This is a genomic window from Delftia acidovorans NBRC 14950, assembly GCF_001598795.1.
GTDB lineage: Bacteria > Pseudomonadota > Gammaproteobacteria > Burkholderiales > Burkholderiaceae_C > Comamonas > Comamonas acidovorans.
This window is the reverse complement of record NZ_BCZP01000002.1, coordinates 1-113,758: the sequence shown is the minus strand read 5'-3', so window position 1 is coordinate 113,758 and position 113,758 is coordinate 1. Positions and strand designations below refer to the sequence as shown.

The 113,758-nt window shown below is 68.3% G+C and carries 103 protein-coding genes, 1 tRNA gene and 1 pseudogene (1 of these 105 cut by a window edge); 44 read left to right on the top strand and 61 right to left on the bottom strand.

All coding sequences use genetic code 11. The annotated features are described in order from the left end of the window. Together DA1_RS03220 and DA1_RS03215 are read left to right on the top strand one after the other, a co-directional pair. Positions 1-950, top strand: the end of a protein-coding gene (locus DA1_RS03220; protein ID WP_034390023.1) for a ligand-gated channel protein. 1,078 nt of this gene lie to the left of the window's left edge; only the last 950 of its 2,028 coding nucleotides appear in the window; its start codon lies beyond the left edge, outside the window; it ends in the stop codon at positions 948-950. Positions 951-1,071: 121 nt separating this feature from the next. Beyond that, a complete protein-coding gene (locus DA1_RS03215) occupies positions 1,072-2,016 on the top strand; it encodes a siderophore ABC transporter substrate-binding protein (protein ID WP_034390021.1) in 945 nt (314 codons plus the stop codon). Here the strand turns inward: DA1_RS03215 and DA1_RS03210 are convergent. Together DA1_RS03210 and DA1_RS03205 are read right to left on the bottom strand one after the other, a co-directional pair. After that, the gene (locus tag DA1_RS03210) at positions 1,992-2,993 is read right to left on the bottom strand and encodes an arsenic resistance protein (protein WP_034390019.1); all 1,002 of its coding nucleotides are present in this window, start codon (positions 2,991-2,993) and stop codon (positions 1,992-1,994) included. The genes DA1_RS03215 and DA1_RS03210 overlap by 25 nt on opposite strands. Positions 2,994-3,107: 114 nt before the next feature. After that, positions 3,108-4,790 carry a sigma-54 interaction domain-containing protein gene (locus DA1_RS03205; RefSeq protein ID WP_034390017.1) on the bottom strand — a complete coding sequence of 561 codons (1,683 nt, stop codon included), beginning with the start codon at positions 4,788-4,790 and terminating at the stop codon, positions 3,108-3,110. Between the two features lie 222 nt (positions 4,791-5,012). Between DA1_RS03205 and DA1_RS03200 the strand changes: the two genes are divergently transcribed. From DA1_RS03200 to DA1_RS03175, 6 genes are read left to right on the top strand one after another with little or no spacing between them, the layout of a single operon-like run. Next, complete coding sequence (locus DA1_RS03200; protein WP_012203030.1) at positions 5,013-6,560, top strand: acyl-CoA carboxylase subunit beta; 1,548 nt, start codon at positions 5,013-5,015, stop codon at positions 6,558-6,560. 28 nt (positions 6,561-6,588) lie between these two features. Beyond that, positions 6,589-7,608: a tripartite tricarboxylate transporter substrate binding protein gene (locus tag DA1_RS03195; RefSeq protein ID WP_034390015.1), complete on the top strand. Its 1,020-nt coding sequence runs from the start codon at positions 6,589-6,591 to the stop codon at positions 7,606-7,608. Between the two features lie 10 nt (positions 7,609-7,618). Continuing rightward, positions 7,619-9,727: an acetate--CoA ligase family protein gene (locus DA1_RS03190; RefSeq protein WP_034390014.1), complete on the top strand. Its 2,109-nt coding sequence runs from the start codon at positions 7,619-7,621 to the stop codon at positions 9,725-9,727. Continuing rightward, positions 9,724-11,085, top strand: a complete 1,362-nt coding sequence (locus tag DA1_RS03185; RefSeq protein WP_034390013.1) for an acetyl-CoA carboxylase biotin carboxylase subunit — start codon at positions 9,724-9,726, stop codon at positions 11,083-11,085. The genes DA1_RS03190 and DA1_RS03185 overlap by 4 nt, the downstream gene beginning before the upstream one ends. Positions 11,086-11,096: 11 nt before the next feature. Beyond that, positions 11,097-11,321 (top strand): acyl-CoA carboxylase biotin carboxyl carrier protein subunit, encoded by a 225-nt coding sequence (locus DA1_RS03180; protein WP_012203026.1) that lies wholly within the window; start codon positions 11,097-11,099, stop codon positions 11,319-11,321. After that, positions 11,318-11,755: a PaaI family thioesterase gene (locus DA1_RS03175; protein ID WP_012203025.1), complete on the top strand. Its 438-nt coding sequence runs from the start codon at positions 11,318-11,320 to the stop codon at positions 11,753-11,755. The genes DA1_RS03180 and DA1_RS03175 overlap by 4 nt, the downstream gene beginning before the upstream one ends. A 7-nt stretch (positions 11,756-11,762) precedes the next feature. Here the strand turns inward: DA1_RS03175 and DA1_RS03170 are convergent, their stop codons facing one another. The 3 genes from DA1_RS03170 to DA1_RS03160 are packed head-to-tail and all read right to left on the bottom strand — an operon-like array spanning position 11,763 to position 14,295. Continuing rightward, positions 11,763-12,191 carry a hypothetical protein gene (locus tag DA1_RS03170; protein ID WP_013804407.1) on the bottom strand — a complete coding sequence of 143 codons (429 nt, stop codon included), beginning with the start codon at positions 12,189-12,191 and terminating at the stop codon, positions 11,763-11,765. A 35-nt stretch (positions 12,192-12,226) separates the two neighbouring features. Then, positions 12,227-13,609: a heavy metal sensor histidine kinase gene (locus DA1_RS03165; protein ID WP_034390011.1), complete on the bottom strand. Its 1,383-nt coding sequence runs from the start codon at positions 13,607-13,609 to the stop codon at positions 12,227-12,229. Beyond that, a complete protein-coding gene (locus DA1_RS03160) occupies positions 13,606-14,295 on the bottom strand; it encodes a heavy metal response regulator transcription factor (protein WP_169807217.1) in 690 nt (229 codons plus the stop codon). The genes DA1_RS03165 and DA1_RS03160 overlap by 4 nt, the downstream gene beginning before the upstream one ends. 164 nt (positions 14,296-14,459) lie before the next feature. On the opposite strand from DA1_RS03160, the gene DA1_RS03155 reads away from it, so the two are divergent. From DA1_RS03155 to DA1_RS03125, 7 genes are all read left to right on the top strand, one after another. Then, positions 14,460-14,864 carry a hypothetical protein gene (locus DA1_RS03155; RefSeq protein ID WP_034398107.1) on the top strand — a complete coding sequence of 135 codons (405 nt, stop codon included), beginning with the start codon at positions 14,460-14,462 and terminating at the stop codon, positions 14,862-14,864. Positions 14,865-15,030: 166 nt separating this feature from the next. Next, entirely contained in the window at positions 15,031-16,365 is a 1,335-nt protein-coding gene (locus DA1_RS03150; protein ID WP_034390009.1) for a TolC family protein, read from the top strand. A 30-nt stretch (positions 16,366-16,395) separates the two neighbouring features. Next, positions 16,396-17,772 carry an efflux RND transporter periplasmic adaptor subunit gene (locus DA1_RS03145; protein WP_034390007.1) on the top strand — a complete coding sequence of 459 codons (1,377 nt, stop codon included), beginning with the start codon at positions 16,396-16,398 and terminating at the stop codon, positions 17,770-17,772. 23 nt (positions 17,773-17,795) lie between these two features. Further along, positions 17,796-20,969: a CusA/CzcA family heavy metal efflux RND transporter gene (locus tag DA1_RS03140; protein ID WP_034390005.1), complete on the top strand. Its 3,174-nt coding sequence runs from the start codon at positions 17,796-17,798 to the stop codon at positions 20,967-20,969. Positions 20,970-21,197: 228 nt separating this feature from the next. After that, positions 21,198-22,712 carry a purine-cytosine permease family protein gene (locus DA1_RS03135; RefSeq protein ID WP_034390003.1) on the top strand — a complete coding sequence of 505 codons (1,515 nt, stop codon included), beginning with the start codon at positions 21,198-21,200 and terminating at the stop codon, positions 22,710-22,712. Further along, positions 22,709-23,461, top strand: a complete 753-nt coding sequence (locus DA1_RS03130) for a carbon-nitrogen hydrolase family protein (RefSeq protein ID WP_034390002.1) — start codon at positions 22,709-22,711, stop codon at positions 23,459-23,461. The genes DA1_RS03135 and DA1_RS03130 overlap by 4 nt, the downstream gene beginning before the upstream one ends. 177 nt (positions 23,462-23,638) lie before the next feature. Beyond that, entirely contained in the window at positions 23,639-23,989 is a 351-nt protein-coding gene (locus DA1_RS03125) for a DUF4148 domain-containing protein (RefSeq protein WP_034390000.1), read from the top strand. Between the two features lie 62 nt (positions 23,990-24,051). On the opposite strand, the gene DA1_RS03120 is transcribed toward DA1_RS03125, so the two are convergent. Beyond that, complete coding sequence (locus tag DA1_RS03120; protein WP_013804415.1) at positions 24,052-24,474, bottom strand: hypothetical protein; 423 nt, start codon at positions 24,472-24,474, stop codon at positions 24,052-24,054. A gap of 118 nt (positions 24,475-24,592) precedes the next feature. Between DA1_RS03120 and DA1_RS03115 the strand changes: the two genes are divergently transcribed. Then, positions 24,593-25,615, top strand: a complete 1,023-nt coding sequence (locus DA1_RS03115) for a hypothetical protein (RefSeq protein ID WP_034389998.1) — start codon at positions 24,593-24,595, stop codon at positions 25,613-25,615. Positions 25,616-25,705: 90 nt separating this feature from the next. On the opposite strand, the gene DA1_RS03110 is transcribed toward DA1_RS03115, so the two are convergent. From DA1_RS03110 to purU, 3 genes are all read right to left on the bottom strand, one after another. Beyond that, a complete protein-coding gene (locus tag DA1_RS03110; protein ID WP_034389996.1) occupies positions 25,706-27,217 on the bottom strand; it encodes an FAD-linked oxidase C-terminal domain-containing protein in 1,512 nt (503 codons plus the stop codon). Between the two features lie 160 nt (positions 27,218-27,377). After that, positions 27,378-28,301 (bottom strand): LysR substrate-binding domain-containing protein, encoded by a 924-nt coding sequence (locus DA1_RS03105; RefSeq protein ID WP_012203013.1) that lies wholly within the window; start codon positions 28,299-28,301, stop codon positions 27,378-27,380. Between the two features lie 19 nt (positions 28,302-28,320). Further along, on the bottom strand, positions 28,321-29,169 hold the full coding sequence (gene purU, locus DA1_RS03100; RefSeq protein WP_013804418.1) for a formyltetrahydrofolate deformylase: 849 nt from the start codon (positions 29,167-29,169) through the stop codon (positions 28,321-28,323). Between the two features lie 73 nt (positions 29,170-29,242). Here purU and DA1_RS03095 point away from each other — a divergent pair, with 73 nt between their 5' ends. After that, the gene (locus tag DA1_RS03095; protein WP_174549360.1) at positions 29,243-31,198 is read left to right on the top strand and encodes a putative bifunctional diguanylate cyclase/phosphodiesterase; all 1,956 of its coding nucleotides are present in this window, start codon (positions 29,243-29,245) and stop codon (positions 31,196-31,198) included. A gap of 79 nt (positions 31,199-31,277) precedes the next feature. Here DA1_RS03095 and hmpA read toward each other — a convergent pair whose 3' ends face one another. Beyond that, the gene (gene hmpA / locus DA1_RS03090) at positions 31,278-32,453 is read right to left on the bottom strand and encodes an NO-inducible flavohemoprotein (protein ID WP_034398105.1); all 1,176 of its coding nucleotides are present in this window, start codon (positions 32,451-32,453) and stop codon (positions 31,278-31,280) included. A 171-nt stretch (positions 32,454-32,624) separates the two neighbouring features. Between hmpA and norR the strand changes: the two genes are divergently transcribed. Beyond that, complete coding sequence (norR, locus tag DA1_RS03085) at positions 32,625-34,208, top strand: nitric oxide reductase transcriptional regulator NorR (RefSeq protein ID WP_034389993.1); 1,584 nt, start codon at positions 32,625-32,627, stop codon at positions 34,206-34,208. Here norR and DA1_RS03080 read toward each other — a convergent pair. From DA1_RS03080 to DA1_RS03060, 5 genes are all read right to left on the bottom strand, one after another. Further along, positions 34,192-35,112 carry a DMT family transporter gene (locus tag DA1_RS03080; RefSeq protein WP_034389992.1) on the bottom strand — a complete coding sequence of 307 codons (921 nt, stop codon included), beginning with the start codon at positions 35,110-35,112 and terminating at the stop codon, positions 34,192-34,194. The genes norR and DA1_RS03080 overlap by 17 nt on opposite strands. Before the next feature lie 88 nt (positions 35,113-35,200). After that, positions 35,201-35,620, bottom strand: a complete 420-nt coding sequence (locus tag DA1_RS03075) for an FKBP-type peptidyl-prolyl cis-trans isomerase (protein ID WP_034389991.1) — start codon at positions 35,618-35,620, stop codon at positions 35,201-35,203. Positions 35,621-35,653: 33 nt separating this feature from the next. Then, entirely contained in the window at positions 35,654-36,796 is a 1,143-nt protein-coding gene (locus DA1_RS03070) for a pyridoxal-phosphate-dependent aminotransferase family protein (RefSeq protein ID WP_034389990.1), read from the bottom strand. 100 nt (positions 36,797-36,896) lie between these two features. After that, positions 36,897-40,190, bottom strand: a complete 3,294-nt coding sequence (locus DA1_RS03065; protein ID WP_034389989.1) for a carboxyl transferase domain-containing protein — start codon at positions 40,188-40,190, stop codon at positions 36,897-36,899. Positions 40,191-40,206: 16 nt separating this feature from the next. Further along, positions 40,207-41,802: an AMP-binding protein gene (locus DA1_RS03060; protein WP_034389988.1), complete on the bottom strand. Its 1,596-nt coding sequence runs from the start codon at positions 41,800-41,802 to the stop codon at positions 40,207-40,209. Positions 41,803-41,961: 159 nt separating this feature from the next. On the opposite strand from DA1_RS03060, the gene DA1_RS03055 reads away from it, so the two are divergent. After that, positions 41,962-42,684 (top strand): TetR/AcrR family transcriptional regulator, encoded by a 723-nt coding sequence (locus tag DA1_RS03055; protein WP_034389987.1) that lies wholly within the window; start codon positions 41,962-41,964, stop codon positions 42,682-42,684. Positions 42,685-42,710: 26 nt separating this feature from the next. After that, entirely contained in the window at positions 42,711-43,994 is a 1,284-nt protein-coding gene (locus tag DA1_RS03050; protein ID WP_034389985.1) for a branched-chain amino acid ABC transporter substrate-binding protein, read from the top strand. Positions 43,995-44,032: 38 nt separating this feature from the next. On the opposite strand, the gene DA1_RS03045 is transcribed toward DA1_RS03050, so the two are convergent. Continuing rightward, positions 44,033-44,758, bottom strand: a complete 726-nt coding sequence (locus tag DA1_RS03045; protein ID WP_034389983.1) for a YggS family pyridoxal phosphate-dependent enzyme — start codon at positions 44,756-44,758, stop codon at positions 44,033-44,035. 37 nt (positions 44,759-44,795) lie between these two features. Between DA1_RS03045 and DA1_RS03040 the strand changes: the two genes are divergently transcribed. From DA1_RS03040 to DA1_RS03025, 4 genes are all read left to right on the top strand, one after another. After that, positions 44,796-45,839 (top strand): type IV pilus twitching motility protein PilT, encoded by a 1,044-nt coding sequence (locus DA1_RS03040; protein WP_012202999.1) that lies wholly within the window; start codon positions 44,796-44,798, stop codon positions 45,837-45,839. Positions 45,840-45,870: 31 nt separating this feature from the next. Continuing rightward, a complete protein-coding gene (locus DA1_RS03035) occupies positions 45,871-46,503 on the top strand; it encodes a cyclic nucleotide-binding domain-containing protein (RefSeq protein ID WP_012202998.1) in 633 nt (210 codons plus the stop codon). Between the two features lie 121 nt (positions 46,504-46,624). Further along, a complete protein-coding gene (locus DA1_RS03030) occupies positions 46,625-47,761 on the top strand; it encodes a PilT/PilU family type 4a pilus ATPase (RefSeq protein WP_012202997.1) in 1,137 nt (378 codons plus the stop codon). 125 nt (positions 47,762-47,886) lie between these two features. Continuing rightward, positions 47,887-48,798 carry an NAD(P)-dependent oxidoreductase gene (locus DA1_RS03025; RefSeq protein ID WP_034389980.1) on the top strand — a complete coding sequence of 304 codons (912 nt, stop codon included), beginning with the start codon at positions 47,887-47,889 and terminating at the stop codon, positions 48,796-48,798. Between the two features lie 223 nt (positions 48,799-49,021). Here DA1_RS03025 and DA1_RS03020 read toward each other — a convergent pair whose 3' ends face one another. The 3 genes from DA1_RS03020 to DA1_RS03010 all read right to left on the bottom strand — a co-directional run bounded on the left by DA1_RS03020 (position 49,022) and on the right by DA1_RS03010 (position 50,848). Continuing rightward, a complete protein-coding gene (locus tag DA1_RS03020) occupies positions 49,022-49,753 on the bottom strand; it encodes a BON domain-containing protein (RefSeq protein WP_034389978.1) in 732 nt (243 codons plus the stop codon). Further along, entirely contained in the window at positions 49,750-50,358 is a 609-nt protein-coding gene (locus DA1_RS03015; protein ID WP_012202994.1) for an SIS domain-containing protein, read from the bottom strand. The genes DA1_RS03020 and DA1_RS03015 overlap by 4 nt, the downstream gene beginning before the upstream one ends. 73 nt (positions 50,359-50,431) lie before the next feature. Next, positions 50,432-50,848, bottom strand: coding sequence for a YraN family protein (locus DA1_RS03010; protein WP_013804432.1), 417 nt, complete (start codon positions 50,846-50,848; stop codon positions 50,432-50,434). Here DA1_RS03010 and rsmI point away from each other — a divergent pair. Next, a complete protein-coding gene (gene rsmI / locus DA1_RS03005; protein WP_034389976.1) occupies positions 50,848-51,789 on the top strand; it encodes a 16S rRNA (cytidine(1402)-2'-O)-methyltransferase in 942 nt (313 codons plus the stop codon). The two genes, DA1_RS03010 and rsmI, sit on opposite strands and share 1 nt — an antisense overlap. Here the strand turns inward: rsmI and DA1_RS03000 are convergent, their stop codons facing one another. From DA1_RS03000 to DA1_RS02990, 3 genes are all read right to left on the bottom strand, one after another. Continuing rightward, the gene (locus tag DA1_RS03000; protein WP_034398104.1) at positions 51,790-53,046 is read right to left on the bottom strand and encodes an Hsp70 family protein; all 1,257 of its coding nucleotides are present in this window, start codon (positions 53,044-53,046) and stop codon (positions 51,790-51,792) included. Positions 53,047-53,162: 116 nt separating this feature from the next. Next, positions 53,163-53,987, bottom strand: a complete 825-nt coding sequence (locus DA1_RS02995; protein WP_034389974.1) for a VOC family protein — start codon at positions 53,985-53,987, stop codon at positions 53,163-53,165. Between the two features lie 25 nt (positions 53,988-54,012). Next, entirely contained in the window at positions 54,013-54,564 is a 552-nt protein-coding gene (locus DA1_RS02990; protein ID WP_013804436.1) for an OsmC family protein, read from the bottom strand. A gap of 252 nt (positions 54,565-54,816) precedes the next feature. On the opposite strand from DA1_RS02990, the gene DA1_RS02985 reads away from it, so the two are divergent. Genes DA1_RS02985 through DA1_RS02955 form a run of 7 tightly spaced genes read left to right on the top strand, consistent with a single transcriptional unit; the run spans position 54,817 to position 62,494 of the window. Further along, positions 54,817-56,490, top strand: coding sequence for a TIGR04028 family ABC transporter substrate-binding protein (locus tag DA1_RS02985; protein ID WP_034389972.1), 1,674 nt, complete (start codon positions 54,817-54,819; stop codon positions 56,488-56,490). 28 nt (positions 56,491-56,518) lie between these two features. Further along, positions 56,519-57,466, top strand: coding sequence for an ABC transporter permease (locus tag DA1_RS02980; protein ID WP_034389970.1), 948 nt, complete (start codon positions 56,519-56,521; stop codon positions 57,464-57,466). Further along, complete coding sequence (locus tag DA1_RS02975) at positions 57,463-58,419, top strand: ABC transporter permease (protein WP_034389968.1); 957 nt, start codon at positions 57,463-57,465, stop codon at positions 58,417-58,419. Before DA1_RS02980 ends, DA1_RS02975 begins: the two co-directional genes overlap by 4 nt. Next, positions 58,416-60,107 (top strand): dipeptide ABC transporter ATP-binding protein, encoded by a 1,692-nt coding sequence (locus DA1_RS02970; RefSeq protein WP_034389966.1) that lies wholly within the window; start codon positions 58,416-58,418, stop codon positions 60,105-60,107. The genes DA1_RS02975 and DA1_RS02970 overlap by 4 nt, the downstream gene beginning before the upstream one ends. Next, entirely contained in the window at positions 60,088-61,218 is a 1,131-nt protein-coding gene (locus tag DA1_RS02965; RefSeq protein WP_034389965.1) for a putative FMN-dependent luciferase-like monooxygenase, read from the top strand. Before DA1_RS02970 ends, DA1_RS02965 begins: the two co-directional genes overlap by 20 nt. Beyond that, complete coding sequence (locus DA1_RS02960) at positions 61,215-61,910, top strand: CMD domain protein (RefSeq protein WP_034389963.1); 696 nt, start codon at positions 61,215-61,217, stop codon at positions 61,908-61,910. The genes DA1_RS02965 and DA1_RS02960 overlap by 4 nt, the downstream gene beginning before the upstream one ends. Beyond that, positions 61,907-62,494 (top strand): alkylhydroperoxidase domain protein, encoded by a 588-nt coding sequence (locus DA1_RS02955; RefSeq protein ID WP_034389961.1) that lies wholly within the window; start codon positions 61,907-61,909, stop codon positions 62,492-62,494. The genes DA1_RS02960 and DA1_RS02955 overlap by 4 nt, the downstream gene beginning before the upstream one ends. A 12-nt stretch (positions 62,495-62,506) precedes the next feature. Here DA1_RS02955 and DA1_RS02950 read toward each other — a convergent pair whose 3' ends face one another. Next, positions 62,507-64,012 (bottom strand): DASS family sodium-coupled anion symporter, encoded by a 1,506-nt coding sequence (locus tag DA1_RS02950; protein ID WP_034389959.1) that lies wholly within the window; start codon positions 64,010-64,012, stop codon positions 62,507-62,509. A 294-nt stretch (positions 64,013-64,306) separates the two neighbouring features. On the opposite strand from DA1_RS02950, the gene DA1_RS02945 reads away from it, so the two are divergent. Beyond that, positions 64,307-64,624: a hypothetical protein gene (locus DA1_RS02945; RefSeq protein ID WP_034389957.1), complete on the top strand. Its 318-nt coding sequence runs from the start codon at positions 64,307-64,309 to the stop codon at positions 64,622-64,624. Positions 64,625-64,706: 82 nt separating this feature from the next. On the opposite strand, the gene DA1_RS02940 is transcribed toward DA1_RS02945, so the two are convergent. The 25 genes from DA1_RS02940 to DA1_RS02825 all read right to left on the bottom strand — a co-directional run bounded on the left by DA1_RS02940 (position 64,707) and on the right by DA1_RS02825 (position 82,578). After that, a tRNA-Met gene (locus tag DA1_RS02940) sits at positions 64,707-64,783 on the bottom strand. 21 nt (positions 64,784-64,804) lie between these two features. Beyond that, on the bottom strand, positions 64,805-65,197 hold the full coding sequence (rplQ, locus tag DA1_RS02935; protein WP_012202979.1) for a 50S ribosomal protein L17: 393 nt from the start codon (positions 65,195-65,197) through the stop codon (positions 64,805-64,807). Positions 65,198-65,383: 186 nt separating this feature from the next. After that, positions 65,384-66,382 (bottom strand): DNA-directed RNA polymerase subunit alpha, encoded by a 999-nt coding sequence (locus DA1_RS02930; protein ID WP_012202978.1) that lies wholly within the window; start codon positions 66,380-66,382, stop codon positions 65,384-65,386. 112 nt (positions 66,383-66,494) lie between these two features. After that, positions 66,495-67,118 (bottom strand): 30S ribosomal protein S4, encoded by a 624-nt coding sequence (gene rpsD / locus DA1_RS02925; protein WP_012202977.1) that lies wholly within the window; start codon positions 67,116-67,118, stop codon positions 66,495-66,497. A 90-nt stretch (positions 67,119-67,208) separates the two neighbouring features. Beyond that, the gene (rpsK, locus tag DA1_RS02920; protein ID WP_012202976.1) at positions 67,209-67,613 is read right to left on the bottom strand and encodes a 30S ribosomal protein S11; all 405 of its coding nucleotides are present in this window, start codon (positions 67,611-67,613) and stop codon (positions 67,209-67,211) included. An 18-nt stretch (positions 67,614-67,631) separates the two neighbouring features. Beyond that, entirely contained in the window at positions 67,632-67,997 is a 366-nt protein-coding gene (gene rpsM, locus DA1_RS02915) for a 30S ribosomal protein S13 (protein ID WP_012202975.1), read from the bottom strand. A gap of 22 nt (positions 67,998-68,019) precedes the next feature. After that, a complete protein-coding gene (gene rpmJ, locus DA1_RS29455; RefSeq protein ID WP_003050535.1) occupies positions 68,020-68,133 on the bottom strand; it encodes a 50S ribosomal protein L36 in 114 nt (37 codons plus the stop codon). Positions 68,134-68,265: 132 nt separating this feature from the next. Next, entirely contained in the window at positions 68,266-69,585 is a 1,320-nt protein-coding gene (gene secY / locus DA1_RS02910; protein ID WP_012202974.1) for a preprotein translocase subunit SecY, read from the bottom strand. Between the two features lie 24 nt (positions 69,586-69,609). Next, positions 69,610-70,041, bottom strand: coding sequence for a 50S ribosomal protein L15 (gene rplO, locus DA1_RS02905; protein WP_012202973.1), 432 nt, complete (start codon positions 70,039-70,041; stop codon positions 69,610-69,612). A gap of 11 nt (positions 70,042-70,052) precedes the next feature. After that, a complete protein-coding gene (gene rpmD, locus DA1_RS02900; protein ID WP_012202972.1) occupies positions 70,053-70,235 on the bottom strand; it encodes a 50S ribosomal protein L30 in 183 nt (60 codons plus the stop codon). Positions 70,236-70,249: 14 nt separating this feature from the next. Next, entirely contained in the window at positions 70,250-70,771 is a 522-nt protein-coding gene (rpsE, locus tag DA1_RS02895) for a 30S ribosomal protein S5 (protein WP_012202971.1), read from the bottom strand. A 15-nt stretch (positions 70,772-70,786) separates the two neighbouring features. Then, entirely contained in the window at positions 70,787-71,152 is a 366-nt protein-coding gene (gene rplR / locus DA1_RS02890) for a 50S ribosomal protein L18 (RefSeq protein WP_012202970.1), read from the bottom strand. A gap of 11 nt (positions 71,153-71,163) precedes the next feature. Beyond that, a complete protein-coding gene (gene rplF, locus DA1_RS02885; RefSeq protein WP_013804444.1) occupies positions 71,164-71,697 on the bottom strand; it encodes a 50S ribosomal protein L6 in 534 nt (177 codons plus the stop codon). 24 nt (positions 71,698-71,721) lie between these two features. Next, a complete protein-coding gene (gene rpsH / locus DA1_RS02880; RefSeq protein ID WP_012202968.1) occupies positions 71,722-72,117 on the bottom strand; it encodes a 30S ribosomal protein S8 in 396 nt (131 codons plus the stop codon). Positions 72,118-72,137: 20 nt separating this feature from the next. Beyond that, entirely contained in the window at positions 72,138-72,443 is a 306-nt protein-coding gene (gene rpsN, locus DA1_RS02875) for a 30S ribosomal protein S14 (RefSeq protein ID WP_012202967.1), read from the bottom strand. Between the two features lie 8 nt (positions 72,444-72,451). After that, the gene (gene rplE / locus DA1_RS02870) at positions 72,452-72,991 is read right to left on the bottom strand and encodes a 50S ribosomal protein L5 (RefSeq protein WP_012202966.1); all 540 of its coding nucleotides are present in this window, start codon (positions 72,989-72,991) and stop codon (positions 72,452-72,454) included. Positions 72,992-73,001: 10 nt separating this feature from the next. Continuing rightward, a complete protein-coding gene (rplX, locus tag DA1_RS02865; protein WP_012202965.1) occupies positions 73,002-73,322 on the bottom strand; it encodes a 50S ribosomal protein L24 in 321 nt (106 codons plus the stop codon). Between the two features lie 10 nt (positions 73,323-73,332). Then, a complete protein-coding gene (gene rplN, locus DA1_RS02860; protein ID WP_012202964.1) occupies positions 73,333-73,701 on the bottom strand; it encodes a 50S ribosomal protein L14 in 369 nt (122 codons plus the stop codon). 687 nt (positions 73,702-74,388) lie between these two features. After that, entirely contained in the window at positions 74,389-75,978 is a 1,590-nt protein-coding gene (locus tag DA1_RS02855; RefSeq protein WP_012202963.1) for a glycerol-3-phosphate dehydrogenase/oxidase, read from the bottom strand. A gap of 345 nt (positions 75,979-76,323) precedes the next feature. Further along, positions 76,324-78,057, bottom strand: coding sequence for an ABC transporter substrate-binding protein (locus DA1_RS02850; RefSeq protein ID WP_012202962.1), 1,734 nt, complete (start codon positions 78,055-78,057; stop codon positions 76,324-76,326). 100 nt (positions 78,058-78,157) lie between these two features. Continuing rightward, positions 78,158-78,466: a DUF2160 domain-containing protein gene (locus DA1_RS02845; protein WP_012202961.1), complete on the bottom strand. Its 309-nt coding sequence runs from the start codon at positions 78,464-78,466 to the stop codon at positions 78,158-78,160. A 167-nt stretch (positions 78,467-78,633) separates the two neighbouring features. Continuing rightward, positions 78,634-79,449: a carbohydrate ABC transporter permease gene (locus tag DA1_RS02840; RefSeq protein ID WP_013804448.1), complete on the bottom strand. Its 816-nt coding sequence runs from the start codon at positions 79,447-79,449 to the stop codon at positions 78,634-78,636. 75 nt (positions 79,450-79,524) lie between these two features. Then, positions 79,525-80,418: a carbohydrate ABC transporter permease gene (locus DA1_RS02835; RefSeq protein WP_012202959.1), complete on the bottom strand. Its 894-nt coding sequence runs from the start codon at positions 80,416-80,418 to the stop codon at positions 79,525-79,527. Continuing rightward, positions 80,415-81,497, bottom strand: coding sequence for an ABC transporter ATP-binding protein (locus DA1_RS02830; RefSeq protein WP_034389950.1), 1,083 nt, complete (start codon positions 81,495-81,497; stop codon positions 80,415-80,417). The genes DA1_RS02835 and DA1_RS02830 overlap by 4 nt, the downstream gene beginning before the upstream one ends. Before the next feature lies 1 nt (position 81,498). After that, positions 81,499-82,578, bottom strand: a complete 1,080-nt coding sequence (locus DA1_RS02825; protein ID WP_034389948.1) for an ABC transporter ATP-binding protein — start codon at positions 82,576-82,578, stop codon at positions 81,499-81,501. Positions 82,579-82,848: 270 nt separating this feature from the next. Between DA1_RS02825 and DA1_RS02820 the strand changes: the two genes are divergently transcribed. The 3 genes from DA1_RS02820 (at position 82,849) to DA1_RS02810 (ending at position 86,357) form a co-directional block, all read left to right on the top strand. After that, the gene (locus tag DA1_RS02820; protein WP_012202956.1) at positions 82,849-83,613 is read left to right on the top strand and encodes a DeoR/GlpR family DNA-binding transcription regulator; all 765 of its coding nucleotides are present in this window, start codon (positions 82,849-82,851) and stop codon (positions 83,611-83,613) included. Positions 83,614-83,686: 73 nt separating this feature from the next. Next, a complete protein-coding gene (gene glpK, locus DA1_RS02815) occupies positions 83,687-85,183 on the top strand; it encodes a glycerol kinase GlpK (RefSeq protein ID WP_012202955.1) in 1,497 nt (498 codons plus the stop codon). Further along, positions 85,152-86,357, top strand: a complete 1,206-nt coding sequence (locus DA1_RS02810) for an esterase-like activity of phytase family protein (RefSeq protein ID WP_174549359.1) — start codon at positions 85,152-85,154, stop codon at positions 86,355-86,357. The genes glpK and DA1_RS02810 overlap by 32 nt, the downstream gene beginning before the upstream one ends. A gap of 7 nt (positions 86,358-86,364) precedes the next feature. Here DA1_RS02810 and DA1_RS02805 read toward each other — a convergent pair whose 3' ends face one another. Then, positions 86,365-87,060, bottom strand: a complete 696-nt coding sequence (locus DA1_RS02805) for a GntR family transcriptional regulator (protein WP_034398102.1) — start codon at positions 87,058-87,060, stop codon at positions 86,365-86,367. Positions 87,061-87,156: 96 nt separating this feature from the next. On the opposite strand from DA1_RS02805, the gene DA1_RS02800 reads away from it, so the two are divergent. The 6 genes from DA1_RS02800 to DA1_RS31110 all read left to right on the top strand — a co-directional run bounded on the left by DA1_RS02800 (position 87,157) and on the right by DA1_RS31110 (position 98,024). Beyond that, entirely contained in the window at positions 87,157-88,854 is a 1,698-nt protein-coding gene (locus DA1_RS02800) for a thiamine pyrophosphate-binding protein (RefSeq protein WP_034389946.1), read from the top strand. 65 nt (positions 88,855-88,919) lie between these two features. Beyond that, on the top strand, positions 88,920-89,900 hold the full coding sequence (locus tag DA1_RS02795; RefSeq protein WP_034389944.1) for a tripartite tricarboxylate transporter substrate binding protein: 981 nt from the start codon (positions 88,920-88,922) through the stop codon (positions 89,898-89,900). A gap of 40 nt (positions 89,901-89,940) precedes the next feature. Then, positions 89,941-90,732 (top strand): VOC family protein, encoded by a 792-nt coding sequence (locus DA1_RS02790; RefSeq protein ID WP_034389942.1) that lies wholly within the window; start codon positions 89,941-89,943, stop codon positions 90,730-90,732. Between the two features lie 32 nt (positions 90,733-90,764). Beyond that, positions 90,765-91,604, top strand: a complete 840-nt coding sequence (proC, locus tag DA1_RS02785; RefSeq protein ID WP_034389940.1) for a pyrroline-5-carboxylate reductase — start codon at positions 90,765-90,767, stop codon at positions 91,602-91,604. Between the two features lie 256 nt (positions 91,605-91,860). Next, positions 91,861-94,908: a DUF7948 domain-containing protein gene (locus DA1_RS02780; protein WP_051940502.1), complete on the top strand. Its 3,048-nt coding sequence runs from the start codon at positions 91,861-91,863 to the stop codon at positions 94,906-94,908. Positions 94,909-95,141: 233 nt separating this feature from the next. Beyond that, complete coding sequence (locus DA1_RS31110) at positions 95,142-98,024, top strand: DUF7948 domain-containing protein (RefSeq protein WP_051940499.1); 2,883 nt, start codon at positions 95,142-95,144, stop codon at positions 98,022-98,024. Here the strand turns inward: DA1_RS31110 and ubiA are convergent. The 6 genes from ubiA to recG all read right to left on the bottom strand — a co-directional run bounded on the left by ubiA (position 97,957) and on the right by recG (position 105,062). Beyond that, entirely contained in the window at positions 97,957-98,826 is an 870-nt protein-coding gene (gene ubiA / locus DA1_RS02770; RefSeq protein WP_034398097.1) for a 4-hydroxybenzoate octaprenyltransferase, read from the bottom strand. The genes DA1_RS31110 and ubiA overlap by 68 nt on opposite strands. Positions 98,827-98,952: 126 nt before the next feature. Continuing rightward, entirely contained in the window at positions 98,953-99,750 is a 798-nt protein-coding gene (locus DA1_RS02765) for a phosphatase PAP2 family protein (protein WP_034389938.1), read from the bottom strand. A 59-nt stretch (positions 99,751-99,809) separates the two neighbouring features. Continuing rightward, positions 99,810-100,406: a Dps family protein gene (locus tag DA1_RS02760; protein WP_034389936.1), complete on the bottom strand. Its 597-nt coding sequence runs from the start codon at positions 100,404-100,406 to the stop codon at positions 99,810-99,812. A 120-nt stretch (positions 100,407-100,526) separates the two neighbouring features. Then, entirely contained in the window at positions 100,527-101,492 is a 966-nt protein-coding gene (locus DA1_RS02755) for a LysR substrate-binding domain-containing protein (protein ID WP_012202945.1), read from the bottom strand. A 226-nt stretch (positions 101,493-101,718) separates the two neighbouring features. Further along, a complete protein-coding gene (locus DA1_RS02750) occupies positions 101,719-102,492 on the bottom strand; it encodes an MHYT domain-containing protein (RefSeq protein WP_034389934.1) in 774 nt (257 codons plus the stop codon). A gap of 335 nt (positions 102,493-102,827) precedes the next feature. Next, positions 102,828-105,062: an ATP-dependent DNA helicase RecG gene (gene recG, locus DA1_RS02745; protein ID WP_034389932.1), complete on the bottom strand. Its 2,235-nt coding sequence runs from the start codon at positions 105,060-105,062 to the stop codon at positions 102,828-102,830. 194 nt (positions 105,063-105,256) lie between these two features. On the opposite strand from recG, the gene DA1_RS02740 reads away from it, so the two are divergent. Both DA1_RS02740 and queA read left to right on the top strand, forming a co-directional pair. Continuing rightward, the gene (locus DA1_RS02740; RefSeq protein WP_034389930.1) at positions 105,257-106,516 is read left to right on the top strand and encodes an HD-GYP domain-containing protein; all 1,260 of its coding nucleotides are present in this window, start codon (positions 105,257-105,259) and stop codon (positions 106,514-106,516) included. Positions 106,517-106,614: 98 nt separating this feature from the next. Then, entirely contained in the window at positions 106,615-107,715 is a 1,101-nt protein-coding gene (gene queA, locus DA1_RS02735) for a tRNA preQ1(34) S-adenosylmethionine ribosyltransferase-isomerase QueA (RefSeq protein ID WP_034389929.1), read from the top strand. Between the two features lie 182 nt (positions 107,716-107,897). On the opposite strand, the gene DA1_RS02730 is transcribed toward queA, so the two are convergent. The 6 genes and pseudogenes from DA1_RS02730 to DA1_RS02705 form a co-directional block, all read right to left on the bottom strand. Further along, the gene (locus tag DA1_RS02730) at positions 107,898-108,656 is read right to left on the bottom strand and encodes an iron ABC transporter ATP-binding protein (protein WP_034389926.1); all 759 of its coding nucleotides are present in this window, start codon (positions 108,654-108,656) and stop codon (positions 107,898-107,900) included. Beyond that, a complete protein-coding gene (locus tag DA1_RS02725) occupies positions 108,653-109,651 on the bottom strand; it encodes an iron chelate uptake ABC transporter family permease subunit (protein ID WP_034389924.1) in 999 nt (332 codons plus the stop codon). The genes DA1_RS02730 and DA1_RS02725 overlap by 4 nt, the downstream gene beginning before the upstream one ends. Next, entirely contained in the window at positions 109,648-110,631 is a 984-nt protein-coding gene (locus DA1_RS02720) for an ABC transporter permease (RefSeq protein WP_034398095.1), read from the bottom strand. The genes DA1_RS02725 and DA1_RS02720 overlap by 4 nt, the downstream gene beginning before the upstream one ends. A 46-nt stretch (positions 110,632-110,677) precedes the next feature. Further along, positions 110,678-111,688 carry a siderophore ABC transporter substrate-binding protein gene (locus DA1_RS02715; protein WP_034389923.1) on the bottom strand — a complete coding sequence of 337 codons (1,011 nt, stop codon included), beginning with the start codon at positions 111,686-111,688 and terminating at the stop codon, positions 110,678-110,680. 14 nt (positions 111,689-111,702) lie between these two features. Then, the gene (locus DA1_RS02710) at positions 111,703-113,469 is read right to left on the bottom strand and encodes an enterochelin esterase domain-containing protein (protein WP_034389921.1); all 1,767 of its coding nucleotides are present in this window, start codon (positions 113,467-113,469) and stop codon (positions 111,703-111,705) included. A gap of 4 nt (positions 113,470-113,473) precedes the next feature. Next, a pseudogene (locus DA1_RS02705) lies at positions 113,474-113,758 on the bottom strand (TonB-dependent receptor); the annotation flags it as partial.

The window sequence follows — 113,758 nt, the reverse complement described above, 5'->3', positions numbered from 1 at the left end:
CGGGCGTGTACTACAACCAGCAGGACCTGCGCGACACGACGACCAATACGCTGCCGGGCTCGGCGCGCACCACGGCCGATCGCACGCAGTACGCCTGGTTCGCCGAGGACGAGTGGCGCCTGCGCGAGAACTTCGCCCTGACCGGCGGCCTGCGCTACGACCACGACAGCAAGGGCGGATCGCAATGGAGCCCGCGCCTGTATGGCGTGTGGAACCTCGACGCGCAATGGACCGTCAAGGGTGGCGTGTCCACCGGCTTTCGCGCGCCCTCGTTGCGCCAGACCCTGGGCGACTGGGGCCAGTCCAGCCGCGGCGGCAACATCTACGGCAACCCCGACCTGAAGCCCGAAACCTCGCTGAGCAAGGAACTGGGCGTGCTCTACAACAACGGCGCCGGCCTGTCGGCAGGCCTGACGGTGTTCGACAACGAGTTCAACGACAAGATCACGCGCATCGCCTGTCCCGAGTGCGGGCCGGCCAATTCCTCGGGCAACACGCCCACCACCAACGTCAATATCGACAAGGCCATCACGCGCGGCATCGAAGCCACGTTCAAGGCCCCGCTGGCGCGCACGCTGGACCTGAGCAGCAGCTACACCTTCACCAAGTCCGAGCAAAAAAGCGGCGAGTTCGCGGGACAGCCGCTGAGCCAGCTGCCGCGCCACATGCTCAACCTGGCGCTGAACTGGAAGCCTTCGCAGCAATGGGCGGGCTGGGCCAAGCTGTCCTACCGGGGCAAGGAAAGCCAGCCCACGGGCGGCCGTTCGGCGCGCACCTGGGTGGCTGGCAGCTATGCCATGTTCGACATGGGCGGCTCCTACAACTACAGCAAGGACGTGACCTTCTACGCAGGCATCTACAACCTGTTCGACAAGGACGTGTACTACGAGGACTACGCCACGGTGCAGGACGGCCGGCGCTACTGGATCGGCATGAACGTGAAGTTCTAGGCATCCCGGCCGCAAGGGCGGCCGCTGCCCGTGGCCTGCGGATCAGGCCGCGCCGCTTCCCGGCGCGGCACCCGCCTCCGGACGCCGGAACTCCTTTCATTTTTTCCTGGGATTCTTTGCCATGACCTTCGATATCACGCGCCGCGCGGCGGCGCTGGCCTTGCCGGCCTTGTTCCTGGGGACTGCGGTGGCGGCCCCGCTGTCCGTGCGGCATGCCGGGGGAATGACCAGCCTGCCCGGCGCACCCCGGCGCGCGGTGGTTTATGACCTGGGGGCGCTGGATGCACTGCATGCGCTGGGCGTGCCCGCGTCGGCAGTCGCAGGCGTGCCCCGGGCGCAGCTGCCCCAGTATCTGGAAAGCTTCGCGCAGCGGCCTGCGGCGGGCGGGCTGTTCGAGCCCGACTACGAGGCGCTGAGCCGCCTGGCACCCGACCTGATCATCGTGGGCGGGCGCTCGGCCGGCAAGGCCGAGGTGCTGGGACGCATCGCGCCCACGCTGGACCTGAGCGTCAGCGGCAAGCACATGCTGGCCGATATCGAACGCAACATCGCCACGCTGGCGCTGCTGTTCGGCCGCCAGGCGCAGGGCCGTGCGCTGGTGCAGCGCATCCACGCCGAGCTGCAGGGCCTGCGTGCCCAGGCCTCGCAGGCCGCGCCGGGCCTGCTGCTGATGGCCGTGAACGACAAGCTCCTGCCGCAGGCGCCGGGATCGCGTTTCGGCTTTCTGTTCGATGTGTTCGGCGCGCGCTCGGCGCTATCGGCTGCGCAACTGCCAGCCCGCGACACCGCCTACGGCTTCGATGATGTGGCGCGGCTGGACCCCGAGTGGATCTACGTCATCGACCGCAACACGGCCACGGGCCAAGCGGCAGGCGGCGGCGAGATCATGGCTTCGCGCAAGGTGTTCGACAACGCGCAGATCCACGCCACGGCGGCCGGCCGCAAGGGGCAGGTCGTCTTCCTCGATCCCAAGGGCTGGTACCTGATGGGCAGCGCCGGGCCGACGGCGCTGCTGGACAACATGGCGCAGCTGCGCCAGGCCTATGGCGCGGCGTCATCGCGTTGACCGCGGGCCAGGGCCGGCTCCCGGTCCCGGCCCCACAGCGCAATCACGCGCACATAGGCCAGCTCGGCCAGCAGCTCCACCAGCGTCTGCGTGACGATGACGGCCGGCAGCACGGGAATGGCGCCAGGCACGGCCAGGGCCAGCGGCAGCACGACCAGCGAATTGCGCGTGCCCGCGCTGAACGCGACCGCTCGGCCTGCGGGCGCTGGAAGCCGGAAGGCGCGCGCCACCAGCCAGCCCAGCGCGGGCGCCGCCACCGCAAAGGCCGCGTAGACGGGCACCACGCTCCAGGCCGCGTGCGTGGCAGGGCCCAGTTGGGGCAGCACGGAGGCGATCACCACGAACAGCACCAGCGCGGTGGCCGGCACGGGCAGCAGGCCCAGCCATGCCGAGGCGCTGGCGCCGCGCCGGCTGCGGGCCGCCCACAACTGGGTGGCAGCGGCCAGGGCCAGCGGCACGGCGATCAGCCACACGAACGCATGCAGGAAAGGCCCCGCCTGGACCAGCCGCGCCGCGTCGTCGCCCAGGAACAGGCCCAGGTAGCCGGGCAGGGCCAGCATCTGCGCGATCAGCAGGGCCGGCGTGGCTGCCAGCAGCAGGCGCGCATCGGCGCGTCCCAGGTGGGAGAAGGTGACCACGTAGTCGATGCAGGGCGCCAGCAGCACCAGCAGCGCGCCCAGGCGCAGCAGGGGGTCGGCGGGCAGGAACTGCAGCAGGGCCCAGACCAGCACCGGCACCATGATGAAGTTGGCCACCATCAGCGCGGCCAGGAAGCGCACCTGGCCAAAGGCACGCCGCAGCTCGGCCACGGGCACCTGCAAGAAGGTCACATAGAGCATCAGCGCCAGTGCGGGGTTGATGGCACGCTCCAGCACGCCCGTGCCGGGCAGCGCCCAGGCGGCAACTGCGGCCAGGGCCACGGCGGCGAAGTAGATGGGGATCTGGCGCTGTTCGAGCGCGTCTCGGGTGTCTTGCATTCGGGGCGCCGGGTGCGGCAGGTGCGGCAGGGACGGCAGGGGGTACGGGGTGCCTAGTATGGCAACGGCGCGGCCAGCCGCTGTCTCGAATTCCCTGCCCTCGGCCCGACAGGCTCAGCCGGGCGATGCCGCGCCCAGCACCTTGTAGAGGTAGGAGCGCGAGATGCCCAGCTCCTGCGCGGCCAGCTTCTTGTTGCCGCCGCAGCGTGCGATGGCGTCGAGGATGGCGTTGCGCTCCTGGTCCTTGAGCGGGGCCACGGCGCCGGTGGAGGGCATGTCGGCCTCGGCAACGGGCAAAGGTCGTGCGCCGGCCAGCGGGTCCTCATGGCGCGCGAAGTTGTCCACGCCCAGCAGGTGGCCGTCGCAGAACACCAGGGCCTCTTCCACGCGCTGGCGCAGCTGGCGCACATTGCCGGGCCAGGCCTGGCGGGCCAGGTAGGGCATGACGCCAGGCGCGATGCGCGGCAGCGCAATGCCGTTGCGCTCGCAGAACGACTGGGCAAAGCGCTGCACCAGGGCCGGGATGTCCTCCAGGCGCTGGCGCAGGGCGGGCACATGCAGCACCACGCCGCTGAGGCGGTAGAACAGGTCCAGCCGGAAGCGGCCGCTGTCGATGAGGCCGCGCAGGTCGCGGTGCGTGGCGGCCACGATGCGGAAGTTCACCTGCCGGCCGCTGTGCGCGCCCAGGCGCTGCACCTGGCGGTCCTCCAGCACGCGCAGCAGCTTGACCTGGATTTCCATGGGAATGTCGGCCACTTCGTCGAGGAAGAGCGTGCCGCCCTCGGCCTGCTCCAGCTTGCCGGGCTGTCCCTGCCTGCGTCCGCCCGTGAAGGCGCCGGCCTCGTAGCCGAACAGCTCGGACTCGATCAGCGTGGCCGGCAGGGCCGCGAGGTTGAGGCTGACCAGGGGCGCGTCGGCATCGCGCCCGCGCGCATGCAGGGCCTGGGCCACCAGTTCCTTGCCGCTGCCGCTCTCGCCCAGGATGAGCACGGGCACGTCCAGCCGCGCCACGGCGTCGATCTCGCGGGCCAGCCTTTGCATGGGGGCACTGGCGCCCACCATCTGCGCCGTGGGCGTGCCGCCGCGCAGCTGGCTCAGTTCGCGCTTGTAGTGCTGCACCTCGTCATGCAGCTGGTTCAGGCGCTGCTGCATGCGGTTGAGTGCCTCCACGCCGCTGAAGCTGACCTGGCCCACGGCGCCCACCACGGCGCCGCCCTCGTAAACCGGCATGCGGTTGACGATGCGGCTCACGCCCGGCCCCAGCTGCTGCAGGTCGCCGATCTCGGCCCGGCCGCTGCGCACCACGTGGGGCAGGCGCGAGTTGGGGATCACGTCCTCCGCGCGCCGGCCTGCGGCCGTGCCGGGCGCCAGGCCGAAGAACTTCTCGTGCACGGGGCTGATGTAGCGCATCAGCCCTTCATGGTCGGCCACCGTGATCGCCTGGTACGGGTTGGTCAGGAACATGTTGAGGATGGCGAAGGCGAAGGGCACGCTGGCCACCATGTCGAACAGCGCCGCCGCCTCGTCGGCCGGGCGCAGCAGGGCGACCTCGCCCTCGGCATCGGCCAGCACCACGGCCACATGGCGGGCCACCGTGCCGCGCGGGCCCGGTGTTTCCACGTGCAGCAACTGGCCATGGCCGATGGGGTTGTGCCCGTCGCCGTGCGCGCGGGCCAGGGCCTCGGTGACGGCTGCATGCAGCAGCGGCTCCTGCGCCAGGCCCAGCCGCGCCACGGGCTCGGGCGAGTCGCGTCGCCACACGAGAACGCCGAATCGGTGGTCGGGGGAGCTGGGCATGGGCATGGTGGGCAGTGGCTGGGGTGAACGCACTCTAGCGGCGCGCAGGCCACGGGTCTGTCCCCGTGGTGTCTCCATTAAAGACAGTGCCCAACCCGTGTCTTCGAGGTTGTCCTTGATGTGGACACGTGAAGGTCGACCGTGGAAAAAATCCTTTGAATTCAACGCGCTGCGTTCTGGCACGCCTTGTGCATCTCCACAGGCACAAGGAGACACGACGACATGAGCTGGCAACCCGAAGTGGACGAGATCGCATACCGCCGCGCACTGGCGGCCAAACTGGGCGGAGAGGACAAGGTGGCGCGGCACAAGGCCGCCGGCAAGCTCACGGTGCGCGAGCGCATCGATGCCTGCACGGACGCGCAGTCCTTCGTGGAGGTGGGCTCGCTCACCGGCTCGGGCCAGTACGACGGCCTGGGCAGGCTGACGGACTTCACGCCCTCCAACCTCATCATGGGGCGGGCGCGCGTGGGCGGGCGGCCCGTGGTCGTGGTGGGCGACGATTTCACGGTGCGCGGCGGCGCCAACGACGGCGCCGTGGGCGACAAGCTGATCTTTGCCGAGAAGATGGCGCACGACCTGCGCCTGCCCATGGTGCGCCTGGTGGACGGCACGGGCGGCGGCGGCTCGGTGCGCAACATCGAGACCAAGGGCTACACCAGCGTGCCCACCATGAAGGTCTGGAGCCAGGTGGTGCAGAACCTGTCCACCGTGCCCGTGGTCTCGCTGGCCCTGGGCTCGGTGGCCGGCATGGGCGCGGCGCGCGTGGCCTCCAGCCATTACTCGGTGATGGTCAAGGAGACCGCCCAGCTGTTCAATGCCGGCCCGCCGGTGGTGGCGCGCATCGGCCAGAACGTGACCAAGAACGAGCTGGGCGGCAGCCAGGTGCACACGCGCAACGGCGTGGTCGATGACGAGGTGGCCACCGAGCAGGAGGCCTTCGAGCGCGTGCGCCGCTTCCTGTCCTACCTGCCCTCGTCGGTGTACGAGCTGCCTGCGCGCACCGCGCCGCAGGACGACCCGCGGCGGCGCGACGAATGGCTGCTGTCGGCCATTCCGCGTGATGGCCGCAAGGTCTACAAGATCCGGCCCATTGTCGAATGCCTGGTCGATGAGGGCTCCTTCCTGGAGACGGGCCGCCACTGGGGCCGGGCCATCGTCACCGGGCTGGCGCGCATCGACGGCTGGCCCGTGGCCGTGGTGGCCAGCGACCCGTACTTCTACGGCGGCGGCTGGGACGGCCCCTCGGCCGAGAAGTTCACGCGCTTCGTGGACATGGCCCAGACCTTCCACCTGCCCGTGGTCAACCTGGTGGACATCGCGGGCTTCCAGATCGGCGTGGAGGCCGAGAAGGCCGGCGTCATGCGCTACGGCGTGCGCGCCCTGGCCGCCGTCTACCAGGCCACCGTGCCCTGGTGCAGCATCCTCATCCGCCGCGCCTACGGCGTGGCGGCGGCCGGCCACCAGCACATGGGCCGCTTCAACTTCCGCTATGCCTGGCCCTCGGCCAACTGGGGCTCGCTGCCCATCGAGGGCGGGCTGGAGGTGGCCTACAAGGCCGAGATCGAAGGCGCCGACGACCCCGTGCAAAAGCGCGCCGAGATCGAGCAGCGCGTGCGCAGCCTGACCTCGCCCTTCCGCACGGCCGAGGCCTTCGGCATCGACGAGGTGATCGATCCGCGCGACACGCGCGCCCTGCTCAGCGAATTCGTGGAACTGGCCGCGCCGCTGCGCGAGGCCGGAGCGCCGCAGTTCGGCCTGCGGCCCTGAACGCATAAAAACCCAAGGAGACAAAGCAATGGCAACCAGACAACCGCGCGCGCCCTCGCGCCGCACCGCCCTGGCCCTGTGCCTGGCGCCGTGCCTGACCCTGTGCGCCGCGACGGCGGCCCAGGCCCAGGCCCCCCAGGAGGACAAGTGGCCCACGCGCCCCGTGCGCATCGTGGTCGGCTTTCCTGCAGGCTCGTTCACCGACACCATTGCACGTGCGCTGTCCGAGCCGCTGAGCAAGTCGCTGGGCCAGCCCGTGGTGGTGGAGAACAAGCCCGGCGCCAACGGCGCCATCGGCGTGGGCGAGGTGGCGCGCGCCGCGCCCGACGGCTACACCCTGCTGGTCACCAACTCCAGCAGCATCACCATCAACCCCCAGATCTACAAGAAGATCACCTACCGCGCCAAGGACTTCGCGCCCATCACCATGGTGCTGGATGCGCCCTTCATCCTCACCGTCAACCCCGAGTGGGCGCAGAAGCACCAGATCCGCTCGGCCAAGGATGTGATCGCCTTCGCCAAGGGCCATCCCGACAAGCTCAGCTACGGCTCTGCCGACCCCGGCAACATCGCCCACCTGGCCTATGCGGCCTGGAGCAACCGCACGGGCGTGAAGACCACGCATGTGCCCTACAAGAGCGCATCGCAGGCCCAGATGGCCGTGCTCAGCGGCGAGCTGGACACGCAGTTCGACACCTGGAGCGCGCTGCCCCACATCGCCAACGGCAAGCTCGTGGCGCTGGCCGTCACCGCGCCCCGGCGCATGCAGCAGCTGCCCGAGGTGCCCACCATGGCCGAGGCCGGCTATGCCGATTTCGACGTCACCTTCTGGGCCGGCCTGCTGGCGCCTGCGGGCACGCCGCCGGCCATCGTCAACCGGCTCTACGAGGCCTCCAGGGGCGTGCTGCAGGACGCACGCATCCGCGCCGTGCTCAGCAGCCAGGGCGAGCCCGTGATGATGCCGCCCGCGCCGTTCGGCCAGCGCATCGCCAAGGAGGTGGCCGACTGGGGCCAAGTCATCCAGCGCGAAGCCTTGTCTTTGGATTGATGAGGTACGCATGTCTCTGTTGCAAGCACTGAACCCCCGCTCCGTCGCCATCCTTGGCGCCTCCGACAATCCCATCAAGGCCGGTGGCCGGCCCATCGATTACCTGCGGCGCCATGGTTTCGCAGGCCGCATCCTGCCCGTCAATCCCAAGCGCGCCGAGGTCCAGGGCCTGGCCGCCTACCCCTCGCTGCGCGCGCTGCCCGAGGCGCCCGATGCCGTGGTCATCAGCCTGCCCGGCGAGGACGTGGCCGCCGCCATCGACGACTGCGTGGCCGTGGGCGCGCGCCTGGCCGTGATCTATTCGTCCGGCTTTGCCGAACTGGGCGAGGAGGGTCGCCGGCAGCAGGCCGACCTGGTGGCGCGGGCGCGCCGGGCGCCAGGCGGCGGGCTGCGCCTGTTCGGCCCCAATTGCCAGGGCGTGGCCAACTTCGCCACGGGCGCCATCCTCAACTTCTCGACCATGATCAACGAGAACGCGCCGGCCGACGGCCCCGTGGCCATCGTCAGCCAGAGCGGTGCGGGCGCGGCCATTCTCTACGGCGGCCTGCGCCGCGCGGGCATCGGCGTGCGCTACATGCTGTCCACGGGCAACGAGGCCGATGTCTGCGCAGCCGAGGCCGTGCGCGCCGTGGTCGAGGACGAAGGCATCCGCCTGGTCGTGCTCTACATCGAGACGCTCAGGCAAAGCGCTTGGCTGGCCGAGGCCGCGCGCCTGGCCCATGCGCGCGGCGTCACCATCCTGGCCGTGAAGGCCGGCCGCACGCGCGCAGGCCAGGCCACGGCCAGCTCGCACACGGGCGCGCTGGCGGCCGAGGACGCGCTGGCCGATGCCTTCCTGCGCCAGCACGGCATACCGCGCCTGGCCGACTTCCGCGAGCTGATCGACTACGCGCCGCTGTTCCTGTCCCAGCCCGCGCCGCGCGGTCGCCGCGTGGTCAGCATCAGCAATTCGGGCGCCACCTGCGTGCTGTCGGCCGACGCGGCCGAGGAATACGGCCTGGCCCTGGAGCCGTTCGATGCCGCCACGCTGGACAGCCTGTCCCAGGCCCTGCCGTCCTATGTCACGGCGCGCAATCCAACCGACATGACCACGGCCCTGCTGGGCAGGCCGCAGACCTTTGGCGACACGCTGCGGGCCTTGTCGGGCAGCGGTGCGGCGGACCTCGTTCACGTGGGCTTCCCGATCGGCGGCGAGGGCTATGACTTCGCCGACTTCGCGGGCCAGGCCAGCCGCTTTGCGCGCGATACCGGCGTGCCCATTGCGGTCAGCGTCAACCAGGACTGGGTGGCCCAGGCCTTCCAGGACCAGGGCGTGCCCACCTTCTGGAGCGAACGCGCCGCCATGCGCGGCCTGGCGCTGCTGGCCGAGCAGGCCGGTGGCAGGCAGGCACAGGTGCCGTCTGCCGAGGCATCGGTGCCGGTGGCGGCCTCCCGCTCCCTCACGCTTGACGAGCCCTCCAGCCTGTCCGAACTCGCCCGCGCCGGCCTGCCGGTGATGCGCCATCTGGTCTGCAGGAGCGAGGACGAGGTGCGCGCCGCCATCGAGTCCCTGCCACGACCCCTGGTGGCCAAGGGCGTGTCCGCCGATCTCTCGCACAAGTCCGAGCATGGCCTGGTGCGGCTCAACATCCGCGAGGCGGAGCAGGCGCTGCAGGCCTTTGGCGACTTCGCCGCCACGCTGGCCCGCCTGGGCGTGGCCGATGGCGGCCTGCTGCTGGGAGCCCAGCACAAGGCCGACTTCGAGCTGGCGCTGGGTGCCCATGTGGATGCCGAGTTCGGCGTGGTGGTCATGGTCGGCCAGGGCGGCGTGCTGGTGGAGGCGCTCAGGGACGTGCAATTCCTTGTCGCCCCCTTCAGTGCGCGGCAGGCGCTGGATGCCCTTGCGCGCCTGTCCATCGCCCCGGCCTTTGCGGCCGTGCGCGGCATGCCGGCCGTGGAGCTGGACGCCGTGGCTGCCATGATGGTGCGGCTGGGCGACTGGATGCTGGCCCAGGGCGGGCGCGTGCAGTCGGTCGATGCCAATCCCGTGCTCGTGGCGCGCGGCGCGCAGGCGCCGGTCATCGTTGATGCGGTGGTGGCCGTGGCCGCCGCGCCAGCTGCGCCCTCGGAGGCGGCATGAGCGGCGCCCCGCACCCCATCCGCCGCGTGCTGGTCGCCAACCGGGGCGCCGTGGCCGCGCGCGTGATCCGCACGCTGCGGCGCATGGGCCTTGAATCCGTGGCCGTGTACTCCGAGGCCGATGCCGGCCTGCCCTATGTGCGCGCGGCCGACCAGTCCGTGTGCATAGGCCCTGCGCCCGCCGCGCAAAGCTATCTGGACCAGGCACGGCTGCTGCAGGTGGCGCGCGAGACCGGTGCCGATGCCGTGCACCCGGGCTACGGCTTTCTCTCCGAGAACGCGGACTTCGCCGAGGCCGTGCAGCGCCAGGGCCTGTGCTTCATCGGCCCCTCGCCGCACTGGATACGCACGCTGGGCCACAAGACCCAGGCGCGGGCCTTCATGGCCGCCCAGGGCATGCCGCAGGCGGCCAGCTCGGCCGTGCTGCACAGCCTGCAGGAGGCGCAGGCGGAGGCGGCGCGCATCGGCTTTCCCGTGCTGGTCAAGCCCGCAGGCGGGGGCGGCGGCATCGGCATGCTGCCCGCGCACGATGCACCGCAGCTGGAGGCCGCCTGGTCCAAGGCCAGCGGCATTGCCGCCAAGTACTTCGGCACGGCCGAGCTGTACCTGGAAAAGCTGATCGAGGCGCCGCGCCACATCGAGTTCCAGGTGCTGGCCGACCGCCATGGCGAGGTGCGCGTGCTGTTCGAGCGCGACTGCTCGGTGCAGCGCCGCCACCAGAAGGTGGTGGAGGAGGCCCGCCCCGCAGGCATTCCCGCGCAGGCCCTGGCCGACATGCGGCAACTGCTGGCCGGCCTGCTGGCGCGCACGGGCTATGACGTGATCGGCACCGTGGAGATGCTCTACACGCCGCAGCACGGCTTTGTCTTCCTGGAGATGAACACGCGGCTGCAGGTCGAGCATGCGGTGACCGAGGAGATCACGGGCATCGACATCGTCGAGGCCCAGATCCGCCTGGCCGCCGGCGAGCGCATGCGGGATGTGCTGCCCGCCGAACCCGTGGCCCGCGGCCATGCCATCGAGGCGCGCATCTATGCCGAAGACCCCGTGCGCTTCCTGCCCTCGCCAGGGCGCCTGGACCGCTTCGAGATGCCCCAGGGCGAAGGCCTGCGCGTGGAGACCGGCTATGCCCAGGGCTGCAGCGTCACGCCCTTCTATGACCCCATGGTCGCCAAGCTCGTAGCCCATGGCAGCGACCGCGCACAGGCCATCGCACGGCTGCGCCAGGCACTGGCGCAGACCCGCATCGAGGGCGTGAAGACCAACATCCCCTTCATCGAACGCATCCTGGGTCACGCCGATTTCCTGGACCTGCGCATCGACACCGGCATCGCCCAGCGCGTGCTGGCCCACCTTTGAAAGCCCTACCCATGACCACCACCCCGAACATGATCACAAGCCCCATCGCCGGCCTCGTGGCCGCTGTGGAAGCCGCCGAAGGCGGCACCGTCGCCCTGGGCGACACCCTCATCATCGTGGAGTCCATGAAGATGGAGATTCCCGTGGAAAGCGAGGTGGCAGGCGTCGTGCGCCGCATGCTCGTGGCCGTGGGCGAGCCGGTGGCCGAAGGCCAGGCGATTGCGGAGATCGGATGAACGCCGTTGGAATCTCCACCGCCCCGGACCTGGAGGCCGCCGCGCTGGCGCGCGGCTACTTCGGCATCGACGTGCCCTTCATGTCCCATATCGGCCTGGAGCCCGTGAGCCTGGCGCCCGGCCTGGCCCGCACGCGCCTGCCCATGCGCCCGCACCTGGCCAACAGCCGGGGGCATGGCCATGGCGGCGCGCTGATGAGCGCGCTGGACTTCACGCTGAGCGCGGCCGCGCGCTCGTCCAACCCGCTGGGATTGGGCGTGGTGACCATCGAGATGAGCACGCATTTCCTCGCCTCGGCTACCACCGACCTGCTGATCGAGGCCCGCGTGCTGCGCGCAGGCGCGCGCACCGTGTTCTGCGAGGGCAATGTGCTGGACAGCGCGGGCCAGGCCGTGTGCACGGCGCGGGCCGTGTTCAAGCTGATCGCGCTGTAGCCTGGCTTCAGGCGCCGTCGCCTTCGGGCGCCGGCGGCAGCAGGTGCTGGCCGATCTGCTGCCAGGCCTTGGCCGCGTCATGCTGGCCGCCGAACATGTGGCAGCTGGCGGCCGTCATGGCCAGGCGGCCGTTTTCGGGTTCCAGGTCGAACGCCAGCTCGCATTGCGCGGCGGCGTTGCGCCACATCACCACGGCGTCTGGCGATTCTTCCTTTTGCAGCGCATGGGCTTCGGCCATCCAGGCCTGGGCCAGGCGAAACGCGCCCTCGGCCTGGTCGGGGTCGGCCTTGTGGGCCAGGTAGAACTGCTTGCCGGCCTGCTGCCACAGCGCCCGGGCCTGGGCGAAATCCTGGGTGGCGGCCCGCTGTGCCTGGGCCACCAGGGCATTGCCTTCGGCCAGCAGCGTTGCGTAGGAGGAGGGGGCATCTTGCGTCATGGGGCGCCATTGTGCCGCCGCTCCGGTGCCTGTGTTCAGGCCGGGGAATCGCGCGGCGGGCTCGGGCTGTCGGGCAGCTCCAGGCCGATGCGCGTGAAGCCGCCTTCGGACTCGGCAAAGCAGCGCCCGCCGTGCATGCGCGCGATGGCGGCCACGATGGCCAGGCCCAGGCCATGGTTGCGGTCGGCCTGGCTGCGCGCGGCGTCGGCGCGGTAGAAGCGGTCGAACAGGCGCGGCAGGTCGGCGGGGGCTATGGTCGGGCCCCGGTTGAGCACCGCCAGCGCCACATCACCGGCGCCGCCGTGGTGGGCACAGGGCCGTGCGCCTATCTGCACGGTGATGGTGGAGCCGCGCTGTGCATAGCGTGTGGCATTGCCCAGCAGGTTGGACAGCGCCCGGCGCAGCAGCCGCGCATCGACCTCGGCGGCCGCGTCGCCCTGGACGACGACCTGCAGGTCGGCCTCCTGCAGCGCGGCCTCGTGGAAGTCGATGACCTCATGGGCCAGCGCGGCCAGGCTGGCCCAGGGCGCCAGGCGCGCGCCCTGGCCCCGGTCGGCCTGCGAGAGAAACAGCATGTCGGCCACGATGCCGGCCATGCGCCGCAGGTCTTCCAGGTTGGAGGCCAGCACCTCGCGCAGCTCGGCCTCGCTGCGCGGCTTGCGCAGGGCCAGCTCGCAGCTGCTGATCAGCGTGGTCAGCGGCGTGTTCAGCTCATGGGCCACGTCGGCGTTGAAGGCCTCCATCTGCCGGTAGGCCACGGCCAGCCGTTCCAGCAAGGCGTTGAATTGCGCGATCAGCGGGCGCAACTCCTGCGGCTGTCCGCTGTCGTCCAGGCGCCGCTGCAGGTCCTGGGCCGACAGCTGGCGCGTCTGCTCGGTCAGTTCGCGCAGCGGCGCCAGGCCCAGGCGCACCAGCCAGATGCCGGTCAACGACACCAGCAGTGCGCCGCCCACGGCGGCCAGGGCCAGCGTCCAGGCCAGCAGGGACAGCTGCCGGTCATCGTCGGCGCGGTCCAGGGTGAGCTGGGCCTGTGCATGCTGGCCACTGTCGGCCAGCACCACCTCGAAGCTGCGCTGCAGCGTGCGGCCCGGCGTCTTGGGAATGCGCAGACGCTCGTAGATCACGCGGCCCTGCAGGTCGGTGATGCGCAGCGACATCTCGTCCAGGCCCGTGAGAAAGTCGTCCAGCATGTGGGCCAGACCGGCCTCGTTGTGGGCGCTGCGGCTTTCCGTCATCAGGTGCAGCACGGCCTGCTGCTTGAGGTCCAGTGTCTCGTGCTGGTGCTGCTCCAGCGTCATCGAGGCCACCCCGTAGACGGCCGCGCACACCAGGCCCAGGCCCAGCATGGTCTGCAGCGCCAGCCAGCGCGACAGGCGCCGGCCCAGGTGGGGAATGTCGGCGGGGGCCTTGGCGTTCACGGTGCGCGCGACTCCAGCACATAGCCCATGCCGCGCACCGTGTGCAGCAGCGGCTGCTCGAAGGGCTGGTCCAGCTTCAGGCGCAGGCGGCGCACCGCCACCTCGACCACATTGGTCTCGCTGTCGAAATTCATGTCCCAGACCTGGGAGGCCAGCTCGGTGCGCGACAGCACCTCGCCCTGGCGGCGCAGCAGCAGGCTCAGCAGGTTGAATTCCTTGGCCGTGAGGTCCAGGCGCTGGCCGGCGCGCGTGGCGCGTCGGCGGATCAGGTCCAGCTCCAGGTCGGCCATGCGCAGCATGGTGGCCTCGGCCGCCGGATGCGCCGTGCCGACACTGCGGCGCAGCAGCACATGCATGCGCGCCACCAGTTCGGAGAAGGCAAAGGGCTTGACCAGGTAGTCGTCGGCGCCGCCCTGCAGGCCGCGCACGCGGTCCTCCACCTGGCCGCGCGCCGTCAGCATCAGCACCGGCGTCTGGCGCGACTGGCGCAGCGCCGCCAGCACGGCCAGGCCGTCGATGCCGGGCAGCATGCCGTCGAGCACGATGAGGTCGTAGGCCAGCTCGGTGGCCAGGTGCAGGCCGTCGATGCCGTCGTGCGCGACATCGACCACGAACCCCTCCTCGGTCAGGCCCTTGCGGAGGTAGTCGGCCAGCTTGATTTCGTCTTCGATGACCAGGACTTTCATGCCGAGCATTGTCGGGGAAGGGCATGGTTTGCCAAGATGACAAATTTGTCATGTGCCCGACAGCCACAGGTCGCCGCACGGCCCTAGACTCGCCGGCTTGGGGGAGTCGTGGTTGTGGGCAAACGCCATGCACGACAATCCCCACCTGCCCCATGCCCTCCTCCATGACCCGGCCCCGTCTCGCCGCCCTCGCCGTCCTCGTGATCGCGCTGCTGTTCCAGTGGAGCTGGATGGCGGCCGCTGCACTGTGCCGGCACGACGGGCATGAGACCCGGCACTTCGGCCACCATGTCCACGGCGTGAGCCTGCATGGCATGGGCGCCGAGCGCCATGCCAGCGCAGATCCGGGCGCTGGCGCCGAACCGGGGCAACCGGCAAAGAAGGCGGACCAGGGCCAGCCGTCGTCGCTCAGCGCCGATTGCTCCATGTGCCATGCCTGGGTGGCCGTCGCCACCCACTACGCCAAGGCCGCGCCGGTGGCGCCTCCCCCCATGCCATTCGCCGAGCCGCTGCGCCGCCATGCCTCGGCCGTGCTGCTGCGCCCCGATCGGCCCCGCTGGCAGGGCTGACGCCCCCTGCAGCCGCCGGCCGGGCATGGCCCTGTTTCTGCCCCGGACCGGCATTCCCTGAAATCCCCTCGCGCTCAGCGGCCATGGGCCGTGCGCGCCCGCCGCAGCGGCCTGACCGGCTGATGAACGATCAGGCCTGACCTGCGCGCGGGCAAGGAGTCCGTGTATGTCTTTCCCTTCGTCCTTTCCGTCGAGGACGGCTTCCCACGCACCATGGAGCGCCTGGCCCGGGCCGCGCGCCCTGCTGGTGATGGCCGTGCTGACCGCTTGCGGCGCCGTGCAGGCGGGCGAGCCTGCCGATGCGGCTGCGCCATCTGCAGCCGCTGTTTCCGAGTCCACACCGGCAGGCCCGCCGCTGGACCTGCAGCAGGCCCTGGCCCTGGCGCTGGACGGCAACCCCGGCCTGCGTGCGGCCCGCCGTGCGCTGGAGGCCAGCGATGGCGCCGTGCTCCAAAGCCGTGCCCGGCCCAACCCCGAGCTGGCCTGGTCGCAGGAGGACACGCGCCGCAGCACCCGCACACTGACCGTGCAGCTGAACCAGACCCTGGAAGTGGGCGGCAAGCGCGAGGCCCGCATGCGCGTGGCCGAGCGCGGTCGCGACCTGGCGCAGGCCGAGCTGGCGGGGGCCGAGGCTGCGCTGCGCGCCGACGTGGGCACGGCCTTCTTCGGCGTGCTGGCTGCGCAGCAGCGCGTGGTCCTGGCCGGGCAGACGCTGGAGATCGCCAGCAGTGCGCGCGAGGCCGCAGCCCGGCGCGTGGCGGCCGGCAAGGTGGCGCCGCTGGAGGAAACCCGGGCCCGCGTGGCCGAATCCGGCGCCCGCCTGGAGCAGGCCCAGGCCCGCTCGGGCCTGCGCGTGGCGCGCGGCCAGCTGCAGGCGCTGTGGGGCGAGCGAGTGCGCCCCTTCGGCCAGGCCGAGGGCGCGGTGGACGCCCTGCCCCAGCTGCCTGAGCTGGCCGCCCTGCAGCAGCGCATCGAACAGGCTCCCGCCGTGCTGCGTGCGCGCCAGGCGCTGGAGCAAAGCCGCGCCACGGCCGACCTGGAGCGTGCGCGGCGCCTGCCCGATCCCACCGTCAGCCTGGGCGTCAAGCGCGCCACCGAGGTCGGGCGCAACCAGCTCGTGGTCGGCGTCTCCGTGCCCCTGCCCGTGCTCGACAGCAACCGGGGCAACCAGCTGCAGGCCCTGCGCCTGGCCGACCAGGCCGAGGAGCAGTTGCTGGCCACGCGCGTTCAGCTGCAGGCCCAGCTGTTCGAGGCGCGCGAGCTGCTGCAGGCCAGCCGCGAGCAGGCGCGCCAGCTGGCCGAGGAGGTGCTGCCCACGGCGCGCACGGCCTACGAGCTGGCCTCGCGCGGGTTTGCGCTGGGCAAGTTCGGCTACCTCGACGTGCTGGACGCACAACGCACCTGGTCCGAGGCGCGCAGCCAGTACCTGGACCAGCTGCTGGCCACCCACCGCGCCGCCGCCGACATCGACCGCCTGCTGGGCACCGAATCCGGCCTCTGATTCCGATAGCAACCTGATTGCATCCAGACCATGAACACCAAGCCCTCCTCCTCCCCCCTCGGACCGCGCCGCACCCTCGTGGCCATTGCCGTCATCCTGGCCCTGGGCGCGCTGGCCGCCACGCTGATCCTGCGCAGCGGCACGCCAGGCGCTGCCAAGGCCGACAGCCATGGCCACGGCCACAGCGAGGCCGCAGGCCATGCCGATGGCGAGCACCACGGCGCCGCCGCAGCCGCAGCCGATGGCCACAAGCACGACGAAGGCCATGCCGACGATGAACACCATGAAGACTCCAAGGCGGAAAAAGCCGAGGCCAAGCCTGCCGCCCAACCTGCCGCCAAACCGGCTGCAGAAGCCGGCCATGGCGACGAAGAAGGCCTGATCGCCATGGACGCCCAGCGCATGCAGGCGGCCGGCGTGCGCCTGGCCGAGGCCGGTCCGGCCACCGTGCGCTCCGTGCTGCAGCTGCCCGGGGAGATCCGCTTCAACGAAGACCGCACGGCCCACGTCGTGCCGCGCGTGGCCGGCATTGCCGAGAGCGTTCCCGCCAACCTGGGCCAGAACGTGAAGAAGGGCCAGCTGCTGGCCGTGCTCAGCAGCGCCGCCGTGTCCGAGCAGCGCAGCGAACTGCTGGCCGCCAGCAAGCGCCTGGAGCTGGCCCGCACCACCTACGCACGTGAAAAGCAGCTGTGGGAGGAGAAGGTCTCGGCCGAGCAGGACTACCTGCAGGCGCGCCAGGCGCTGCGCGAGGCCGAGATCGCCGTCTCCAACGCCCAGCAGAAGCTGGCCGCCACGGGCGCCGGTGCCGGCGGTGGTGCGGGCGGGCTCAACCGCTTCGAGCTGCGTGCGCCGTTTGACGGCGTGATCGTGGAAAAGCACCTGTCCGTGGGCGAGGCCGTGCAGGACACCACCCAGGTCTTCACCATCTCCGACCTGCGCAGCGTCTGGGCCGAGATGCGCGTGTCCGCCCCCGACCTGCCTGCCGTGCGTGTGGGCGAGAAGGCCACGGTGCGCGCCACGGCCTTCGACTCCTCGGCCACGGGCGAGGTGGCCTATGTGGGCGCACTGATCGGCCAGGACACGCGCACGGCCCCCGCGCGCATCACCCTGCCCAACCCCGACGGCGTGTGGCGCCCGGGCCTGTTCGTGAACGTGGAGCTGACGGCATCGTCCCGGCAGGCGCCGCTGGCCGTGGCCACGCAGGCGCTGCAGAAGATGGAGCAGCAGACCGTGGTCTTCGTGCCCGTGCAGGGGGGCTTTCGCGCCCAGCCCGTGCGCATGGGCCGCGCCGACGGCAAGACCACCGAGGTGCTGGAAGGCCTGAAACCCGGCCAATCCTACGTGGCCGAGGGCAGTTTCATGCTCAAGGCCGAGCTGGGCAAGGCCACGGCCGAGCACTCCCATTGATGCGGGCATGAACGGAGAACTCCATGTTTGAACGCATCATCCGATTTGCCATAGAGCAGCGCTGGCTGGTCCTGCTGGCCGTGCTGGCCATGGCGGGCCTGGGCATCTACAACTACCAGCGCCTGCCCATCGACGCCGTGCCCGACATCACCAATGTCCAGGTGCAGATCAACACCCAGGCCAGCGGCTACTCGCCGCTGGAGACCGAGCAGCGCATCACCTATCCCATAGAGACGGTGATGGCTGGCCTGCCGTATCTGGAGCAGACGCGCTCGCTGTCGCGCTACGGCCTGTCCCAGGTCACCGTGGTGTTCAAGGACGGCACGGACATCTACTTTGCGCGGCAACTGGTGGGCGAGCGCATACAGCAGGCGCGCGACAGCCTGCCTGCCGGCATCACGCCCACGCTGGGCCCCATCTCCACGGGCCTGGGCGAGATCTACCTGTGGACCGTGGAGGCCGAGGACGATGCGAAAAAGCCCGACGGCACGCCCTACACGCCCATGGACCTGCGCGAGATCCAGGACTGGGTCATCAAGCCGCAGCTGCGCAACGTGCCCGGCGTGACCGAAATCAACTCCATCGGCGGCTACGCCAAGGAGTACCTGGTGGCGCCAGCGCCCGAGAAGCTGGCGGCCTACGGCTTCACGCTGGCCGACATCGTCACCGCCCTGCAGCGCAACAACAGCAACGTGGGTGCGGGCTATATCGAGCGCCAGGGCGAGCAGTACCTGATCCGCGCGCCGGGCCAGGTCGGCGGCATCGCCGACATCCGCGAGGTCATCGTGGGCTCGGCCCAGGGCCAGCCCATCCGCATCCGCGATCTGGCCGAGGTGGGCCTGGGGCAGGAGCTGCGCACGGGAGCGGCCACCGACAACGGCCGCGAGGTGGTGCTGGGCACGGTGTTCATGCTGATCGGCGAGAACAGCCGCACCGTCTCGCGCGCCGTGGACCAGCGCATGGCCGAGATCAACCGGGGCCTGCCCCCGGGCGTCAAGGCCATCACCGTCTACGACCGCACCAACCTGGTGGACAAGGCCATCGCCACGGTCAAGAAGAACCTGGTGGAGGGCGCGGCCCTGGTGGTGGTCATCCTCTTCCTGTTCCTGGGCAACCTGCGCGCGGCGCTGATCACGGCGCTGATCATCCCGCTGTCCATGCTGTTCACCTTCACGGGCATGGTGCACTACAAGGTCAGCGCCAACCTCATGAGCCTGGGGGCGCTGGACTTCGGCATCATCATCGACGGCGCCGTGGTCATCGTGGAGAACTGCGTGCGCCGCCTGGCGCATGCGCAGGAGGCGCGAGGACGGTCGCTGACGCGCAGCGAACGCTTCCATGAAGTCTTCGCCGCCGCGAAGGAAGCGCGCCGCCCGCTGCTGTTCGGCCAGCTCATCATCATGGTGGTCTACCTGCCCATCTTCGCGCTCACGGGTGTGGAGGGCAAGATGTTCCATCCCATGGCGCTCACGGTGGTCATCGCGCTGGCCGGCGCCATGCTGCTGTCCATCACCTTCATCCCGGCGGCGATTGCGCTGTTCATGGGCGACAAGGTGGCCGAGAAGGAAAACCGCCTCATGGGCTGGGCGCGCCGCGCCTATGCGCCCGTGCTGGCGCGCGTCATGGCCGCGCCCGCCGTGGTGCTCACGGCCGCCGCCGTGGCCGTGGCGCTGAGCCTGCTGCTGGCCACGCGCCTGGGCAGCGAGTTCGCCCCTAACCTCAACGAGGGCGACTTCGCCATCCAGGCGCTGCGCATCCCCGGCACCAGCCTTACGCAGTCGCTGCAAATGCAGATGCAGATCGAGACGGCGCTCAAGAAGGAGTTCCCCGAGATCGACCGCGTGTTCGCGCGCACCGGCACGGCCGAGATCGCCTCCGACCCCATGCCGCCCAACATCTCCGACGGCTACATCATGCTGAAAGCCCGCAGCGAGTGGCCTGACCCGGCGCGCCCGCGCGAGGACCTGCTGGCCGCCGTGCAGGCGCTGGTGGACAGCATCCCCGGCAACAACTACGAGTTCTCCCAGCCGATCCAGCTGCGCTTCAACGAGCTGATCTCGGGCGTGCGCAGCGACGTGGCCGTGAAGATCTTCGGCGACGACATGGCCGTGCTGGAGAAAAGCGCCCAGACCGTGGCCGGCATGCTGCAGCAGATTTCGGGCGCCTCCGAGGTCAAGGTCGAGCAGGCCACGGGCCTGCCCATGCTCACCGTGCAGATCGACCGCGAAAAGGCCTCGCGCTATGGCCTGAACATGGGCGATGTGCAGGACGCCATCAGCACCGCGATGGGCGGCACCGAGGCCGGCACGGTATTCCAGGGCGACCGGCGCTTCGACATCCAGGTGCGCCTGCCGGACGCCGTGCGCAACGACCTGCAGGTCCTGAGCCGCCTGCCCATCGCCCTGCCGCGCGGGGCGGACGGGCGCATCGGCTTCGTGCCGCTGTCGGCCGTGGCCACGTTCGAGACCGCGCCCGGCCCCAACCAGGTCAGCCGCGAAGACGGCAAGCGCCGCATCGTGGTCAGCGCCAATGTGCGCGGGCGCGACATGGGCTCCTTCGTGGGCGAAGCACAGCAAAAGCTGCAAGGCCTGTCGCTGCCGCCCGGCTACTGGACGCGCTGGGGCGGCACCTTCGAGAACCTGGAGTCGGCCACGCGCCGCCTGCAGATCGTCGTGCCCGTGGCCCTGCTGATGGTCTTCGTGCTGCTGTTCGCCATGTTCGGCAATGTGCGCGACGGGCTGGTGGTCTTCACGGGCATTCCGTTCGCGCTCACGGGCGGCATCCTGGCGCTGTGGCTGCGCGACATACCGCTGTCCATCTCGGCGGCGGTGGGCTTCATCGCGCTGTCGGGCGTGGCCGTGCTCAACGGCCTGGTCATGATCTCCTGGATCAGAACCTTGCGCGAACAGGGCGCCAGCGTGCCCGACGCCGTGACCGAGGGCGCGCTCACCCGGCTGCGCCCCGTGCTGATGACGGCGCTTGTCGCCTCGCTGGGCTTCGTTCCCATGGCCATTGCCACGGGCACGGGCGCCGAGGTGCAGCGTCCGCTGGCCACGGTGGTGATCGGCGGCATCCTGTCGTCCACGCTGCTGACCTTGCTGGTGCTGCCGCTGCTGTACCGTCTGGTGCACCGCAACGACCCGTCGGAAGCGGACGCCGCAGGCGCAGTGCCCACGGCATCGGCACCAGCCGCGTAGCACGCCACCCACGCCACCCACGCCCCCCATGCCGCCTGGCAGGCCCTGTGGCAGCCAGGCGGCGCGGGGTTTTCTTCATGCCCGGCCGCCTCGGCACCAGGGGCTGGCCGGCTGGCCAAACATCTTTTCCAGTCGATGTGAACGTCGCGCATCAGGCATGGAGCGGCGGCAGGCTCCTGCCTAGAATTTGTCCCACAACAGCAAGGACAACGGGAGGGAGACAAGGCCATGAACAGCCCCGCCAGCGGACAGCACGGCCGTGGCCGCATCGCCGTGGAGAGCCGGTCCATCGACTGCATTCCCGACAGCGAGCGTCACGCGCGGCTCGCCGACCAGGGGCCGTTCTGGTTCCTGGGCAACTTCCACTTCTTCACGCTTTCCATCGGCTTCGTCGGCCCGTCGCTGGGGCTCTCGGCGCCCTGGAGCGCCCTGGCCGGCACGCTGGGCATCATGTTCGGCACGCTGTTCATGGCGCTGCACGGCGCGCAGGGGCCGCAGCTGGGGCTGCCGCAGATGATCCAGTCGCGCGCGCAGTTCGGCTTTCGCGGCGTCACCCTGCCGCTGTGCGCCACGCTGCTGGTGTTCACGGGGTTCAACGTCGTCAACGTCTCGCTCATCATGCAGGGCATGCAGGCCGTGTTCGGCCTGCCGCCAGCGCCCACGGCCTGCGTGGCCGTGGCGGTAGGCGCCTTGCTGGCAGTCTGCGGCCACGATGTGATGCACAGGGCCTTCCGCTGCGCGCTGATGCTGGCGCTGCCGCTGTATGCGCTGGCCACGCTGGCGTTGCTGGCAGGCGTGGGCGAGCCCGCCTTGCACGTTCGGCCGGAGCCATTGCCAGGATTCGCATGGAGCGCCTTTGCCGCGCAGTTCACCATCGCTGCCAGCTACAACATCTCCTATGCGCCCTATGTGTCCGACTATTCGCGGTACCTGCCGCGCCATACCGCGCCCCGGCGCCTGATCGCAGCCATCTTCCTGGGCGCATCGCTGTCCGGGGCCTGGATGATCGGGCTGGGCGCGTGGATGGCGCAGCGGCTGCAGGCCGGCGACGCGCTGGCGGCGCTGGGACGGATCGGCACCGGCCTGTTCCCGGTCGCGGACCGGCTGCTGCCTGCCCTGGCCGTCGTGGCCTTCGTGCCCATCATCGCCCTCAACACCTACAGCGCGGCGCTGACCGTGCTCACGGCAGCGGATTCGCTGGGCGGCCTGCGCCCCACGCGCAGTGCACGCAAAGCACTCGGCACACTCGGTGCACGCATCGGTGCCATCGCCGCCATCAGCGCCGCCATCCTCGCGTGCGTGCTGTCCATCCAGGGCAGCGGCGTGGCATTGCTGCACTCCTTCCTGGCGCTGCTGCTGTACTTCCTGGTGCCGTGGACGGCGGTCAACCTCGTGGACTATTTCCTGGTGCGCAAGGGCCGCTACGCCATCGCCGATTTCTTCACGCCACAAGGCATCTACGGCGCCTGGGGCTGGCGCGGCATCTGCGCCTATCTGGGCGGCTTTGCGGCCATGGTGCCCTTCTTCCACATCCACGACGCCACGGATGGCCATGCGGTCTTCATCGGCTGGGCTGCGCAGCGGCTCGGCGGCGTGGACTTCGCCTGGCTGCCGGGCATTCTCGTAGCCGGCGGCCTTTACTGGGTGCTGGCCCGCAACCTGGATCTGCAGGCCGAGGAGGCCGCCAGTTGCCAGCCGCGGCAGGACAGCCACCCTTTGCATCTCAAGGAGCGCACACCATGACGGAGCACCGCATCCGCATCATCCAGCCCCGTCTGCGCGACGGCGACATTGCCGGCAACCTGGCGATGACGCTGAAGACGATCAGGGCCAGCGCAGGGCAGGCCGACCTGCTGGTCTTTCCCGAAACCTGCATCAGCGGATTTCCCCGGCCGGACAACGTGGCGCAGCTGGCCGAGCCGCTGGACGGCCCCTCGGCCACCGCGCTGCGCGAGGCCGCGCGGCAAGCCGGCGTGGCCGTCGCCATCGGCCTGGCCGAAGCGGACCGGGGCCGCCACTTCAATGCCGGCCTGCTGATCGATGCCGACGGGCAGGTGCTGCTGCACTACCGCAAGACCATGCTCTACGACTCGGACCACGGGGTCTTCGAGGCCGGAGATCGCCAGCCCGTCTGCACATGGCGCGGCCTGCGAGTGGGAATGCTGATCTGCTTCGACATCGAGTTTCCGGTACCGGCCCGCGCCCTGGGCGTGCAGGGCGTGGACCTGATCGTGCTGATGGACGGGATGATGCACCCCTACGGCCACATCCATCGCCACGCCGTGCCCGTGCGCGCCATGGACAACCAGTGCTACATCGCCATGGCCAACCGCGCCGGTCCCGGCGACAGCTACGCCTTCTGCGGCGAAAGCCAGTTCGCCGATCCCTTCGGCCAGACGCTGGCGCGCATCGCGGGCGATGCCGAGGGCCTGCTGGACGTGCGCCTGGACCCTCTGGCGCCCGGCCGAGCGCGTGCGCAGTACCGGGGGTGACGAGCGCCGAGGCGCCACCGTGGCGCGGTCATCTGTGTCGGTTGTATGACAGCAATGTCACCATCCTGTGGGGCTGGTGTGGGCACGTGATTTCTACATTGGAGTCCTCTCCTCGGCGTTCCGCATCGCGGGGCGTGGGGAGAACGAATTACCAACGTGCCTGAAAGGAATCACATCATGTCGCAACGCCGCTTCACCCCCGCCACCCTCATCGCCGGCCTGGCCGCATCGGCAGCGCTGCTGCTGCCCGGCATGGCATCGGCGGCCGGATACATCCACCCGGCCAACAACGAGGCGGGCGCCGTCGTCCACCCCGAGCATTTCAAGAGCAGCAAGACACGCGCCCAGGTGACGGCCGAGGCCGAGGCAGCCGTGCGCCAGGGCGGCACTTCGCGCTTCAATGCCAGCGTCTATCCGGCTCCCGCACCGCAGACCGGCGCGGGCAAGACACGCCAGGAAGTGATCAATGAACTGATCAACGAAACGCCTGCCCAGCGCGATGCACGCCAGCGTGCCATGGGTGGCTGATGCGCAGGCGGGGCCCGTGCCCCGCAGGTGCCGGATCAATGCAAACCCGACGCGCCGCCTGGCTACGAGCCTGCGGCGCGTTCCGCTTCCTCGGCATCATGGGCGCGCGCAATGGCCAGGATCACGTCGCGCGCCAGCCGGCGCTTGGGCACGGGAAGGCGCAGGTAGATCTTGAACAGCTCGTTGTCCTCATAGCCCAGGCCTGCGGACCAGGCGCTCTTGGGTTCGCGCACCTCGCGAACCTGCTGCGGCGAGCGCAGGAACTCCTCCAGCGGCACCTGCAGCCAGTCGGCGAGCGCAGCGAGTTTCTTGGCGTTGGGCATGGTCTTGCCAACCAGCCAAAGGCGCACGCCGTGCTGGGACATGGGCTTGCCCCAGAAACGGGAATTGAACTCGTGCTCCAGCACGGCAGGCCTGGCTTCATAGCCCTGGGCCTGCATCGAATCACGTAATTTTTGAGCAAACCGCTGCTTTGCATCCTGCATGCGCGAACGCTATGGGATTGGTCTGATTGAGATGTGAGTATTGATAAAAATCACATCTCTTTTTGATTGATAGTTAATATCAACCATCGATCTGGAAATCACATGCACGGGGGAGCAAATGCGTTGGCAACGAGTGTGGCTGCTGCCCTCGAGCCTTGTACTGGTGCTGGGCGGTTGCGGCGGTGACGACGGTGATGTCCTGGCGGTGCGGGCCGCGTCCTGGGGCGGTGCATCGGGGGTTTCGATAGGCCAGGTGCTCCAGGAGAGGAACGCATGCGCGCGCAGTGCATGGCGCAGCGTGGGCGATGGAAGCGGCGGGCGCATCGTCGAGTACACCTGCGAGAGATCAGGCACGCATGAATACCTGCAGCTGCGTCTGCGCCAGGATGCCGAGCAGCTGCAGCAAGCGGCCGATGGCGAGCAGGCGCGGTTCGAGGCCCGGCTGCGTGGCGGCTGGCGCGAATTGCTGATGCTGGAGCGCCAGCGCCAGGAGATGCTGGGTCGCCATCGGCTTGAGGCGCAGAAGGACGCGGAACGCATGCGCCTGCACCTGGAAGACCTGCGCATGCTGGAGGAAATGACAGACTGCCGCAGCTTCCGTCCGCAAGGGCTGGGCGCCGAAGCAGCTCCGCAGCGGCTGGTGCTGGCCGCCGACGCTTGCGTGCGCTCCGGGCGCCCCGCCGAGCCGGTCTACGCACGTGAACGCAAGCAGACGCTGGAGCGCATGCGTGCAGCCCTGCCGCGCTACGACGAGGCCCGGCTGGGGCGCGAGGCGGCTCTGCGGGCGCTGGAGCGCACGCTAGAGCAGCAGGAGGCGGCGCTGCGCAGACTGGAGGAGGACCGGCCCGAGACAGGGGAGCGCATCCGCAGATCCCTGGCCGAGCGGCTGGAGGCGATGCGCCTGCGGCTGAACCAGGTCGGCCGTGTGCGCGAACTCACGCGCTGGGGCGTGGCCGGCGCGCGCGTGGCCTACCTGGACACCGCCTTGGCGATGGAATGCGGCATGCGCACCCTGTCCCATGCCGTACCACTGGAGGCCATGATCGAAGACCTCGCGGAGGACCTGGCCGTGCCCCGGCAGGAAGCTGCGCTGGCCCGCGCGCTCGATGGGCTGTGGCTGCGCTGCCTGCAGCAGCCGTGACCAGCGGGTTGCATGCCTCTCGTTGCACAGTGCTCTTTGCACGGAGCCGGTTGCACCGCGCCCGTTGCACGTCGCCGGTTGCACCGCGCCTCAGAATCTCGGCAGGTCCGGGTGTGAGATCTGGCCGCCGCGCACCAGCATCTTTCCGTACTCGGCGCAGCGGTTGAGCGTGGGAATCACCTTGCCGGGGTTGAGCAAGGCCTGCGGGTCGAAGGCGGCCTTGAGCGCGAACATCTGGTCGTTCTCGGCCGTGGTGAACTGGGTGCACATGGAGTTGAGCTTTTCCACGCCCACGCCATGCTCGCCCGTGACCGTGCCGCCCATGGCCACGCTGGTCTCCAGGATGTCGGCGCCGAACAGCTCACAGCGGTGCAGCTCGTCGGGGTCGTTGGCATCGAACAGGATCAGCGGGTGCAGGTTGCCGTCGCCCGCGTGGAAGACGTTGGCGCAGCGCAGGCCGTATTTCTTTTCCATCTCCTGGATGGCCAGCAGGATGTCGGCCAGGCGCTTGCGCGGGATGGTGGAGTCCATGCACATGTAGTCGGGGCTGATGCGCCCGCTGGCGGGAAAGGCGTTCTTGCGCCCGCTCCAGAAGCGCAGGCGCTCGGCCTCGCTTTCGCTCACCGTGATGGCCGTGGCGCCCGCGCTGCGCAGCACTTCGCTCATGTGGGCGATCTCTTCCTCGACTTCCTCTGGCGTGCCGTCGCTCTCGCACAGCAAGATGGCCTCGGCCGTGAGGTCGTAGCCGGCCTTGACGAAGTCCTCGACGGCGGCCGTCATGGGCTTGTCCATCATCTCCAGCCCGGCCGGGATGATGCCGGCCGCGATCACGGCGGCCACGGCGTCGCCGGCCTTGCGCACGTCGTCGAAGCTGGCCATGATGCAGCGCGCCAGCTGGGGCTTGGGGATCAGGCGCACGGTGACTTCGGTGGTCACGGCCAGCATGCCCTCGCTGCCGACCAGGATGGCCAGCAGGTCGAAGCCCGGCGTGTCCAGCGCCGTGGAGCCGAACTCCACCGGCTCGCCCTCCACGGTGAAGCCGCGCACCTTGAGCACGTTGTGCACCGTCAGCCCGTACTTGAGGCAGTGCACGCCGCCCGAGTTCTCGGCCACGTTGCCGCCGATGGTGCAGGCGATCTGGCTGCTGGGATCGGGCGCGTAGTACAGGCCGAAGGGCGCGGCGGCCTCGCTGATGGCCAGGTTGCGCACGCCGCACTGCACCACGGCCGTGCGGCTGGCCGCATCGACCTGGAGGATCTTGTTGAACTTGGCCAGCGACAGCGTCACGCCCATGGGATGGGGCAAGGCACCGCCCGACAGCCCGGTGCCCGCGCCACGCGCGATCACGGGCACCTGGATGGCGTGGCAGGCTCGCAGCACGGCCTGGACCTGGGCCTCGGTCTCGGGCAGGCAGACCACCAGCGGGCGCTGGCGGTAAGCCGTGAGGCCGTCGCATTCATAGGGCGTGGTGTCCTCGGCGTTCCACAGCAGGGCATGGGCGGGCACATGGCGGGCCAGCGCGGCCACGACCTCGGCCTGGCGCCGTGCGCGCTCCGAGACTGTGGGCTGCTGGTGGGCCGCATCGGCGGCGGCCGACGCCATGGCGCCGGGAGCGGGGCTGGCTGGGGAGCTGGCGGGAGTCATGGAGCCTGACTTTAGGCGATGCCGCCGTCTTTGTGCAGCGGGGCTGCGCTGATGTTTATTGCAACGGCGCGTGAAATCCGCTAAATCCGTGAAATCCGCGAAATCAGTTATGGGCGCCTCAGCAGGCCATCGCCCTCTTCAACCATTCAGCAAAGGCCGCGCATTCCCAGCGGTCCATGGTGCCGGTACGCCAGCACAGGTAGTGGGCATGGGGGCTGGCCGTGTCCACGTCGAACAGGCGCACCAGGGTGCCGTTGTCCAGCCAGGGCGCGCCCAGCTTGTGGCGCACCAGGGCGATGCCCATGCCTGCCGAGGCCGCGTCGCACATCAGGCCGATGTCGTTGAACTGCGAGCCCTCGTGCGGCTCGGGCCAGTCCAGGCCGGTGGCGCCGAACCAGGTGCGCCAGGGCTCCAGCGGGCTGCGCAGCAGGGGCATGCCTTCCAGGTCCTGGGGCTGCTCGAAGGGGCCGTGCTCGCGGATGAAGGCCGGCGAGGCCAGCGGCGTGACCACGTCGCGCGCCAGCTCGATGTGCTCCACATCGGCATAGTGGCCGGGGCCGAAGCGCACCATCAGGTCGGCATCCTCGGCCACCACGTCCAGCAGCGGGATGGAGACCTGCAGGGCGATGTCGATCTCGGGATAGGTTTCCGTGAACTGGCGCAGGCGCGGGATCAGGATCACGCGCGCAAAGGTGGGCGTGACGGCGAGCTTGAGCCTGCGGCGGCCCGGCGCCGTCACCTCGCCCGGAAAGCGCTGCAGCGCGCCCAGGCCCTCGCGCACGTGGGACAGGTAGGCGCTGCCTTCGGTGGTGAGCGAAAAGTCCGAGCGGCCGAACAGCCGCGTGCCCAGGATCTGCTCGAGCTGGCGCACGCGGTGGCTGACGGCGCTGGGCGTGACGCACAGCTCCTCGGCCGTCTGCGTCACGCTGCGCAGCCGCGCCAGCGCCTCGAAAGTGAGCAGGCACTGTATGGGCGGAATGCGGCGGGCGCCGCTGCCGGGCGGGGCAAAGCCGCTGCCGGCGGCAAGGGTCACGTTCGCCATGGGCGGCCGGGAGCCGGCTTCAGCGGAAGACCACGGTCTTGTGGCCGTTGAGGATGACGCGGTGCTCGCTGTGCCACTTGACGGCGCGGGCCAGCACCTGGCTCTCGGTGTCGCGGCCGCGGGCCGTGAGGTCCTCCACGGTGTCGGTGTGGTCGGCGCGGGCCACGTCCTGCTCGATGATCGGGCCTTCGTCCAGGTCGGCCGTCACATAGTGGGCCGTGGCGCCGATCAGCTTCACGCCGCGGTCATGGGCCTGGTAGTAGGGCTTGGCACCCTTGAAGCTGGGCAGGAAGCTGTGGTGGATATTGATCGCGCGGCCCGCCAGCTTGGTGCACAGGTCGTTGGACAGCACCTGCATGTAGCGCGCCAGCACCACGAGTTCGGCGCCTTCGGCCTCGATGATCTCGAACTGCTTTGCCTCGGCCTGGGCCTTGGTGGCAGCCGTGACGGGGATGTGGTGGAAGGGAATGTTGTAGCTGGCCGCCAGCTGGTAGAACTCGCGGTGGTTGCTGATGATGGCGCGGATGTCCACCGGCAGCAGGCCGCTCTTCCAGCGAAACAGCAGGTCGTTGAGGCAGTGGCCTTCCTTGCTGACCATGAGCACGGTCTTCATGGCTTCGGCCTTGGTGTGCAGGCGCCACTTCATCTGGTACTGGCCGCCCAGGTCGGCCAGGGCCGCCCTCAGAGCCGCGGGATCGCAGCCGTTGCAGGCAAATTGCACGCGCATGAAGAACAGTCCGGTGGCCGGGTCGTTATACTGCGCGGCCTCTTCGATGTTGCCGCCTTGCTCGAGCAGAAAGCCCGAGACGGCATGTACCAGACCGAGCCGGTCGGGGCACGAAAGGGTAAGAATATAGGCTTGGGTCATAGCGGCGCAATTGTCGCAGCATGGACACGACCCTGCGCAAGTCACACGTTCTGGGAACGTTCTGAGGAACCACATGCAAGATCAGGGAGAGCAGCCCCGAATACCGCTCTGGGGCGCAATGACCCTGTACGTGTGCGCAGGTCTGCTGTGGCTCTGGGGCGTGGAATGGCTGCTGGCGCACCTGCAGATTCCGCCCGAGGCGGCGGCGCAGCGGCGCATGCTGTCCTCGGTGACCCTGGTGCTGGTCACGGCCGTGGGCGGCGGCTGGCTGCTGTGGCGCATGCGCCGTGGAGAGCGCACTGCCCATGCCGCGATGGCCGCCGGGCGGGAGGCCGACGAACGCCAGCGCCTGGCCGCCGCCGTGGTGGACAACACCATGGAGGGCGTGGTCGTCACCGACGCGCGCAGCCGCATCCTCTCGGTCAACAGCGCCTTCACGCGGCTGCTGGGCTATACCGAGCAGGAAATGCTGGGCAAGACCCCGCGCATGTTCAAGTCCGGCCGCCACGACAAGGCCTTCTACGAGGCCATGTGGGACAGCATGCAGGCCACGGGCCACTGGCAGGGCGAGATCTGGAACCGCCGCAAGAACGGCGAGGTCTTCCCCGAGCGCATGTCGCTCAGCGCCGTCAAGGACGCACAGGGCAAGGTTACGCACTACGTGTGCATGTTCACCGACATCTCGGCCGAGAAGGCGCGCGAGGCCCAGCTCGAATTCCTGGCCCACCGCGACATGCTCACCGGCCTGCCCAACAGCGTGCGCTTCACAGCGCTGCTGGAAGACGCCGTGGCCGAGGCGGCCGCCGAGCAGGGCACGCTGGCCGTGATGCTGCTGAACATCGATCGCTTCAAGGACGTCAACGACAGCTACGGCCACGCCATTGGCGACCAAGTGCTGCGCCACATTGCCGCCCGCGTGCACGACTCCCTGGGACCCCAGGACCTCATAGGTCGCATGGCCGGTGACGAACTGGCCGTGCTGTGCAAGGGAATGAGCGAGCGCGGCGACGCCATCGCCCGCGCACGGCAACTGATCGCGGCGGCCGGCCAGCCCTGGAGCTCGCCGGACGGCCTGTCCGTCATGGCCGGCGTCAGCGTGGGCATCTGCATGTATCCCTCCCACGCCGGCAATGCCCAGGACCTGCTGCAGGGCGCGCACGCCGCCGTCTACGGCGCCAAGTCGCGCAGCGGCCGTGCCTGGTGCTTCTTCGAGGAAGACATGACCTCGGCCGCACGCGAGCGCCTGGCCATGGAGGCACGGCTGCGGCAGGCCATAGACCTGGGCCACCTGCGCCTGTACTTCCAGCCCCAGATCGACCTGGCCACGGGCCGCCTGGTGGGCGCCGAGGCCCTGGTGCGCTGGCTGGACCCGGACGAGGGCCTCATCTCCCCGGCACGCTTCATTCCCGTGGCCGAAAGCTCGGGCGTCATCGGCGCGCTGGGCCTGTGGGTGCTGCGCGAGGCCTGCGCCCAGGGCCGGCGCTGGCGCGATCTGGGCCTGCCCGAGATGACCATCGCGGTCAATGTCTCGCTGCACCAGTTCCTGCTGACCGACATCGCCGGCGCCACCGCCGACGCGCTGGCCGCCACGGGCTTCGCTCCGCACTGCCTGGAGCTGGAGATCACCGAAAGCGCCCTGGCCGAGCGCCCCGAGGAGGCCCTGGCCGTCATGCGCCGCCTGCGCGCCCAGGGCCTGCGGCTGGCCATCGACGACTTCGGCACCGGCTACTCCTCGCTCGCCCATCTCAAGCGCTTTCCGCTGGACCTGCTCAAGATCGACCAGGGCTTCATCCGCGACATCCCGCACAGCGCGGACGACATGGCCATCAGCGGATCGGTGATCGCGCTGGGGCATGCCATGGGGCTCAAGGTTCTGGCCGAGGGCGTGGAGACGGCCGAGCAACTGGCATTCCTGCGCGGCAAGGGGTGCGACTTCTTCCAGGGCTATCTGTGCAGCAAGCCCCTGCCCGCACAGGCGTTTGGGGAGTGGGTGTCGGACAACCAGGGCATGTGGGCCGTGCAGGGCTGATCGCCCGATGCACGGCGGGCCAAGGCCCAGCCCCTGCTCCACCACTCAGGCCAGGGGACCCGAGCGAATCGATAGCAAATCAGGCCAACGCCTCCGCCGGCCCAAAGAATTCATAGCGGACCTGCCCTTCCGGCACCCCCAACACCCGCAATGATTCCTTCACCGACCGCATGAACGGCCGGGGTCCCAGGAAATACACATCGGCATCCACTGAAGGCAGCCACTCACCCAACTGCCGGGCGGTCAGCAGTCCCTGTGCATCGACCTCATCGCCCTCCTCCACCCGGTCATAGCAGTAGTACCGGCTGAGCTGCGGATGCACTGCGGCCAGCGCATCCACACGTTCACGGAAGGCATGCACCCCGCGCTCGCGTGCGCAGTGGATGAAAACCACGGGACGCTTGCTGGGCAAGGCCGCATCCAGCATGGGCAGGGTCGGCGTGATGCCCACGCCGCCGCTGATCAGCACCAGCGGACGCTCGCCGGGCTGCAGCGTGAAGTGGCCTGCGGGCGGGAACAGTTGCAGCGTGTCGCCGACCTGGACCCGGTCGTGCAGGAAGTTGGAGACCTTGCCACCCGCCTCGCGCTTGACGCTGATGCGCAGGCTGCGGCCATCGGCGGGCGCGGACAGCGAGTAGTTGCGCCGCTGCTCCTGCCCGTCCACCACCAGGCGCAGGCCGATGTACTGGCCGGGCTGGTGGGCGATGACGGGGCCGCCATCGGCCGGCACCAGGTAGAACGAGGTGATCTCGGCGCTTTCCGCCACCTTGTCCTCGACCACGAAGGCACGCTCGCCGCGCCAGCCGCCCTCGGTCGCCGCCGTGCGGTCATAGATCTGGCGTTCGGCACCGATCAGGATGTCGGCCAGCTGCTGGTAGGCGGCGCCCCAGGCATCGATGACCTCGTCGGTGGCGATCTCGGCGCCCAGCACCTCGCGGATGGCGCGCAGCAGGCAGGTGCCGACGATGGGGTAGTGCTCGGGCTGCACCTGCAGCGCAACGTGCTTGTTGATGATCTGCGCGGGCAGATCGCCCAGGGCTTCGAGCCGGTCGATGTGCTTGGCGTACATGAGCACGCTATAGGCCAGGGCACGCGGCTGGGCACCGCTTTGCTGGTGGGCCATGTTGAACAGGGCGCGCACCTCGGGGTACTCGCCCAGCATGGTCTGGTAGAAGTGGGTGATCAGCGCCTCGCCGCCGGTTTCAAGCAGCGGAACGGTGGATTGGACGATGGCACGTTGGCGGTCGGTCAGCACGGGAAACTCCTTGGGTACGGGGACGGACATGCCCTAAGCGATGCCGGGCATGCCTTGACAAAGGCAAGGGCCGTGCCAGGACTGCAGCCCTTGCAGAACAAGGGTTTGGCGTTTCATGCGTCAATATGACCTTCGTCAAATAGAGTCTTTTTGACAGCGACCGCAGTCTTTATGACCACATCCACCGCCCTGCATGCCCTGACCCCTCTGGTGGCCGACCTGGCCCAGGACCTGCCCGAGCGCGAGCGCTTTCGCCGCCTGCTGGCAGCCCTGCGCGCCGTGCTGCCGGCCGATGCCGCCGCCCTGCTGCGGCTGGAGGGCGAGTGGCTGCGGCCCGTGGCCATCGATGGCCTGGTGCCCGATGCGCTGGGCCGGCGCTTTCGCATTGCCGAGCACCCGCGCTTCGCCCAGCTGCTGGCGGCGGGCCAGGCCATGCGCTTTGCGCCCGACAGCCCGCTGCCCGATCCCTATGACGGCCTGGTGGCCCAGGGCCACGGGCCGCTGGAGGTGCACGACTGCATGGGCTGCGTGCTGCAGACGGGCGGCCTGCCCTGGGGCCTTCTCACGCTGGACGCGCTGGACCCGGGGCGCTTTGCCGACCCGGCCGCGCTGGCGGCGCTGCAGGCCTTCAGCAACCTGGCGGCGGCCACCGTGACCACGGCCGAGCGGCTGCGCCGGTTGGCGCGCAGTGCGCGCGCCCTGCCCGCGCCCGGCGCCGCCCCGGGGGGCGAGTCATCGCGTCCGCTGATCGGCCAGAGCCCGGCCATGCGCGCGCTGCAAAAGGACATCGCCCTGGTCGCGGCCAGCGACCTCAATGTGCTGATCACCGGCGAGACCGGCACGGGCAAGGAACTGGTGGCCCAGGCCGTGCATGCGCAGTCGGCGCGTGCAGGCCGGGCGCTGGTCAGCATCAATTGCGCGGCCCTGCCCGACAACCTGGTCGAAAGCGAGCTGTTCGGCCATGTGCGCGGCGCCTTCACGGGTGCACTGTCCGAGCGCAGCGGCAAGTTCGAGCAGGCCGACCAGGGCACGCTGTTCCTGGACGAAGTGGGCGAGCTGTCCCTGCCCGTGCAGGCCAAGCTGCTGCGCGTGCTGCAAAGCGGCCAGCTGCAGCGCCTGGGCTCGGACCGCGAACACCATGTGGACGTGCGCGTGATCGCCGCCACCAACCGCGACCTGGCCGCCGAGGTGGCGGCAGGCCGCATGCGCGCCGATTTCTTCCACCGCCTGAGCGTCTACCCGCTGCGCGTGCCCGCGCTGCGCGAGCGCGACAGCGACGTGCTGATGCTGGCCGGCTTCTTCCTCGAGGAAAACCGCTCGCGCCTGGGACTGGGCGGACTGCGCCTGCACCCCGCCGCGCAATCGGCCTTGCTCGCCCAGGACTGGCCCGGCAATGTCCGGGAGCTGGAGCACCTCATCAGCCGCGGCGTGCTGCGGGCGCTGAGCCGCGCGCCCTCCACCGCCCCAGCCAGTGGCCGGGCTCGCATGGTCACGCTGGGCCAGGCCGATCTCTGGGATGACGCGCAGCCCCCGGCGACGGCCACCCCGTCCCTGCCCGTCCCACAGGCCGCATCGCCCGGCGCCAACCCCCAAGGCCTGCGCGAAGCCGTGGAGAGCTACGAGCGCCACCTGATCGACGCCAGCCTGCAGCGCCACCACGGCAGCTGGGCCGCCGCCGCACGCGAGCTGCAGATGGACCGCGCCAACCTGCAGCGGCTGGCGCGGCGGCTGGGACTGGTCAGGCAGGACGCCTGAGCGACTTCAGCCACCCATACCCGCTCACCAGCAGCACCCCGGCCAGCACCATCAGTGCCCCGGCCAGGAAGTTGGGTTCGATGGGCTCGCTGAGCAGCCAGGCACCGAAGACCACGCCGAAGATGGGCGTCATGAAAGAGAACACGCCCAGGCGCGAGGCCAGGTATTGCGTGAGCAGCCAGAACCAGACCAGGAAGCTCACGAAGCAGACCAGCACGGACTGGAAGGCCAGGCCGGCCCAGGCCAGCGGCGTGGGCTCGAAGCGGGTCTGGCCCAGCAGGAAGGCGGCGGGCAGCAGCAGCGCAAAGCCGGTGGCCAGTTGGTAGAGCAGGGTCTGCGCGGCGGGCAGCGATGCCAGCCGCGTGGTGCGGATGGCCACCGTGGTGGCGCCCCAGGCCACGCCGGCGGCCAGCGCCAGCAGGTCGCCCAGCAGCATGGCGGCGCCGGCTGCCTTCGAAGGCTTGCCGCCGCCCAGGAAGGCCAGCGCTATGCCGGCAAAGGCCAGTGCGATGCCCAGCCATTGCAGCGGCGCCAGGCGCTCCGAGGGCAGCTTCCAGTGCAGGCCCAGCGCCGCGAACACGGGGGCGGAATACAGGAAGACCACCACATGGGCGGCCGAGGTGTGGTTGATGCTCTCGCCCACCAGCAGGAATTCCAGAGCAAACAGCGTGCCCACGGCCAGGCCCGGGCGCCAGCTGCCGTCGCCCCACTGCACGCGCATGCCGCGCCAGCGCATGAACAGCCACACCAGCACAGCGCCCACGCCCGAGCGCAGCGCGATCTGCAGCGTGGGCGCAATGGCATCGGCCGTGGCCTTGAGCAGGATCTGCTGCAGGCTCCAGATCAGGCACAGCATGAGCATCAGCGCGGCGGCGCGCGCGTCCAGCGGTTTGCGTGAGTCCACGGCATATCCCTTTCAACGACCGTAAAAAAGCCGGCCCGCAGGCCGGCTTTGCATCAGGCGGGGGCTGGCCCGGCCAGCGGGCCGGCCATCACTTGATGCCCAGCAGTTCCACCTCGAAGTTCAGCGTGGCGTTGGGCGGGATCACGCTGCCCGCGCCACGGCTGCCGTAGGCGATGGAGGGCGGGCAGGTCAGCTTGGCCTTGCCGCCGACCTTCATCTTCTGCACGCCTTCGGTCCAGCAGGGAATCACGCCGGTCAGAGGGAATTCGATGGGCTGGCCGCGCGTGATGGAGCTGTCGAAGTCCTTGCCCGTGTCGGGGAAGTAGCCGCGGTAGTGCACGCGCACCGTGTCGCTGGCCTTGGGGCTGGCGCCCGTGCCTTCCTTGAGGCTTTCATAGACCAGGCCGCTGGCCGTGGTGACGGGCTGGGCCGCATGGGCAGCCACGCCGGTCAGTGCGGCGAGCATCAGGCCGCAGGAGGTGGCCAGGGTGGTGAGGGTCTTGTTCATGAGGGTTCTTTCAATGCAATGTTTGCAGCGGGTTCACGCCTTGGCGGCGACACCGATATCGTCCAGCGCTTTGGCGATGTGGCCGACGGTGCGGTCCACGTTGTGCCATTTTTCCAGGCCGAACAGGCCGATGCGGAAGGTCTTGAAGTCCGGGCCTTCGTCGCACTGCAGGGGCACGCCCGAGGCGGTCTGCAGGCCGGCTTCCATGAACTTCTTGCCGCTCTGGATGCCGGGGTCGGTGGTGTAGCTGACCACGACGCCGGGGGCCTTCCAGCCTTCGGCCGCCACGCTGGGAAAGCCGCGCGACTCCAGCAGGGCACGCACCTTGGCGCCCAGGGCGATCTGCTCGTCGCGCACCTTGGCGAAGCCGTAGGCACGCGTCTCCAGCATCACGTCGCGCAGGCGGACCAGGGCGTCCGTGGGCATGGTGGTGTGGTAGGCGTGCTGGCCTTTTTCGTAGCCCTCGGCGATCTGCATCCACTTCTTGAGGTCACAGGAGAAGCTGGAGCTTTGCGTGTGCTCGATGGCTTCGCGCGCACGCTGCGAGAGCATGACCATGGCGCAGCACGGCGAGCTGCTCCAGCCCTTTTGCGGCGCGCTGATCAGCACGTCCACGCCGGTCTTTTCCATGTCCACCCACATGGCGCCCGAGGCCACGCAATCCAGCACGAAGAGCGCGCCCACCTCGTGCGCGGCATCGGCCACGGTGCGCAGGTAGCTGTCGCTCAGCAGGATGCCGCTGGCCGTCTCCACATGGGGGGCGAACACAACCTTGGGTTTTTCAGTGCGGATGGCGGCGGCCACGTCCTCGGCCGCGCAGGGCGCCCAGGGGTCCTGGCTGCCCGGTCCCTGGCGACGCGCCTTGCAGACCACGGCGCCACCGCCCAGGCCGCCTTCCTCGAATATCTGCGTCCAGCGATAGCTGAACCAGCCGTTGCGCACGATGAGCACCTTTTCGCGGTTGGCGAACTGGCGCGCCACGGCCTCCATGCCGAAGGTGCCGCTGCCCGGCACCAGCACGGCCGTGTGGGCGTGGTAGACCTCCTGCAGCGTGGTGAGGATGTCCTGCATCACGCCCGCGAAGCGCTTGGACATGTGGTTGAGCGCGCGGTCGGTGTAGACCACCGAGAATTCGAGCAGACCGTCGGGATCGATATCGGGCAGAAGTCCGGGCATGGGGAGTCTCCAGAGGCAGCGGGGCCTGCACTGCAGGCCCGCCATCATGTTCGTCGGAAAGGCGGCCAGCTTAGCATGCCGTCCGTGGCGTTTTCAGGGCCTACCAGGTGTCCACGAAGCCGGCTTGGGCAGGCGCAACGCGCGCCCCTGCCAGGCCGCGCGACAGCCAGGCGCGCGTGTCGGCGGGGTCGATGACGGCGTCGATCTCCAGCGTGCCGGCCATGTGCATGGCCTCGCCATGCGCGTACTGCTGGGCCAGCAGGCGGTCGAACAGGGCGTTGCGTTCGGCGCCCTCGGGCAGGGCCTGCAGTTCCTTGCGAAAGCCCAGGCGCACGGCGCCTTCCAGACCCATGGCACCGAACTCGCCCGTGGGCCAGGCCACGTTGAACACCGGCGCATGGAAGCTGCCGGCCGTCATGCCCATGGCCCCCAGGCCGTAGCCCTTGCGCAGCACCACGCTGAAGCAGGGCACGCGCAGCTTGGCGGCGGTGACGAACAGGCGGCTGACATGGCGCACCTGGGCGGTCTTCTCGATCTCGGGGCCGACCATGAAGCCCGGCGTGTCCACCAGGCTGACGAGGGGCAGTCCGTGGGCGTTGCACAGCTGCATGAAGCGCGCGGCCTTGTCGGCCGCATCGGCGTCGATGGCGCCGCCCAGGTGGGAGGGGTTGTTGGCCATGAGCCCCACGGGCCGGCCTTCGATGCGCGCCAGCGCCGTGTGGATGCCTGCGCCAAAGCCCGTGCGCAGCATCAGCAGGCTGCCTTCGTCCACCAGATGCGTCATGGCCGCACGGGTGTCATAGGCACGCAGCCGGTTCTCGGGCACCACATGGCGCAGGGCGCGCGTGTCGGGAGCGGTCCACTCCGTGGTGCGGCCCTGGAAGAAGGACAGGTAGTGGCGCGCGGCGGCCACGGCTTCGGCCTCGTCCTCGACCAGCACGTCGATCACGCCATTGGCATGCTGCACGCTGCTGGGACCGATCTGCTCGGGCCGGAAGACGCCCAGCCCGCCGCCCTCGATCATGGCCGGCCCGCCCATGCCGATGCAGCTGGCGCGCGTGGCGATGATCACGTCGCTGCAGCCCAGCAGGGCTGCATTGCCCGCAAAGCAGCGGCCGTGCGCAATGCCGATCACCGGCACCTGGCCCGACAGCGCCGCATAGGCCGCGAAGGTGTGCACATGCAGGCCCGCGACCACGGGCGTGTCGGTGTCACCGGGCCGCCCGCCGCCGCCTTCGGCGAACAGCACCACGGGCAGCTTCTGCGCCAGCGCAATGCCCAGCATGCGGTCGGTCTTGGCATGGTTGCGCGCGCCCTGGGTGCCGGCCAGCACGGTGGCGTCATAGGACATGACGACGGCGCGCGAGCGCTCCTGGCCGAACTGCGCGCCGTTGATGGAGCCCATGCCCGTGACCATGCCGTCTGCCGGCGTGTTGGCGATCAGGTCGTCCATGCTGCGCCGGCGCGTCTGCGCGGCAATGGCCAGCGCACCGTATTCGATGAAGCTGCCTGCGTCGCAGAGGTCGGCGATGTTCTCGCGCGCGCTGCGGCCGCCCTGGGCATGGCGTTTGGCCATGGCCTCGGGCCGGGCAGCATCGCGCGTGAAGGCATGGCGGTCGATGACGCGCTGCAGGTCGGCGCGGATGTGGTCCGGGTCCTGTGCGGACTGCTGCGCGCGTGCGCCGGCCTGCACGCCTTCGGCGGCGGCCAGCACCAGCAGGGGCTGGTCCTGGGCCACATAGGCACCGGACTCAGCCAGCAGTTGGGTGATGGTGCCGGCCTGCGGCGCCAGCAGAACATGCTCCATCTTCATGGCTTCGAGCACGCCCAGCTCGGCGCCTGCGGCCACGGGATCGCCCACGGCCACGCTCCACTGCACGATGCGCGCGGGCATGGGGGCCGTGAGGGCGCCTTCGGGGACGGGCGCGCCAGCAGCCTCGGCCGCCGCCGGAACCTCGGCGGCTACAGCCGTGCGGCGCGCGCCTTCGGCCAGCGCCTGGGCGTCCGCCACCAATTCGGGAAGGGCCTCTTCAAGCCAGCGTGTGTGCACGGCCTGCGACGCCATCTCGGGCCGCCGGGCCAGCGCCTGCAGCAGCGGCAGATTGGTGGCCAGCCCGTCGATGCGGCATTCGTCCAGTGCGCGACGTGCGCGGCGAAGCACGTCTTCAAAGCGCGGCCCGCTGCTGTGCACGATGAGCTTGGCCAGCAGCGTGTCGTAGTGCGGCGAGGGGCTGGCGCCCGCCACCGCATGCGTGTCGATGCGGATGCCGGGACTGGCCGGCCACTGCAGTGTGCCTATGCGCCCGCTGCCGGGGCGCGACTGGCCTGCGGCATCCAGCGTCTCGGCATTGATGCGCCACTGCATGGCATAGCCGCGCGGCGCGGGCGGTGTCCTGGCATCCAGGCCCAGCTCGCCCAGGTGATCGCCGGCAGCAATGCGGATCTGGGCCTGCACCAGGTCGATGCCGAAGACCTCCTCGGTGATGGTGTGCTCGACCTGCAGGCGCGGGTTGGCCTCGATGAAGACATAGGGCAGGGAGTCGGAGGCGGCATCGACCAGGAATTCGAAGGTGCCCAGGCTCTCGTAGCCGATCTCGGCGGCCATGCGCAGCGCGTCGCGCGTGATGCGCTCGCGCAGCGGCTGCGCCAGGCTGGGGCTGGGCGCGATCTCGACCAGCTTCTGGAAGCGCCGCTGCAGCGTGCATTCACGCTCGCCCAGCGCGATGGGGCCTGCGCCGCCGTCGCCCAGGATCTGCACCTCGATATGGCGCGCGCCCGTCATCAGCCGCTCCACATAGACGCCGTCCACGCCGAAGGCGGCGCGCGCCTCGCTGCGGCAGCGCTCGTAGGCGGCAGGCAGGTCCTCGGCGCGCGCCACGGCACGCATGCCGCGCCCGCCGCCGCCGCCGATGGCCTTGACCATGATGCCGCTGGCGCCCCCGGCCTGCTGCGCCTCGAAGAAGGCCTGGGCCTGTTCCAGCGTGACAGCCTCGCTGCTGCCCGGCATCAGCGGCACGCCGCAGCGGCGTGCCAGATCGCGTGCGCGGGCCTTGTCGCCCAGCAGCGCCAGGTGCTCCGGCGCGGGACCGATGAAGCGCAGTCCCGCATCGGCACAGGCCTGGGCAAAGCCGGCGTTCTCGCTCAGAAAGCCGTAGCCCGGATGGATGCCGTCGCAGCCGTGCTCGCGCGCAATGCGCAGCAGGTGGGCGCCGTCCAGGTAGGCCGAGGGGCCGCTGGCGTCCAGGGGCACGGCTGCATCGGCAGCGGATACATGGGGCGCCTGCGCATCGTCTGCGGCAAAGACCGCCAGGCTCGGCACACCCAGCTCGCGCAGCGCGCGCACGATGCGCAGCGCGATCTCGCCGCGGTTGGCAATCAGGATCTTCTGGAACATGGGACTTCGGTCTTTCTCATTGATCGCGCAGCAAGCGACGCAGCACCTTGCCTGCGCCGGTGGCGGGCAGCGCCTCGATGAAACGCACCTCGCGCGGCGCCTTGTAGCTGGCCATGTTCTCGCGCGACCACTGCACCAGGTCCTCGGCCGCGATCTGCTGGCCCGGCCGCGTGACGATGAAGGCGCGCACGACCTCGCCCTTGTGCGGGTCGGGCACACCGATCACGGCGGCCTGGGCCACGGCCGGGTGCTTGATGAGGATGGCCTCCACCTCCTCGGGGAAGACGCTGTAGCCCGAGACCTTGATCATTTCCTTGAAGCGGCCGATGAAGGTCAGGTAGCCATCGGCGTCGATGCGGCCCATGTCGCCCGTGTGGACCCAGCCGTTCTTCAGGGTTCTGGCCGTGGCCTCGGGCTTGTTCCAGTAGCCCTTGAAGTTGCCAGGGCCGCGGATGGTGATCTCGCCCACTTCGCCGGCCGGCAGCGGCTCGCCGGCCTCGGGGTCGATGATGCGCACCTCGTTGCCGGGCAGCGGCTTGCCGTGCGTGCCCCAGCGGATGGCGTCGCCCGGCATGGAGGTGTCCATGGTGTGGGTCTCGCTCAGGCCATAGGCCGCCTCGCTGGAGATGCAGTTCGGGGTGAAGCGCTTCCACTGCCGCGCCAGCTCCTCGGTGTAGGCAATGCCGAAGCTGGTCACCGTGTTGCGGCGCAGCGCGGAAAAGTCCATGGCCTCCACGCCCGGCAGCTGCATCAGGGCCACGTTCATGGGCGCGATGCTGTACCACCAGGTCACGCGGTAGCGCTCCAGGGCCTGGGCCACGGCCAGCGGGTCGAAGCGGTGCAGCAGCACGCAGGTGGCGCCGCTGTGCACGGGCATGTTCACGCCCATGGACATGCCGGCAATGTGATAGAGCGGCGCCACGGCCAGCAGCATGTCCCCGGCGTTCACGCCCGTGGCGCTGGAGGCGCCGGCCGTCTTGCTGGCCGCGTTGCCGTAGCTGAGCATGGCGCCCTTGGGCAGGCCCGTGGTGCCCGAGGTATAGGTCATCAGCGAGACATCGTCCATGGCGACATCGACGGGCACGGGCTTGGCGCCGCTGTGCATGACATCCCAGAACGATTCCACGCCCTCGGGCAGCGGCTGCACGGGGGCCTGCAGTTCGGGCGGCAGCGCCAGCGTGGCCGATTCAGGAAGCCAGTCGCCATAACGCACAGCCAGCACATGCCTGAGCGCCGTGCTGGCGCGCACCTTGTCCACCACGGGCAGCAGCACATCGGCCGCGACGATGACGCGGGCCTTGAGGTCATCGAGCTGGTACTGCAGCTCATGCTCCTTGTTCAGCGGCCCGCAGGGGCAGACGATGGCGCCGACCTTCTGGATGCCGTAGTGCGCCACGATGTACTGCGGGCAGTTGTTCATGAACAGCGCCACGGGCTCGCCCCGGCCCACGCCCAGAGCCTGCAGCCGCGCGGCAAAGGCGTCGCTGGCCGCATCCACCTCGGCCCAGCTGATGTGGCGGCCATACCAGATGTAGGCGTCGCGGCCGGGGTGGTTGCGCGCATTGCGGCGCAGGGCCTCATGCAGGGGAATGAGGGTCTCGGAATCCGCCATGCTTGTCTCCTGGGTGTCTGGCCACCCCGGAACCAGTCCTAAGGGATAGCCTTGATTTGTTTTGGGGTCCAGCGGCTTGCCAATATATACCCGCTGGTAGAACATTGCTACCCATCGGTATAACCATCGCAGCCACCGACGCGACACGAGATTTCCCGCATGCCCAAGCCCCCTGTCACCCCGCGCGGCCGCCAGCGCCTTCCCACGGCCGGCTCCGATGAAAAGCGCGAACGCATCCTCAAGGCGGCCGAGGCCCTGTTCGACCGCAACGGCTACGCCAACACCACGATGGAGCAGATCGTCCAGGCCCTGGGCGTAACCAAGCCCTTCGTCTACTACTACTTCCGCAACAAGCAGGAGATCTTCGAGACCCTGTGCTGGGCGCCCACCGAGGCCTGTTTCACGGTGCTGGACTTCGCGGCCGACGATGCGCGCGCCGCGCACGAGAAGGCCGTGGACGGCCTGCAGCGCCTGATCGCGGCCACCATTGCCCACTATCCGGCGGCCTTCTTTCCCTACCGCGAGCCCCAGGCCTTCAGCCCTGCGTACATGAAGGCCTCGCGCACGCTGGCGCGCCAGTTCTACCGCCAGTTCTGCGCGCTGCTCGAAGAAGGCCGCGCCAGCGGCCATCTCGATTTCCGCGAGACACGCATCACCGCCCAGGCCGCCTGCAGCCTGCCGGGCTTTCTCTACAACTGGTACCGCCCCGGCGGTCGCCTGGGCACGGCCGAGATGGTGGCCGAGCTGACCGAGCTGGCCAGCCGCGTGCTGGGCCTGCGGGCGGCGCCAGCCACCGCGCCCGAAGCCATTGCCGCATCCCCCGCGAAAAAGACGCCTGCACGGCGCAGCCGGCCCCGAGCCGAGCCGCCCGGCAAGGACTGACGACCATTCCTTCGAGGAGACAAGACATGCCGATCCGCCGCCATTGCATCCGACGATATTCCCAACCATCCATCGTTCTCGCCGCCGCCCTGCTGTGCAGCACGGCCGCCCACGCCCAGGGCGGCGAGACCTTCAAGATCGCCTTCATCGATCCGCTGTCCGGCCCCTTCGTCAGCACGGGCGAGCTGATGCGCGACCACGTGCAGTACGCGGTCGAGGATGTGAACGCCAAGGGCGGGCTGTTCAACGGCGCGAAGCTGCAGCTGCTGCAGTTCGACAGCAAGCTCTCGGCCCAGGAGAGCCAGGCCGCGCTGCAGGCGGCCATCGACCAGGGCGCGCGCGTGGTGGTGACGGGAGGTTCGGGCTCTTCGGTGGTGGCGGCGCTGGTGCAGGCGGCATCGCGCCACAACCAGCGCAATCCGGGCAAGGAGGTGCTGGTGCTCAACCACTCCTCCATCGACCCCGAGCTGACGGGCAAGGCCTGCAGCTTCTGGCATTTCATGTTCGATGCCAACACCGCCATGCGCATGCAGGCGATTGCCAGCTACATCAAGACCCAGCCGGGCATCCGCAAGGTCTACCTGCTCAACCAGGACTACGCCCACGGCAAGCAGTGGGCGGCCTACGGGCGCCAGATGGTGAGCGCGGCCCGGCCTGACATCCAGTTCACGGGCGAGATGCTCCACCCCATAGGCCGGGTCAAGGACTTCGCGCCCTATGTGGCCAAGATCAAGGAAACGGGTGCGGACTCGGTGATCACGGGCAACTGGGGCCAGGACCTGACCCTGCTGCTCAAGTCAGCCGCCGACTCGGGCTATGACCTGCGCTACTTCAACCACAGCGCGGGCGGCATGCCGGGCACGGTGACATCCTTCGCCCAGACCCGCATCGGCCAGCTGACCTGGGTGGCCGAATGGCACCCGGGCCAGACCGGCCGCCCACTGGCCGATGCCCGCGCCCAGGAATACAAGGCCCGCATGGGCAAGGACTTCCTGGCCCCGCGCATGGACCTGGTGCCGCGCATGCTGGCCGCCGCCATGGCCAAGGCACAGTCCACCGAACCCGTGAAGATCGCGCTGGCCATGGAGGATTTGCAGATGGACACCGTGGTCGGCCCCGTGCGCATGCGCGGCAAGGACCACCAGCTGCTGCTGCCCCAGGTGGTCAACACCATCGCGCCCGTGGACGGCAAGCTGGTCAAGACCGGTTGGGAAGGCACGAACTACGGCTTTCGCACCGATGCCGTCTACACGCCCGAGCAGGTGGAATTGCCCACGGACTGCCAGATGAAGCGGCCCGGCGGGCGCTGAGGCGGCCTGCCCCGCCAGCCAAGCCAGCTACGCCCCGCTCAGCGCGGGGCGTAGTTGCGTTGGCCAAAGATACCGCTGCCCACGCGCACCATGGTCGATCCGGCGGCCACGGCCGCTTCCAGGTCGCCGGTCATTCCCATGGATACCGTGTCGAAGCGCTCCAGCCCCGGCAGGCCGCTGGCGCGGATCTGTTCGAAGACGGCGGTGGCGCGGGCATGCACCTCGCGCTGGGCCTCGAAGCCCGGCGCATCGTCGGGAATGCTCATCACGCCGCGCAGCGCCAGGCGCGGCAGCTGCACGATGGCGGCGGCCAGTTCCAGCGCCTGCTGCGGTGCCACGCCGGCCTTGGTCTCGCCGCCATCCACGTTCAGCTGGATACAGACCTGCAGCGGCGCCAGGCCCTCGGGGCGCTGGGCCGACAGGCGCTCGGCGATCTTCAGGCGGTCCACGGTCTGGGCCCAGTCGAAATGCTCGGCCACCAGGCGCGTCTTGTTGCTCTGGATGGGGCCTATGCAATGCCATTGCAGGGCCTCGCCGCCCGGCAGGCCCATGGCGCGCACGGCGGCGATCTTGTCCACGCCCTCCTGGATGTAGTTCTCGCCGAAGCTGCGCTCGCCGGCCAGCACGGCCTCGCGCACGGCGTCGGCGCCGAAGGTCTTGGAGACGGACAGCAATTGCACCGAGCCGGACGCCCTGCCCGCCTGCGCGCAGGCCGAGGCAATCCGTTCGTGAATCTGTTGAAGCTTGTTTTCAATCGTCGTCATAATTGCCGCCAGCGTACCAAACGAGGGAGCGAACTCCGTGGACATCACCCAATTGCTGGCATTCAGCGTCAAGAACAAGGCCTCCGACCTGCACCTGTCCGCGGGGCTGCCGCCGATGATCCGTGTGCACGGCGATGTGCGCCGCATCAATGTCGATCCGCTGGACCACAAGACCGTCCACGCCATGGTCTACGACATCATGAGCGACTCCCAGCGCAAGGCCTACGAGGAGTTCCTGGAGGTGGACTTCTCGTTCGAGATCGAGGGCCTGGCACGCTTCCGTGTCAACGCCTTCAACCAGTACCGGGGCGCGGCCGCCGTCTTCCGGACCATTCCCAGCAAGATCCTGACGCTGGAGCAGCTCAACGCGCCGCGCATCTTCGGCGACCTGGCCCTGAAGCCGCGCGGCCTGGTGCTGGTGACAGGCCCCACGGGCTCGGGCAAGTCCACCACGCTGGCCGGCATGGTCAACCACCTCAACGAGACCGAGTACGGGCACATCCTGACGGTGGAGGACCCCATCGAATTCGTGCACGACTCCAAGAAGTGCCTGATCAACCAGCGTGAAGTCGGGCCGATGACGCAGTCGTTCTCGGCCGCCCTGCGCTCGGCGCTGCGCGAGGACCCGGACGCCATCCTGGTGGGCGAAATGCGTGACCTGGAAACCATCCGCCTGGCCATGACGGCGGCCGAGACGGGCCACCTGGTCTTCGGCACCCTGCACACCTCCAGCGCCGCCAAGACCATCGACCGCATCATCGACGTCTTCCCCGCCGAGGAAAAGGAGATGGTGCGCGCCATGCTCTCCGAATCGCTGCAGGCCGTGATCTCGCAGACGCTGTGCAAGACCAAGGACGGCCAGGGCCGCATCGCGGCCCACGAAATCATGCTGGGCACCAGCGCCATCCGCAACCTGATCCGCGAGGCCAAGGTCGCCCAGATGTACTCCACCATCCAGACGAGTCAGAATGTGGGCATGCAGACGCTGGACCAGAACCTGACCGATCTGGTGCGGCGCAACCTGATCAGCCCGGCGGAAGCCCGCGCCAAGGCCAAGATACCGGACAACTTCCCGGGCTGACCGCCACCCGCCCAGCCTCTCGCCACGCGCCATGAAAAGCATTTTCCGCAAGCTGCGAAGCGGCCAGGAGCCTTCGGCCCCGGCCTCCGAGTCGGCCTTCTTCACGACCACGCTGGCGGCGCATGGCTTCATGGACCCGCACACTCCTCCCGTTCCCTGGGAGGCGCGCGCCATCGAGGTCGGGGCCACGCGGCTGCCGCGCGGCGGCGGCGGCCAGCTGGAGCAGCTGTGGTCGCGAGACCGCTACCTGGGCCAGCTGGATGCGGCCAGCCTGCAGCGGCTCAGTGAATACTTCATCTACGCGGCCGTGGCACCGCAACGCGACGTGATCCGCCAGGAGGAGAACGGCAGCTTCATGGCCGTGGTGCTGTCCGGCCAGATCGCCGTGGAGCGCCAGCAGCCCTGGGGCGAGCGCATGCGCCTGGCGCAGACGCGGCCCGGCGACATCCTGGGCGAGATGTCCCTGCTGGACGGCGGGCCGCGCTTTTCCAGCTGCACCACGCTGACCGACTGCGAGATCGGCGTGCTCAGCGCCGAGGCGCTGGACGAGATGATGGCCAAGGACGCCGCGCTGGCCGCCAAGCTGATGGCGCTGCTGGCGCGCAAGCTCTCGTTCCGGCTGCGCGCCATCAGCGTGCGCCTGGGCGAAGAGCAGCACACATAGACAGTGAGTGAGTGAGTTGAATATGAGGACGCCTGGCCCCTGCGGGCCGGACCGGCCTACCTGCAAATAACAAAACAACCTGCGCGCCACAACGGCGCGCAATGCCCGGGGGAATACGGCAATGGAAAGAGATCAGGCCACCAAGTTCATCAACGACCTGCTCAAGCTCATGGTCAGCCGCAACGGCAGCGACTTGTTCATCACGGCGGAATTCCCGCCGGCGATCAAGATCGACGGGCGCATCACCAAGGTGTCGCCGCAGCCGCTGTCGCCCGTGCACACGCTGACGCTGGCGCGCTCGGTCATGAGCGACAAGCAGATCGCCGATTTCGAGCGCACCAAGGAGTGCAACTTCGCCATCTCGCCCCCGGGCATAGGGCGCTTTCGCGTCAACGCCTTCATCCAGCAGGGCCGCGTGGGCATGGTGATGCGGACGATTCCGCTGGCCCTGCCCACCATCGACAGCCTGGGCGTGCCCCAGGTGCTCAAGGAGGTGGCCATGACCAAGCGCGGCCTGTGCATCCTGGTCGGCGCCACGGGCTCGGGCAAGTCCACCACGCTGGCCGCCATGGTGGACTGGCGCAACGAGAGCTCCTACGGCCATATCGTGACCATCGAGGACCCCATCGAATTCGTGCATCCGCACAAGAACTGCGTGGTCACGCAGCGCGAAGTGGGCCTGGACACGGACAGCTGGGACGCGGCGCTCAAGAACTCCCTGCGCCAGGCGCCCGACGTGATCCTGATGGGCGAAATCCGCGACCGCGAGACCATGGAGCACGCCATCGCCTTCTCGGAAACCGGCCACCTGTGCCTGGCCACGCTGCACGCCAACAGCGCCAACCAGGCGCTGGACCGCATCGTCAACTTCTTCCCCGAGGACCGCCGCCCGCAGCTGCTGATGGACCTGTCGCTGAACCTGCGCGCCATGGTCTCCCAGCGCCTGCTGCCCAAGCAGGACAGCAAGGGCCGCGTGGCCGCCATCGAGGTGATGCTCAACTCGCCGCTGATCTCCGACCTGATCTTCAAGGGCGAGGTCACCGAGATCAAGGAGATCATGAAGAAAAGCCGCAACCTGGGCATGCAGACCTTCGACCAGGCGCTGTTCGACCTGTTCGAGTCCAACCTGGTCACCTACGAGGATGCACTGCGCAATGCCGACTCGGTCAACGACCTGCGGCTGCAGATCAAGCTGGGCAGCCAGCGCGCCAAGTCGCTGGACCTGGCGGCGGGCACCGAGCATTTCGCCATCGTCTGAGGGGCGTGCCATGCACGCCCTGACCGCGCCTTCAGTGCGCTGAGCCGGCATGCCGGCTCCTTCCAGGGCCGCGCCGGACGCGGCCCTGCGCCACCCGCCTCCCACCACCTCTCAGGATTGCTTCCATGTCCGACTCCTCCATCGCCGCCCGCAGCTATGCGGACACCGCCCCTCTTTCCGTGGCCTTCCTCGGGCTGGGCGTCATGGGCTACCCCATGGCCGGCCACCTGGCCACGGCAGGCCACCGCGTCACGGTCTACAACCGCACGCCGGCCAAGGCCCGCGCCTGGTGCGAGGAGTTCAACGGCGGCCATGCGGCCACGCCGCGCGAGGCCGTGGCCAGCGCCGACATCGTGTTCAGCTGCGTGGGCAATGACGATGACCTGCGCTCGGTCGTGCTGGGCCCGGACGGCGCCTTCGCGGGCATGCGCCGCGGCGCCATCTTCGCCGACCACACGACGGCATCGGCCGAAGTCGCGCGCGAGCTGCATGCGGCCGGGCTGGAGCTGGGCCTGCAGTTCATCGACGCACCCGTCTCGGGCGGCCAGGCCGGCGCCCAGAACGGCCAGCTCACCGTGATGTGCGGCGGCGACCAGGCCGCCTTCGCCACCATGCAGCCCGTGGCCATGGCCTTCTCGCGCGCCTGCACGCTGATGGGCGACAGCGGCGCCGGCCAGCTCACCAAGATGGTCAACCAGATCTGCATCGCGGGCCTGGTCCAGGGCCTGTCCGAGGCCATCGCCTTCGGCCAGCGCGCGGGACTGGACATTCCCAGCGTGCTCGATGTCATCGGCAAGGGCGCCGCCCAGAGCTGGCAGATGGACAACCGTGGCCGCACCATGGCCGAAGGCAAGTTCGACTTCGGCTTTGCCGTGGACTGGATGCGCAAGGACCTGGGCTTGGTGCTGGCCGAAGCCCAGCGCAACGGCGCGCGCCTGCCCGTCACGGCCCTGGTGGACCAGTTCTATGCCGATGTGCAGCAGATGGGCGGCAGGCGCTGGGATACCTCCAGCCTCATCAAGAGGCTCACCCCCTGAGCGGCTTACGCCGCTTCCCCCTCGTTGCACGGCGCCTCTCTACCCGCTTCGCGGGGGAGGGGGACGACGCCCTCGGCTAGGCGCCCCCGCCGCGAGGCGGCTCTTGCTCGGCGTCCCTGGCTTTTTGGTCGCGCCGGTTTCAAAGGTCGGTTGCAGTGGCTGACTCAGTAAGCAATGAAAAAAGCCGGAACATGTTCCGGCTTTTGCTTTCAGGCGGCGGTGATCACTTCACCGGGGTGGCGGTGGCGCCTGCGGGGGTGGACAGGCTGCTTTCCGAGAGGCTGGTGGGGGCGCTGGCTGCGGCGGCCTTGCCGGAGTCGTCGGTGACCACGGGGGCAGACTGGGGCTGCATGCGGGCCAGTTCGTCCTCGGAGATGACTTCCACCACGCGCACGACCTTGGTCACGTCGTTGATGCCGCGTGCAATCTCGGCGCCACGCTTGGCTTCGCGCGGGGTGACGATGCCCATCAGGAAGACGACCTTGTTCTCGGTCACGACCTTGAAGGCCGAGGCCTGGATGTCCTTGGCGTCCAGCAGGCTGGCCTTGACCTGGGTGGTGACCAGCGTGTCCTTGGAGCGCTGGCTCAGCGTGGAGGTGAAGGGAGCCACCACCACTTCGTTGAAGACATTGCGCACCGTGGGCTGCTCGCGCACGAGCTTCTCGATGGTCTGGCGGTCGGCCTCATTGCCGGCCTCGCCGGTCAGCAGCACCTGGCGGTTGTAGCTGGTGACGTTGACATGGGCCTTGTCGCCCAGCACTTCGGCGATGCGGTTGTTGGCGCGCAGCTCGATGCCCTGGTCTTCCACCTGGGTGCCGGTGGTGCGGCGGTCCGCCACCGACATGCCGGCCATCACGGCGCTACCGCCCACCAGGGCGACGCAGCCCGACAGGGCGGCGCCCAGGGACGCGACGGCGAGCACACCGCAGGCGGCGCGGGACCAACGGAACTTCATAGAGGCATCTCCTGTTCACCAAGTAACTGGGCATCCACGCCGTCGCACAGGCAGTGCAGCACCAGCGTATGGGTTTCGCGCACGCGCGCCGCACGGTCGTGCGGCACGCAGATCAGAACATCGGTCTCGCGCACGCGGCCGGCCAGGGAGCCGCCCGTGCGGCCGGTCAGCACCACGGCCATCATGTCGCGCTCATGGGCGGCATCCAGCGCCTCCAGCACGGCCACGTCGTTGCCCGTGGCGGACAGCACCAGCAGCAGGTCGCCGGGCTGGCCCAGGGCGCGTATCTGGCGCGCCAGGTACTGGGTGGCGTTGCCGCCCGAGCCCGTGGCGCCCACGGTGCCCAGCAGGCCGCCGTCGGAGACCAGGGCCACGGCAGCCAGCTCGGGCCGGTCGCGTTCGAAGCCGGCCACGCACAGGGCGGCGAAGAGTTGGGCATCGCTGGCAGAGGCGCCTGCGCCGCAGGCCAGAACCTTGCCGCCACTGGTCACGCAGGCCAGCATGGCCTGCACTGCCGCCGCAATGGGCTGGCTCAGCGCCTGGGCGGCCTGGTATTTCAGGTCGGCGCTGTCGATGAAATGCTGTTGGATACGTTGCTCAAGCATGGAGGCCCGATGATAACTGCCGCCCTTGAAGTCTTTCGTAGCCAGGCGTTATTTGTGCTGCAGCGGTAACGGATCAAGCGCCTTCGGCGTCAAAGGCGGCCTGCAGCCACTGCACGGCGGACCCGGCGCCGGGCTCGACCAGCACCACGTCGAAGCGGCACGGCGGCGGCGCGGACCAGCGCATCAGGTAGTGGCGCGCCGCAAATACGATGCGCCGCTGCTTGGTGGCACCGATGCTGGCGCCGGCACCGCCGAAGGCGCGCGTGCCGCGGCTGCGCACCTCGACAAAGACCACGGTGCCGTCGCGCGCCTGCACGATGAGGTCGATCTCGCCGCCGCCGCGGCCCGGCGTCCGATAATTGCGCTCGACCAGACGCAGGCCGGCCGCCTGCAGATGGGCCAGCGCCGCATCCTCGGCCTGCTGGCCCCGATGCCGGGTCGTGAGGGCAGACGGCCCCGCGCCTGCCGGCTTTTTCGCAAGGAAACCCATTGACTACCTCTTTCGCCACCGCGCTGGGCGCAGCCAAGGATGCTGCGGCATCCCAGCATTATCCGCAGGGCGCCCTCTACGTGGTGGCCACTCCCATCGGCAACCTGGCCGACATCAGCCTGCGCGCCCTGCATGTGCTGCAGCTGGTGGACTGCGTGGCCTGCGAGGACACGCGCCACACGCAGGGCCTGCTGCGCTCCTATGGACTGGACCGGCCCGGCAGCCAGCTGCTGGCCGTGCACCAGCACAACGAGGCCGAGGCGGCACAGCAGATCGTGGCGCGGCTGCAGCAGGGCCAGCGCATTGCCTATGTCAGCGATGCGGGCACGCCCGGGGTCAGCGACCCCGGCGCACGCCTGTGCGCAGCCGTGCAGGCCGCGGGCCTGCGCTGCATTCCGCTGCCCGGCGCCAGCAGCATCACGGCCGCCATCAGCGTGGCCGGCGCGGTCACGCCTTCGCAGGGCGAGGGAGGTTTCGTCTTCGCAGGCTTTCTGCCCACCAAGTCGGCCGAGCGCCTGGCTGCCGTGCAGCAACTGACCCTGCAGCCGCGCTGCACCGTGCTGCTGGAGGCGCCCCACCGCATTGCCGACCTGGCCGCCGCCCTGGCCACGCTGGGCGAGCGCCCGGTGACGCTGGCACGCGAGATCACCAAGCAGTTCGAGGACATTGCCACCATGCCCGCCAGCGCGCTGCCGAACTGGCTGCAGGCCGTGCCCCAGCGCAGCAAGGGCGAATTCGCCGTGGTGCTGCACCCGGTGGCCCTGGGTGGCGATGAGGCCGACGCCGACGCCCTGCGCGTGCTGCGCCTGCTGCTGGCCGAACTGCCCACCAAGACCGCCGTGCGCCTGGCCGCCGAGATCACGGGCGCACCGCGCAACCGCCTCTATGACGCCGCGCTGGCGATCAAGCAGGCCGCCGAGGAGGACGGCGACGCGGATTGATCAGGCATACGCGAGGCCGGTGGCCACGCCACCGAACAGGTCGCCTTCGACCTGGGGCACGCCGGGGAAGGCCTCGCGCAGCGCATCGCGCAGCGTGCGCAGGGCCGATGAGCCGCCCGTGAGGTAGATGGCGTCCAGCGCCTGGGGCGCCACGCCGGCCAGGCGCAGGCAGTCCTGGGCGCAGGCAACGACCTGTTGCAGCGGGCCTTGCAGCTGCTCGTGCAGCACCTCGGGCGAGATGGCGGCGGACAGGCCCGATTCCAGCCAGCCCAGCTCGATGGCCGCTTCGGCATGGCGCGTGGAGGCCTCGATCTTGGCCTGCTCCACCACGGCGGCCAGGCGGTGGCCTTCGCGCAGTTCCAGCACTTCCATCAGGCGCTTGTGCAGGCGCTGGTCGCTGTAGTCGGTGCGCAGGTTGCGCGCCTCGGCCAGGGCCTTGGGCGAGTACAGCCACTGGATCAGGTGCCAGGTCGAGAGGTCGAAGAACACGCGGCTGGGCACTTCGCGGCCGCTGGGACCGATGTGCCGGTAGCCCAGCAGCGGCATGAGCTGGGCCAGGTTGAGCCGGTGGTCGAAGTCCGTACCGCCGATGTGCACGCCGCTGGTGGCCAGGATGTCGTCGCGGCGATCGCTGCGGCCGGCCTGCTCGGGCCCCAGGCGCACGACGGTGAAGTCGGAGGTACCGCCGCCGATGTCCACCACCAGCACCACGGATTCCTGCGTGAGGCGCTGCTCGTAGTCCAGAGCGGCGGCAATGGGCTCCATCTGGAAATCCACATCGCCCAGGCCTGCGACGCGCGCGGCATCGGCCAGGGCCTGCTGGGCCTGGCGGTCGCGCTCGGGATGGTCGTCCACGAAATGCACGGGCCGGCCCAGCACCACGCGCTCGGGCAGGCGGCCGTCCAGCGAGGCACGCGCCCGGTCGGCCACGCGGCGCAGGAACAGGCCGATGATGTCCTGGTAGCTCACGAACTGGTCGTGCACCGCCGTCTTTTCCTGCAGCAGCGCACTGCCCAGCAGGCTTTTGAGGGAGCGCATGAGCCGGCCCGGCTCGCCGTCCAGGTACTGGGCCATGGCGTCGCGCCCGAAATGGGTGCTGTGCTCGTCCGTATGGAAGAACAGCGCCGTGGGCATGCCGCAGGCATCGCCCTCCAGCGGCAACAGGCGTGCGGTCTGGCCGGGGGCGCGCCAGGCCATGGCGGAGTTGGAGGTACCGAAATCTATGCCCAGCGTGGCAGGAGTGGAAGCAGTCGTCATGGCAAGCAGCGCCGCGCCGCGGCGCCCCTCAAGGGAGGCCGCGGCTGCAACGAAAACGCCCACCGGGGTGGGCATGGGTGTCAGCGGGGCGCCATTCTAGCGCCCACGCATTTCGCCTAGGCGGCGGCGGTTTCCCTGGCCGGGGAAACCTGGGCCAGCACGATGCGCGCGCCATGCGTGGCGGTCTCGTCCAGCGCCAGCGCAGACGCGGGCTGGCGTACCTCCAGCTCGATGGCATAAGGGCCTTCACCGCGCGTGGCCAGACGGTGGCCCAGGGCGCCCGTGGCAACGCCCTGGGCGGGCGCAGCCAGCACCAGCGCAGTGGCGCCCAGCCTCAGCGATGCGCGGTAGGCGCTGCCGTCGTCCGACAGCCGGGCCTCGCCAATGTCGGCGCCCTCACCCAGCAGCGCGCGCCAGCGTGCCAGGCTGGCGCGCAGGTCATGCACGGCCACGTGCAGCCGGGCCACGCCGGTGGCGCCGTTGGGGTGCACGCGTGCATCGCCCTCGGGCACGCGCAGGGCGCGCGGCGTGAGGTCGCCGCAGAGAAAGGGCAGGTCCTGGCTGCGGGCGCGTGCATTGCGCCAGCGCAGCTGCGCGCCGTCGGGGCGCAGGCGGCCGCCTTCGTAGGGCGCCTCGTAGTCCAGGCCGCGCGCCTGGGCGGCGGCAACCACGGCGCCGGTCTCGGTGGGCAGCAGCGCGAAATCGACAATGCCCTCACCATGGCGCTGCAGCTGCTGCCACCAGCGTTCCTCGGGCGCGGGTGCGCGCCAGGCGATGAGTTCGAAATAGGCGCCGTCGGCAAACACCACCAGGGCGTTGTGCGTGGAGCGGCCCGGATGCTCGCCGCCACGCAGCACGTTGAAGCCCAGCGCGGTGTAGTCGGCAATGGTGCGTTCCAGTTCCTGGACCGCGATGACGATGTGGTCGAGTGGCAGGGTCATGGCAGGGGTGCTTTCCGCACGGTGTTCAGGCTGCCAGGCGCGCGGCGGCGCTGGAGTCGGTGTGGCGCACTTCGGCGCGGATGTTCTGCGGATTGCGCAGCAGGTTGAGGATGGGGCAGGTGCGCTCCACGGCCTCGAACAGCGCATCGATCTCGGCGCGGCTGGCGGGCGAGTCGATGTGCACGGTGTAGCCGATCTCATGCGGCCAGATGGGCGTGGCCTCGTGGCCGGGCTTGCCGCCGCGCGGGTCGATGATGCCCGTGACCTCGACCTCCAGGCTCTCCACGGGCACCTGGCGCTCGGCCGCCTGGATCAGAAAGATGTGGGTCACGCAGGTGCCCAGCACGCCCAGCTGCAGCTCGGGCGAGCTGGGGCCGAGGTTGTAGCCCGCGAAGTCGGGCGGGCTGTCGCTGATGACCTGGTGCTCGCGGATGCGCAGGCGGCGCACGCCGCTGCGGCCCTCGGCGCGCACATGGGCCTTGAGGTGGGCGGGCTGGGCCGTGCCGGCCGCGACGGCGGCGCTGCGGGCGAGCACGGCGGCGCGCTTTTCGGCGAGGTATTCGTTGAGATGGCTCATGGACGGGCTTTCGGTGAAGGAAGTACCAGCCCATTGTTGGGACCGCCGCATGCGCGGCAAACAAACGAATCCGTCTGCGCTTATGCACTGGGCAGATATGCAGGGGCTCCCATCCCTTAGTCGTTTTCCAAATAACGATGCAACTCGATATATGAGCGCAAATATTTGGCATCGATAGCATGAAAAACATGGAGCCGGTCCTGTGGCCGGCAGTCTTGTTTTTCAGCGCCCCAGCGGCGGCGAGGTACGAACGTGTTTTCCCAATCGAAGGCGGCTCAGGTGGCATGGAAGGCCGCGATAGCGGTATTGGCGGGCAGCAGCCTGCTGCTGGCGGCGTGCTCCAAGCAGGCCGATACGGCCCAGGCGGGCGCGGCTGCTGGCCCCGTGGAAGGCGGCACCCTGGTCTACCTGGAGCAGCAGGCCCATACCAACCTCTATCCGCCGGCCGGGGGCTTCTATCCCAATGGCGGCGTGCTCAACCAGATCACAGACAAGCTGACCTACCAGGACCCGAAGACGCTGGAGATCCAGCCCTGGATCGCCGAGTCCTGGACCGTGAATGCCGACGCCACCGAATACAGTTTCAAGCTGCGGCCCGGCGTCACCTTCTCCGATGGCACACCGCTGGACGCGGCGGCCGTGGCGCGCAACTTCGACACCTATGGCCTGGGCAACAAGGCGCTCAAGCAGCCCGTGTCCGAGGTGATCAACAACTACGAGCGCAGCGAGGTGGTCGACCCGCTGACGGTGAAGTTCTTCTTCAGAAAGCCTTCGCCGGGCTTTCTGCAGGGCACTTCGGTGATCGGCTCGGGCCTGGTCTCGCCGGCCACGCTGGACCGCCCCTTCGAGGAGCTGGGCGACGCCACGCGCATCATCGGCTCCGGCCCCTTCGTGGTGGCCAGCGAGACGCTGGGCAAGGAGCTGGTGCTCAAGGTGCGCAAGGACTATGCCTGGGGTCCCGCCAAGCTGGCCCACCAGGGCCGCGCGCGGCTGGACGAGGTGAAGTTCATCGTCACCCCCGAGGACAGCGTGCGCATCGGCGCGCTGCTGGCCGGGCAGGCCGGGCTGATCCGCCAGATCCAGGCCTATGACGAAAAGCGCGTCGAGGACCAGAAGTTCAGCATCTACGCCCCGCCCACGCGCGGCGTGAACAACAGCGTGGCCATCCGCCCGGACAACGCCCTGGTGGCCGATCTCAAGGTGCGCCAGGCCCTGCTGCACGGCACCAATGCCAAGGAGATCGTGGATACGCTGTTCTCGCCGCGCTATCCGCAGGCGCGCTCGGTGATTGCCTCCACGGCGGCCGGCTTCGTGGACCTGTCGGCCAAGCTGGCCTATGACGAGGCCAAGGCGAAACAGCTGCTGGACGAGGCCGGCTGGACGCTGGGCGCCAACGGCCTGCGCCAGAAGGACGGCCGCGATTTCGTTCTGTCCACCTACGAGTCCCTGCCTCAGCCGCAGAACAAGGAGACGCTGCAGCTCGTGGCCCAGCAGTGGGCGCGCATCGGCGTCAAGCTGAACGTGCTGTCGGGCGACGCGGGCAGCCGCGCCGTGGACACGCTGGACCCCGACAAGACCGGCGTGCTGCCCGGCATGGTGGGCCGCGCCGATCCCGACGTGATCAAGAGCAACTACTACCCGACCAACCGCAACGTGCTGCTGCAAAAGGGCGGCGTGAGCCAGAAGGTCAAGTCCTTCGAGGACACCAAGCTCAACGGCCTGTTCGACGCCATCGCGGCCGAGACCGATGCCGCCAGGCGCCTGGCGCTGGCCGGCGAGGTGCAGAACTACCTGATCGACCAGGCCTATGTGATCCCCATCTTCGAGGAACCCCAGGCCTTTGCGGGCGCGGGCTGGGTGCGCGACGTGGGCTTCGAGGCCGTGGGCCGGCCCAGCTTCTACAGCACCTGGCTGGCCAAGCGCTGACCGGATCGCTCCCTGAGGAACCACTCCCATGCCGCGCCGCTATCTGCTCAGCCGCATCGCCCAGGCCGCCCTGGTGCTGTGGGCGGCCTTCACGGTCTCGTTCATCCTGCTGCAGCTGCTGCCGGGCGATGCCGTGCTGATCAAGTTCCTGAACCCCGAGCTGGGCCTGGGCCCGCAGGAGATTGCCGACATCCGCGCCGCCTACGGCTCGGACCAGCCCGTGTGGCAGCAGTACCTGCACACGCTGGGCCAGTTCCTCACGGGCCATTTCGGCTATTCGCTGCAGGCCGGCGTGCCGGTGAGCCAGGGCCTGGCCACCAGCCTGCCGCCCACGCTCAAGCTCGCGGCCCTGGGCTTTACCGCAGCCGCGCTGCTGGCCGTGGCGCTGGCGGCGGCTGCCAGCCTGGCGCCCTTTGCCTGGCTGCGCAACGCGCTGTATTCGCTGCCCTCGGTCTTTGTCTCGGTGCCCGTGTTCTGGCTGGGGATCATGCTGATCCAGGTGGTGTCGTTCCGCCTGGGCTGGATCGCCGTGATCAATCCCGGCCCCTGGGAAGGACTGGTGCTGCCCACGCTGACCCTGGCCGTGCCGATCTCGGCGCCGCTGGCCCAGGTGCTGCTGCGCAATATCGACGCCGTGCTGGCCCAGCCCTTCGTGGCCGTGGCGCGGGCCAAGGGCGCCTCGCGCCGCTGGGTGCTGCTGCGCCATGTGGCACGCAATGCGCTGCTGCCCACGCTGACCATTGCCGGCGTGCTGTTCGGCGAGCTGCTGGCCGGCGCCGTGGTGACGGAGGCCGTGTTCGGCCTCAATGGCCTGGGCACGCTGACCCAGCAGGCCGTGGGCAACCAGGACACGGCCGTGCTCCAGGCCGTGGTGGTCGTCTCGGCCGCCGCCTTCGTACTCATCAACCTCGCCGTGGATCTGCTGTACCCGCTGCTTGATCCGCGCCTGCGCCATTCCGTGGAGAACCGGCCATGAACACTGCCGTCTCAAGCGCTCTTTCCCCGGCCCTGGATGCCCAGGCCGCGCCCGCCACTCCTACTCCCATTCCCATGGCGCTGCCAGCGTCGTCCCTGGCCCCTGCGCCAGCCGCCCCGCGCCGCAGCTTCGCCTTGCCGGCCCGCCTGCAATCCCTGAAACGCCTGCCGCCCACGCTGGCCCTGGCCTGGCTGGTGATTGCCGTGGCCGCGCTGTGGGCGCTGGCGCCCGGCTGGTTCGCCCACCAGAACCCGATCTCGGGCCAGGCCGGCCAGCAGCTGCTGGCGCCCAGCGCCGCGCACTGGCTGGGCACGGACGCGCTGGGGCGCGACCTGTGGGCGCGCGTGGTGCATGGCGCCGTGCATTCGCTGTCGGGCGCCTTCGTGGCCGTGGGCGTGGGCCTGGCCGTGGGCACGCTGATCGGCCTGCTGGCCGGGGCCACGGGCGGGCGCACGGAAGATGCGCTGATGCGCCTGGTCGATGTGCTGCTGGCCGTGCCTTCGCTGCTGCTGTCGCTGACCATCATCATCGTGCTGGGCTTTGGCACCATCAACGCGGCCATTGCCGTGGGCGTGGTCTCGGTGGCCAGCTTCGCGCGCCTGGTGCGCTCGGAGGTGGTGCGCGTGCGCCGCTCCGACTATGTGGAGGCCGCCTTTGGCAGCGGCGGGCGCTTTGCCGCCGTGCTGTGGCGCCATGTGCTGCCCAACTCGCTGACGTCGGTCATCGCCATGGCGGCGCTGCAGTTCGGCTCGGCGATCCTTGCGATTTCCACCCTGGGTTTTCTGGGCTACGGCGCACCGCCGCCCACGCCCGAATGGGGGCTGCTGATCGCCGAGGGCCGCAACTACATCGCCACCGCCTGGTGGCTGACCACGGCGCCGGGCCTGATCGTGGTGGCCGTGGTGCTGGCGGCCAACCGCATCGCCACGGCCTTCGCACGGAGGCCTGCATGAGCGCCGCCATCGAGGAACGCATCCACGCCGCACCAGCGGTGGCAACGACCGCCCCCGTGCTCGAAGTGCAGGACCTGGCCGTGGCCTACCGCGATGCCGCAGGCCAGGCGCAGCGCGTGGTGCACGGCGTGTCGTTTTCCGTGGCGCCGGGCGAGGTGGTGGCCCTGGTCGGCGAATCGGGCTCGGGCAAGACCACCACGGCCCAGGCCGTGATCGGCCTTTTGGCTGACAACGGCCACCGCGAGCACGGCAGCATCCGCCTGCAGGGCACCGAGGTCTCGGGCTGGCCGGCCGCACGCTGGAACGCCATCCGCGGCCGCGTGGTCAGCCTGGTGCCGCAGGACCCCACCATGTCGCTGAACCCCGTGCGCACGGTGGGCGACCAGGTGGGCGAGATCCTGCGCATCCACGGACTGCGCGACCGCACGGCCGTGGAGGCGCGCGTGCTGGAGCTGCTGGCGCGCGTGGGCCTGTCCCAGCCCGCGCTGCGCGCACGCCAGTATCCGCACGAACTGTCGGGCGGCATGCGCCAGCGCGTGCTGATCGCCATTGCGATTGCGCTGCGGCCCGCCCTCATCATTGCCGACGAGCCCACCAGCGCGCTGGACGTGACCGTGCAGCGGCGCATCCTGGACCTGATCGACGCGCTGCGCCGCGAGACCGGCACGGCCGTGCTGCTGGTCACGCATGACCTGGGCGTGGCGGCCGACCGTTCGCACCGCCTGGTCGTCATGCAGGGCGGCCGCATCCAGGAGCAGGGCCCCACGCTGGAGCTGCTGCGCAATCCGCAAAGCGCCTACACGCGGCGGCTGCTGGCCGATGCGCCTTCGCTGGCGCCCGCGCCGCGCCGCACGCCCAGGCACGCCACGGCCGATGACTGGGCCATCGAGGTCGAGGACCTGGTGCACGAGTTCGCGGCCCCCGGCCATGCCTCGGCCCACGGGCGCGGCATCTTCCGCGCCGTGGACGGCGTGTCGCTGCGCGTGCGCCGGGGCAGCACGCATGCCATCGTGGGCGAGTCGGGCTCGGGCAAGACCACCACCATCCGCGCCATCGTGGGCCTGGGCCGGCCCACGGCGGGCCGCATCCGCATCGAAGGCACCGAGGTCACGGGCCTGCGCGGCGAGGCCCTGCGCCAGCTGCGCCGCCGCGTGCAGCTGGTCTACCAGAACCCGTTCAGCTCGCTGGACCCGCGCCAGAGCGTGTTCGACATCATCGAGGAGCCCCTGCTGAACTTCGACCCGCTGCCGGCCGATGAGCGCCGCCAGCGCGTGCACGACATGCTGGAGCGCGTGGGCCTGCCGGCCGGCGTGCTGCAGCGGCGCCCGCATGCGCTGTCGGGCGGCCAGCGCCAGCGCGTGGCGATTGCGCGCGCCCTGGTGCTGCAGCCGCAGGTGCTGGTGCTGGACGAGGCCGTATCGGCCCTGGACGTGACGGTGCAGGCGCAGATCCTCGCCCTGCTCGCCCAGCTGCAGCAGGACCTGGGGCTGACCTATCTCTTCATCTCGCACGACCTTGCCGTGGTGCGCCAGATTGCCGACACGGTGTCGGTGCTGCGCGCGGGCCGGGTGGTGGACGCGGGCAGCGTGGAGGAAGTGTTCCAGCGCCCCACCAGCGACTACACGCGCGAACTCATGGACGCCATTCCCGGCAAAAGGAGCATTGATTTTGTCCCTCACCCCGCCTGATACCAACCGTGGCCACGGCTCCCGCAACGGCCCACGCCTGGGCTTCTTCAGCCGCCTGCTCGACGACGCGCCGGCCGGCGAGCGCTACCGCCTGGTGGCCGAGCAGATCGCCCATGCCGAGGCCCAGGGCTTCGACTCGGCCTGGGTAGCCCAGCACCATTTCCATGAAAGCGAGGGCGGCCTGCCCTCGCCCTTCGTCTTTCTCGCCCATGTGGCGGCGCGCACGCGGCGCATCCGCATCGGAACGGGCGTGATCACGCTGCCGCTGGAAAACGCGCTGCGCGTGGCCGAGGACGCGGCCGTGCTGGACCTGCTGACCGGCGGCCGCCTGGAGGTGGGCCTGGGCACGGGCGGCACGGCCGAATCCTTCGAGGCCTTTGGCGTGCAGGGCGCCGAGCGCGGCGCAGTCTTCGCACGCAACTTCGGCGTGCTGCAGGACGCCTGGGCCGGGCGTGCGCTGGCCGGCGGCGTGCACCTGTACCCGGCCGCGCCGCAGCTGCTGGAGCGCGTCTGGCAGGCCACGTTCTCGGCCGAGGGCGGCGCGCGGGCCGGTGCCAACGGCGACGGCCTGATGCTGTCGCGCACCCAGCCACGGCCCGAAGGCGCGCCGCAGGCCACGCTGTCCGAGATCCAGAACCCCATCATCGACGCCTACCTCGCCCGCCTGCCCGCAGGGCGGGCGCCGCGCATCCTGGGCTCGCGCACGCTGTTCGTGGCCGACCGCCGAGACGAGGCGCTGCGCTGGGCCGAGGCCGGCCTGCGCCGCGTGGCCCTGCGCCATGCGGCCCAGCCCTCGCAGTGGGCGGCCCGTGTCGATCCGCAGGCGCCGCTGGCCGATCTCATCGCCGCCTACGACGTGCATGTGGGCACGCCCGACGAGGTCATCGCCTCGCTGCGCTCCGACACGGCGCTGGCGCGCGTGAGCGACATCGTCTTCCAGGTGCATTCCATCGACCCGCCGCACGCCGCCATCCTGCGCTCCATCGAACTGACGGCCGCCCATGTGGCCCCGGCCCTGGGCTGGCGCCGTGCCGATGAGTCCACATCCACGTCCACCCCAGCGCCCTCTTCCCTCCCCGCAGTCCGGGCCGGACTGCTGCAAGCCGCATGACCATGAACACCACCGCAACGCCCCGCTTTCCCGGCGACGTGATCGACCACCTCGCCGACATCACCCCCGGCAGCGCCCTGGACCGCGTGCGCCGCCACCGCACCGAGGCACGCACGCAGGCCCAGCAAAGCTTTGCAGCCCTGTTCACGCCCGCCGAGCCCGTGCCCGGCACGGTCTCGCTGCGCGAGCAGCTGGCCCTGGCCGCCTTCACGGCCGGGCTGCATGGCGAGCCGCGCAGCGCCGTCTTCTATACACGCGCGCTGGCCACCGAGGATGCCGAACTGGCCGCCGTGGTGGCGTCCGAAGTGGTGCGTGGCCGCGCCCAGAGCCTGCAGGCCGGCAGCGGCCCGCACGGCCCCTACGGCAGCTACCCGGCAGGCCCGTTGAGCCGCGAGGACCAGCCCGGCCCCGCCTATGCCGTGGACCCGGCCCACGCCGCACTGCTGGGCCCGCGCCTGGCCGCGGCGCTGGCCCATGCCCACCTGCTGGCCTACCACCCGCGCGACGCCAGCGCCGGAGCCCTGCAGGCGCTGCAACAGGCGGGCTGGAGCGAGACGGACATCGTCATCCTGTCCCAGCTGGCGTCCTTCCTGTCCTTCCAGATCCGCGTGGTGGCGGGGTTGCGCGTGCTGGCTGCACGCCCCGCGCCCCAGGCAGCCCATCAACCCAACACCCTGCAAGCCCAGCCATGACCTCAACGAACTCCGCCGCTCCCCAGGTCTTCACCCAGGAACAGCTCGACTGGCTGCCATGGATTGAGCCGCTGGAAGAAAGCGAGCTGACCGAACGCCACCATGCGGGCCTGGTCGATGCCTCACGCGCGCAGTCGCCCTACTTCCGCCTGCTGGCGCGCGACCCCGACACGCTGGGCGCACGCACGCGCACCGACAAGGACATCTTCTACAACCCCGACGCCGGCCTGCCGCGCGCCGAGCGCGAGCTGGCCGCTGCGGCCACCTCGCGCGCCAATGGCTGCATCTACTGCGCCTCGGTCCATGCGCGCTTTGCCACGCACTTCTCGCGCCGGAGCGGCGACGTGCAGCGCCTGCTCGACGAAGGCCCGGGCACGGACCTGGGGCCGCGCTGGAACGCCATCGTCACGGCGGCCGTGGCGCTGACCCAGACGCCGCCTGCGCTGGAGCCCGCCCACATCGATGCGCTGCGCACCGCAGGCCTGGACGATGCCGCCATCTCCGATGTGCTGCACGGCACGGCCTTCTTCAACTGGGCCAACCGGCTCATGCTGTCGCTGGGCGAGCCACGGACCACGGCTTGAGGGCGCCCGCCCTCACCACAGGCCCAGCAGCTTCCACCAGACACTGCCGACCACGGCAAAGATCAGCAGCTCGATCACGCACATGGCCGCGCCCACGCGCCACCAGTTGCCCAGCGTGACGTAGCCGCTGCCGAAGATGATGGGCGAAGTGCCGGTGGCGTAGTGCGTGAGCGTCATCATGATGGCCGAGCCGGCCGTCATCATCAGCATGAAGGGCACGACATAGTCGGCCGGAATCAGCTGCGCGCCCACAGTCAGGAAGGCCAGCATCATCGCGCTGATGTGGGCCGTGGTGCTGGCGAACAGGTAGTGCGAGAACACGAACACGCCCACCAGGATGGCCGCCACCGGCAGCCAGTCCAGGCCGCTGGCGACGATGGCGTTCTTCATGCCCACGGCAAACCAGGACACCACGCCGAGCTTGTTGAGCTGCTCGGCCAACATGACCAGGGCGCCGAACCACACCAGGGTATCCCAGGCGCTTTTCTCGGACAGCACGTCATCCCAGTCAATGGTGCCCGTGATGATCAGCACGAACAGGCCCAGGAAGGCGACCACGGTGGGGTCCAGCACGAAGGCCGGGCCGAACAGCATCTGCGGCACGTTGGCCCACAGCAGCAGCATCAGGCCGAAGGTGCCCAGCATCACGCGCTCCTTGCCCGACAGCGGCCCCATGCGCGCCATCTCGCTGCGGGCGTACTCCACGGCATTGGGCGTGGCCTTGAGCTCGGGCGGCGACAGCAGGTAGATCACCAGCGGCATCAGCAGCAGGCACAGCAGGCCCGGCAGCAGCATGTACAGCGCCCAGGTGGTCCAGCTCAGGTGCAGGGCCTGGCCCGTGGCCTTGGCCACGAAATCCACCACCAGCGGGTTGGGCGCCGTGGCGGTCAGGAACATGGCCGAGGTGATGGGATTGGCGTGGTAGTTGACCAGGGCCAGGTAGGTGCCCACCTTGCCCTGCGTGCCCTTGGCCGGGTCCGACTCGAAGGCATTGGCGATGGACTTCATGATCGGGTGCACGATGCCGCCGCCGCGCGCCGTGTTGCTGGGCGTGAACGGAGCCAGCACCAGCTCGCAGATCGCCAGGCCGTAGCCGATGCCGATGGTGCGCTTGCCCAGCAGGGCGATGAACATCAGGCCGATGCGGCTGCCCAGCCCCGTCTTCTTGAGGCCGCGCGAGATCAGGATGGCCACCACGATCAGCCAGATCAGCGGGCTGGAAAAGCTGCTCAGCGCATCGGTGATGGCACCCTTGGACGAGCCGGAGGTGACCTGGGACAGCGAGACGATGACGATGGCCATCAAGGCCATCACGCCAATGGGCATGACCTTGAGGATGATGGCCACGATGGTGGTCAGGAAAATGGCGACCAGCTGCCAGCCCTTGGGCGTCAGCCCCTCGGGCACGGGCATCAGCAGCAGGCCGAACAGCACGGCGGTGGCAATCAGTGCCGGCACCAGCCGGAACGGCACGGCCGCCTTGAAATAGCGGAACAGCGAGGCGATCTTCTCGAGCATGTGGATCCTTTGCGTTGCCGGAGCGGCGCCGAGAGAGCATGGCCTGCCGGGAGCAAAAGCCCACCAGCCTGCACGGGCACTGGCGGCCGCGCCGCATGACTGACATCATGATGCAGTGCAGCATGAGCCCGGCTTCCAGCGGGCGCCTGCGCCACCGAAGTTTGACAGGCATCAAGGCCGGGCCAGTAAACCTGGCGACCCAGGCCACCGAGCCCCGCTCACATGACAGCATCCCCAGACCGGGTGCCTTTCGCCCCGGTGTACCCATGCAGTGAAAAAAGGAGAAAAGCCGACATGCCAGCCAACCGATTCTTGCCCGAGGAATGGGAATGCCGGCTCCAGGAGATCGACCTGGAGATCGCCCGCCACGCCGTCATCTGCAAGATCCCGCTGCTGCAGGCCGGCGTGGTGGAGCGCGTGCTGGCCGATGACGCCAGCGTCTGCGGCGGCGACCACGAGGCCGCTTTCAAGACCCTGCGCGGCCTCTTGTACATGCACTACACCGAGCTGCTGCACATCAGCGAAGTGCTCAGCCCCGAGGTCGCCCAGGAAATCGCCCACCGCGTGCGCCTGCGGCTGGGCCAGCGCATCGGCAACCAGCTGGGCGGCTGATGCCGGGCTGTCTGCCTGGCCTTTGCCCTGGCGCGAGGGCATGAAAAAAGGGCTACGACAGTTGTCGTAGCCCTTTTCAATTTGGTTGCGCGAGAAGGATTTGAACCTCCGACCTTTGGGTTATGAGCCCAACGAGCTACCAGACTGCTCCATCGCGCGGTATTCCAAAATTATAGCAGATTATTCAGCTGCCTTGGCTTCGGCGGCGCCTTCTTCAGCGCGCTCGACCAGTTCCACGAAGGCCATGGGGGCGTTGTCGCCCACGCGGAAGCCCATCTTCAGGATACGGGTGTAGCCACCAGGACGCTTTGCGAAGCGGGGGCCCAGCTCGTTGAAGAGCTTGGTCACGCTGTCGCGGTCGCGCAGGCGGTCGAATGCCAGACGGCGGTTGGCAACGGTGTCGACCTTGGCCAGGGTGATCATGGGCTCGATCACGCGGCGCAGTTCCTTGGCCTTGGGAACGGTGGTCTTGATGGCTTCGTGCTCGATGAGCGAATTCATCATGTTCTTCAGCATCGCCAGGCGGTGCGAAGAGGTGCGATTGAGTTTGCGGAGGCCGTGACCGTGACGCATGGTGCTTTATTCCTAAAATATGTAATTAGGGCTTGCGCAAACAAGGATGCAAGCCTGGACCCGTTACCGGATCCGCAGCTTGCCTCAACCGAATTTGCGCAAGTTGTTGATTAATTCGTGCAGCCGTATCAGGTACTGCCCGAGGCACTGAGGCTCTCCAAAAAGGAGAGCCCGCAATTATAGTGCTTAGCGCTTTTCCAGGCCAGCAGGCGGCCAGTTCTCGAGCTTCATGCCCAGCGTCAGACCGCGGGAAGCCAGGACTTCCTTGATCTCGTTGAGCGACTTGCGACCCAGGTTGGGGGTCTTGAGCAGCTCGTTTTCGGTACGCTGGATCAGGTCGCCGATGTAGTAGATGTTCTCTGCCTTGAGGCAGTTGGCCGAACGCACGGTGAGCTCCAGCTCGTCCACGGGACGCAGCAAGATGGGATCAAAGGCGGTTGCGGCACCACGGCCACCGGCCGGAGCATCGAAGACGCTGGCGATATCGCCGCCGTCCAGCTGAGCGAACACGGCGAGCTGTTCCACCAGGATCTTGGCGGATGCGCGCACGGCGTCCTCGGCAGTGATCGCACCATTGGTTTCGATCTCCACCACCAGCTTGTCGAGGTCGGTGCGTTGTTCAACGCGGGCCGATTCGACGGCGTAGCTCACGCGCTTGACGGGCGAGAACGAAGCGTCCAGCACAATGCGGCCGATCGACTTCGTGGACTCGTCGCCATAGCGGCGCACGTTGCCGGGCACATAGCCGCGGCCCTTCTCCACCTTGATCTGCATGTCCAGCTTGCCGCCTTGCGACAGGTTGGCGATGACATGATCAGGGTTGATGATTTCCACGTCGTGGGGCGTCTGGATGTCGCGCGCCGTCACGACGCCTTCGCCATCCTTGCGCAGCGAGAGCGTGACCTCATCGCGGTTGTGCAGCTTGAACACCACACCCTTGAGGTTCAGCAGGATGTTGACCACATCTTCCTGGACACCGTCGATGGACGAGTACTCGTGCAGCACACCAGCAATCGTCACTTCCGTCGCTGCGTAACCCACCATGGACGAGAGCAGGACACGGCGCAGGGCGTTGCCCAGCGTATGGCCGTAGCCACGCTCAAACGGCTCCAGAACAACTTTGGCGCGATTGTGGCCAAGCTGCTCGACATTGATCGTCTTGGGCTTCAGCAAATTGGTTTGCATGCAGACTTCCTCTCAATACCCCCGGCTCGTTACACCGGTAAGGCTGGTGAAGCACCCCAGCGCGATGCCTCGCGGCTGGGGGACGGTTTTACAGAAATGTCGCTGCGCGGAATTAACGCGAGTACAACTCAACGATCAGGGATTCGTTGATGTCTGCACCGAACTCGTCGCGGTCAGGCGACTTCTTGAACGTGCCTTCAGCCTTGTCGGCAGACACTTCCACCCATGCAGGGAAACCGACTTGACCAGCCAGTTGCAGGGCTTCGACGATGCGGGCCTGCTTCTTGGACTTTTCACGCACGGCGACCACGTCACCCACCTTCACCATGTAGGAAGGGATGTTGACGGATTGGCCGTTGACCGTGATGGCCTTGTGCGACACCAGCTGACGCGCTTCCGAGCGGGTCGAGCCGAAGCCCATGCGGTACACCACGTTGTCCAGACGCGACTCCAGCAGCGACAGCAGATTGGCACCGGTGTTGCCCTTCTTCTTGTCGGCGGCTTCGAAGTAGCGGCGGAATTGCTTTTCCAGCACGCCGTACATGCGCTTGACCTTCTGCTTTTCACGCAGCTGCAGGCCGAAGTCGGAAGTACGCTGACCGGAAGTGCGGCCATGCTGGCCGGGCTTGGTGTCGAACTTGGACTTGTCGGCGATCGAGCGACGTGCGCTCTTCAGAAACAGGTCAGTGCCTTCACGGCGGGAGAGTTTGGCCTTGGGGCCGATATAGCGTGCCACTTGATTTCCTTTGTGTCATCTGCCGTGCACAAGCACGGGAGCCGCCCGCGATGTTACACATCTGGGCGGCGGTGGGCTTGGTGAAAAAGCTTAGATACGACGGCGCTTTTGAGGGCGGCAGCCGTTGTGGGGAACCGGCGTCACGTCCGCGATGGAAGTGATGCGGATGCCCAGGGCGCCCAGGGCGCGAACCGAGGATTCACGGCCAGGACCGGGACCCTTGATTTCGACGTCCAGGTTCTTGATGCCCTGTTCGATGGCAGCACGACCAGCCACTTCCGAAGCCACCTGGGCAGCGAAGGGAGTCGACTTGCGCGAACCCTTGAAGCCCTGGCCACCCGACGAGGCCCACGACAGAGCGTTGCCTTGGCGGTCGGTGATGGTGATGATCGTGTTGTTGAACGAAGCGTGCACGTGGGCAATGCCGTCCGAAATGTTCTTACGGACTTTCTTGCGAACGCGCTGTGCAGCGTTGTTTGCGGGAGACTTAGCCATAGTGATCTTTCAATCTCTTTATTTCTTCAAAGCCGCGGCACCCTTGCGCGGACCCTTGCGGGTACGTGCATTCGTGCGGGTACGTTGACCACGCATGGGCAGGCCACGACGATGACGGAAACCGCGATAGCAACCGATGTCCATCAAACGCTTGATGTTCATCGTTGTTTCGCGACGCAGATCACCTTCCAGAGTCAGGGAAGTCAGCTGATCACGGATCTTTTCCAGATCACCGTCAGTCAGTTCCTTGATTTTCTTGGAATATGCGATGCCAGCGGCTTCGCAGATCTTGCGTGCAGTGGTGCGACCGATCCCATAGATAGCGGTCAGGCCGATTTCAGCGTGCTGATGCGGCGGGATGTTAATGCCAGCGATACGTGCCATTATTCGTCCTCAAACTTTCCTATCAACCCTGGCGCTGCTTGTGGCGCTGGTCCGTGCAGATCACTCGCACCACACCTTTGCGGCGGATGATCTTGCAGTTACGGCAGATTTTTTTGACCGAAGCCGAAACTCTCATTTCATTCTCCTAAAACTCTACATCCGTTACGGCCTATCGACCGGGAAACATGCCCGCGATGGATAGATCGAGTGGGCGTCTACTAACTCTTACTGGACCCGCCGGCACCGCCGGCCAGGCCCATCACTTAGTTCAATTGCCAAGTGTCGCTTTGAAGTTCGCCTTTTTGAGGAGCGATTCGTACTGTTGCGACATCATGTAGTTCTGCACCTGGGCCATGAAGTCCATGGTCACCACCACAATAATCAGCAGTGATGTGCCACCGAAGTAGAACGGAACGTTGTACTTCAGGATCAGGAACTCGGGCAACAAGCACACGAATGTGATGTACACCGCGCCAGCCAGGGTCAGGCGAACCAGGATCTTGTCAATGTAGCGGGCCGTCTGGTCACCGGGACGGATCCCGGGGATGAAGGCACCACTCTTCTTCAGGTTGTCGGCGGTTTCCCGGCTGTTGAACACCAGGGCCGTGTAGAAGAAGCAGAAGAAGATGATGGCAGTGGCGTAGAGCATCACATAGATCGGCTGACCGGGGGTCAGCGTGCTAGCAATGTCCTTCAGCCAGCGCATGGATTCCCCTGCACTGAACCAGTTCACAACGGTCGCCGGCAGCAAGATGATCGAGGAAGCGAAGATGGGAGGAATGACCCCCGCCATGTTCAGCTTCAGCGGCAAGTGCGAAGACTGGCCACCATACACCTTGTTACCCACCTGACGACGCGCATAGTTCACCAGGATCTTGCGTTGTCCCCGCTCGACAAACACGACGAAGTACGTCACGGCTGCCACCACGAGAACGATGAAGATCGCGGCCAGGATGCTCATGGCACCGGTGCGCACCAGCTCCAGCAGACCACCGATGGAGCTCGGCAGACCTGCGGCGATACCTCCAAAGATGAGGATCGAGATGCCGTTGCCCAGACCACGTTCCGTGATCTGTTCACCGAGCCACATCAGGAACATGGTGCCGGCCGTCAGGCTGACCACCGCCGTGAGGCGGAAGCCGAAGCCAGGGCTCAGAACCAGACCTGCGGAGCTTTCCAGAGCCACGGCAATTCCCAGGGACTGAAAAATCGCCAGGCCCAATGTGCCGTAGCGGGTGTACTGGGTGATCTTGCGACGACCCGATTCACCTTCCTTTTTCAGCTGCTCGAATGTAGGGACCACGTAGGTCATGAGCTGCATGATGATCGATGCCGAGATGTACGGCATGATCCCCAGTGCGAACACCGTGAAGCGCGAGAGCGCCCCACCCGAGAACATGTTGAACAGATTGAGAATGCCGCCCTGCTGGCCATTGAACAGCTGCTGCAGCTGCGCTGGATCGATGCCCGGCACGGGGATATGAGCCCCGATCCGGTAAACGACCAGCGCGAGCAACAGAAAAACCAGACGGCGGCGAAGATCGCCGAATTTTCCGGTTTTTGCAATTTGAGCTGCGCTAGTAGCCACGGATGTCTTCTTTCAGATCATTAATCAGGCGATGCTGCCACCGGCAGCTTCGATGGCAGCCTTGGCGCCGGCGGTAGCGCCGATGCCGTTGAGCTTGACAGCCTTGCTGATTTCACCGCTCTTGATGATCTTGACCACCTTTGCGATTTCACCAACCAGACCGGCTTGCTTCAGAGCTGCCAGATCGACTTCGGCCAGGCCCAGCTGTTCCAGAGCGGACAGGGTCACTTCTGCATTGAACTTCAGCAGATGCGACTTGAAGCCACGCTTGGGCAGACGGCGCTGCAGAGGCATTTGACCGCCTTCGAAGCCCACCTTGTGGTAGCCACCCGAACGCGACTTCTGACCCTTGTGACCACGGCCGGCAGTCTTGCCCAGGCCGGAGCCGATGCCGCGACCGACACGGCGCTTGGCGTGCTTGGAGCCCTCTGCAGGCTTGATGCTATTGAGTTCCATCATCAATCCTTTCAGAGAACTTTGACCAGGTAGCTGATCTTGTTGATCATGCCGCGCACGGCAGGCGTGTCCTGCAGTTCGCTGATGCTGTTCAGCTTGCGCAGGCCCAGGCCACGGACGGTGGCGCGGTGCGATTCCTTGGTGCCAATGGGGCTGCGCACCAGTTGCACCTTCACGGTTTGTTGCGTTGTCATGTGATTGACTCCGATCAGGCGGTGAAGATGTCTTCAACCGACTTGCCGCGCTTGGCTGCCACTTCCGAAGGGGTCGTGGAGTGCTTCAGAGCGTCAAAAGTCGCGCGGACCATGTTGTAGGGATTCGACGAACCATGGCTCTTGGCCACGATGTCGGTGATGCCCAGCACTTCGAAAACGGCGCGCATCGGGCCGCCGGCGATGATGCCGGTACCCTTGGGAGCAGGGTTCAGCATCACGGATGCTGCGCCATGCTGACCCATCACGGTGTGATGGATCGTGCCGTGCTTCAAAGACACCTTGATCATGTTGCGACGGGATTCTTCCATCGCCTTTTGCACGGCTGCAGGCACTTCCTTCGACTTGCCCTTGCCCATGCCAACGCGGCCATCACCATCGCCAACCACGGTCAGTGCAGCGAAGCCGAGGATACGACCGCCCTTCACAACCTTGGTGACGCGGTTCACCGCGATCATTTTTTCGCGCAGACCGTCGTCACGACCTTCGTCTTGCACCTTGGGAGAAAACTTTGCCATTTCTATCCGCTCCGCTTAGAACTGCAGGCCGGCTTCACGAGCGGCTTCTGCCAAAGCCTTCACGCGGCCGTGGTATGCGAAACCAGCGCGATCGAAAGCCACTTTCTCCACGCCGGCAGCCTTCGCCTTCTCGGCAATGCGCTTGCCAATCAGCGTAGCGGCAGCCACGTTGCCACCCTTGCCGATGGCGCCCAGTTGGGTGCGCACTTCGGCTTCGGCGGTGGAGGCCGAAGCCAGCACCTTGGTGCCGTCTTCCGACACCACGCTTGCGTAGATGTGGAGGTTCGTACGGTTCACGCTCAGACGTGCCACGCCTTGCTGTGCAATGCGGATGCGGGTCTGGCGGGCACGACGGAGACGCTGCTCTTTCTTGGTCAACATAATGCAGCTCCTTACTTCTTCTTGGTCTCTTTGATCACGACCTTCTCATCCGAGTAACGGATGCCCTTGCCCTTGTAGGGCTCGGGAGGACGAACGGCACGGATCTCAGCAGCCATTTGGCCAACGGCCTGGCGGTCAGCACCCTTGACCAAGATTTCGGTCGGTGTGGGGGTGGTGACAGTGATGCCGGCCGGCATTTCGAAGTTCACCGGGTGCGAAAAGCCGATCGCCAGGTTCAGCTTGGAGCCCGAGGCCGAAGCCTTGAAACCCACGCCAACCAGCGACAGCTTCTTCTCGAAGCCCTTGCTCACGCCCACCACCATGTTGTTCACCAGCTGACGCATGGTGCCGCTCATGGCGTTGGCTTCGCGCGAGTCATTGACGGGCTCGAAAGACAGCTTGCCTTCGTTGTTGGAGATCTTCACCAGAACGTTCTGGGCTTGCGACAGCGTGCCGCCGGTGCCCTTCACATTGATCTGGTCGTCTTTGATGGACACATCCACGCCTGCGGGGATGGCCACGGGAGTCTTTGCTACGCGAGACATTTCAGTATTTCTCCTTAATGTCCGTTAGGCCACGTAGCACAGCACTTCGCCGCCCACGCCAGTGGCGCGTGCCTTGCGATCCGTCATCACGCCCTTGGGAGTGGTGACGATGGCAACGCCCATACCGTTCATGACCTGGGGGATTGCGTCACGGCCCTTGTACACGCGCAGGCCGGGACGGCTCACGCGCTCGATGCGCTCGATCACCGGACGGCCGGCGTAGTACTTCAGGGTAATTTCGAGTTCGGACTTGCCAGCGTCGGTCTTCACTTGGAAGCCGTCGATGTAGCCTTCATCCTTCAGCACCTGGGCGATGGCAACCTTGACCTTGGAGGAAGGAGCCGTCACGGTGGTCTTGGAGACCATTTGTGCATTGCGGATGCGGGTCAGCAAGTCAGCGATGGGATCACTCATGCTCATGTTTAATCTCTCCTGCTTGCTTACCAGCTGGCCTTGGTGACACCGGGGATGTCGCCAGCGAAGGCCAGTTCACGGATCTTGGCGCGGCCCAGACCGAATTGACGGAAGGTGCCACGGGGACGACCCGTGATCTCGCAGCGGTTGCGCTGGCGAGTGGGGTTCGCGTTACGGGGCAGCTTCTGCAGGCCCAGGCGAGCGGCGTCGCGCTCTTCGTCGCTGCGCTTTGCGTCAGCGGCGATTGCCTTCAGTTCTGCGTATTTGGCAGCGTACTTGGCTGCCAGCTTTTCGCGCTTGAGTTCGCGCTGGATCAATGCAACTTTAGCCATGCGCCACCTCAGTTCTTGAAGGGGAAACGGAAAGCGGCGAGCAGTGCCTTGCACTCATCGTCGGTCCGAGCTGTCGTCGTGATGCTGATGTTCAGACCACGCAGAGCGTCCACCTTGTCGTACTCGATTTCGGGGAAGATGATCTGTTCCTTGACGCCGACGTTGTAGTTGCCGCGACCGTCGAAAGAACGGCCGGAGATACCACGGAAGTCACGCACGCGGGGCAGAGCCACGGTGACGAAACGGTCCAGGAATTCATACATCTGAACGCCACGCAGGGTCACCATGCAGCCAATGGCCTGGCCTTCACGGATCTTGAAGCCGGCGATAGCCTTCTTGGCCTTGGTCACCACGGGCTTCTGACCAGCAATCTTGGTCAGGTCAGCCACGGCGTTGTCCATCACCTTCTTGTCGGCCACGGCTTCGCTCACACCCATGTTCAGGGTGATCTTGGTCAGACGGGGCACTTCCATGGAGGAGGTGTAGCCGAACTTTTCCTTGAGTTCAGCCGCGATCTTTTCGCGATACAGTTTTTGCAGTCGTGCCATGTGTTACCCCTTAGGCCGCCTTGATTTCGGCGCCGCTGGACTTGAACACGCGAACGCGTGTGCCGTCGGCCTGCACCTTGATGCCCACGCGATCAGCCTTGCCGGTCGCTGCATTGAAGATGGCCACGTTGGATTGGTGGATAGGCATGGCCTTTTCCACGATACCGCCGGTGGTGCCCTTCATGGGGTTCGGCTTGACGTGCTTCTTCACCATGTTGATGCCATCGATCAACAGGTGGGAGTCGTCCTTGCGAGCCGAGACCACGCCTTGCTTGCCCTTGTCACGGCCGGTCAGCACGATGATTTGGTCGCCCTTGCGAATCTTGTTCATGGTGCTTCCTTTAGAGAACTTCAGGTGCCAGGGACACGATCTTCATGAACTTTTCGTTGCGCAGTTCACGAGTCACGGGGCCAAAGATGCGGGTGCCGATAGGCTCCAGCTTGGCGTTCAGCAGAACGGCGGCGTTGCCGTCGAACTTGACGAGCGAGCCATCAGCACGGCGAATACCCTTCGCCGTACGCACCACGACCGCGCTGTAGACCTCGCCTTTTTTGACGCGTCCACGCGGTGCAGCTTCCTTGATGGTCACCTTGATGATGTCACCAACACTCGCATAGCGACGATGAGAACCGCCCAGCACTTTGATGCACTGAACAGACTTCGCGCCGGTGTTGTCGGCAACCTCTAACCGAGATTCTGTTTGGATCATTTCAATATTCCCAACTTGCTCCAGCAAACACTCGACAGCCCCAGAGTCTTCTCAAGGGCCGCGAGCAGCCAGTCAGTCTTGGGCCCGTCGTCCACGCCGAAAACCATTTCTCGGCGCTTCCACTGGGCAGATAACTTCACGATTTTCACGTGAAGCATGGGATTGTCCCAGAAATTCCTTTGCGCGTCAAACCCTTAGCTGCCTTTTCCACCCCTGGCCGGCAGCGTTGCGCAACCCCCACAAGAGCGCTATCAACCCAGGAGCAAGCTGGGCCTGCCGATGGCCGCACCCCATCGGAAACGCCCATAAAAAAGCCGAGCCTGGCGGGCTCGGCAAAGGGTGGCAGACTCAACGCAATCGTCTGCTGCGGGCTGGCCGCGCGTACTACGGCGGCGCAGACATCGCAGCGGCTTGGGGCCACCGCGTTGGGTTCGGGCACGGCCCTGGCCCTGCGGAAAACGGACTTTCAAGCGCTTTCTTCATCATTCCCCCTCCCTCGTCAGCCTTGTGCTGGCTGCTGTTCGCCGGCACCGTTACGAGATGCCATGGGCAGCATTCTGATTCATAAAAACAATCAAAGATAGATATCCATCAATTTTGACAATCTTTCCTTGGCTTGCATCTGCCTCCAAAAGCAAAACGCCCTGCAGTGCAGGGCGTTTTGCTTGAGAGGGACTTCAGCCGCAATCAGGCCGGCAGGTACTGGGCCGCCAGCGGCATGAAGTCCGCCAGACCGGCGTCCTGCCCCAGCTCCTCCTGGAGGATGGCTGCCACGCGCGGCGCCACCTCGGCGGCCTTGCGCGCATCGAGGAACAGCAGGCGGCTGCGGCGCGCCAGCACGTCTTCCACGGTGCGCGCGTATTCGAAGCGCGCGGCAAAGCGCACCATGGCTTCGTTCAGGCCGTCTGCCAGCCATTCGTCGTTGCCCGGCAACGCCTCCACCGCCGAGGCTTCCGTGCCATAGGAATGCAGGCCCTGGACCTGGTTCATGCGGTGGTGCACGGCGGATTCGGCCGGGGCGCCGGCCAGCGGCAGGCGGGCCGTGACGCCGCCGGGGCGGTGCGGCAGGCGGCCGATGGCAAAGCACTCGGAGAGCACGTCTTCGGCCATGGCGCGGTAGGTGGTCCATTTGCCGCCCGTGACGGTGACCAGGCCGGTGCGGCTGGACATGACCGTGTGCTCGCGGCTGATCTTCTTGGTGTTCTCGCCGTCGTCGTCCTGGGGCTTGACCAGCGGGCGCAGGCCGACCCACATGCTGCGCACGTCGGCCAGCGTGGGCTGGCGCGTGAGATAGCGTCCGGCCTCGGTGAGGATGAAGTCCAGCTCCTCGGGGAACGGCAGGGGCTCGCGCGCCAGGTCGTTGCGCGGCGTGTCGGTGGTGCCCAGGATGACCTTGCCCAGCCAGGGCACGGCAAAGAGCACGCGGCCATCGGCCGTCTTGGGCACGAGCAGGGCGTGATCGCTGGGCAGGAAGTCGCGGTCCACCACCACGTGCACGCCCTGGCTGGGCGCGACCATAGGCTTGACGGGACGGCCCTGGGCCTCGGCATCCTGCTGGCGGAACAGGTCCACCCAGGGGCCGGTGGCGTTGACCACGCACTTGGCGCGCAGCGTGAAGCGCCGGCCCGATTCCGTGTCTTCGCAGACCAGGCCGGCGACCTTGCCGCCTTCATGCAGCAGTTCAAGCGCGGGGCAGTAGTTGACCAGCAGCGCGCCCTTGGCGGCGGCCGTGCGTGCCAGCGCCAGCGCCAGGCGGGCATCGTCGAACTGGCCGTCCCAGTATTTGACGCCGCCCTTGAGGCCTTGCTGGCGCACGGTGGGCAAACACTTGACGGTGCTGGAGCGCGAGAGGAATTCGGTGGCGCCCAGGCCTGCCTTGCCGGCCAGCGCGTCATACATCTTGAGGCCGATGCCGTAGAACGGCGTGTCCAGCAGCTTGTAGGACGGCATGACAAAGGCCAGCGGCTGCGCCAGGTGGGGCGCGTTGTGCAGCAGCGTGGTGCGCTCATGCAGCGCTTCGCGCACCAGGGCGATGTTGCCCTGGGCCAGGTAACGCACGCCACCATGGACCAGCTTGGTTGCGCGCGAGGACGTGCCCTTGGCGAAGTCATGCGACTCCACCAGCACGACCTTGAACCCGCGCGCCGCCGCGTCCAGGGCCACGCCCAGGCCGGTGGCACCGCCGCCGATGATGGCCAGATCGTAGGTTTCAGGCTGGGCCAGGCGTTCCAGCAGGGCGGCGCGGCCGGTGGGCAGAGGGGAAGCAGCGAGGGACATGGATCTTCGACGAAGGAATGTGGGGCAAGTTAACAGGGCGCCATGTAGCCGCCATGTCAGCACCCGGGACGCCACGCCTGCGCCCAATGCGAAGGGGACGGAATCGGGTTTTCCGCTATTTTCGCTCGTTTTTGTATTTTTTTCTTCGCTATCTTTCGTTTCGTGTTTTTGGCGACCCAGGAAGCCCCAACGATGGACTGCGATGCCAGCACAGCGCATGCCGTCCAAAACCGGCGCGACCCAACTCAGGGACGCCAAGCAAGGGCCGCCCCGCAGCGAGGGCGTCGTCCCCCTCCCCCGCGAAGCGGGTAGAGAGGGGGAAGCCGCGCAGCGGCTCAGGGGGTGTCACCTCACCTTGCCGTTTTTCCAGGCATTGAGCAGCGTGTCATACGCAATCGTCTCGCCCTTGGGCTTTTCATTGGCCAGCTTCTTCCACGGCGCCTGCTTGTCGCTGAGCCACTTGGCCGGGTCGCCCTTGGGGTTGAGCTTGGGCGCGCAGTGCGCCATGCCGGCACGCTGCAGGCGGGACATGACCTGGTCCATTTCCTCGGCCAGGTTGTCCATGGCGCCCTGGGGCGTCTTCTCGCCGGTGACGGCCTGGGCCACGTTCTTCCACCACAGCTGGGCCAGCTTGGGGTAGTCGGGCACGTTGTTGCCGGTGGGCGTCCAGGCCACGCGGGCGGGGCTGCGGTAGAACTCGACCAGGCCGCCGAGCTTGGGCGCCATGTCGGTCATGGCCTTGGAGCGGATGTCGCTCTCGCGGATGGGCGTCAGGCCGACGATGGTCTTCTTGAGGCTGGTGGTCTTGGCGGTGACGAACTGCGCGTAGAGCCAGGCGGCGGCCGTGCGGTTGGCGTCATGGTCCTTGAAGAAGGTCCAGCTGCCCACGTCCTGGTAGCCGTTTTGCATGCCGTCCTTCCAGTAGGGGCCGTTGGGGCCGGGCGCCATGCGCCATTTGGGCGTGCCGTCGGCATTGACCACGGGCAGGCCGGGCTTGGTCATGTCGGCCGTGAAGGCGGTGTACCAGAAGATCTGCTGCGCGATATGGCCCTGGGCTGGCACGGGGCCGGACTCGCCGAAGGTCATGCCCATGGCTTCCTTGGGCGCGTATTTCTTCATCCAGTCCACGTACTTGGTGAGCGCGAACACGGCGGCCGGCGAGTTGGTGGCGCCCCCCCGCGAGACCGAGGCGCCCACGGGCGTGCACTTGTCGTCGGCCACGCGGATACCCCATTCATCGACGGGCATGCCGTTGGGAATGCCCTTGTCGGCCGCGCCGGCCATGGACAGCCAGGCATCGGTGAAGCGCCAGCCCAGCGACGGATCCTTCTTGCCGTAGTCCATGTGGCCGTAGATGGGCTTGCCGTCGATCTGCTTGACGTCGTTGGTGAAGAACTCGGCGATGTCCTCGTAGGCGCTCCAGTTCAGCGGCACGCCCAGCTCGTAGCCGTACTTGGCCTTGAACTTGTCCTTGAGGTCCTTGCGCTCGAAGAGGTCGGCGCGGAACCAGTAGAGGTTGGCGAACTGCTGGTCGGGCAGCTGGTAGAGCTTGCCGTCGGGCGCGGTGGTGAAGCTGGTGCCGATGAAGTCCTTGATATCCAGGCCCGGATTGGTGAAGTCCTTGCCCGCGCCGGCCATGTAGTCGGTCAGGCTCATGATGCGGCCGTAGCGGTAGTGCGTGCCGATCAGGTCGGAGTCGGAGATCCAGCCGTCATAGATGGACTTGCCCGACTGCATCGAGGTCTGCAGCTTCTCGACCACGTCGCCTTCCTGGATCAGGTCGTGCTTGACGGTGATGCCCGTGATCTCGGTGAAGGCCTTGGCCAGCGTCTTGCTCTCGTACTCGTGCGTGGTGATGGTCTCGGACACCACGGCGATCTCCTTGACGCCCTTGGCCTGCAGCTTCTTGGCCGCCTCGATGAACCACTTCATCTCGGCCATCTGCTGGTCCTTGGACAGCGTGCTGGGCTGGAACTCCGCGTCGATCCACTTCTTGGCTTCCGCCTCTCCGGCCCAGGACGCCTGCCCCGCCGCCAGCAGGGCCGCCGCGAGGGCGATGGTATGAAGTCGTTGTTTCATCTGCCGTCTCCTAGATTCTTGCTGTCTCCCCGACATGCACATGCACCAGCGGGCCCCGGGGGAGCTTCGGACCCGGCTGTCGATAAATGGAATGAAGTGATCAGCCTTTGCGCATGACCACGGCCAGCACGAGCATGGACAGCACCAGGCTGATCCACACCGAAGGCTCGGCCTCCAGCGAGAACCACTGCGCCATCCTCTCGCCCAGGCCCACCCAGGCCAGATTGACATAGGCCGCCAGCAGCAGCCCGATGAACAGCCGGTCCCCGCGCGTCGTCGCCATCGGCAGCCAGCCCTTGCGCATCACGGTCGGGCTGCGCAACTCCCACAGCGTCATGCCCACCAGCATCAGCACGATGCAACTGAAGAACACCGCCACCGGCAGCGTCCAGGCCATCCAGGAAAACATTGACGAGTCCTTTCAGAAATCCAGCATCAATACCGCAGCTTCTCGAAACCGGCAGAGCCCAGCCCAGGGACACCGAGGAAGGGCCGCCCCGCCCCGAGGGTGTCGTCCCCCTCCCCCACGGAAGCGGGTAGAGAGGGGGAAGGCGCGCAAGCGCCTCAGGGGGTGCCTCACACTCTTCCCATGGCGAAACCCTTGGCGATGTAATGCCGCACAAACCAGATCACGATGGCGCCCGGCACGATGGTCAGCACGCCGGCCGCCGCCAGCGTCGCCCAGTCCATGCCCGAGGCCGAGACGGTGCGCGTCATGGTCGCCACGATGGGCTTGGCGTTCACGCTGGTCAGCGTGCGCGCCAGCAGCAGCTCCACCCAGCTGAACATGAAGCAGAAGAAGGCCGCCACGCCCACGCCGGCCTTGATCAGCGGCAGGAAGATGGTGAGGAAAAAGCGCGGGAAGGAGTAGCCGTCGATATAGGCCGTTTCGTCGATCTCGCGCGGGATGCCGCTCATGAAGCCCTCCAGGATCCAGACGGCCAGCGGCACGTTGAACAGCAGGTGGGCCAGGGCCACGGCGATGTGCGTGTCCATCAGGCCCACCGTGGTGTAGAGCTGGAAGAAGGGCAGCAGGAAGACGGCCGGCGGCGTCATGCGGTTGGTCAGCAGCCAGAAGAACACATGCTTGTCGCCCAGGAACTGGTAGCGCGAGAACGCATAGGCCGCGGGCAGGGCCACCGTGAGCGAGATCACGGTGTTGATGGCCACGTAGATCAGGCTGTTGATGTAGCCCGAGTACCAGGAGGCATCGGTGAAGATGGTTTGGTAGTTGGCCCAGGTGAAATGCTGGGGCCACAGCGAGAAGCTCGACAGGATCTCTTCGTTGGTCTTGAAGCTCATGTTGACCATCCAGTAGATGGGCAGCACGGCGAACAGCAGGTAGGCGACGAGGAACAGCGTGCGCTTGTGGAAACGGCGATCTTCAGTCATGTCCGGCCTCCCGCAGGGCCACCCCAAGGGAGGCCGAGCCCCCTCGGGGGGCAGTGAACGAAGGGAGCGTGGGGGTCATTCTCTTGCCCCTTCTTTGTCTGCCGTGCCCACGCGCTGCATCCAGTTGTAGAGGATGAAGCACAGCAGCAGGATGATGAGGAAATAGATCAGCGAGAAGGCAGCCGCCGGCCCCAGGTCGAACTGGCCCACGGCCTTTTGCGTCAGGTACTGCGACAGGAAGGTGGTCGCATTGCCAGGGCCTCCGCCCGTGAGCACGAAGGGCTCGGTGTAGATCATGAAGCTGTCCATGAAACGCAGCAGCACCGCGATCATCAGCACGCCGCGCATCTTGGGCAGCTGGATGTAGCGGAACACCGCGAACTTGCTGGCGCCGTCGATGCGCGCGGCCTGGTAGTAGGCGTCGGGAATGGAGCGCAGGCCCGCGTAGCACAGCAGGGCCACCAGCGGCGTCCAGTGCCAGACATCCATGACCAGCACGGTGAGCCAGGCATGGGTGGCATTGCCCGTGTAGTTGTAGTCCACGCCCAGCGCGTTGAGCGCCGCGCCCAGCAGTCCGATATCGGCGCGGCCGTAGATCTGCCAGATGGTGCCGACCACGTTCCACGGAATCAGCAGCGACAGCGAGACCACGACCAGCACGGCCGAGGCCTTCCAGCCCTGGGCCGGCATGGACAGGGCCAGCGCGATGCCCAGCGGGATCTCCACCAGCAGCACGGCCAGCGAAAAACCGATCTGGCGCAGCAGGGCCGAGTGCAGTTCCTCGTCGCGCATGACCTGGGCAAACCACTCAGTGCCCACGAACACGCGCCGGTCGGGACTGATGATGTCCTGCACCGAGTAATTCACCACCGTCATCAGCGGGATGATGGCCGAGAAGGCCACGCAGATGATGACCGGCAGGATCAGCAGCCAGGCCTTCTGGTTGACGGGCTTGACGGTCTGGCTCATGCCTGCAGCTCCTCGTTGACGTAGTAGCAGGTGTGGGGGCCCTGCAATTGCACCCAGACGGTCTGCCCTGCGGCGGGCAGGAAGGCATCGGCGCCGCAGCGCAGCTTGAGCAGCCGCTCGCCCAGGCGCGCCACCAGCAACTGGTGCGTGCCCACGTCCTGCACGCGCTCCACCGTGCAGGCCACGGCGCCGGGCGCGTCGGCCGAGGCCAGTGCCAGGTACTCGGGGCGTATGCCCAGGCTCAGGGGCAGACCAGGCGCCACACTGGCCAGTGCGGCGGGCAGGGACAGGTACTGGCCCTCGGCCAGCAGCCGGCCGCCGTCCTGCTGCAGCGGCACGAAGTTCATGCCCGGCGAGCCGATGAAGTGGCCGACGAAGGCGTGGCTGGGCCGTTCGAAAAGCTGGGCGGGCGTGCCCACCTGCACGGCGCGCCCGCGTGTCATGACCACAACGTGCTCGGCAAAGGTCAGGGCCTCCACCTGGTCGTGCGTCACATAGATCAGCGTGAGCCGCAGTTCATGGTGGATCTGCTTGAGCTTGCGGCGCAGCTGCCACTTGAGCTGGGGGTCGATCACCGTGAGCGGCTCGTCGAACAGCACGGCCGACACATCGGGCCGCACCAGGCCCCGGCCCAGCGAGATCTTCTGCTTGGCATCGGCCGACAGGCCGGCCGCGCGCTGGTCGAGCTGGCCGCTCATCTCCAGCATCTCGGCGATCTGGCCGACCCGCGCGCGGATGCGCTCCTCGGGCATGCGGCGGTTCTTCAGCGGAAAGGCCAGGTTCTCGGCCACGGTCATGGTGTCGTAGATCACCGGGAACTGGAACACCTGGGCGATGTTGCGTTCCTGGGGCGTGGCGCGCGTCATGTCGCGGCCGTCGAACAGCACCTTGCCCTGCGAGGGGACCAGCAGGCCCGACATGATGTTGAGCATGGTGGTCTTGCCGCAGCCCGAGGGGCCGAGCAGCGCATAGGCGCCGCCGTCCTCGAAGACCATGCTCAGCGGCAGCAGCGCATAGTCGCTGTCCTGCTGCGGGTTCGGCTTGTAGGAGTGGGCCAGATCGAGTTCTATGCGGGCCATCTCATCGTCCTCCGGGCCGCGCCGGCGCCAGCAGCAGCGCGCCGTCCGTGCCGAACACGTAGGCATGGGCCGGGTCCAGGTGCAGCGTGACCGCGCTGCCTAGATCCAGGTGGTGCACGCCCGTGACCTGGGCCACCAGCTCGCCCCAGGGCGTGGTGGCATGCACGAAGGTGTCGGAGCCCGAAATCTCGGCCAGTTCCACCACGCCCTGCAGTGCCAGATCGCCGGGCCGGGACTGCAGGCGCAGGGCGCTGGCGCGCAGGCCCAGGGTCAGTGGGCCGGACACGGCCAGGTCCGCAGGCAGCGCCACGGGCAGCCGCGCGCCGCCCGGCAGTTGCAGCCCGCCCTCCACGGCACTGGCCACGATCAGGTTCATGGGCGGATCGCTGAAGGCGCGCGCCACGCGCAGCGAATTCGGCTGATGGAAGACCTCGGCCGTGGGGCCGTACTGCAGCAGTTCGCCCTCATGCAGCACAGCCGTGTAGCCACCCAGCAGCAGGGCCTCGCCGGGCTCGGTGGTGGCATAGACCACGGTGGAGTCGCCTGTGGCGAACAGCTGGGTCAGTTCCTCGCGCAGTTCCTCGCGCAGCTTGTAGTCGAGGTTGACCAGGGGCTCGTCCAGCAGCATCAGCGGAGCGCCCTTGGCCAGGGCGCGCGCCAGCGCCACGCGCTGCTGCTGGCCGCCCGACAGCTCGGCCGGGTAGCGGTCCAGGAACATGTCGATGTGCAGCCGCTCGGCCAGGGCGCGCACGCGCTGCGCCACGTCGCGGTCGCCGCGCAGCTTGAGCGGCGAGGCGATGTTGTCCGCCACCGTGAGCGAGGGATAGTTGATGAATTGCTGGTAGACCATGGCCACGTTGCGCTCGCGCACGGGCATGCCGGTCACATCGACGCCATCGGCGCGCACACGGCCTTCGGTGGGCACGTCCAGGCCGGCCATGATGCGCATCAGGCTGGTCTTGCCGGCCTGCGTGGCACCCAGCAGCACGGTCACCGCGCCGCTTTCCAGTTCAAGGTGCATGGGGTGCAGCCAGGTCTGGCCGCCCACGCGTTTGCTGATTCTCTCCAACACCAGTTCCACGACCGCCCTCACTGACGAGGCCGCCTCGGGGGCAGCGATTGAACAAGGAGAAACATCTCGCTCAAGGCGGCGATTGCGCGCCATCCGAAAGCAAGAACGTGATCATTTTTGTTCTTTCCAGATCGCAGCCCATCAACACATACCCTAGGTGCTGTTCTTTTTTCTTCGTTTTAAAGTTCCCCAACCCACGGCCGGCCAGGGGCAAATGCGCTATAAACCGGTCGCCCCGCCTTGTTTGCCTGAGAACGCACCAGATCTGGAATCGCCGCCGTGAACACCAATCCCCGACAACTACAGCTGCTCGACGAAGTGCGCAGCCGCCAGTCCACTTCGGTGGAGCAGCTGGCCGAGATCCTGGGCGTGACCCTGCAGACCGTGCGCCGCGACATACAGAAGCTGGCCGATGCGGGCCTGATGGTGCGCTTTCACGGCGGCGTGCGCGTGCCCAGCGCCACGGTGGAGAACCTGGGCCACACCCAGCGCCAGGTGCTGCATGCCGAAGGCAAGTCGCGCATTGCGCGCGCCGTGGCCGAGGCCATTCCCAACGGCTGCTCGCTGATCCTGAACATCGGCACCACCACCGAGGCCGTGGCCCAGGCCCTGCTCAAGCACCGGGGCCTGCGCGTGATCACCAACAACCTCAACGTGGCGGCCATCCTCAGCTCCAACGCGGACTGCGAAGTCATCGTGGCCGGCGGCGTGGTGCGCACGCGCGACCGGGGCATCGTGGGCGAGGCGGCCGTGGACTTCATCCGCCAGTTCAAGGTGGACATCGCCCTGATCGGCATCTCGGCCATCGAGCCCGATGGCAGCCTGCGCGACTTCGACATGCGCGAGGTCAAGGTGGCCCAGACCATCATTGCCCAGTCGCGCGAAGTCTGGCTGGCCGCCGACCACAGCAAGTTCCACCGCCAGGCCATGGTGGAGCTGGCACGCCTGGACCAGATCGACCGCCTGTTCACCGATACCGCGCCCCCCGCCCCGTTCGATGCCCTTCTGCGCGAAGCAGAAGTGCAATGCGTGGTGGCGCAGTAAGTTTTCCGCAGCCGCTGCGCCACCGCCCGCACAGGACACGCGCACCGGCCCTGCTTTTCCTGGATACCGCACCATGACCTATCTGCTTGCCCTGGACCAGGGCACCTCCAGCTCGCGCAGCATCGTCTTCGACACCCAGGGCCGCATCGTGGCCTCGGCCCAGCTGGAGCTGCCGCAGATCTATCCGCGCCCCGGCTGGGTCGAGCACGATCCGCGCGAGATCTGGCGCACCCAGCTGGCCACGGCGCGCGAGGCCCTGGCCAAGGCCGGGCTGGCGGCGGCCGACATCCGCGCCCTGGGCATCACCAACCAGCGCGAGACCACCGTGGTCTGGAACCGCGCCACGGGCCAGCCCATACACCACGCCATCGTCTGGCAGGACCGCCGCGCCGAGCCGCTGTGCGCCCAGCTGCGCGAGGCCGGCCATGCCGACACCATCCAGCGCAAGACCGGCCTGCTGATCGACGCCTATTTCTCGGGGACCAAGCTGCGCTGGATCCTGGACAACGTCAATGGCGCGCGCGCCGCCGCCGAGCGCGGCGAACTGGCCTTCGGCACCGTGGACAGCTGGCTGATCTGGCAGCTCACGGGCGGGCGCCGCCATGTGACCGATGTCTCCAACGCCAGCCGCACCATGCTGTTCAACGTCCACACCAACCAGTGGGACGACGATCTGCTGGCGCTGCTGGAGATTCCGCGCGCGCTGATGCCCGAGGTGCTGCCTTCCGCCGCCGATTTCGGCCGCACGGCAGCCGAGGTGCTGGGCGGCGAGATCGCCATCGGCGGCGTGGCCGGCGACCAGCAAAGCGCCCTCTTCGGCCAGGCCTGCTTTTCGGCCGGCATGGCCAAGAACACCTATGGCACGGGCTGCTTCATGCTCATGCACACGGGCGGCGTGTTCCAGACCTCCGCCAACGGCCTGCTGACCACCGCTGCGGCACAGCCCACCGCTGCGCCGGCCTATGCGCTGGAAGGCAGCGTCTTCGTGGGCGGCGCCGTGGTCCAGTGGCTGCGCGACGGACTGCGCGCCATCGAGCACAGCGGCCAGGTGCAGCAACTGGCCGAGAGCGTGCCCGACTCGGGCGGCGTGATGATGGTGCCGGCCTTCACAGGACTGGGCGCCCCCTACTGGAAGCCCGATGCCCGCGGCACCATCACGGGCCTGACGCGCGGCACCACCATTGCCCACATCGCGCGGGCTGCGCTTGAATCCATCGCTTTCCAGAGCGCCGCCCTGCTGCTGGCCATGAGCCGCGACGCGGTGGCCAGCGGCGGCGCGCCGGTCAGCGAACTGCGCGTGGACGGCGGCGCCTGCGTCAACAACCTGCTCATGCAGTTCCAGGCCGACCTGCTGGGCATTCCCGTCGTGCGCCCGGCCTGCGTGGAGACCACGGCCCTGGGCGCTGCCTACCTGGCGGGCCTGTCCTCGGGCGTGTACCAGAGCACCGAGGAACTGTCGGCACTGTGGAAGGCCGAGCGCCGCTTCGTGCCCACACTGGACAAGCACCGCGCCGACGAGCTGATGGCGCGCTGGGAGCATGCGGTGGCCCAGACCGCGCTGGCGGCCTGACAACGGGCTCACGGCCTTGTTCAAGGCGGCCAGCCTGGTGCTTGCGGGCCTGCTGCTGGCCGGCTGCGCCGCGCCGCCCCAGGCCCTGCCGTCCCCGCAGCCCACGGCATGCACGCGCCTGCAGTGGCTGGGCAGCACCACGATTGCGCGCGATGAGCCCATCCATGGCGCCACCACCGGCGGCATCTCGGGCCTGGACTACGACGCCCGGCGCGGCGACTACGTGGCCATCAGCGATGACCGCTCGGCGCGCGGCCCCGCGCGCTGGATGCGCCTGCGCATAGAGCCGCTGGACGCGGGCCAGCGTGCCGGCCCCAACCCCTGGCAGGCGCAGGTCACCGAAGTGCATCCGCTACTGGATGCCGAGGGCCGCTGGCTGCGCCCGCGCCATGCCGCGCCCGCCACCCAGCCCGTGCCCGACCCCGAAGCCATCCGCCTGCTGCCGGACGGCGGCCTGCTGTGGACCGATGAAGGCGACCCGGGCCGGGGCTTTGGCACCTCGCTGGTGAGGACCGACGCCACGGGCCGCCAGATTGCGCGGTGGTTCTACGCATTCAAGGACGAGGACGGCAGGCCGGGCCTGCGCTCGAACTTCGGCTTCGAGGGGCTGGCCGTGACGCCGGACGGCCAACAGGCCTGGCTGGCCCTGGAGGCGCCGCTGCGCCAGGACGGCCCGCGCGCCAGCGCCGCCACGGCAGGCGCGCCCGTGCGCATCAGCCTCGTCAGCCTGGACGATGGCCGGCTGCTGCGCCAGATCGCCTACCAGCCCGATGCCGTGCCGGCCGCCAGCTGGGCCCTTCCCCAGCGCGAGGTCAACGGCATCAGCGAAATCCTGCCGGACGGTCCCGACCATCTGCTGGTGCTGGAGCGCTCCTACAGCCCGGGCCACGGCTTTGGCGCGCGGCTGTACCGCATCGGCCTGGAGGCACCTGACACGCTGGCCCTGGCCAGCTTCACTCAAACGCCGCCACAGGTGGCGGTCAAGCAACTGGTGGCCGATCTGTCCACCGTGCAGCCCGGCCGGCTGGACAACATGGAAGCCATGTCCTGGGGCCCGCCGCTGCCCGATGGCACCCGCGTGCTGGTGTTCGCCAGCGACGACAACTTCAACCCGGCGCAGGCCAACCAGATCCTGATCACCGCCTACCGGCCCTCGCCGCCCTGCGCCCCCTGAAGGCGCTTCAGGGCGTGGCCTGCACCTGCTCCTGCGGCAGGTAGATGCGCGTCAGCCCGCGCGCAATCGCCTCCACGATCTGCTCGCGCCGCAGGCCGATGTGCTCGGCCATCAGGCGCTCGCTGGCCTGGGCGTCGCGCGCGCGCAGGGCCTGCAGGATTTCCAGGTGCTCGTGCTGGGTGGAGGCGCGCCCCACGTTCTCCATGTCGATCCACCGGATGAAGCGGATGCGCTCGTTCAGGCTCGCCAGCATGCGCCGCAGCTCGGCGTTGCCGGCCATGTCGGCAATGCGCAGGTGGAATCCCTCGTCCAGGTCCACCAGTTGCCGGATCGGCGTATCGGAGGCCACGCGCTGGCTCTGCTCCAGGTAGGCCAGGGCCTCGTCGAGCTGGGCATCGGAGGCGCGCTCCACGGCCAGCCGCACGCATTCGCGCTCCACGGCCACGCGGGCCTCGTACAGGTCCAGTGACTCCTTCACGTCCAGTTCGCGCCGCATGTAGCCGCGGCTGGCCGGCAGCAAAAAGCCATCGGCCACCAGCCGCGTCAGTGCCTCGCGCACGGGCGTGCGGCTCACGCCCAGGCGCAGGGCCAGTTCGCTCTCGCTCAGGCGCTCGCCTGGCTTGAACTCGTAGGAGATGGCCATGTCACGCAGCGTGCTGTAGACGCTGGAGCCCCGTTCATGGCGGATGTTGGAGATTTTCATGGCGCCATTGTGCCCTTTGGCGCTGCGCATTCTTTTAAGTATACTGAAATGGATTCTTAAAAACCCCATCACCCAACCTGCCTGGAGACTCCCGACATGACCACCGCTTTCAATGGTGCCGACGCCATGGTCCGCATGCTGCAGCTCAATGGCGTCAAGCACATCTTCGGCCTGTGCGGCGACACCAGCCTGCCCTTCTACGACGCCATGGCGCGGCTGGACCACGGCATGGACCACATCCTCACGCGGGACGAGCGCAGCGCCGGCTACATGGCCGACGCCTATGCGCGCGTCACAGGCAAGGTAGGCGTGTGCGAAGGCCCCAGCGGCGGCGGCGCCACCTACCTGCTGCCCGGCCTGGCCGAGGCCAACGAATCCTCGGTGCCCGTGCTGGGCATCACCTCGGACGTTTCCGTGGGCGCGCGCGGCAAGTTCCCGCTGACCGAACTGGACCAGCAGGCGCTGTACAGGCCGCTGACCAAGTGGAATACCACCATTGACCGCGTGGACCAGATTCCGCACGCCGTGCGCAGCGCCTTCCGCGCCATGACCACGGGCCGGCCCGGCGCCACCCATATCTGCCTGCCCTATGACGTGCAAAAGCACACGCTGGATCCGGCCGATGTCTGGGCTCAGCCAGGGCATGACCGCTATCCGGCCTACCGGTCCGCGCCCGATCCGGCGGCCGTGGCCGAGGCTGCCGACCGCCTGGTGGCGGCCCGCTGCCCCGTGCTGATCTGCGGCGGCGGCGTGCTGATCGCAGGCGCCAGCGCCGCACTGGATGCGCTGGCCACCCTGCTCAACGCGCCCGTGTGCTCCAGCGTCAGCGGCCAGGGCAGCCTGGCGGGCAGCCATCCGCTCAATGCCGGCGTGGTGGGCACCAATGGCGGCGTCGAGGCCACGCGCGCCGTGGTGGCGCAGGCGGACCTGGTGATGTTCATCGGCGCCCGTGCCGGCTCCACCACCACCGAGCACTGGCAGATGCCCTCGCGCAAGGTCACCATCGTCCACCTGGACGTGGACGCCATGACCATAGGCACCAACTACCGCACCGACGTGGCCCTGGTGGGCGACGCCCTGCTGGGCCTGCAGGCGCTGCACGCGGCCGTGCAGCAGCGCATCGCCCGCCGCCCCGCTGATGCCGCGGACGGCGCCGCGCTGGCGGCCACCGCGCGCGCCACCAAGCAGGCCTTCTTCGCACCACTGGCGGCCTCGCTGGAGCGCCCCATCAAGCCCGAGCGCGTGGTGGACACGCTCAACCGCCTGCTGCCCGCGCGCGCCATCGTGGTGGCCGACCCCGGCACGCCCTGCCCCTACTTCACGGCCTATTTCGACGCGCCCCAGGCCGGCCGGCACTTCATCACCAACCGCGCGCACGGGGCGCTGGGCTTTGCCATGTCCGCCGGCTTTGGCGCCGCCATCGGCCAGCCTGATTCCGTGGTGGTCGCGGTCATGGGCGACGGCAGCTTCGGCTTCACCTGCGGCGAGCTGGAAACCATCGTGCGCCGCAACGTGCCGCTGAAGATGATCGTGTTCTCCAACAGCGTGTTCGGCTGGATCAAGGCCAGCCAGAAGTCCGGCTACGATGAACGCTACTTTTCAGTCGACTTCAACCGCACCCACCATGCCCGCGTGGCCGAGGCCTTCGGCGTCAAGGCATGGCGCGTGGAGGACCCGGCAGACCTCGAAGCCGCGCTCAAGGCCGCGCTGATGCACGACGGCCCGGCGCTGGTGGATGTGATCTCGCAAGAGCTCCAGGACACGGCCGTGCCGGTGAGCCAGTGGATGGGTTGACGCCAGGCCCCACGCACAGATTCCCGATTTCCTGCCCGCCAATGCGCTTGAAAAGGAGCCTTCCCATGCCCCATCCACCCTCACGCCGCCAGTTGCTGCTGGCCACGGCCGCCGCATGCCTGCTGGGGCCGGCCGGCACGGCATCCGCGCAGGGCGCCGCCCCGCTCAAGCTGGTCATCACCTTCCCGCCGGGGGGCAGCACCGACATCGCCGCCCGCATACTGCAGCCGCGCCTGGGCGAGGTGGCCGGGCGCCCGGTGATCGTGGAGAACCGCCCCGGCGCCGCCAGCCAGATCGCCACCCAGTACGTGGCCAAGTCGGCCCCGGACGGCAACACCCTGCTGTTCAGCTTCGACACCCATGCCATCAATCCCATCGCCAAGTCCCGGCTGCCCTACGACACCTTCAAGGACTTCACGGGCGTGTCGCTGGCGCTGCGCTTCCCGCTGGTGATCGGTGCCTCGGCCTCGGTGCCCGCCAGGGACCTGGCCGGCTTCCTGGAGCTGGCGCGCCGCAACCCGGGCAAATACAGCTACGCATCGACCGGCCTGGGGTCCATGAACCACCTGGTGATGGAGGACATCAAGCGCCGCTCGGGCACCTACGTGCTGCACGTGCCCTACGGCGGCGGCGGCCCGGCAGTGCAGGCCGTGCTCGGCAATGTGTCCGACCTCACCCTGCTCAGCTACGCGGCGCTGCGCGGCCAGATTTCGGCGGGCAAGATCAAGCCGCTGGCAGTGACCGGCCTCAAGCGCCTGCCCGAGCTGCCCGACGTGCCCACCGTGGCCGAGTCCGGCTTCCCGGGCTTCGAGGCCTACTCGTGGATCGGCGTTTTCGCACCTTCCGCCACGCCGGCAGCCACGGTGCACAAGCTCACCGAAGACTTCCAGGCCACGCTGAACACGCCCGACATCCGCAGCAAGCTCATGCAGTCGGGCTTTGAAGTCATGGCCACGGACGGACCCGCCCTCGACCGCTGGGTGCGCCAGGAATATGAGCGCTGGGGCCGCTTCGTGCGCGACAACAAGGTCCAGCTCGAAGACTGAGAATCCGGACGGCACCCCCTTACACCACACAGGAGCTTTCATGGCACTTCCGCTGGACCACATCGTCATCGCCGTGCAGGACCTCGAGGCCGCCGTGGCGGACTACCGCGCGCTGGGCTTCCAGGTCGCCATCGGCGGCCGCCATCCGGGCCGCACCTCGCACAACGCGCTGGTCGTGTTTGCCGACGGCGCCTACCTGGAGATCATTGCCTGGACCGCCCCGGCGCCCGAAGAGCGCTGGTACCGCACGCTGCGCGACCATGGCGAGGGGCTGGTGGACTTCGCCCTGCTGCCCCAAAGCACCGCCCAGGCGCTGGCCGAGGCACGCGGGCGGGGGCTGGATACCCTGGTCGGCCCCGTGGACGGAGGCCGCGTGCGCCCCGACGGCGCGCAACTGCTGTGGCAGACGGCGCGCCACGCCACGCCCGACTTGCCCTTCCTGTGCGGCGACGTCACGCCGCGCGCCCTGCGCGTGCCCGAGGGCAGCGTGCGCGAGCATCCCAACGGCGCGCTGGGCGTGGCCTCGCTGACCGTCGCTGTGCACGATCTGGACGCCAGCCTGGACCGCTACCGGGCGCTGCTGGGCCCGGGCCTGCAGCTGGAGAGGCTGGACAACCAGGGCGCGCGGCTGGCATTGCCGGGGTTCGACCTGCTGCTGCAAGGCGCGCAGGCACTGGCGGCCTCCGACGCACTGCGCCAGCGCCTTGCCACGCGCGGAGAGGGCCCTTGCGCGCTCACCCTGCGCCAGCGGCCCGGCGCCCCGGCACAGCCCCTGGACCTGGCCACCAGCCATGGCGTGGACATGCGCTGGCACGGTGGGAACACGCTCTAAACTCTTCGTTTTCCTTCTCCACCGCCACCAGCATGAACACCGTTTCCACAGCCTCCCCTGTCATCGCCTTCATCGGTGGCGGCAACATGGCCAGCGCCATCATCGGCGGACTGATCGGCCAGGGCCAATCCGCAGACCGCATCGTCGTCGTCGAACCCTTCGAGGCTGCGCGCGACGCGCTGCGCACGAACTTCGGCATCACGGCGCATGCCGATGCCGCGGCCGCCGCCAGCGCGCTGGACGGTGCCGGCATCGTGGTCTGGGCCGTCAAGCCCCAGACCTTCAAGGAAGCCGCCCAGGCCGTGGCGCCGCATACCGCCCAGGCCCTGCACCTGAGCGTGGCCGCCGGCATTCCCACGGACTCCATCGCCCAGTGGCTGGGCACGGGCCGCATCGTGCGCGCCATGCCCAATACGCCGGCCCTGGTGGGCAAGGGCATGACGGGCCTGTTCGCCCGCGCCCAGGTCGATGCCGCAGGCAAGAGCGCCATCGAGCAGGTCGTTGCCACCACGGGCCAGTTCGTCTGGGTCGACCAGGAAGCGCACCTGGACGCCGTGACCGCCCTATCGGGCTCGGGCCCGGCCTATGTCTTCCTGTTCCTCGAAGCCATGACACAGGCCGGCGTTGACATGGGCCTCACGGCCGAGCAGTCCTACCGCCTGGGCGTGGCCACCTTCCAGGGCGCATCGGAACTGGCCGCCCGCTCCACCGAAAGCGCCGACGTGCTGCGCCAGCGCGTGACCAGCAAGGGCGGCACCACCCACGCCGCCATCACCCACATGCAGGCGCAACAGGTGCCCGAGCATTTCGTGGCCGCCATGCGGGCAGCGGAAACACGGGCCAAGGAGCTGGCCGCCGAATTCGGCAGGTAGGACACGCCCGCGCGCGCCCCTCTTTGTGGTGGCAAGGGGACGGTGCGCCAGATTCCTGCAAAAACCAGATAGTTCTGATGGTGGAAGCAAGCGGCACTCGGTAGAAATCGGCAATTGACCGGCAGCGCGGAAAGCCCCGCGCCGGTCATGACCTGCCACCGCAGTTTCCACCAAGCATCCGCCTCGGCGGGACGTGCATCGCCTGCCCGCCCCTGTCCATGGCTTGCCTTGGATTCGCTGCATTCAAGGAGAAAGCATGCGTTTCCATCCCCCTTCCGTGCCCAGGCGGCGCCGCAGCAAGCCGGCCCTGGCGGCATGCCTGCTCTGGGCATCGACCGGCCTGGCCCACGCAGTACCCGGCCCCTCCCAAAGTCCTGCCCACCACCGCGCGCACACACCAGCGCACTCACCAGCCCATGCCCCAGCACATGGCTCCGCCCAGGCCCGGCAGATACCGCACGCGCAGCAGGCCCTGCAGGGCCTGTCCGTGCCGTTCGAGGCCAACAGCGGCCAGTTCGACCCTGCCGTGGCCTTCACGGGCCGCACCTTCGCGGGCGCGATCCACGTCACCCGCCAGGGCCAGATCGTCTACAGCCTGGCCGCGCCCGCGCAGCAGCAGGGCGTGACCTCGGCCCCCCCGCCCGAGATGCCTCCCCAAGCACCCCCCAAGAAACCGCCCAAGGCGCCCGCAGGCACCCAACCCCAGGCACCGTCCCAGACCCCGCCAGCCACCCAACCCCTGTCCGGCTGGAGCCTCACCGAAACCCTGGCCGGCGCGCTGCCGCTGTCGCCCACGGGCGGCGAGGCCGCCGCCACCCAGATCACCCGCTTCAGCGGCCCCCACAGCTATCAGCCGGCCACCTACCGCAACCTGCACCTGGGCCAGGCCTGGCCCGGCGTGCAGGTGGAACTGGCCGTGCGCGGCGCCAATGTGGAAAAGCTCTTTCACGTGGCCCCGCAGGCAGACCCCGGGCAGATCCAGGTGCGCGTGGACGGCGCGCTGTCCCTGCGCCTGGGCGAAGGCGGCGAACTGGTGGCCGCCACAGGCCATGGCGACGTGGCCTACACGGCGCCCGTGGCCTTCCAGGAAGTTGCGGGGCGGCGCGTGGAGGTGCCCGTGCAGTACGCTCTCAACAGCCGGGGCGATGGCTACGGCTTTGCGCTGGGGGCCTATGATCAGGCGCTGCCGCTGGTGATCGACCCCTTCCTGCAGAGCACCTACCTTGGCGGGTCTGGCAACGATGCCATCACCGCCCTGGCCCTGACCCCTGCGGGGCAGGTGCTGGTGGCCGGCATAACCCGCTCCAGCGATTTCCCCGGCACAGCCGGCGGGGCCCTGGCCCCCTCAGCGGCCGACGTTCACCTCTTTGTGGCACGCCTGTCCGGCGACCTGCGCACCCTGGAGCAAAGCTCCTATCTGGGCATGAACGATGGAGGAGACTTCCACTTCCCCAGCATGGCCATCTTGCCCTCGGGCGATGTGGTGGTGGCGGGCGACACCTCGAGCGGAAATCTTCCTGGCGCGGTGAACGGAGCGCAACCGGCAAATCCAGGCGCACGCAGCGGCTTTGTCACACGCCTGTCGGCCGATCTGCGCACCCTGGTGCAGAGCACCTATCTGGGGGGAAGCGGTCGGGACAGCCTGGCAGCCCTGGCCATCACCCCCTCGGGCGACATCGTGGTGGGCGGATCTACGGAGTCCTCCGATTTCCCCGGTACGGCACAGGGCGCCATTGCGGACGTAGCGCCAAATACCCGCAACGGCTTTGCGGCCCTGCTATCGGCAGACCTGCGCACGCTGGTGCGCAGCACCTATATCACCGGAGCAGACTCGCCTACGGCACTGGCCCTCACGCCTTCGGGGGACGTGCTGGTCGCCGGCTTCACATATTCCACCAACCTGCCTGCCACCACCGGCAGCGCCCAGCCCAACCCGGCGAGTGGGAGCGACGGCTTCATCACACACCTGTCCGGCGACCTGCGCACGCTGAAACAGAGCACCTACCTGGGTGGATCGACCGATGACGTCATCACCGCATTGGCCATCACGCCCTCCGGGGAAGTGGTGGTGGGCGGCCATACCCAATCAACCGACCTGCCGGGCACGGCGGGCGGCGCACAGCCGACTACCCAACTCATCCGCAACTACAGCAGCGGCTTCATCACACGCCTGTCCGGCGATCTGCGCACGCTGAGGCAGAGCACCTACCTGGGTGCCTGGTCCCGTGACGAGATCACCGCATTGGCCATCACGCCCTCCGGGGAGGTGGTGGTGGGCGGCAATACCTTAGCCTCCGACTTTCCTGGGACGGCAGGCGGCGCACAGCCGACTCCGGCTCTCGGCGACCCCGGCTACCAGTGCGGCTTTGTCACACGCCTGTCCGGCGACCTGCGCACGCTGGAGCAGAGCTCCTACCTGAGCGGCACGCACTATGACGCCATCACCGCATTGGCCACCACGCCCTCCGGGGAAGTGGTGGTGGGCGGCTATACCCAATCCCGCAACCTGCCGGGCATGGCCGGTGGCGCACAGGAGACCAATGCAGGCACTGCAGACGGCTTCATCACACGCCTGTCCGCCGACCTGCGCGCCGTCTCCCCCCAGGCCATCACCTTCCCGCCCCAGGCCGATCAGGTGCTTACCGCGACCGGCGACACCTTCCAGATCAGCCCGATCGCCACGGCCAATTCCGGCCTGGCCGTGAACTACACCGCCCATACGCCGGCCGTGTGCACCGTCTCGGGCACCACGGTCACCATGGTGGATGCGGGCCCCTGCATGCTGGAGGCCTGGCTGCCCAGCGTGCCCGGCCAGTGGCTGGCGGCCAACGGCATCTTCGTGACCCTGCAGATCCGCAGGCCGCAGGTGATCTCCTTCCCGGCCCAGGCCGACCAGCCCTTCACGGCCGGCGCCAGCTTCGACCTCGGCCCGCCCGCCACGGCCAGTTCGAACCTGCCGGTGGACTACGCCAGCACCACGCCCGGCGTTTGCACGGTCTCGGGCGCCACGGTGACCATGGTCAGCGCAGGCACCTGCAGGCTCACAGCCAGCCAGCCGGGCAACACGCTGTGGCTGGCGGCCACTGACGTGTCGCAGGACATCGAACTGGTGGCCAGCACCGTTTCACCTCCGTCGCCACTCCCGCCGCCTCCTCCTCCCGCACCCGGCCCGGGACCCGGCGCTGCGTCCCCCGTGCCCGTGCCCACCCTGGGCCCCTGGGCCCTGGCCTGGCTGGGCACGCTGGCGGCAGGCCTTGGCGCCATCTCGCTGCGCCGCCGGGCGCGCCATAGCAGCGCTCGCTAGCAACGCACGCGTGGCCGGGCAGGAGGGGATAGCCCCCGTGCCGGTCACGCCCCAGGAACCCGGCCCCGCCAGGCCTCCGCCTGCGGGGCTCACGCCCGGAGGCAGGCTTGCCTCGGGGCGGCCGCATTCAGGGAGACCCCATGAGCCTCTTTCTTCAGCCTGCGCCCTGGCTCCGGTGGCGCAGCACAAGTCGCCCAGCCCTCCTCTGGCTCGCCATGGCAGCAGCCGCATGCATGGCCGCCAGCACCGCCCATGCAGCGCCGGGTGAGAGACCCGGTGCGGCGCAGTTGCAGCATGCGAAGCAGGCCCTGCAGGGCCTGTCCATGCCCTTCGAAGCCAACAGCGGCCAGTTCGACCCGGCCGTGGCCTTCATGGGCCGGACCTTCGCGGGCGCCGTCCATGTCACGCACCAGGGGCAGATCGTGTACGGCCTGCCCGGGCCCGACACGGGACGGCTGGCGGACTGGGCAAGAAGCAAAGCGGCCGGCGGTGCGCCCAAGAGCGCCCCCATCCTGCGGCCCGGCTGGAGTCTCACGGAAACCCTGGTCGGCGCGCTGCCGCTGTCGCCCTCGGGCGGCGAGGCAGCCGGCACCCAGATCACCCGCTTCAGCGGCCCGCACCGCTACCAGCCGGCCACCTACCGCAACCTCCACCTGGGCCAGGCCTGGCCCGGCGTGCAGGTGGAGCTGGCCGTGCGCGGCACCAATGTGGAAAAGCTCTTTCACGTGGCGCCGCAGGCCGACCCCGGGCAGATCCAGGTGCGCGTGGACGGCGCGCTGTCCCTGCGCCTGGGCGAAGGCGGCGAACTGGTGGCCGCCACAGGCCATGGCGATGTGGCCTATACCGCGCCCGTGGCCTTCCAGGAAGTTGCGGGGCGGCGCGTGGAGGTGCCCGTGCAGTACGCGCTCAACAGCCAGGGCGATGGCTACGGGTTCGCACTGGGAGCGTATGACCGGGCGCTGCCGCTGGTGATCGATCCACTGCTGCAGAGCATCTATCTGGGCAGCCCCGAGAGTTCCTGGATAGAGGCCATAGCCACAGCCGCCCCTTCAGGCGACGTGCTGCTGGCCGGCACTACCCTTTCCAACCGATTCCCCGGCACTGCGGGTGGAGCGCAGCCTGCGAGCCCCCCTGGCATATTTGCATTGCATGGCTTCGTCGCCCGGCTGTCCAGTGATCTGAGCCGCCTGATACAGAGCACCTACCTGAGCGGGTCGTGGGGCAGCCAGATCCACGCACTGGCCGTCACAGCGTCGGGTGACGTGGTGGTAAGCGGCGAGACGATGACCAGCGATTTTCCCGGCACGGCCGGGGGAGCACAGCCTGTGTCGCTCAGCGTTCCTGCGGGCTTCGTCGCCCGGCTTTCCGGCGACCTGCGCACCCTGGAGCAGAGCACCTATCTGACCGGAGACGGCTGGGTGGTCGCCACTGCCCTGGCCCTTCCTGCCTCGGGGGAGGTCGTGGTGGCCGGGGACACCCTTGCCAAGGACCTGCCCCGCGCGGCCAACGGAGCCCAGCCCGCCCTCAGCGCCGATCGTGACGGCTTCGTCATGCGCCTGTCCGCCGACCTGCGCACCGTGGTGCAAAGCACCTATCTGGGCGGGACGGGAGCGGAGAGTATCTCCAATATCGCCATCGGACCTTCAGGAGAGATACTCGCCGGCGGGCAGACCCAATCCCCCGATCTGCCTGCCACGGCGCACGCAGCCCAGCCAGACATCAGCGGCGATGCCGACGGCTTCATCGCATTGCTTTCAGGCGATCTGCGCACCCTGGTGCGCAGCTCCTACCTGGGGGGGAACGGCTGGGAGACACTCTCGGCATTGGCCTTCCACCCCTCGGGAGAGATCGTGGCAGCCGGGCAAACATCGTCCTCTGCCTTTCCTGGCACGAGCGGTGGTGCGCAGCCTGCCAGCAATGGCAACTACCCCGGCTACATCACAAGGCTGTCCGCCGATCTGCGCACCCTGTTGCAGAGCACCTATCTGGGCGGCGCAAACCCAGACTGGATCGCTGCCCTGGCCATCGCTCCTTCGGGCGAGATCCTGGTGGCCGGCAACACCTCATCCGACAATTTTCCCGGCATGGCGGGCGCCATTGAGCCTGTCTACGGTGGTGGATTTCAAACCGGCTACGTGGCACGCCTGTCGGACGATCTGCGCACCTTGGAGCAAAGCACCTACCTGGGCGCAAGCGGCCTGGATGGTGTCACCGCGCTGCACATCACTGCTTCTGGCGAGCTTCTGGCCGGGGGCTACTCCGGAGCACAGTTCACGAACCCTGATGCCTTTGTCTCACTCCTGACCGTGGACCTGCGCGCCCTCTCCCCCCAGACCATCACCTTTGGGCCACAGGCCAGCCAGGTCCTCGGCAGCCCTGGCTCCACCTTCACCATAGACCCTCCCGCCACGGCCAGCTCCGGCCTGCCGGTGGACTACAGCAGCCCCACCCCGGCCGTCTGCACCGTCTCGGGCACAACGGTCACGATGATCGATGGCGGCATCTGCACGCTGGTGGCCCGCCAGGCGGGCAATGCCCACTGGCTGCCCGCCGACGCAAGCGCCGATGTCCGCATCCGCAGAACCCAGGCGATCCACTTCCCGGCCCAGGCCAGCCGGACCTTCGAGGCGGGGACGGCCTTTGCCATCGACCCGCCCGCCACGGCCAGCTCCGGCCTGCCGGTGGATCATGCCAGCACGACGCCAGGCATCTGCACGGTCTCGGGCAACAGGGTCACGATGGCAGGCGAAGGCATCTGCACGGTGACCGCCAGCCAGCCCGGCGATGCACGGTGGATGCCGGCCACCGAGGTGGCGCAGGACATCGCGCTGACTGCGGTGGTGCCGCCTACCCTGCCGCCCCCCGTAGATCCTCCTGTAGATCCACCCGTAGATCCTCCTGTGGATCCACCTGTAGACCCACCTGTGACTCCACCCGTGCCACCGCCCGCTCCGGCGCCCATTCCCGCACTCGGCGCCTGGCAGCTGGCACTGCTGGGTGCCATGGCGGCAGGCTGCGGAGCGCACGCACTGCGGCGGCGTGGCGCCTTCAGCGCAAGGCGAACCCCAGCGCCACGCCCGCGAACAGGCTGGCACCGATCCAGTGGCTCTTGCTGAAGGCGACGAAGCAGCCCTCGCGCGTGCGGTGGCGGATCAGGGTGAAGTGCCAGATCACCTGGGCCGCGGCCACGGCCAGGCCCAGCCAGAAAGGCCAGGCCAGGCCATAGGGCGCCAGCGCCCAGATAGTGAGCAGGCCGCAGAGCACGAAAAAGCCCATGACGGCCACCACGTCGAAGCGGCCCAGGGTGATGGCCGAGGTCTTCATGCCGATCCTGAGGTCGTCGTCGCGGTCCACCATGGCGTATTCGGTGTCATAGGCCAGCACCAGGAACATGTTGGCGAGCCACAGAATCCAGGCCGTGGCCGGCACCTGGCCCTGCACGGCGGCGAAGGCGATGACGATGCCGAAGTTGAAGGCAATGCCCAGGAAGGCCTGGGGCATGGCGAAGAAGCGCTTGGTGAACGGGTAGAGGATGGTGAACAGCACGGCGGGCACGGACCAGGCCACGGCCTCCCAGCGCGTGGTCAGCACCAGGCCCAGCGAGACCAGGGCCAGGGCCGCGCCCAGCAGCGCGGCCTCCTTGACCGAGACCTGCCCCGAGGTGATGGGCCGCTGCGTGGTGCGCTTGACGTGGCGGTCGAAATCGCGGTCGGCGATGTCGTTGATGCAGCAGCCGGCGCTGCGCATCAGCACCGTGCCCAGCACGAAGACCACCAGCAGATGCCAGCCCGGAAACCCGCCCGCTGCCACCCACAGTGCGGCCAGCGTGGGCCAGACCAGGACCAGCCAGCCGGCCGGCCGGTTGAAGCGGACCAGGTCCAGGTAGAGCGACAGTTTGCTGCGCCGGGGCGCAGGCATGGGCGTAGAGGAGGTGGTGGGCATGGCGTCTGGGCGCCGATGGCGGCCGTGGGCCGACCATCGCACGCATCACATTCGAAAATGCCCGCATTGTCGCCGCTGGGCGGGCGGGCTCGGCGGCACGCCTCAGCAGCGCCTGCAGGCAACGCGGGTTTGCGCCCACTCCACGGCACAGATCACCAGCGCCATCCAGGCCAGGCCCAGCAGCCAGCCGGCCAGCACATCGCTGGCATAGTGCACGCGCAGCACCACGCGGCTGGCGCCCACGCCCAGGGCGACAGCCAGGGCCGCCAGGCCCACGGGCCAGCGCCAGGCCGGGCGCAGGTACGGCAGCAGCAGCCAGGCCAGCATCAGATAGAGCACGAAGGTGCCCGCGCTGTGGCCGCTGGGGAAACTGAAGCCACCCTCAGGCACCCAGCCACCCACGGGGCGCGGACGGCCCACGCTGGTCTTGATGGCGCGTATCCACAGGCCCACGCCAGCCGTGGCCACCACCCAGGCGGCCGCATGCAGCCAGTCGCGCCGCCACAGCAGCAGCGCCAGCACGGCGGCCGACAGCGACACCATCCAGGCCACATTGCCCAGTTGGGTGAAGGCGACCACGGGGCGCACCCAGGCATCGGTGGCATGGCCGGCCAGCCACAGGTGCAGGGCCTCGTCGAGCACCGGCCAGTCGGTGCAGGTGGCGCAGCCTGCGGGCTGGGCCAGGCCCAGCATGTCGCGCACCATCACGGCCAGTGCCAGCAAGGCCAGCACGCCGGCGGCAGCCAGGCCCAGCCATGCGGCCCGCGGCATGGGCAGGCCTGCGTGGCGCAGCCGGGCCGTGGCAGGCAGGCGCAGATAGAAAAAAAGGCCGCCCAGGGCGGCCAGTACCAGGCACAGGCCGCCCGTGGCGGCGTGTGCGTCAATCCAGGTCCAGAGCATGCGGTGGCATCACTCCCGGGCCAGGGTGGGTACGCGGGAAGACTGGGGTTTGCGCAGCATCAGTCTTCGAGCAGGGCGCGCAGCATCCAGGCGGTCTGCTCGTGCACGGTCAGGCGCTGGGTCAGCAGGTCGGCCGTGGGTTCGTCGCTGGCCTTGTCGGCCAGGGGGAACAGGCTGCGCGCCGTGCGGGCCACGGCCTCGTGGCCGGCGACCAGGATGCGCACCATCTCCAGGGCCTTGGGCGGGTCGTGGGGCACGTCGGCCAGGCTGGTGAGCTTGCCGAAGTCGGCATAGGAGCCCGGCGCGAAATGGCCCAGCGCACGGATGCGCTCGGCGATGGGGTCGACGGCGTTCCACAGCTCCGTGTACTGCCCCATGAACATGGTGTGCAGCGTGTTGAACATCGGGCCGGTGACGTTCCAGTGGAAATTGTGCGTGGTCAGATACAGCGTGTAGGTGTCGGCCAGCAGGGCCGACAGGCCCTTGGCGATGGCCGCGCGGTCCTTGTCGCTGATGCCGATATGGATGGCGGAGGAGCGCACGGACGCCGGTGCCACGTCGGCCAGTGCGGCCTTTGCAGGCTGCACTGCCTTGTCGGCCTGCACGGCCTCTGGCTTCTTTGCACCGGACTTGTCTTTGCTGGCATTTTTGGCCATGGGATCCCTTTCAGCTTCGTACAAACGGAAGATGCTCCCGGCAGGTCGCCCGGGAGCCAGTTGCAACGATAACGCAAGCGCAGCAGCCCCACAGGCCCGGCGCACGCGCCGGTGCGGTCATCAGGACAGGCGTTTGACGCCGGGCAAGGCGCAGGCGTAGACGGCGTTGCGCAGGGCGGCGATGGCCTCGTAGCGCGTGAAGCTGCGGCGCCAGGCCAGGACTACGCGGCGTGTCGGCGGGGGCGAGCCGTCGTCCTCGAGGATGGGCAGGTAGCGGATGTGCGGCTCGTCGGTCTTGCGGCGGCGCGCCGTGGTCTCCAGCGCATCGGCGGGCACGGACAGGCGCGGCACCAGGGTCACGCCCATGCCGGCGGCCACCATGTGCTTGATGGTCTCCAGCGACGAGCCTTCGAAGGTGCGGCGAATGCCTTCGGCATTGCTGGCATAGCGTGCGAACTCGGGGCAGACCTGGAGCACATGGTCGCGGAAGCAGTGGCCCGAGCCCAGCAGCAGCATGGTCTCGTTCTTGAGATCGCTGGTGGAGACGTGGTCCTTCTGGGCCAGCGCATGGGTGCTGGGAACGGCGGCCATGAAGGGCTCGTCGTACAGCGGCGCCAGCGCCAGGCCGGTGTCGGGGAAGGGCTCGGCGACGATGGCGCAGTCGATCTCGCCGGTGCGCAGCATCTCCAGCAGCTTGATGGTGTAGTTCTCCTGCAGCATCAGCGGCATCTGCGGCGTGCGCATGATGGAGTTGCGCACCAGGTCCGGCAGCAGGTAGGGGCCGATGGTGTAGATCACACCCAGGGTGAGCACGCCGGACAGCGGGTCTTTGCCGCGCTTGGCGATTTCCTTGATCTCGGCGGCCTGCTCCAGCACGCTTTGCGCCTGACGGATGATCTCCTCGCCCAGCGACGTGACCGACACTTCGCCGGCACTGCGCTCGAAGAGCTTGACATCGAGCTCCTCCTCCAGCTTCTTGATCGCCACGGACAACGTGGGCTGGGACACATAACAGGCTTCGGCGGCGCGGCCAAAATGCTTTTCACGTGCCACGGCCACGATGTATTTGAGTTCGGTAAGTGTCATTGGCGAGCTGTGTCTGGGAGGGAGCCTCGGAAAATACGATGGTCTTACACCAAGAACCTGTGCCGGAACCTTTGTGCAATCAGGCCTTGCGGCCCGCTTGCCGGGGTGCTCCCCTCAAAAGTTCCTGCACAGGTTCTAGGATTTGTCCTAATTCGATTGTGCCAGTCCTCGTCCGCGCATGACCACTGCGCGCTCCCCGACCCGCCGGCTTTTTGTATTTATCCACCTAGTGCAACGGCCGGCGCATCCGGTCGCGTTGCTGCATGAGCTGGTCCATGCCTATCAATGCAGCCAGGCCTATGGCCACGATCACGGTAAAGACCGGAAGGTCCAGGGCGCTGATCACGGCAAAGCCTTGCGGCCTAGCATAACGCTGTGCCTCTGAAATGCATACGAAGTCCGCTGCGGCCATGCCGGTGTAGTGCATGGAACAGACCGCCGCGCCCATGACGGCGGCGGCCAGCGCACGCATGCCCGGCGAGCTGGTGCGAAACGACAGCCACAGCGCGGCGCTGGCCGCGGCCACGGCGATGCCCACGGACAGCAGCACGGTGGGAACGGACCAGACGATGAAGCCCGGAAAGCGCATGCCATACATGCCCAGGTAATGCATGAAGGCCACTCCCAGGCCCAGCAGGGTGCCCGCGCCCAGCACGCGCGCCCCGCTTTCGGGCCGCCGCGCGACAAAGGCCAGCGCCACCGAGGTGGCGGCAACGGCGGCGCACAGGGACAGCAGGGTTTCGACCATGGAGTAGCCCGAACCCATGCCCAGGTTCAGCGCCAGCATGCCCGTGAAATGCATGGACCACACGCCGATGCCGCCCAGCGCCGTGCCCGCCGCCAGCAGGTTCAGCCAGCTGATGCCCTCGCGTCCCCGGATGCGCTGCGCCGCAGTCAGGGCTACGAAGGAGCCCAATACGGCAATGCCATAGGACAAGACCACCAGGCCCATGCGCCAGGAGGTCTCGACGATCTCATTCGCTTGAACGGCTTCATTCATGTTGGCAGCTCCTCATTCGCAGAAAAATGGGACAACACAAGAGTGATCGCGGCCGTCCTCCCCGTGGGGGAGGCTTGGCAGGCCATCCCCTCCCGGATGGAGCTACCCTGTTTTTTGTGACTCAATGTACCAAAAGGTCACAAATATTCAATGCCGTAACGGGACGGCGCTGTCACCGCCAGGACGGCATGAAGCGCTCCATTTCGATGGCTACAACGCGTGTGGAAACCATGTCTGGCGCGGGCTGCAGGCCTGCGGAAGAGGTCGCCGCCAGGCAGCGCCTGGACACGTAAAAATACGTAACACAGCCACCCGACAGGAATGGAACGGGCCGATCAGGCCTTGAGGAATTCGGCCTTGCCGCCCAGCCAGCGGCCCACATGGCGCTGGGCCAGTTGCGGGTGCTGCTCCAGCATGCGCGGCGCCAGCTCGCGGGCCCAGTCGAGCAGCATGAGGTCCTGCTCCAGGTCGGCGAAACGCAGCATGGGAGCGCCGGACTGGCGCGCGCCCAGGAATTCCCCGGGGCCGCGGATCTCCAGGTCGCGCCGCGCGATCTCGAAGCCGTCGTTGGTCTCGGCCATGGCGCGCAGCCGGTCCTTGGCCGTCTCGCCCAGGCGCCCGCTGTCTCCCACCGAATACAGCAGCACGCAGGCCGAGGCCGCCGCACCCCGCCCCACGCGCCCGCGCAGCTGGTGCAGCTGCGACAGGCCGAAGCGCTCCGCATGCTCGATGACCATGAGCGAGGCGTTGGGCACATCAACGCCCACTTCGATCACCGTGGTGGAGACCAGCACGCCCATGACCCCGGCGGAGAACAGCTCCATCACGGCCTTCTTCTCGGCCGTGGGCATGCGCGAGTGCAGCAGGCCGACCATGACGTCGGGCAGCATCTCGCTCAGATAGGCATGGGTGGCCGTGGCGTTGGACAGGTCCAGCGCCTCGCTTTCCTCGATCAGCGGGCAGACCCAGTAGACTTGGCGCCCTTCCGCGACCTGGGCGCCTATGCGCTCGATGACCTCGTCCTTGCGGCTGTCGGCAATGAGCTTGGTGACGATGGGCGTGCGGCCCGGTGGCAGCTCGTCGATGGTGGATACATCCAGGTCGGCGTAGTAGCTCATGGCCAGGGTGCGCGGGATGGGCGTGGCGCTCATCATCAGCAGATGGGGCTCCATGCCCGAGGCCGCGAGCTTCTGGCGCAGCGCCAGCCGCTGGGCCACGCCAAAGCGGTGCTGCTCGTCGATGACGGCCAGCGCCAGGTTCTTGAACTGCACCTGGTCCTGGATGACGGCGTGCGTGCCCACGACCAGGGCCGCCTCGCCGCTGCGGACCAGCTCCAGCATGGCGGTGCGTTCCTTTTTCTTCTGTGCGCCGGCCAGCCAGGCCACGCGCTTGCCCAGCGGGGCCAGCAGCGGCTCCAGCCAGCCGACCAGCTTGCCGAAATGCTGCTCGGCGAGGATTTCGGTGGGCGCCATCAGCGCGCACTGCCAGCCGGCCTCGATGCAGGCCACGGCCGACAGCGCCGCCACCACGGTCTTGCCCGATCCCACATCGCCCTGCAGCAGCCGGTGCATGGGCATGCGGCGCTCCATGTCGGCAAGGATCTCGGCCACCACGCGCTGCTGGGCGCCGGTCAGACCAAAGGGCAATTGGTCCAGGAACTGGCGCGCCAGGCCCTGGGCGCTGTCCATGGGCAGGGCGCGCAGCACGGGCGCCCTGAGCCGCGCGCGTTCGCGCTTGGCCTCGTATTGGGACAGTTGCTGGGCCAGCAGCTCCTCGGCCTTCAGGCGCTGCCAGGCCGGGTGCGAATGGTCTTCCAGCGTGGCCAGGGCCACATCGGGCGTGGGGTGGTGCAGGAACTGCAGCGCATCGCGCAGGCTGAACAGCGGCGGCAGCCCGCCATTGCCATGGAACTGCGCCACGGGCGGATGCTCGCCCTGGGGCAGGGTATCGGAGAGATCGGCGCGCAGCATGGCCGTGACCGCCGCGCGGCGGATGTAGGCCTGGGGCAGGCCCGCCACCGTGGGATAGACGGGCGTGAGCGCCGTGGGCAGGTCGCCGCCCGCCGCGCGAAACGCCGGGTGCAGCATCTGCCGGCCCCAGAAGCCGCCCTTGACCTCGCCGCGGATGCGCAGCCGCGCGCCCACGGACAGGGTTTTCTGGTGCGAGGGGTAGAAGCTGAAGAAGGTCAGCACGCACTCGGCCGTGCCATCGTCCACCGTGACCTTGAGCATGCGGCGCGGGCGCAGTTGCACCTCGCTGTGGGTCACCGTGGCCTCGATCTGCACCGTGTCGCCCTCGCGGGCATTGCGCAGCGCGGTGATGCGCGTCTCGTCCTCATAGCGCAGCGGCAGGTGCAGGGCCAGATCGATGTCGCGCACCAGGCCCATCTTCTGCAGCGCCTTCTGCGCGGCGCTGGCTGCGGGCTTGGCGGGCGCTGCGGGCTTGTCTCCTGCCTTCTCCGCTGCCTTGCCGCCCTTGCCTGCGGCCTTTCCCTTGCCGGCACGCGCGGCCTTGCCGCCGGGGGCGTCGCGCCCCAGATCTGGGAAGGCAGAGGAGACGTTCAAGGGCATGGGCTATCCTGTTTCAGAGCATGCGCACGGGCATGGGCGGGCATGCAGCATAGTGTATGAATATACAGGTGTAGGCAACACGCCACGTTCATGCCGGATGCCCTTGCCCAAAGCACCCTTGAGGCCCCGGGTCTCTGGGGAAGCCGCTACCATGCACGCTGACGTTACGTAGTGTTACCCCGCCACCGAATGCCATGTTGAAGCGTATCAATGTCCAGCATGTCACTCTGGGCATGTTCCTGCACGAGTTCTGCGGCTCCTGGATGGAGCATCCTTTTTGGCGAACCCGTTTCCTGCTCCGCTCCGAGGCCGACCTCCAGCGCCTGCGCTCCACCTCCATCCAGGAGGTCTGGATCGACGTGCGCAAGGGCCTGGACGTAGGTGTCCAGGTGCCTTGCCTGCGCTTTGACCCGCAGGACGAGCTTCGCCACCAGATCCCGGACAGCGCCCGCCCTGTCTCCGAGCAGAGCACGGCCCCCATTTCCACCGCCACCGAGCTGCGCCGCGCCGCCCAGACCTGCGTGCAGGCCAAGCAATTGCTCAGCCGCCTGTTCAGCGACGCGCGCCTGGGCCGGCCCGTGGACGCCACGGCCGCCGGGCAGCTGGTGGACGATGTGACGGCCTCCGTGGCGCGCAATCCCCACGCCCTGATCGGCCTGGCACGGCTGAAGACGGCCGACGACTACACCTACATGCACAGCCTGGCCGTGTGCGCGCTGATGGTGGCGCTGGCCAAGCGCATGGGCCTGGACGACCACAGCCTGCGCAAGGCCGGCATGGCCGGCCTCATGCACGATTTGGGCAAGACCGCGATCCCGGTTGCCGTGCTCAACAAGCCGGGGCCGCTGGACGATGCGGAATGGGCGCTGATGCGTGCCCACCCACGCCATGGCGAGCAGCTGCTGCGCCCGCTGGGCCTGGACGACGAGGTCATCGATGCCTGCCTGCACCACCACGAAAAGGTGGACGGCAGCGGCTACCCCGACGGACTGCAGCAGGGCGACATCGGCCTGCTGGCGCGCATGACGGCGATCTGCGATGTCTACGACGCCATCACCTCGGACCGGCCCTACAAGAAGGGCTGGCCGCCCTCGGAGGCACTGCGGCGCATGGCCGAGTGGAGCCCCCGCCATTTCGACAAGCGGCTGTTCGAGCAGTTCGTGCAGACCGTGGGCATCTATCCGCTGGGCTCGCTGGTGCGCCTGCATTCGCAGCGCCTGGCCGTCGTGGTCGATGCCTCGCCGGGCAGCCTGCTGGCGCCGCGCGTCAAGGTGTTCTATTCGCTGCGCCAGGCCTGCCGCGTCACGCCCGAGATCGAGGACCTGTCCGAGAGCCAGGGCAACGACCGCATCATCGCGCGCGAAGACCCGGCGAACTGGGACTTCCCGGATCTGGAGACGCTGTGGCTGGAGTTCGAGCGGCAGCCCCAGACACAGGCCCAGATGGCCAAGTGACCGCCGCGAAATTCCGGGGATGACCCCAGGGTTTGCGACAATGGCGGACTTCCGTTCAACGAACTTGGAACGGGCCATGTCCGGCCCTCAAGCACTGCATGTCCTCCCTGTCCCGTGTGTTTTCGCTCAGCGATTTCGACTTCGAGCTTCCTGAGAACCTGATCGCCCAGCATCCTGCCGCCCAGCGCAGCGCCTCGCGCCTGCTCGACGGCCGCGACGATGCCACCCCGCCCACCGACCGCATCTTCCACGAGCTGCCCGACCTGCTGCAGCCCGGCGACCTGCTGGTGTTCAACGACACGCGCGTGCTCAAGGCGCGCATCTTCGGCGAGAAGGCCAGCGGCGGCCGGCTGGAGCTGCTGGTCGAGCGCGTGCTCGAAGGCAACGATGTCGTGGCCCACATGCGCGTCAGCAAGAAGCCCCTGCCCGGCTCACGCATCCACCTGTGCGGCGGCAAGAACCGCGGCGGCTTCGACGCCGTGCTGCGCGGCCGCTGGCCCGACGAGAACGGCCCGCTGTTCCACCTGAGCTTCGAAGGCCCGCGCGGCGAGACGCCGCACGAGCTGATGGAGCGCTTCGGCCACCTGCCGCTGCCGCCCTATATCGAGCGCCACCAGGACACCGGCAACGACCCCGACGCCGCCGAAGACAGCGAGCGCTACCAGACCGTCTTCGCGGCCCGCCCCGGCGCCGTGGCCGCGCCCACGGCCGCCCTGCACTTTGACGACGCCGTGCTGGCCCGCCTGGCCGAGCGCGGCATCGAGCGCGCCAGCGTCACGCTGCACGTGGGCGCCGGCACCTTCCAGCCCGTGAAGACCGAGAACCTGGCCGACCACCAGATGCACAGCGAGTGGTACGAGATCCCGCTGGCCACGCTGGCTGCGCTGGAACGCTGCCGCCAGCGCGGCGGCCGCGTCGTCGCCGTGGGCACGACCACGGTGCGCACGCTGGAGTCCTGGGCCCAGACGGGCCAGTTCTCCGGCGACACGCGCATCTTCATCACGCCCGGCTTCGAGTACCAGGTGGTCGATCTGCTGATCACCAACTTCCACCTGCCCAAGAGCACGCTGATGATGCTGGTCAGTGCCTTCGCGGGCTACGAGCAGGTGATGGCGCTGTACCGCCATGCGATTGCGCAGGAGTACCGTTTCTTCAGCTATGGCGATTCCATGCTGCTGAAGAAGAAAAGCACCCCCTGAGTCGCTTCGCGCCTTCCCCCCGTTGCACGGCGCCTCTCTACCCGCTTCGCGAGGGAGGGGGGGCGTACGGGCAGCCAGCGACACCCTCGCGGCGGGGCGGCGCGGCCGGCTTAGGCCCTTGCTTGGTGTCCCTCGCCTCAGGCCGCGCCAGGTTCAAGCGCCAAGCCCGAAACGCCGCATGTTCAACCAAAGTAATGGCAGAGCCTGCGGCCCTTGACCTCGTGCACGCTGACGGGGATGCCGTAGAGGGTGCTGAGAACCTCGTCCTGCACAACCTCGGCCGGCGTGCCCGCCACGGCCAGGCGTCCGTCCTTGAGCGCGATGATGTGGTCGGCGTAGCAGGAGGCGAAGTTGATGTCGTGCAGCACCATGACCACGGTCTTTCCGCGCTCGGTGACGGCGCGGCGCAGCAGGCCCATCATGCTGACAGCGTGGGCCATGTCCAGGTTGTTCAGCGGCTCGTCCAGCAGGATGAAGGGCGTGTCCTGGCACAGCACCATGGCGATGTAGGCGCGCTGGCGCTGGCCGCCTGACAGCTCGTCGAGAAAGCGCTCGGCCAGCGGCGTGAGCTGCAGGTACTCCAGCGCCTCGTCCACATGGCGCAGGTCTTCGGGGCCCAGCCGGCCCTTGCTGTGCGGAAAGCGGCCAAAGCCCACCAGGTCGCGCACCGTCAGGCGCAGCGTGCTCTGGTTGTCCTGGCGCAGGATGGCCATGATGCGCGCCAGCGCCTCGGTGGGCGTGGTGGCCACGTCGAGGCCGGCCACCCGCACCTTGCCCGCCGTGATGGGCATGAGGCGGCTGACCAGGGACAGCAGCGTGGACTTGCCCGCCCCGTTGGGCCCGATGATGGCCGTCAGCGCCCGCTCGGGCACATCGAAATTGAGCTCCTGCAGCACTGCCGTGCCGCCATGGCGCTTGAGCAGATCACGCACCTCGATCATTGGGTCCCCTTGCGCATGAGCAGCACGATGAAGACGATTCCACCCAGGAACTCCACCACGATGCTCAGCACGGTATTGAATTGAAAAAGCTGCTCCAGCAGCACCTGCCCGCCCATGAGCAGCACGCAGCCCCAGAGCACGGCCGCAGGCAGCACCCAGGCATGGCGGCGCGTGCCCATGGCGTGATAGGCCATGTTGCTGACCAGCAGGCCGAAGAAGATCACCGGGCCGACCAGGGCCGTGGACACGGCCACCATGCAGGCCACCACGGCGAGCAGCCGCAGCACGCGGCCCTCGTAGTCCAGGCCCAGGCTGACGGCGGCATCGCGCCCCAGCGAGATCACGTCCAGCACGCGGCGCTGGCGCCAGATCCAGGCGCTGCCCAGGGCGATCAGCAGCAGCGACGGCAGCAGCAGCTGCAGGTTCACCGCGTTGAAGTTGGCGAACATGCGGTCCTGCAGCGCCGTGAACTCATTGGGATCGAGCACGCGCATGGCCAGCCCGGCCAGGCTGCGAAAGAAGATGCCGCCCACCATGCCCACCAGCAGCATCAGGTGCAGGCTGCTGGCATGGCCCACGAACAGCCAGCGCATCAGCAGCACGCTGAAGCCCATCATCAGCACGATGTTGAGCGCATAGCGCCCGACCTCGCCCATGGCGGACACGCCCGCCGCGCCCAGCATCAGCACCATGGACGCCTGCACGAACAGGTACAGCGCATCCAGCCCCATGACGGAAGGCGTGAGGATGGTGTTGTGCGACACGGTCTGGAACACCACGGTGGACAGGCCGATGGCACAGGCCACCAGCGTCATGGTCAGCACCTTGGCGCCCCGGTGCTCCAGCACGAAGGCCCAGTCGGTCTTGACGCCCACGGTCATGAAGGCCAGCAGGCACAGCAGGGCCAGCGCGCCCAGCAGCGCCAGGCGCGCGCCATGGCCCCAGCTGCGCGCTGCAGGCTCATCGGAAGCAACGGATTGCGGCAGGCTGCTCATGCACGGTCCTTGCGGCGGCGCAGGATCAGCGCCAGGAACAGGGCACTGCCCAGCACGCCCAGCACGGTGCCCACGGGGATTTCATAGGGAGCGATCAGCAGCCGCCCGACCAGGTCGCACAGCACGGTCAGGCCCGCGCCGATCAGCGCCACCCACAGCACGCTGCGGCGCACGTTGTCGCCCAGGACCAGGCGCACCACATTGGGCACGATCAAGCCCACAAAGGGCAGGCTGCCGGCCGTGACCACCACGGCCGAGGTGGCCACGGCCACCACCACCAGCCCTTGCCAGACCAGGCGCCGGTAGTTCAGGCCCAGGTTGGTGGCAAAGCTCTCGCCCAGGCCCGCCACGGTGAAGCGGTCGGCCGCCAGGCAGGCCAGGGCCGTGACGCCCAGCGACAGCCACAGCAACTCGTAGCGGCCCTGAACCACCAGCGAGAAATCGCCGTTGGACCAGGACTTGAGTGCCTGCATCATGTCGAACTGCAGCGCCAGAAAGCTGGCGGCTGCCTCCAGCACGCCGGCCAGCACCAGGCCGACCAGGGGCACCATCCACGACGAACGCAGCCGGATGCGCGAGAGCACGGCCAGGAACAGCGCCGTGCCCAGCAGCGCCGCCACGGCCGAGATGCCCATCTTGGCCATCACCGGCCAATGCGGCACCCAGAGGAACGCGGCCAGCATGCCCAGGCTGGCCGACTCCACCGTGCCCACGGTGGAAGGCTCCACGAAGTGGTTGCGCGCCAGCATCTGCATGAGCAGTCCGCAGACCGCCATTGATGCGCCGGCCAGCACCAGGGCCAGCGTGCGCGGCACGCGGCTGTAGACCAGCACCTGGCTGGCCAGGTCGTCCTCGTTGCGCGACCACAGCACGCTCCAGTGCATGTCGCCCGCGCCCACCATCAGGCTGGCCAGCGACAGCGCCAGCAACAGGCCCAGCGCGAAAAGCCAGGCAAGGGCCTGGCGAGAGGGGCGTGACATGGGCGCGGCGTGCGCGGCGGCGACAGGCGGGCTCAACGCTTTGACGTCATGTGCGGGCAAAGGCATCCGACAATTGCTGGATATTGGCCTTCAGCGCGCCCGGCCCGGCGTTGGACAGGGTGTACCAGTTGGCTGCGTTCAGATAGACCACCTGCTTGCCGCGCCAGGCCTTGGTGGCACGCACCAGCGGGTTGTCCAGCAGTTGCTGGGCGGTCTTGCCATCCTGGCCGATGGCCACGTCGCGGTCGATGACGAACAGCCAGTCGGGATTGGTCTTGAGCAGGAACTCGAAGGAGACCACCTGCCCATGGCGCGCCACCGTCAGGTTGTCGATGGCCGGCTTCACGCCGAACACATCGTGCAGCATGCCGAAGCGCGAGCCCGGACCGTAGGCGCTGAGCTTGCCGCCCGAGGTCAGCAGCACCAGCCCCTTGCCGGCGTCCTGCGCCTTGCCATGCAGTGCAGTGATGGCCTGCTCCACCGACCGGACCTCGGTCTCGGCCTTGTCCTGCAGGCCGTAGACGGCGCCCAGCGTGCGGATGTTGCGGTAGATGTCGGCCATCTGGTGCTGGTCGCTGACACTGAGGTCCAGCACGGGCGCGAAGCGTGACAGCTCCTTGTACTTGGCCTCGGAGCGGCCGCCCACGATGATGAGGTCGGGCGACAGCGCCTTGATGGATTCGTAGTCGGGCTCGAACAGGCTGCCGATGCGTGCGTATTTCGCATCGGCATAGCGAGCCAGCAGCGGCGGCATCTTGAACTCGGGCACTCCCCGCACCTCGCCGCCCAGCGCCTGCAGCGTGTCCAGCGCCGCCAGCTCGAACACCAGCACGCGCACGGGCTTGAAGGGCACCTGGACCTCGCCCTTGGCATGCGGCACGGTCACGGTCTTGCCAGCCGCTGCCGTCTGGGCATGGGACATCTGCGCCGCCAGCGGCAGCGTGACCAGCACGCCCAGGCCCTGGCCCATCTTCGCCAGAATCCAGCGACGGGAATGATTTGCATTCATGGTGTTCATCTTTACAGTGATTGCTGTATTGCCAGGAAGTTCAAACATTGGCCTATGCGGCATCAGGGAAGTGCCGGCGTGCCGTCCGGCATGCGCTCGCAGGCCGGCAGGCCCTGGGCAAAGCGCCCGGGATTGAGCAGGGCCACCAGGCCGCAGGCCAGCGAGCCCTGCCACTGCAGGTAGTCATGGCTGGTCTCGTGCTCGGCCTGAGTGACCTCGTAGCCCTTGGCGCGCAACACATCGGCCAGGTGGCGGTTGGTTTCCAGGATGCCGTCCTGCCCGCCGCGTGCGCGCTCGTAGCGGCCCGCATCCAGATAAAAGCGCACGGGCTGGCGCGGCTCCTGGGCATAGCGGCGCTGCACCCAGCCCGGCACCTCGCCGGCCGGCGACCACCAAAACGATCCCGACATGCTCAGCACGTTGCCGAACCAGTGCGCATTGACCAGACCCGCATAGGCCGAGGCCAGGCCGCCAAAGCTGGAGCCACCGATCACCGTGCGCGCCGCCGGCTGGCCCAGGCCCTGTTCACCCACCCAGGGCATCAGCTCCTCATCCAGAAAGCGTGCGAAAGCAGTGTTGGGCGGCAACTCCCTGCCGCGCGCCTGCGGGCTGGCGTTGTCCACCAGCACCACGGCCGTGGGCGGGATCAGGCCGTCGGCCATGAGGTTGTCGATAAGGGTGGGCGTGGACACCTGCTTCGCATAGGCGTTGCCGTCGAACAGCACCAGAAGCGCCTCGGGCGCCTGGCCGCCCGCCGGGCGGTAGGTCCAGACATCGCGGCTGTTGCCCAGCACGCGGCTGGACAGGCGGTGCTGCACCAGCGCCCCCGGGGCCACGCCCGCGCGCGGCGCCACCCAGGGCTGGGGCGGTGCCTTGGGCAGCTCCAGCACGGAGGCGCCCTGGAAGGCGTCGATGAAGCCGCCCTCGGGGGGCTGCGGAAACACCTTGGGATTGAGCGGATCGCGCTGCGCCGTGGCCAGCAGAGCGCGGCGCTGCTCCATGGCCGAGCCTGCGATCAGCGGCACATCGGGCGCCAGGCGGTAACTGAGCCGCGCGTTGTCTGCCATGCGGAAGCTGGCCCACCAGACATCGCTGCCGTCGAGGTGCTGCAAGGGATCGTGATTGCCGGCCGGGCTGCCGAACAGGCGAACCCCCTGCATGCCGGCGCGCGGCTGGCCACGCCACAGGAAGGTGACCAGGGACTGGCCGCCGGGCAGCGGCTCCACCATCGGCGCGCCCTCCTCCTGCACGCGCCGCCAGAAGGCGTCTGCCGCCACGCCCGAACCCGCGCCGCGCTGGATGGCCTGGGCCAGGGCCTGCAGGCGTGGGCTTTCCAGCGCAGGCCGCTCCGGGGCCTGCACAGCCTTGGCGCCCAACGGCGCAAGACTGGAGGTCAACCGCAGCGCAAAGCGGCCGGTTGCGGATTTCACCTCGCCGGCCATCAGCGCGTCCGTTGCGATGTAGCGCGCCACCAGCCTTTGCCTGCCGGCCCCCTCCGTGACCCACATCAGCGACTGCGCGCCGCCATCGGGCCGCGCCAGGCGGCGCAGGTGCCGGCCCTGGGCATCCTCCAGGTCCAGGGCCACGCCCTGCCCTTCGAATTCACCCTGGACCACGTGGCCGGCGGGCAGATCGACGCGCCAGGACTCGCGCCCATCGGCAGCCAGGACCCCTGTGGCCGCCTGGCCCGGCGCCAGCGTGCCCGGCCGTGCGGCCAGGGCCTGCCGCGATGCGGCTGCCGTCATGTCTTCACCGGCATGGACGGCTGCGCCCAGCAGGCACAGCAGCGAGGCGGCCAGGCACAGGCCTTGTCGTGCAGCTTGCGCCATGGCGTCAGAAGTCCACCGTGGCCGAGACACGTACCGTGCGCGGGCCGCCCGTGGTGGCGAAGTTGTCGTTGAAGCTGCCGGCCCAGTAGGACTTGTCGAACAGGTTCTCCACCGTGGCGCGGAAGGTGACGGGTTTGGCCGCGATGCGGGTGGCATAGCGCGCGCCCACGTCCACGCGGGTCCAGCTGGGCATCTTCAGCGTGTTGGCCGAATTCACCCACTGGGCGCCCGTGTAGATCAGGCGACCGGTGAGCGTGGCGCCCGGGAGCGCGGGCACGTCCCATTCGCC

Bases quoted from the DNA above. Each gene is read 5' to 3' on its own strand.
- DA1_RS03215 (WP_034390021.1), top strand. From the start codon at position 1,072: ATGACCTTCGATATCACGCGCCGCGCGGCGGCGCTGGCCTTGCCGGCC.
- DA1_RS03210 (WP_034390019.1), bottom strand. From the start codon at position 2,993: ATGCAAGACACCCGAGACGCGCTCGAACAGCGCCAGATCCCCATCTAC.
- DA1_RS03205 (WP_034390017.1), bottom strand. From the start codon at position 4,790: ATGCCCAGCTCCCCCGACCACCGATTCGGCGTTCTCGTGTGGCGACGC.
- DA1_RS03200 (WP_012203030.1), top strand. From the start codon at position 5,013: ATGAGCTGGCAACCCGAAGTGGACGAGATCGCATACCGCCGCGCACTG.
- DA1_RS03195 (WP_034390015.1), top strand. From the start codon at position 6,589: ATGGCAACCAGACAACCGCGCGCGCCCTCGCGCCGCACCGCCCTGGCC.
- DA1_RS03190 (WP_034390014.1), top strand. From the start codon at position 7,619: ATGTCTCTGTTGCAAGCACTGAACCCCCGCTCCGTCGCCATCCTTGGC.
- DA1_RS03185 (WP_034390013.1), top strand. From the start codon at position 9,724: ATGAGCGGCGCCCCGCACCCCATCCGCCGCGTGCTGGTCGCCAACCGG.
- DA1_RS03180 (WP_012203026.1), top strand. From the start codon at position 11,097: ATGACCACCACCCCGAACATGATCACAAGCCCCATCGCCGGCCTCGTG.
- DA1_RS03175 (WP_012203025.1), top strand. From the start codon at position 11,318: ATGAACGCCGTTGGAATCTCCACCGCCCCGGACCTGGAGGCCGCCGCG.
- DA1_RS03170 (WP_013804407.1), bottom strand. From the start codon at position 12,191: ATGACGCAAGATGCCCCCTCCTCCTACGCAACGCTGCTGGCCGAAGGC.
- DA1_RS03160 (WP_169807217.1), bottom strand. From the start codon at position 14,295: ATGAAAGTCCTGGTCATCGAAGACGAAATCAAGCTGGCCGACTACCTC.
- DA1_RS03155 (WP_034398107.1), top strand. From the start codon at position 14,460: ATGACCCGGCCCCGTCTCGCCGCCCTCGCCGTCCTCGTGATCGCGCTG.
- DA1_RS03150 (WP_034390009.1), top strand. From the start codon at position 15,031: ATGTCTTTCCCTTCGTCCTTTCCGTCGAGGACGGCTTCCCACGCACCA.
- DA1_RS03145 (WP_034390007.1), top strand. From the start codon at position 16,396: ATGAACACCAAGCCCTCCTCCTCCCCCCTCGGACCGCGCCGCACCCTC.
- DA1_RS03140 (WP_034390005.1), top strand. From the start codon at position 17,796: ATGTTTGAACGCATCATCCGATTTGCCATAGAGCAGCGCTGGCTGGTC.
- DA1_RS03135 (WP_034390003.1), top strand. From the start codon at position 21,198: ATGAACAGCCCCGCCAGCGGACAGCACGGCCGTGGCCGCATCGCCGTG.
- DA1_RS03130 (WP_034390002.1), top strand. From the start codon at position 22,709: ATGACGGAGCACCGCATCCGCATCATCCAGCCCCGTCTGCGCGACGGC.
- DA1_RS03125 (WP_034390000.1), top strand. From the start codon at position 23,639: ATGTCGCAACGCCGCTTCACCCCCGCCACCCTCATCGCCGGCCTGGCC.
- DA1_RS03120 (WP_013804415.1), bottom strand. From the start codon at position 24,474: ATGCAGGATGCAAAGCAGCGGTTTGCTCAAAAATTACGTGATTCGATG.
- DA1_RS03115 (WP_034389998.1), top strand. From the start codon at position 24,593: ATGCGTTGGCAACGAGTGTGGCTGCTGCCCTCGAGCCTTGTACTGGTG.
- DA1_RS03110 (WP_034389996.1), bottom strand. From the start codon at position 27,217: ATGGCGTCGGCCGCCGCCGATGCGGCCCACCAGCAGCCCACAGTCTCG.
- DA1_RS03105 (WP_012203013.1), bottom strand. From the start codon at position 28,301: ATGGCGAACGTGACCCTTGCCGCCGGCAGCGGCTTTGCCCCGCCCGGC.
- purU (WP_013804418.1), bottom strand. From the start codon at position 29,169: ATGACCCAAGCCTATATTCTTACCCTTTCGTGCCCCGACCGGCTCGGT.
- DA1_RS03095 (WP_174549360.1), top strand. From the start codon at position 29,243: ATGCAAGATCAGGGAGAGCAGCCCCGAATACCGCTCTGGGGCGCAATG.
- norR (WP_034389993.1), top strand. From the start codon at position 32,625: ATGACCACATCCACCGCCCTGCATGCCCTGACCCCTCTGGTGGCCGAC.
- DA1_RS03075 (WP_034389991.1), bottom strand. From the start codon at position 35,620: ATGAACAAGACCCTCACCACCCTGGCCACCTCCTGCGGCCTGATGCTC.
- DA1_RS03070 (WP_034389990.1), bottom strand. From the start codon at position 36,796: ATGCCCGGACTTCTGCCCGATATCGATCCCGACGGTCTGCTCGAATTC.
- DA1_RS03065 (WP_034389989.1), bottom strand. From the start codon at position 40,190: ATGTTCCAGAAGATCCTGATTGCCAACCGCGGCGAGATCGCGCTGCGC.
- DA1_RS03060 (WP_034389988.1), bottom strand. From the start codon at position 41,802: ATGGCGGATTCCGAGACCCTCATTCCCCTGCATGAGGCCCTGCGCCGC.
- DA1_RS03055 (WP_034389987.1), top strand. From the start codon at position 41,962: ATGCCCAAGCCCCCTGTCACCCCGCGCGGCCGCCAGCGCCTTCCCACG.
- DA1_RS03050 (WP_034389985.1), top strand. From the start codon at position 42,711: ATGCCGATCCGCCGCCATTGCATCCGACGATATTCCCAACCATCCATC.
- DA1_RS03045 (WP_034389983.1), bottom strand. From the start codon at position 44,758: ATGACGACGATTGAAAACAAGCTTCAACAGATTCACGAACGGATTGCC.
- DA1_RS03035 (WP_012202998.1), top strand. From the start codon at position 45,871: ATGAAAAGCATTTTCCGCAAGCTGCGAAGCGGCCAGGAGCCTTCGGCC.
- DA1_RS03030 (WP_012202997.1), top strand. From the start codon at position 46,625: ATGGAAAGAGATCAGGCCACCAAGTTCATCAACGACCTGCTCAAGCTC.
- DA1_RS03025 (WP_034389980.1), top strand. From the start codon at position 47,887: ATGTCCGACTCCTCCATCGCCGCCCGCAGCTATGCGGACACCGCCCCT.
- DA1_RS03020 (WP_034389978.1), bottom strand. From the start codon at position 49,753: ATGAAGTTCCGTTGGTCCCGCGCCGCCTGCGGTGTGCTCGCCGTCGCG.
- DA1_RS03015 (WP_012202994.1), bottom strand. From the start codon at position 50,358: ATGCTTGAGCAACGTATCCAACAGCATTTCATCGACAGCGCCGACCTG.
- DA1_RS03010 (WP_013804432.1), bottom strand. From the start codon at position 50,848: ATGGGTTTCCTTGCGAAAAAGCCGGCAGGCGCGGGGCCGTCTGCCCTC.
- DA1_RS03000 (WP_034398104.1), bottom strand. From the start codon at position 53,046: ATGACGACTGCTTCCACTCCTGCCACGCTGGGCATAGATTTCGGTACC.
- DA1_RS02995 (WP_034389974.1), bottom strand. From the start codon at position 53,987: ATGACCCTGCCACTCGACCACATCGTCATCGCGGTCCAGGAACTGGAA.
- DA1_RS02990 (WP_013804436.1), bottom strand. From the start codon at position 54,564: ATGAGCCATCTCAACGAATACCTCGCCGAAAAGCGCGCCGCCGTGCTC.
- DA1_RS02980 (WP_034389970.1), top strand. From the start codon at position 56,519: ATGCCGCGCCGCTATCTGCTCAGCCGCATCGCCCAGGCCGCCCTGGTG.
- DA1_RS02975 (WP_034389968.1), top strand. From the start codon at position 57,463: ATGAACACTGCCGTCTCAAGCGCTCTTTCCCCGGCCCTGGATGCCCAG.
- DA1_RS02970 (WP_034389966.1), top strand. From the start codon at position 58,416: ATGAGCGCCGCCATCGAGGAACGCATCCACGCCGCACCAGCGGTGGCA.
- DA1_RS02960 (WP_034389963.1), top strand. From the start codon at position 61,215: ATGACCATGAACACCACCGCAACGCCCCGCTTTCCCGGCGACGTGATC.
- DA1_RS02955 (WP_034389961.1), top strand. From the start codon at position 61,907: ATGACCTCAACGAACTCCGCCGCTCCCCAGGTCTTCACCCAGGAACAG.
- DA1_RS02950 (WP_034389959.1), bottom strand. From the start codon at position 64,012: ATGCTCGAGAAGATCGCCTCGCTGTTCCGCTATTTCAAGGCGGCCGTG.
- DA1_RS02945 (WP_034389957.1), top strand. From the start codon at position 64,307: ATGCCAGCCAACCGATTCTTGCCCGAGGAATGGGAATGCCGGCTCCAG.
- rplQ (WP_012202979.1), bottom strand. From the start codon at position 65,197: ATGCGTCACGGTCACGGCCTCCGCAAACTCAATCGCACCTCTTCGCAC.
- DA1_RS02930 (WP_012202978.1), bottom strand. From the start codon at position 66,382: ATGCAAACCAATTTGCTGAAGCCCAAGACGATCAATGTCGAGCAGCTT.
- rpsK (WP_012202976.1), bottom strand. From the start codon at position 67,613: ATGGCTAAGTCTCCCGCAAACAACGCTGCACAGCGCGTTCGCAAGAAA.
- rpsM (WP_012202975.1), bottom strand. From the start codon at position 67,997: ATGGCACGTATCGCTGGCATTAACATCCCGCCGCATCAGCACGCTGAA.
- rpmJ (WP_003050535.1), bottom strand. From the start codon at position 68,133: ATGAGAGTTTCGGCTTCGGTCAAAAAAATCTGCCGTAACTGCAAGATC.
- rplO (WP_012202973.1), bottom strand. From the start codon at position 70,041: ATGGAACTCAATAGCATCAAGCCTGCAGAGGGCTCCAAGCACGCCAAG.
- rpmD (WP_012202972.1), bottom strand. From the start codon at position 70,235: ATGACAACGCAACAAACCGTGAAGGTGCAACTGGTGCGCAGCCCCATT.
- rpsE (WP_012202971.1), bottom strand. From the start codon at position 70,771: ATGGCAAAGTTTTCTCCCAAGGTGCAAGACGAAGGTCGTGACGACGGT.
- rplR (WP_012202970.1), bottom strand. From the start codon at position 71,152: ATGTTGACCAAGAAAGAGCAGCGTCTCCGTCGTGCCCGCCAGACCCGC.
- rplF (WP_013804444.1), bottom strand. From the start codon at position 71,697: ATGTCTCGCGTAGCAAAGACTCCCGTGGCCATCCCCGCAGGCGTGGAT.
- rpsH (WP_012202968.1), bottom strand. From the start codon at position 72,117: ATGAGCATGAGTGATCCCATCGCTGACTTGCTGACCCGCATCCGCAAT.
- rpsN (WP_012202967.1), bottom strand. From the start codon at position 72,443: ATGGCTAAAGTTGCATTGATCCAGCGCGAACTCAAGCGCGAAAAGCTG.
- rplE (WP_012202966.1), bottom strand. From the start codon at position 72,991: ATGGCACGACTGCAAAAACTGTATCGCGAAAAGATCGCGGCTGAACTC.
- rplX (WP_012202965.1), bottom strand. From the start codon at position 73,322: ATGAACAAGATTCGCAAGGGCGACCAAATCATCGTGCTGACCGGCCGT.
- rplN (WP_012202964.1), bottom strand. From the start codon at position 73,701: ATGATCCAAACAGAATCTCGGTTAGAGGTTGCCGACAACACCGGCGCG.
- DA1_RS02855 (WP_012202963.1), bottom strand. From the start codon at position 75,978: ATGTCCCTCGCTGCTTCCCCTCTGCCCACCGGCCGCGCCGCCCTGCTG.
- DA1_RS02850 (WP_012202962.1), bottom strand. From the start codon at position 78,057: ATGAAACAACGACTTCATACCATCGCCCTCGCGGCGGCCCTGCTGGCG.
- DA1_RS02845 (WP_012202961.1), bottom strand. From the start codon at position 78,466: ATGTTTTCCTGGATGGCCTGGACGCTGCCGGTGGCGGTGTTCTTCAGT.
- DA1_RS02840 (WP_013804448.1), bottom strand. From the start codon at position 79,449: ATGACTGAAGATCGCCGTTTCCACAAGCGCACGCTGTTCCTCGTCGCC.
- DA1_RS02835 (WP_012202959.1), bottom strand. From the start codon at position 80,418: ATGAGCCAGACCGTCAAGCCCGTCAACCAGAAGGCCTGGCTGCTGATC.
- DA1_RS02830 (WP_034389950.1), bottom strand. From the start codon at position 81,497: ATGGCCCGCATAGAACTCGATCTGGCCCACTCCTACAAGCCGAACCCG.
- glpK (WP_012202955.1), top strand. From the start codon at position 83,687: ATGACCTATCTGCTTGCCCTGGACCAGGGCACCTCCAGCTCGCGCAGC.
- DA1_RS02810 (WP_174549359.1), top strand. From the start codon at position 85,152: ATGCGGTGGCCCAGACCGCGCTGGCGGCCTGACAACGGGCTCACGGCC.
- DA1_RS02805 (WP_034398102.1), bottom strand. From the start codon at position 87,060: ATGAAAATCTCCAACATCCGCCATGAACGGGGCTCCAGCGTCTACAGC.
- DA1_RS02800 (WP_034389946.1), top strand. From the start codon at position 87,157: ATGACCACCGCTTTCAATGGTGCCGACGCCATGGTCCGCATGCTGCAG.
- DA1_RS02795 (WP_034389944.1), top strand. From the start codon at position 88,920: ATGCCCCATCCACCCTCACGCCGCCAGTTGCTGCTGGCCACGGCCGCC.
- DA1_RS02790 (WP_034389942.1), top strand. From the start codon at position 89,941: ATGGCACTTCCGCTGGACCACATCGTCATCGCCGTGCAGGACCTCGAG.
- proC (WP_034389940.1), top strand. From the start codon at position 90,765: ATGAACACCGTTTCCACAGCCTCCCCTGTCATCGCCTTCATCGGTGGC.
- DA1_RS02780 (WP_051940502.1), top strand. From the start codon at position 91,861: ATGCGTTTCCATCCCCCTTCCGTGCCCAGGCGGCGCCGCAGCAAGCCG.
- DA1_RS31110 (WP_051940499.1), top strand. From the start codon at position 95,142: ATGGCCGCCAGCACCGCCCATGCAGCGCCGGGTGAGAGACCCGGTGCG.
- ubiA (WP_034398097.1), bottom strand. From the start codon at position 98,826: ATGCCTGCGCCCCGGCGCAGCAAACTGTCGCTCTACCTGGACCTGGTC.
- DA1_RS02765 (WP_034389938.1), bottom strand. From the start codon at position 99,750: ATGCTCTGGACCTGGATTGACGCACACGCCGCCACGGGCGGCCTGTGC.
- DA1_RS02760 (WP_034389936.1), bottom strand. From the start codon at position 100,406: ATGGCCAAAAATGCCAGCAAAGACAAGTCCGGTGCAAAGAAGCCAGAG.
- DA1_RS02755 (WP_012202945.1), bottom strand. From the start codon at position 101,492: ATGACACTTACCGAACTCAAATACATCGTGGCCGTGGCACGTGAAAAG.
- DA1_RS02750 (WP_034389934.1), bottom strand. From the start codon at position 102,492: ATGAATGAAGCCGTTCAAGCGAATGAGATCGTCGAGACCTCCTGGCGC.
- recG (WP_034389932.1), bottom strand. From the start codon at position 105,062: ATGCCCTTGAACGTCTCCTCTGCCTTCCCAGATCTGGGGCGCGACGCC.
- DA1_RS02740 (WP_034389930.1), top strand. From the start codon at position 105,257: ATGTTGAAGCGTATCAATGTCCAGCATGTCACTCTGGGCATGTTCCTG.
- queA (WP_034389929.1), top strand. From the start codon at position 106,615: ATGTCCTCCCTGTCCCGTGTGTTTTCGCTCAGCGATTTCGACTTCGAG.
- DA1_RS02730 (WP_034389926.1), bottom strand. From the start codon at position 108,656: ATGATCGAGGTGCGTGATCTGCTCAAGCGCCATGGCGGCACGGCAGTG.
- DA1_RS02725 (WP_034389924.1), bottom strand. From the start codon at position 109,651: ATGAGCAGCCTGCCGCAATCCGTTGCTTCCGATGAGCCTGCAGCGCGC.
- DA1_RS02720 (WP_034398095.1), bottom strand. From the start codon at position 110,631: ATGTCACGCCCCTCTCGCCAGGCCCTTGCCTGGCTTTTCGCGCTGGGC.
- DA1_RS02715 (WP_034389923.1), bottom strand. From the start codon at position 111,688: ATGTTTGAACTTCCTGGCAATACAGCAATCACTGTAAAGATGAACACC.
- DA1_RS02710 (WP_034389921.1), bottom strand. From the start codon at position 113,469: ATGGCGCAAGCTGCACGACAAGGCCTGTGCCTGGCCGCCTCGCTGCTG.